Here is a 105290-nt window from a genome sequence, read left to right on the forward strand (position 1 = left end):
TCTACGCAGACGTCAAGAAAAAAATGACTGTACTGAACAACTTTTTTAAAGCAAAAAGCTAACCGGACAACACTGGGGCTGGGGGGGATTTGCCTTTGTCTGGCATGTCATGAACCCCATGCTCACCCTGACCCTCTTCTTGAAGGAGAGGGAGTTGCAGCCCCTGAGCCTCAAGCCCCTCACTCTCAGCCCTTGATACCCCCCTTTGACAAAGGGGGGCTGGGGGGATTTGCCTTTATATGGCACCCGACCCCCAGCCCCCAGCCCCATAGTTTTAGCCCCTCTGCATTACCTCATTCTGACTATTCCGTAATTTAACGTTCATAGCTCCGGTCAAATAACGTGTTTTAGCCGTGGTCAATTCGCGGCTTCATCCCGCGGCCCCGTACTTATTCCGGCGTGAAAAAAAGTTGTTTGAAAAAAGCGTATTTAATTCGATGGGTTGCGGGCGAGATCCTGGCGTCTTGCACCATGCCGAAGGTAGGTAGCGTGATTTGGCCTGTGCCTTGCAAATGACGAAAACGTAATGTGGGAGTCAGGTGAAAGTAGCCAACCGCTCAGTATCCAAACGGTGATCGTGATGAGCTGTCCAGATTAGAACGAAAGGTGGTGATTGGTAGAGGTTGGTAGTTCAGTAGTTGGAGGACAGAAGAAACGAACCTGTAGAAAACCTTGTAGCTGCTTTGTAGTTGAAATCGTTTTTGTTGTCGGCGGTGCTTTTGCACCATATTTATGCACTCAAAAGGAGAAGAAAATGAAAAAAGTCAGCTTAGCTCTCGCAGTAGTCAGCCTCGCCGCTACCGCCACGGTTGCCTTCGCTGGTCCCCAGGCCGCAACCGGTATCAATGGTTCCTGGCATGACCTCAACGCTGCTGCCGGTTACACCGGTGACTCCCTTGGCCGTACCTGCGTCTTCTGCCACACCCCGCATAACGCTCGTACCACCGACGCTCTCGTTCCGCTGTGGAACCATGCCGACAACGTCCTGAAAAACCTCGCTCCGTACAGCTGGGTTGCCCCGACCAACCAGAAGATCGCTATCAACAGCGACCCGCTGATCGGACCGAGCCGCCTCTGCATGGCTTGCCACGATGGTTCCACCGCCGTTGACTCCCACGGCTCCGCTGGTTCCTTCCCGGCTGGCAACACCAAGATGACTGCTTCTTACACCGACGCCCTCGGCGCCACCGCCAAGCGTTTCATCACCGACCTCACCGTCACCCACCCGATCGGGTTCCAGTACGACGAAGCTGCTGCCAAGCGTAACAACATCGCTACCAACGGCCAGAACGTCGCCGAGATCGTGACCAGCGAACACGGCTTCATCCTCGGCGATCTCCCCGACGCAGCCGTGTGGAACACCCAGAACCGTACCGGCGTTTCCGCAGTTGCCGAAACCGGCAAGAAAATCAAGGACACCCTCTACGGCGGGTTCATGACCTGCGCTACCTGCCACGACGTTCACAACTCCGTCAACCAGGGACCGACTGCTGCCAGCGGCCACAGCTACAACTACTTCCTCTATGCCAAGGAAGAAGGTTCTGCCATCTGCCTCTCCTGCCACATCAAGTAAGGCGCTGCGCCTTTCAGGCGCGGAGGAGAGCCCGCTTTCGAGCGGAATGTGATTATATCCTTTCGACTATCTCATAAAGGAGTTATGGCATGTTCAAAAAGACCTTAGCATCTGCCTTGCTGGTATGTACCGTCCCGGCAATGGCAAGTGGCGCGTGGTTCCTCACCACGAAAGTCACCAGTGTCGGCGGTAATCTCAGTTACAACTACAATGGCACCACCGGCTTCCAGACTTACACCTCCGGCGCCAAGACCAAGAGCTTGGATGCGAACGGCGCCGCTTCGGTGAGCGTCGCTGCTGATGCTCACAATAGCATCAAGTCGGTCACCGTCACCAAGGTCGACAAGGACGGGAACCAGACCGTCAATACCACGGCCGGCAGCAGCGTAACCTTCAGCCCGGCTGATGGCGACAACTTCACCGTCTGGGCGAACTTCCAGATCCAAGCCCTGACCGCTACCGCCAGCATAACCAACGGTGCGGTTTCCCCGAGCTCCATCGGAAACCTCTACTACGGCTACCAGGTCATGAGCGACCTCACCTTCAACTTCACTCCGAAGGTCGGGTACACCCTCGGGCCCATCCAGAACAATGGCGTAGCCCTGGCTAGCGGCGGGTACGTTGTCGTCAACAATGCCACCAAAGCCGACCAGCGCGCTTCTGTAACCTTCAAAAAAGGTTATGTGTTCACCGCCCCGATCGCCCTTTCCGCTGCCGGAGCGGCGCCGGCCAACATGGTCACTTTCAGCACCAGCGCACCGCAGAACGCTGCTGCAGGTTCTGAGAGCGTTACCCTGAAGACGACCGCGGCTAACGTAGGTACCATCTCCTGGTACTACGTCTCCGGTCCTCAGAACACCGTTGCTTACAGCACCGTCAACGGGAAGGTGATCACTACCGTGACCCCTGGTCCGGCGGTTCTCAACGGCTTCACTGTCCAGAGCGCCAACCAGTCTGGCGTTTCCGCTGACAAAAATGGCGCAACTGGCGTCATCCAGAACGTACTCGGTGGTCCGACCGGCGCAAACGTGACCCTGACCATTCCTGCTGGGTCCGCTCCTGGTCAATACAAGTTCCTTGCCCAGGCCACCGGCATCGACAACAAGGTCTATAGCTCCATCGCTACCGTCAACGTCGTGGCGCAGGCGTCCGATGTCAGCAACCAGTGCCAGTTCTGCCACACTGCGAACGGCATCGCCGGCGGAAGGAATATCGGCGCCGAATACCAACTGTCTGTTCACGGCGGTAATAGCCAGCACTCCTCCTGCGCAGCTTGCCACTTTGGCGGCACCGCTGCCGGCCATCCGGGCGACGTCACCACTGCCACCGTCAGCACTACCGATTTCACGGTTAAAGTTGCCGAGGTTACCGGCCCCTACGGCAAAGTCACTCAGGGCAACCTCTTCTGCAACGCTTGCCACAGTGGTGGGTATGCGCCGAGCCACGGCGTTCCCTACAATGTGTCGTCCATTGCGGATGCCAACCAGTCGTTCACTGGCGCTGACTGCAAACTGTGCCACACCGCTACCGGTACGGGCGATGCCCACAATATCCTCGGTGGCTGCGTGAACTGTCACTCCGTCCCGAGAACGAACTTTACCGGGCTGGTTGCCGACAACAACAACGGTGTCCGCGCCGTCGCAGACGAGTTCAAAAAATGGTCGCACCATATCGTCAACGCTAACGGCATCGAGGCACAGGATGCTCAGTGTGCCGTGTGCCACCTTGAAGGGCAGGCAGTTAACAGTGGTATCCATGTTGACTACACCAAGCACATGAAAGATAACAAGATCCATCTGCGCAACTCCGATACCGACGCGGATTTCGCATGGGATCCGGCTAACCCGGATCACTCAGGGATGGACAACTTCTGCATGAGCTGCCATGACACTAACGGAGCGACCTCTGCTGGTATTCAGGCGATCCAGACTGTCATCAACGCCAATGGAAATGCCATGACGGGGAAAGTAGCCAACGCCGGCAACCCGTTCGGCGACACCATCTCGAACCGTTACGACAAGATGATGCGCCCGGCAGTCACCAACGTCGATTCTCAGTTCGACACCAACAACAACTCGCACCACGGCGTCAAAGGCGCGCGCTACACCGGTCGTACCCGCACCGCTGGTCCGCGTCAGATCGCTTCTGCAGCTACCTTCGCGGCTAACTCTACCGCCGCCCTCCAGGGTATCCGTTCCACCATGTACGACGCCGGCAACTTCAACGGCCTCTACGTCCCGCTGGAGAATGCCGGTGGCGAAACTGCACCGCGTACCGGCGCCCAGTCCCTGGGTGACGACTCCACCCTCCACTGCGGCGACTGCCACACTGTCGGCCAGTGGAAAGTTGGTTCGTCCAAAAACATTGACGGCTCGGCTACCACCGCAGCCATCGGTGCCCACGGCTCCAACAACGAATACATGCTGCGTAACTCCATCGGTACCGACGAGCGTCACGTTGGCGTTGCCTACACCTCGGCCAACAACGTTGTGACCGTGAAAAACCCGGCCGCTCCGTTCCTCGTCTGCTACAACTGCCACACCTATAACAAGTACGGCTCCGTCTTTGTCGGCACCGGTGCTGACGCCGGTAACGCTACTTTCGCCGAGATGGGCAATATCCAGCCGCACGCTGGTGAGTACGCTTCGGCCGGTCGCTGCAACGGTCCGGGTAACACCATTTCCTTCAACGGCTACACCACCGGTACGGCTACCGATGGCACCCAGTTTGAATCCCGTTTTGCCCAGAACCCGACTGCTGCCGACGCGGCCAACGGTTTCCAGAATCCTGATTTCGGCAACATCTTCGGCATCCAGTGCCTCAACTGCCACAACTCCGGCGCTGGCAATGCCTACGGCGGTATCCACGGCTCCGCCAACGACACCGACTGGGCCACCGTCAAGGCTTCCGACCTGATCGCTGCTGCTGGCCAGACCAAAACCACCAAAGGCTTCTACGTTGACGGCATGGGCAACGCAAACTCTGTCCAGCGCTTCCTCCCGGGCCTTGGCAACGTAGCCCACGTACCGGGCACCCTCGGCGGCTTCTTCGGCGGCTCCATCGCCTTCCAGAACGGGTCCACCGCCAACTCCTCCTCGGTTGCCTACACCACCGGCGGCGTCTCCAAAGACACCAACTGGGAGCAGAAGCACTGGCAGCAGAAATCCAACACGGTCATCAACTACAAGACCGCTGCGGTCTCCAACACCCTCTCCGCAGGCGCCGGCTGCTACACCCTCGGCGCTTCGGCTACCGCGGTTGCCAAGAACCTCGAAGGTCCCTCCGTCACCGGTAACGGCGGCGCTGCTACCGAACTCCTCGACACCTGGGGCGGTTGCGAAGACCACGGCGCTGCCAAAGCCAAAGGCGATCACGGCTTCCTGAAGCGGATCGTCCGTCCGGTCACCTACTAAGACCATGCTGTAAACGAGGAGAGAGGGTGACCTCTCTCCTCACCCTTGAAATTGAATCGGCCGGCACCAACGAAGGTGCCGGCCTTCTTTTTTGTGCGGAATTGTCCCCAAACAAAGGCAATGCTGGCTCCGGCGCCAAGGCCCGATAAAGTCCCCCTTTGCGAAGGGGGATTTAGGGGATTTGGTTCTGTAGCCAACCTGGTGCTGGTGGCAACTTTGGTCAAAATCCCCCCTTGCCCCCCTTCGCAAAGGGGGGTAACTGCGCAGCTCAGAGAGTCAAAACGAATCCTCCCCGCTCCCCTTTTGCCAAAGGGGGGATCAAAGGACAGACCTTCTTTGGGGGGATAATTCCGAACAAAAAAGGAGCCCCCCCTGTGGGAAGCTCCCTATTAATTCGTTCCATGAGCTCTTGGTCTCTACTAGCCCCCAGTCCCCAGCCCCTAGCCCCTGTTTTTCACGGTACCTGGAATCCGAAGGAGGGGGACCAGGGACCGGGGCCCTTCTTAAAAATCCCCCGTACCCGCGCGCTGTAACGCTGTCCCGAGGCGAGGTTGCTCATCACCAGGAAGCCCGCCTCCAGGTAAGTCTGGAAGTGCTTCCAGTTCTGTTCGACCAGCGGATCGCCGTCGGTGATGAAAATCTCGTAACACCTGGCGTCGGGAACCTTGTTGACGTAACCGACCATGGTCCCCGGCTGGTCGCCGTGGGTGATGCTCTGGATGATGGGGGCGATCAGTGTGGCCAAAGCGTTCGCCATCGTGCGCGCCCGCTTCTTGCGCAGCGGGTATCCCGATTTGATAAGGAGGTCCTCGTTAAAGTCGGTCTCGATCTCAACGAAGTGGCCGATCTTCCGGAGCATGCGGAACAAGTTGGTGCGAATTTGTTTCTTTTCTTTTGTTTTAAAGATATCCCTTGATTGGGCGGCATAGCAGGCTGCCTGGAACCGGTTCTTCTCCTCGGCCAGTTGGGCTATGGTCGGCGTCGATCCCCAGTCCTTGTCTACGTCTACGATCGTCGGGACCCCTTCGACGACTCGCCCGGTAAAGGCAAGCAGTTCCGCATCGGACATCTTCGAGTCCCCGAAGCAGATCCTCACAGCAATGGGTTCAGAAATCATGGTCGGCCTCCATTGGTAAAGGTTAATGTGCTTTGGGGGAGTGTATCCGGGAATTGCCGAAATCCAACTGGAAATTTTCTCATCCCCTGACGTAATAACTCGGAGAAGACCTGCGGATTTGGTTCACCCGGGCGGTAAGGAAGCGGTATGGAGCCGTAACAAGGAATGCAGAAAAGATATTGCCGGTAGGTGCGCGGATAGTTTCGGCTTCAGTGAGAAATATTTCGGCAAATCGGAAGTACCCGCGGAATCGTATATTTGAGGCCGGCGAGCCCACATGGGAAAAGCGGGTAACCCATCGACAGCAGCCGCATCTCCGTTTCCTTCCTCGGGACGGATCTCAGACGGGAGCCGCTCGCGAGGGAATTGATTCCCTCTTCCTTTCTAAACTCCGGACGGGATAAACACCGTTGCGCCTGCCCCTATCCTTGCTCGCTGTTGCGAAGCCGGAAAGGCGCTTGGGGGATTCCTCCGATGGATGGGCCTTTCCGGTTATTGGAGATCGTCCCCCGCCGTCAGCTTCACCTCCGCCGAAACTCGGAACCATGCAGCCGAAACTAAGAAACGTCTTTTCCTGAATATCTCGGGCACGTCCGAAATCCCGGAGGTAGGGCTCCTGATCAGAATTGGCGTCACCTGGTTATTCATATGGCTCTAGTAAGTTCCCCCCCCTCACCCCGCCCCTCTCCCGAAGGGAGAGGGAGGTATCGGTCATCCGGTGTGAAGATTGACACTAATCAGCTCGTTCATTGTTCATAGCCGCCATTTCCTGCTTGCCAAATTCACCCTTTTTTCGCTATAGAGGTGCTGCTGCACATTGTTCCCCTAACAACGCAGGTATCGTAGCGATGCAGGTACTGATAATCGAAGACGAAAGAAAGACCGCCGCCTTTATCCGCCGCGGGCTCAACGAAGAGGGTTTTCGGGCCGAAGTGGTCCATGACGGCCGGGCCGGCCTGGACGCTGCGCAGGCGCAGACCTTCGACCTGATCCTTTTGGATGTCATGCTTCCGGGTATGGCCGGTTGGGAGGTCCTGCAACGGTTGCGCGAAAGCGGGAACCAGACGCCGGTGATTCTGCTGACCGTCCTCAACGGGGTTGAGGACCGGTCGCACGCGATGGAACTGGGCGCCGACGGGTATCTCACCAAGCCGTTCCCCTTTTCGGAGTTGTTGGCCCGGATCACGGAAGTACTGCATCCCCGATTCGAGACCAGGGCGGACCTGCTTCGGTTCGGCAACTTGGAAATCGACCTTGCCGCGGAGTGCGTGCACCGCAGGGGGACCGAGATCGCACTCACCCAGCAGGAGTTTTCCTTGTTGGCCCTTCTGGCCACCCACCCCGGTGAGCTCCTCTCCGTGTCCCGCATCGCCGAGGGAATCTGGGCGGTTCCCGGCGATGCCGCGGTTGTGGACCGCCATGTGCGACGGTTGCGGAACAAGCTTGGCGATCAGGATGGCAACGGACTGATCCATACCATAAAAGGGAGAGGGTACCTGCTTGAACAACGCTGAGCCCGTGGATAGCGGTGTCCCCTCGAGGTCCCGCAGCCGTTCTCTCACCGTCTGGTTCCTGGTCGCCAACTCGACTGCTGTCTTCCTCCTTTTTGCCTCATTCACCTCCCTGCTCTATTTCGGGCTCGCCAAACACCTCAACGATGAAAGCCGGCTTCTTTTGCAATCGGAAGTCAACGCCGTCGAGCACATCCTCAGATTTTATCCACTGGGGCAGATGCTCGAGAATGAGGTGAATCCGAGCCAGACCAGTGAGGAGTACGTCAAGCACTACATCCGCGTCCTCGATCCTGCGGGACGAGAACTCGCCGAAACCCGCGGTATGGATGCGTTCGCTCCGGCAGCCCAGTTTCGGCTTCCCCCCAAGGGCCAGCGGTCCGGCACGGTCCGGCAATGGGAAAACGCGGCCGGCGACCCGGTGTTGGGGACCGCCGTCTGGTTGAACCTCGGCAAAGATGGGGTGGGGGCCGTCGAGGTTGCCCTCGACCTCGGGAACATGAACAACATTCTCACCCGGTTCCGTCTGCTCGCTTTTGGCGCAGGGGCACTGGGCCTGCCGGTTTGCCTTTTGGTCAGCCTCGCGATCGTCCGCAGGGGGACCAGATCGCTCCGCGAAATGACCGAGTCGGTCCGGGGGATATCGGTTGCCAACCTTGGGGCGCGCCTTTCCTGGTCGGACTGGCCTGAGGAGGTAGCCTCGCTGGCCCGGGTGATGAACAGCATGCTGGACCGGCTGCAGGATTCCTTCGAGCGGCTCTACAACTCGGCGGTGAACCTCTCGCACAAGATGCGCACCCCGCTCACCATCATGCGCGGTGAGGCCGAGGTGGCCCTGGCCCACGAGCGGAGCACCGAGGAACTGCGGGATGTCATTCTTTCCGGCCTGGAGGAGAATGACCGGCTCACCCGCCTCATCGAAAACATCCTCTTTCTCGCCAATGCCGAAATCGGTAAGCTCCCCTTGGAGCGGCGCGAGATGGAGGCTGCCGATCAGGTCGAGATGGTCGTGGATTATTACGAGCCGCTCGCCGAGGAAAAGGGGATCGCGCTTTCCTGGGAGGGGGCCGCTCGGGTGGTTGTCGATCCGGCCCTTTTCCGCAAGGCGGTTGCCGCCCTGGTGGCAAACGGCATCACCTACAACCACTCCGGCGGCAGCGTCGCCGTAAAGCTCCGGCAGACCGGTGACCTCGCCTGCGAGATCCGGGTCATGGATTCGGGGGCCGGGATTCCGGTTGAGGAGCGGGAAAAGGTGTTCGACCGCTTCTACCGGATCTACGCGACACGATTTCTGGACCCCCACGGAACCGGCCTGGGGCTCCCCATCGTTCGGACCATCATGAATCTGCACGGCGGCACTGTCGCCTTGGACGGTGCCGGTCCTGGTACCACGGTTATCTTGAACTTCCCCGCCGCGGCGGTCGCTCCGGAATTGTTTCGCGGATCGACCGAGCCGATGAGTGCCCCGCACCTGTCGGCGGAGGAACATCCCCACGAGGTACGCGAAGATGTTGATTCTTATTGTTGAAGATGAGGTGAAGACTGCGGCGTTTATCAAGAAGGGGCTCTCCGAGTACGGGATCCTGTCCGACGTGGCCTACGATGGAGAGGAGGGGCTGCAGCGTGCCCTGACCGGGAAGTATGATTTTCTCATCCTCGACATCCTGCTCCCGAACCGGGACGGCTGGTCCATCATCTCGGAACTGCGGCGCCGGCGCATCGACGTGCCGGTCATCATGCTTACCGCCCTCGATGCGGTCCCGAGCCGGGTGCGCGGGTTGGAGTCGGGGGTGGACGACTACATGGTGAAGCCGTTTGCCTTTTCCGAGCTTTACGCCCGGATCCAGACCATTTCCCGGCGGGGGCCGACCTTAAAGCAGGAAGTGCTGCGGGTGGCCGACCTGGAACTCGACCTGGAGGGGCGGCGGGCAACCCGGGCCGGGAAGCGCCTGGACCTGACCCCGAAGGAGTTCGCCCTGCTTACCCTCCTGGTGCGCCGAAGTGGAGAGGTGATTCCGCGGACGCGGATCGTGGAGCGGATCTGGGACATGGACGTGGACAGCAACGCCAACATTCTCGATGTGCACATGCGTCGCCTGCGGGCCAAGGTGGACGACCCCTTCGAGGTAAAGCTCATTCACACGGTGCGTGGGGTAGGGTATGTGCTCGAGGAGCGGCAGGAGTAAAGCAGGGGCTAGGGACTGGGGGCTGGTAAAAATCCAGAAAAAACGAGATAAATGAAAAAAGGGGCTTCCTTCGGGAGAGCCCCTTTTTTGTTGCCATCGGTGCGGACCGGTAGGTCGCGTTGAGGCACGAAACGCGACCTGGGTGATCGTCACAGAGCGGACGCCGCGTTTCATTCTTCAAGAGATCTACCAACTCATGCTCAATTCTTCGGGACCGCAGCTGCTGCGGTCCTTTTTTTGGGTTCTTCCGGGAATTCGGGGGCTGTGCTTCCTTGAAGGACTAGGGGACCCCCCTTCGCAAAGGGGGGGACGCGAGTTCCCCTACGGCGCTTCGTGGAAAGATACTGCAGGTTTTCCGAAATTCCCGGAAGAACCTTTTTTTTCGGAACTATCCCCCAAACAAAGGCAATGTTCGCAATGCCCGATAAGTCCCTCTTTGCGAAGGGGGGGCCTCTAAAGTTACCGACCCCCGACCCCCCCCTTTTGGATCTGACGAAAATGACGAAAAAGTAAGACTGTAAAAAGGTTGGTGAAAGGAAATTACTGTGTTTTTACACGTGGTTACGCGAGGTCGCCGGGGAAATCCCGGACGCCCTGACCGTCAGAAAAGGGATTTGCCCGTCCGCCGAAAAAAAATCAAAAAAATTTCCTCGACAAAATCAACGGTTACGGTTCCTGGCGGCAAGAACATTTGGGGTGGGCATCCGGCTTGCTCAATAGAGAGTACGAAACGCAACGCGGAAAAGAGCCGAATCTTTAAAACCTCTCATCTTGGAACGAAGGCAGCAACAACGAAGTCGCAGCAGATGAAGTGGGAACGCAGATAAAAAAATCACGAAAGGGGGGCTGGGGAACAAGAAGAAGTAGTCGGTATCTTGGCAGTCAAACAACAAGCAGCTAGTCAAGTAGGAAGAAGTTCAGGCGTAAGACAATTTTGTTATCTCAGGTGCTCTGCACCGTCATTTGCACTCAAAAGGAGAAGAACACATGAAGAAAGTATCAGTTGCCCTCGCAGTAGCTGGCCTCGCCGTCACCGCTTCGGTTGCTTTCGCTGGCCCCCAGGCCGGTACCGGTATCAACGGCTCCTGGCACGACCTTAACTCCGCCGCCGGCTACACCGGTGACTCCCTTGGCCGTACCTGCGTATTCTGCCACACCCCGCACAACGCTCGTACCACCGACGCTCTCGTTCCGCTTTGGAACCACGCTGACAACGTCCTGAAAAACCTTGCTCCGTACAGCTGGGTTGCCCCGACCAACAAAACCATCGCTATCAACAGCGATCCGCTGATCGGACCGAGCCGTCTCTGCATGGCTTGCCACGACGGTTCCACCGCCGTTGACTCCCATGGCTCCGCTGGCTCCTTCCCGGGCGGCAACACCGTCATGACCGCTTCCTACACCGACGCCCTCGGCGCAACCGCCAAGCGTTACATCAACGACCTCACCGTGACCCACCCGATCGGGTTCCAGTACGACGAAGCTGCTGCCAAGCGTAACGTCATTGGCAACGGCCAGGCTGAGATCGTGACCAGCGACCACGGCTACATCCTCGGCGACCTCCCCTCTGCTGCCGTGTGGAACACCCAGAACCGTACTGGTGTTTCCGCTGTTGCCGAAACCGGCAAGAAAATCAAGGACACCCTCTACGGCGGGTTCATGACCTGCGCTACCTGCCACGACGTCCACAACTCCGTTAACCAGGGACCGTCCGCCAACAGCGGCCACAGCTACAACTACTTCCTCTATGCCAAAGAAGAAGGTTCTGCTATCTGCCTCTCCTGCCACATCAAGTAAGGCGCTGCGCCGTCAGGCGCGGAGGAGAGAGCCGCTTTCGAGCGGAATGTGATTATTTCCTTTCTACTATCCTCATAAAGGAGTTATGGCATGTTTAAAAAGTCATTAGCATCTGCCTTGCTGGTATGTACTGTTCCGGCGCTGGCAAGTGGCGCGTGGTTCCTCACCACGAAAGTCAATAACCAGGGTGGTACCCTGAGCTACAACATCGGCGGTGTGTCTGCATTCCAGACCTACACCTCCGGTGCCAAGACCAAGAGCTTCTCGGCAGCCGGTCCGCAGTCCGTCGCCTTTACCCCGGTCGATGCGAACCACACCCTTCAGTCGGTGAAGATCGTTTCCTCCTACGTCAACGCCTTCGGCAACATGACCACCGAGACCTCCACCTCCACCAACGGCACCGCCGGCTTCACCCCGGTTGACGGCGCCAACTACAGCATCTCGGCATACTTCAATGTGAACCGCATCTCCGTGAAGGCCGCCAACGCATACGGTACCGCTACTCCGTCCAGCGTCGGCAACGTCTACTACGGCTACGTGCTGCAGAAGGACCTGGTCTTCACCTTCTCCCCGAATGCGAACTACAGCATCACCGGGCTGACCGATACCACTGGCACCCTGAAGCTGGACGGGACCGACACCAACGTCGTCGTCTCCAACACCAAGGCTGTCAACCAGAAGGCCACCGTTACCCTGAAAGCCGGGTACACCTTCAACGGTCCGATCAACCTGGTCGCTGCCGGCTCCTCCATCGCTCCGGCACTGAGCGCCCCGGCGCCCCAGAACGTCGCCGCCGGCTCGGCTGTCAGCCTCACCCCGACCGCTGCGAACCTGGGCACCCCGACCTTCAACTGGTACTACGTCTCCGGTCCGAAAAACACCGTCAGCTATGACAATTCGACCGGCAAGATGGTCGCCACCATGACCCCGGCTCCGGCGGTCACCGGCTTCACCAGCACCCAGATCATCAACACCGGCATGTCCGCCAGCGGCAACGTCAACAACGTCTACGTTGCTGATGCAGTTGCAGCCAACGGCAAAGTCTCCATGACCATTCCGGCAACCGCTCCGGCCGGCCAGTACAAGTTCCTGGTCCAGACCGTCTACGGCGGCAAGACCTACAGCTCCATCGCTACGGTCAACGTCCTTGCTTCCACCACCGATTCCGGGACTCTCTGCCAGAACTGCCACAGCGCCAACAACATCCCGTCGGCCAGTGCTTTCGACCAGGCGATCAACACCCGTTACAAGGCTTCCATCCACGGGCAGAGCACCACTTCTTCCTGCGCTGGCTGCCACTTCAACGGCGTCAACGGCAACACCGCCGCTGGTCACCCGGGCACCGTCAACGGCGACACCGTCGACAACGCTCTCTTCACCGCTAACGTTGACGGCGTCATCGGCGGCTTCGCTGCACCGGTTGCCAAAGGCGCAGTCTTCTGCTCCTCCTGCCACGGCGCCCTCCCGCACGGCACCTCGCTTGCTAACGGCGTGACCTGCGTACAGTGCCACACCTCCGGCAACGGCCAGGGCGGCACCGGCGATGCCCACGCCATCCAGGGTCTTTCCTGCCAGGGCTGCCACGCTATCGCTCAGACCAACAAATTCACCGACCGCACCCTCGCCAGCGACGACGGCGTCAACCAGGGCGTTCGTGCAGTAACCGGCGAATTCTCCAAGTGGTCGCACCACATCGTGAACGCTAACGGGGCCGCTCCGCTGGACGAGCAGTGCGCGATCTGCCACCTCGAAGGTTCCACCCACAACTACGGCCACGGCGACAGCTTCGTTGTCGACGGCACCAAGCACATGGCTGACAAGTTCATCCACCTTCGCAACGCGCAGACCGACGCCGACATGCAGTGGGATCCGTCCAACCCGAACCACACCACCATGGACAACTTCTGCATGAGCTGCCACAGCGCAGCCGGTGCGACTTCCGCGACCGTTGCCAAACTCCAGGGGATCATCAGCCAGACGACCGGTATCGCAGCGAACCCGCTCAACCCGTTCCTCGACACCATCTCCAACCGCTACGACAAGATGCTCCGTCCGCGCGTTACCAACGTCGACAACCAGTTCGACACCACCAACAACTCGCACCACGGCGTCAAAGGGGCCCGCTACACCGGCCGTACCCGCAACGCTGGTCCGCGTCAGATCGCTTCTGCAGGCACCTTCGCTAACAACTCCTCCACCAAACTGCAGGGTATCCGCTCCACCATCTACGACGCAGGCAACTTCAACAACCTGTACGTTCCGCTTGGGCAGACCGCTACCCAGACTCCTGCTGACCTGCTGGGCGACGACTCCACCCTCCACTGCGGCGACTGCCACACCGTCGGCCAGTTCAAAACCGGCTCCGCCACCAATGCTGACGGCAGCGCTACCACCGCCGTTATCGGCGCACACGGCTCCAACAACGAGTACATGCTCCGCAACTCCATCGGCACCGACCAGCGCCACGTAGCTGTTGCTTACACCTCCTCCAGCAACGTCGTCACCGTGACGAACGCCGGCGCAGCTTACCTGGTCTGCTTCAACTGCCACAGCTACAACAAGTACGGCTCCATCTTCGTCGGCACCGGCGCTGACGCCGGCAACGCAGCTGCCTCCGAGCTGGCCAACATCCAGCCGCACGCTGGCGAGTACGCCAACGCCGACCGCTGCAACGGTTCTGCAAACACCCTGTCCTTCAACGGCTACACCACCGGCGCAGGCACCGACGGCTTCACCAGCCGCTTCGCAGTCGCTCCGACCGCGGCTGACCTTGCTGCCGGCTACCAGAGCATGATGCCCGACAAAGGCACCGGTAACGTCTTCGGCATCCAGTGCCTCAACTGCCACAACTCCGGCGCAGCCAACTCCTACGGTGGTATCCACGGCTCCGCTAACAACACCAACTGGACCGATGCTACCGGCACCCTCCACACCACCGATGCTTCCGTAACCGGCGGCGCGTACATCGACGGCATGGGCAACACCCAGAAAGTCGAGCGCTTCCTCCCGGGTCTGGGCAACGCAATGTACGTCCCGGGCAACCTGGGCGGTGCTACCAACGGTGTTGCTTCCGACACCAACTGGGAGCAGAAACACTGGCAGCAGACTGCCACCACGGTCATCAACTACAAGACCGCTGTGGTCACCGGCACCGCTTCCTCCGGCGCAGGCTGCTACACCCTCGGCACCACCACCACGGCTACCAACGTGGCCGCTGGCCTCGTTGGTCCGAGCCAGACCGGCCCGACCGGCCCGGCTACCGCCCTGATGGACAACTGGGGCGGGTGCGAAGACCACTCCGCAGCTCAGGGCGCCGGCAACCACGGCTTCCTCAAGCGGATCGTCCGTCCGGTAACCTACTAAGATGCAGTAACGAGGAGAGAGGGTAACCTCTCTCCTCAGTCTTGAAATTCAATCGGCCGACACCTCCGGGTGCCGGCCTCTTTTTTTTCCGAACTATCCACCCACAAGAAGGCCCCTCCTTTGATCCCCCCTTTGGCAAAGGGGGCAGGGGGGATTTGGTTTACAAGTTTCTCGTAAGATTCTGGACTTAGAAGCAAATCCCCTTAAATCCCCCTTCGCAAAGGGGGACTTTGTCGGACGGCTGCCCGGAGCCAGCATGGTTTTTGTTTGGGGGATAATTCTGTATTCTGTACCACCCTGGTCCCTAGTCCCCAGTCCCGGTTTTTTAACATTGACGGACCCGACGGATTGCTGATAGTATCCTCCCGTTTTTCTTACTATTCCGATGCAATGAAGGAGAAAGCATGAATCGCTTACGTATCTTGTCGGCAGTTGGCTGTGTCGTGGCTGCGGTAACTATCGTCGGTTGCAAGTCGAAGCAGGAAGCTCCCAAGGCCGCTGCACCTGCTGCAGGCACCGCCGCTCCGCAGCAGGGGGAGGCAGTGAAGAGCATTTCCGGCCAGATCGCAGCCGGTGCGGTGACCGCTTCCCCGCAGGACAAGGCTGACGCTGAAAAAGCCGCCACCCAGGTGATCGCCCTGATGGAAGCGGGCGATTTCGCCAAGGTTTACCAGCAGGCCGGGCCGGTTTTCAAACAGATCGGACCGGAAAACGCCTTCGCCGCCAAGTTCAGTCAGACCCGTAACCTCACCGGACCGCTGGCTAACCCCAAGCAGACCAGCTTCGTGGTGCTGCCGGACAAGTCCTTTGTCCTGGTTTACCGGATGGAGAATCCCCGCTACACCACCGATCGCCGCTTTACCTTCGCTCGTTCCAAAGAGGGGAAGATGGAGCTGATCGGCCTCAACCAGCATGACGAGCCGAAGAAGGTGGCGGCTAAGAAGTAAGGCAGGAACAAGCCGGGGCTAGGGATGAGGGGCTAGGGGGTAGGGAAAGCGGTTTGTAAGAGCCGCTTCCCGAGCCCCCAGTCCCCAGACCCTAGCCCCGGTTTTTTCCAAGTCTTACCAATTAATCCGGTTAATGTATACTCATAGTCGCGTTGCCATATCATTGTCGTATACAGAGCCGGCACCTAAGTGCTGGCTTTTTTTGATTCCATTTTGTCAGTGCCTTTGGTAGTATAACGAGTCCTTAATCGTAGACTGTACCAAGACTCCCCTTTGCTAGAAGGAACTGTGGACACTATGAAATCCCCGTCGTTTGCCTCCAGAGTGCTCTTTGTTTCGCCGCTGACTCTCATTGTTTTTCTCATAATTCCGGTCGCCGTCATACTTTCCTTCCGGCTTCATCTTGGAATTCCTTTCCTCAATTTCAATCTCCTTCTGGCCAATAACATCTGCTTTGCCCTCCTGGCCATCGTGCGGCTGCTCTGGTACCTGGGGCGCTCCGGGAAGGAGATCCGGTACGGCGAGGGGGGACGCCCTTCCTCCGCCTACGCCACCGAGTTGCCGCTCCCCGAGGCGCGCAGCGTGCTGGCCCGCGGCGGCTTCGTCTTTGGCGCCGACGGCACCTACGGCGAGAAACGAGACCGGGGGTACCTGGGGACGGTGCTCCTCTACGTCGGGCTTTCGGTTGTCCTGGCAACCGGTTCCTGGAACAACCTGCGCCAGTTTGCCGGCGTGGTCCTGGACGGCGTAGGCCCGGCCACCCCCCTGAGCAAGCCGGAGGCCTACCGTTCGCTTACCCGGGGACCTTTGGCCCCGAAAATGGAGAGCCTGCCGCAGCTGCGCGTCTTGAGCCAGATCCTCCCGGATTCGACCTACCTGCGCGGCGGTACCGAGATCGCCCTGATCCCGGCCGAGGGAAAGCCGGCCAGCACGGTGCTCTTGCCGCCCACCCCGTACGTCTATCAGAACTACGACATCTACATGACCAAGATCGTCTTCACCCCCGAGGTGATCATCAAGACCAAGGCGGGGGCGCTCATCTTCGACGGCTTCGTCCAGCTCGATCCCTTGGTGCAAAAGCGCGGCGTCTTCAGCTTCTACGGCCCCTTCGCCGGCGATCAGGCGGTCGGCGGGGTGTACTATGCCCCGGACAAGAACCTCATGATGATGGTCGTCACCCGCAACAACCAGAAGGTGGTCGGCGATCTCGTCTTCCAGGCGGACCAGGAGGTCACCGCCGGCGACTACGTCCTGTCCGTGGCCAAGCTGGGGCAGTGGTCGGAAATCCACATCGTGCACCACCGCAACAAGGCGCTCCTCTGGTTGGGGGGGATTATCGCGGTGCTCGGCCTGGCGGTGCGGTTGGCACTTAGGCCGCAGCGGGTCTGGCTGGACGAAGGTGAGCAGGGGTGCCGGGTGGCATCGGTCGGCCGGGACGCGAAGACGCTGCTCGCTGCTTAAGAACCCGTTCAAGGTTCAACGTTCAAGGTTCGACGTTGGACCCAGGTAAAACCCCTCAAGGTTCTACGTACTACGTTGGACCTCCGGCTGAAACATAGCAACCACGTGACTCTTACTCTTACTCTGAACGTTGAACATCGAACGTTGAACGTTGAACATCAAATGAGGTTCCAATGGCTTACTGGGAAATGATCTTTTTTTGGGTGGGGCTGGTGATTTACTCCCTGGCCTGCGGCGGGTTTGTCTACTCCTTCGTCTTCAAGAACCCCAAGGTGATGCCGAAGATGACTGCCCTGGTGGCCATCGGTTTCGTTTGCGTCACCGCCGCCATCATCGCCCGGTTTCAGGCGACCGGCCATCTCCCCTGGTCCGGCCACTACGAATACACCCTGATGGGGGGGTGGTTCATCATCGGCGGCACCCTGTTCGTGGGATGGCAGAACAAGATGCTCCAAGGGCTCGCGGTGGGGACCCTGCCGCTGGTCGTCATCATGATGGGGTACGGCTACATGCAGAACCCGGGGCTCACTCCGATGGGGGCGAGTCTCAAGACGGTGTGGCTCTACATCCACGTCTACTTCGCCTGGCTCTCTTTCGGCGCCTATTCGCTGGCGATGGCGGCGGGGGTCCTCTTCCTGCTCAAAAGCAAGCCGCGGGAGGTTCCCAATCCCGCCTACGACCGGTTCCCGAGCCTGGGGCGCCTGGACGAGCTGATCTTCCGCTACGTCGTGTTCGGCTTCATCACCGACACCATCATGATCTGCGCCGGCGCCATCTGGGCCAAGGACCTGTGGGGGAGCTACTGGGCCTGGGACCCGGTCGAGACCTGGTCGCTGATCTGCTGGCTGGTCTACGGGATCACCATCCACCTGCGGGTCACCTTCAACTGGCGCGAGAGAAGGCTTGCCTGGATGGCGGTCGCCGCCCTGAGCACCGTCATCATCAGCTTCTTCGGCGTGAACCTGGTGGTCAACACCAGCTTGCACGTGTTCCAGGTAAGATAGGCAGGGGCCAGGGGCTGGGGCTAAGGGCTGGTAAAGACTTAGGCCCCGACCCCAGACCTCCGACCCCGGACCCCCTTATTTATGTTCAAGAAGATAATCAAGCTCCTCAGCTCCCTCAAGTTCACCATTTTCCTCATCGCCGTGTTGGGGGTGATCTTCGCCATCGGCCTGTGGATTCCCCAGGCGCGCCTGGTCAAGGACATCTACCTCCAGTGGTACCGGAACTCCCCGCAGCTCGTCGAATGGCTCGACTTCTTCGGCCTGACCACCATCTACACCGGGCCGATCACGGTCACCATCTGGATCCTCTTCTTCATCAACCTGGCGCTGGTCCTCTGGCAGCGGATCCCGGTCGTGAAGCACCGGATCGCCCTTTCCGATGACAAGATCACCGATCCGGAGAAATCCCCGGGCTACCCGTTCAAGCGGACCTTTCTGCTCCCGCAGGGGATGGATGGTGCGGCCGTCCTGACCCAGCTCGGGAAAAGGCGCTACCGCGTGCTGGGCGGGCCGTCGGGATTCTACGCGGTCCAGAACCGGCTGGCACCGGTCGCCTTCATGCTCTTCCACGTGAGCTTCTACCTGGTGCTCCTGGGCGGGCTCTTCAGCGTCTACACCGAGTTCATCGCCTATCTCGACATCGCCCAGGGGGAATCCTTCCACGGCGAGGTGAGCCGCTACAACGTCAAGCCGGCGATCAAGATGCCCGCCATCGGCTCGGCCCCGGAGGCCTCCTTCACGGTCAAGAGCATCGTCCCCGAGGTGAGCGGCAATACCGCGACCGGGGTGAACGTGGAACTGGTCGATGCGGACCGCCAAAGCCACCTGGTCCACATCAACACTCCCTACGTGACCGGCCCGACCTCGTTCGTCTTCAAGCATCTCGGCATGGCGCCGCACTTCGTGCTCAAGGACCCCTCGGGCAAGGAGGTCGAAAACGCCCTGGTGAAGCTCGACGTGCTCCGCATGGTGCCGGACAAGTTCGACCTGGGTGGCTACAACTTCACCGCCACCTTCTACCCCGACTTCGTCATGGTGGACGGCAAGCGTGCCAGCCGCAGCCGCGAGTTCAAGAACCCGATGTTCTTCCTCGTGGCCGAAAAGAACGGGCAGAAGGTCGGCGAGGCGCTGGTCCCCAAAGACGGCGTGTTCCAGTTTGCCGGCAACCGCCTCGAGATGCCGGAGCTCCGCTACTGGGTGCGCTTTTACGTGATCACCCAGCGGGGGCTGCCGATCCTCTATCTCGGCTTCGCCATCGCCTGCGTGGCGGTCATCTGGCGCATGGTCTTCTACAAGCGGGAACTGGTCGGCAAGGTGGCCGAAACTCCGGAGGGGCGCGCGCTGGTTATCGCCGGACGTTCGGAATACTACAAGAGCCTGGCCGAGGACGAGTTCGTCAAGCTGTTCAGTAAAATCACCGGCGTGAAGCTGGAATCCGACAACGAGAACTGACAATCATCACGGAGGATCATATATGAAGCGTCTGCTGTTGCTCATGCTGGCCTTGGCCGTTCTGGCCGCCGGCTGCCACAAGGAAGAGAAGAAGGTCGTCCTCGACAAGTCGTACCGGCTGTTGGTCAACTTCGACGGCAAGTACGGTTACTGCGACCGCGGCGGCATCATGGTAATCCCCCCGCGCTACCCCTCGGCGGCGATGTTTTCCGAAGGGCTCGCCACCGTGAACATCAACGGCAAGGACGGCTTCATCGACGCCAACGGCAACATCGCCATCCCGGCCACCTACGATGCCGCTTCCATCTTCCTGGGGAACCGCGCCGCGGTGCGCAAGAAGGACCGCTGGGGGTACATCAACCCGGCCGGCCAGGAGATCACCGACTTCGATTACATCTCCACCTTCGGCTTCTCGGACGGGGTCGCCGCGGTCGTGGTGCAGAAGGGGGAGGGGGCGAAGGCAGGCTACATCGACCCGAACGGGAAGTTCGTCATCAAGCCGCAGTTCGACGACGCCTCCCACTTCTCCGAAGGGCTCGCCGCCGTCAAGGTCGACAAGAAGCACGGCTTCATCGACAAGACCGGCAAGATGGTGATCCCGGCCCAGTTCTACGAGGCGGCGATGTTCCGCGACGGTCTTGCCATGGTGAAGATCAACGGCAAGTACGGCAAGATCGGCTACATCGATCACACCGGGAAGTTCGTGATCCCGGCCGACTACCAGGAGGGGACCACGTTCAACAACGGCGTCGCCGCGGTCACCAAGGGGGACGGCAAGTGGAAACTGATCGACACCACCGGCAAGCCGCTTTTGGACCGCGACTTCAAGGGTCCGACCGTGTTCTCGGAGGGGCTCGCCCCGGTGATGGAGAAGGGGAAGGTCGGCTACATGGATAAAAACGGCAAGATGGTGATCGATCCGGAGTTCGAATCCGGCTCCATCTTCGTCGAGGGGCTCGCCCCGGTACAGGTCAAGGGGAAACTCGGCTACATCGACCGCAAAGGCAAGCTGGTGATCGAGGCGCGCTACGCCTGGGACCAGCGCGCCATCGACCAGTACACCCACTACTACACGCACTTCGTCAAGGACCAGCAAAAGGATAAATAGTCATGCATTTCGATATCAGCCCGGCGATGGGCGTTGCCATCATGATGAACAACTATCTCCACGACATGGCCACCGGCCTGCTCGTGGGGAGCGGGTTCGCGCTCCACGCCATCATCGGGATCCAGCGGCGGATGAACACCCCCGAGGCCACCCTGTTCTTCCTGAAGACCAACGCGAAGATGGTGAAGCTCTTCAAGTTCGCCCTGTGGTGGGTGGTCCTGGGCGGGGTGCCGCGCACCATCTTCTATACGAGCTTTGAGTGGGCCAACGCCGCCGACAAGCTCCAGGTCCCCGCCCTGGCGGTGAAGCACGTCATGATGTTCACCGCGGTGGTGTGGGGGGTAATCGCCTGGCGCAAGATGCAGAAGCGGGTGGCCGTTTTACGCGACTCGCTCCCCGCCGAGCTACGCGCTTCGCTGGACCAGTAATCACGAGGCCACGGTGCTCTTCCGCATCCTGAAAAATTCCTTTCTCAAGCGTCCCAAGGCGGTCGTCCTGGTGTTCATCTCGATCGCCATGGGGGCCGCCGTCGCTACCGCCTTTCTCGGCATCGCCGGCGAGGTATCCCACAAGATGGCCCTGGAGCTGAGAAGCTACGGGGCCAACATCCTTCTCGAGCCGGCCGCGGTCGAGGGGGGAGGGTACCTGCGCGAAACCGACCTCCCCAAGATCAAGACCGTCTTCTGGAAATACAACATCACCGGCTTTGCCCCGTATCTCTTCGGGGTCGCCGACCTCTCCGCCAACGGGAAGAAAGAGCGTGCCGTCGTTTCCGGCACCTGGTTCGCCAAGCAGCTCGAGGTGCCGGGTGAGGAGGCGAGCGTCCAGGGGATCCGGGGGATCGCCCCGTGGTGGGAGGTGAACGGCCGCTGGCCCGAAGGGCCGGACGAGGCGGTGGTCGGGGCTTCGCTCGCCAAACGGCTGAACGTCGGGCTCGGCAGCGAGGTTGGCGCCACGGTCCGGGGGCGCGCCGCCCGTTTCCGGGTCGCCGGGGTGGTAACCACCGGCGGTTTCGAGGAGGAGCAGCTCTTTGCCCCGCTGGTCACCGTGCAGGACTTTTTGGGCAAACCGGGGCAGGTCTCCCGGGTGCTGGTCAGTGCGCTTACCGTCCCGATGGACGACTTCGGGCGCAAAGACCCGAACTCCATGAGCAAGGACGAGTACGAGAAGTGGTACTGCACCGCGTACGTCACCTCGGTGGCCAAGAACGTCGAGGAGGTGATGGCGGGAAGCCGCGCCAAGCCGATCTGGCAGATCGCGAGCGCCGAGGGGGCGCTGCTCAAGAAGCTGAACGCGGTGATGCTCCTTTTGACCGTGCTCGCCCTGGGGGCCTCCGCCTCCGCCGTCTCCACGAGCCTCATGGCCTCGATGGCCGAGCGGAGCTCCGAGATCGCCCTGATGAAGGCGATGGGGGCGGACCGCTTCCAGGTCGCCGCCATCTTCCTGGGCGAGGTCCTCATCGTCTCGACCGCGGGCGGTTTTTTCGGCTACCTCGCCGGCAACCAGCTCGCGGCCCTGATCAGCCATTCCGTTTTCAACTCCGCCATCGCCTCGCCGCTGTGGCTCTTTCCGACCGCCATCGTCTCCGCGTTTCTGGTTGCCCTCGCGGGGAGCGTGGCGCCTTTGCGCCGCGCCCTGAACATCGAGGCGGTGCGGGTCCTGAAGGGATAACATGAACCGCCGCCGCTGGCTCATCAAACTGCTGCTTGCCGCCCTGGCCCACCGGACCGGGCGGACCCTGCTCCTTCTGTCGGTCCTCGCCATGGCGTCGAGCCTTGCCACCGCCCTCGGGGTGGTCTCCCTCTCCATGGGGAAAAGGGTCTCCGAGGAGGTGCGCAAGTACGGGGCGAACCTGGTGGTGGTCCCCGCGGCGGCGCGCCTCGAGGTGGGGAGCGGCGGGCTCAATTTCGGCGCCATCTCGGATCCCGCCTACCTGGACCAGGGACGGGTGGAAAAGGCCCTGGCCAGCGGCGGGCTCAAGGCGGAGCGCTCGTTCCACCTGCGCGGCGCGCTGCGGATGAAGGACGCGGACGTCCTGGTGGAAGGGGTGAACTTTGCCGACGTGCGCCGGCTTTTCCCCTGGTGGCAACTGCGCGGCGGCTGGCCCGGTCCCGGCGAGACCGTGGTGGGGAGCGACCTGGCGCAGCGCCTGAAGCTCAAGGCCGGGGATACGGTGGAACTTACCGGAACCGCCCAGACCCTGAAGCTCAAGGTCTCCGGTGTCGTCGTCACCGGCGGCGAAGAGGACGACCTCTTCTTTCTCGCCCTCCCCGAACTGCAGGGGGCGCTGGGCCTCCCGGGGCAGCTGACCGAGGTGCGCCTTCTGGTCAGCGCCGAAGGGGACACCCTGAAGGATAAGGCGGCGGCCCTGCAGCCCCTTTTGCCCGACGCCAAGGTTCGCGAGGTGCGCCAGATCGCCCGGACCAGCGAAGGGCTTCTGGCCAAGGTAAAGCTGCTGATGACCCTGGTCACCGCGGTGGTCCTGATTTCCGCCGGAAGCTCCGTGACCGGCACCATGAGCACCACCGTCCTGGAACGGAGCCGCGAGATCGGTCTCATGAAGGCGATCGGCGGCACCCGGTGGGAGGTGCTCCTCATCTTCTGCGGCGAGGCGCTCCTGCTTGGTGTGGTGGGCGGTGTGGTGGGGTATCTGCTGGGGAGCGGCATCGCCGTCTTCATCACCCGGACCGTCTTCTCCGCCGCGCCGGAGTTCATCCCCTGGCTGTCGGCGGTGTCGCTGGCGGTGAGCCTCTTCCTGGCGCTTTTGGGGAGCGTGGGGCCGATGATCTCGGTCTTCAAGCTGGACCCGGTCCGCAGCCTGAGAGGGGAGTAAAACCCGTTCGACGTTCGACGTTCGACGTTGATCACTGATCCGACTGATCCGTCGGATTCGACCGACCGGTCGGATCCGCTTTGAAGGGAAAAACTATGACTGTACCGACCATACAGACAGCCGGCCTTACCAAGGGGTACGGCGACATCTGCGCTCTCAAACCGCTCGACCTCCAGGTTGCCGAAGGGGAATGGCTCTCGGTAATGGGGCACTCGGGCTCGGGGAAAAGTACCCTGATGAACCTGGTCGGCGGGCTGGACCGCCCCAGCGGCGGATCGCTCAGCGTCGGCGGCCAGGATCTCTCCGCCCTTTCCGAGGACGGGCTGGCCCGCTTCCGGCGCGAGTTCGTCGGCATCATCTTTCAGCAGCACCACCTGGTTCCCTACCTCTCCGCGGTGGAGAACGTCATGCTCTCCCAGTACTTCCACAGTGTCCCGGACGAGGCCGAGGCGCGGCTCGCCCTGGAGCGCGTGGGACTCGGGCATCGCCTGAAAAACCGCCCCGGGGAGCTCTCAGGCGGCGAGCAGCAGCGCGTCTGCATCGCCCGCGCCATCATCAACAGCCCGAAGCTGCTTTTGGGCGACGAGCCGACCGGCAACCTGGACCACAAGAGCACGGTGATGGTCCTGGAACTCCTCAAGGAGCTGCGTGCGGAGGACCGCTTCACCGTGGTCCTGGTCACCCACAATGAAGAAGTCGCCGCCTGGGGCGACCGGACCATCTATCTCGACGACGGTGTCCTGGTCCGCGAAGAGCGGCTGAGGTCCTGATGTTCGCCGCGAAGCTCCTCCCGCAACTTTTTGCCTTCTTCGGCATCGCCGCCGTCGTCCTGCGCGGCTACCCGGAACGCCGCCGCCCCCTGGCCGTCTCGGTCGGGGCCGGGTTTGCCGTCGGCGCCGCCGTCGCCTTTTTCCTGTTCCGCAACTTCCCCGGCAGCTTCCCCTTCGAGCTGATCCGGACCGTGGTGGGGGCGAGCTTTTTCCTCTTCTGGGGCATCGCGGTGACCGCCCTGTACCGCAGCTCCGAGCGTGCCCTTCCCGACGCCTCCGGCAGGAGCTCCCGACTGGACGCCGTTGCCGCGCCCGTGATCGCCCTGGGCGCCGCCGTTACCGCGGGTGCACTCGCCGCCTGCCGCTTCTCCGGCAACGACGCCCCCCTCGGCCCGGTCCCCGCCCTGGTACTGCTCCTGGTCATCGGGGCCCTTCTTGCCGCGGCCGGCTTCTTCCTGGAGGCAAAACTCCCGGAGGCCCTCACCGTCTCCCGCGCCGGGACGCTGGGCGGGGTCGTCGCGCTGCTCCTTTTGAGTTCCTCCTACCTCGTCCGTCTCGACCTCTTCTCGCCGCTCAGCATGAAGGTCATGAAGGGGTGCCACGACTTCGTGCACCAGTTCATGGAGTCGGTGCTCATCCCGGACCACCTTTTCGTGCGCCCGCAGATCTGGGGCTACATCGGGATCCTCTTCAGCAAGGAGGTCGGCTTCTGGGGCGGGATGGTGATCTGGTTTACCCCGTTTTTGCTGGTGGCCATCGCGGTCCGCTTCGAGCTTCTCCCCTCGGTAGGTCACATCCGCCAGGGGGCTCAGCGCCGCAAGCTCCTCGCCGCGGCGATCCGCCAGCGGCGGATGAAACTGATCGTGCCGCTTCTCTCGCTCGTGCTGATGGCCGGTGCCGCCTACCGGAGCAGCTTCCCCGACGTGGAATACTGGGATCCCAAACCGATCCCGGTGGCCGCGGATCCCTCGGGAGATGTCTTCATCCCGCGCAAGGGGGGAGAGGTGGATCTCAGTGACGGCAAGCTCCACAAGTACCTGCTCAAGGGGGGCGCCCGCGAGGTCCGCTTCTTCGTGATGCTGACCCCGACCGGCAAACTCACCGTGGACCTCGATGCCTGCGCCATCTGCAAGCCGGACGGCTACGGCCAGGGCGAAGGTTCGGTGATCTGCTACTACTGCAAGACCCTGATCCCGCTGGAGACGGTGGGCAAGCCGGGGGGATGCAACCCGGTGCCGGTCGCCTTCTCCGAGAAGCCCGACGGAGTCCACATCAACGGGGTCACCCTGGTCAACGCCTGGTCCACCACCGTCCAGTCCACCGGGGCCAAGAAGGAGGGGGGCAAGTGAAGCGTTTCCTGAACGTACTCTGGGCCGCGCTCTCCTCCCGGGCGCTCACTCCCGTGGTGATCGGCTTCTTCTTCCTCGCCTATATCGTGATCGCCTTCTTCACCGAGGAGGCGCTCATCACCCTGATCGGGTTAACCGGGCACAGCCTTTTGCTCGGCATGGTGGTCGCGCTGCTGCCGCTGAATGCCGCCTGCCGCATCGTGGCGGAGGCGCTGCGCTTTCGGAAGGGGCGCCGTCTGCTGACCCGTCCCGAGACGGAGCCGGACCCCGCCCTGTTCGACGAGGTGGTCGCGCTCGATCCGTCCCCGGCCCCGTCCCTGGCCGATTTCCAGAAACGGCTCGCCGCCGCCGGCTACCGCAGCCGGATGGTCGGGGAGCGGCTTGCCGCATGGCGCGGGGTAAGTCTCGCCCCGGTGCGCGTGGTATTTTTGGCCGCCGTCTTCTGCCTCTTCGCCGGCATCCTGATCAGCGTCCAGGGGCGCGTGGTCAGCCGGCAGTCGATCATCGAGGGGGAACCCCTTCCGACCGTCACCGGCAACGGCGGAGTCGTGGAGCGGATCACCCTGCAAGACGGCACCGGGTCGATCCTCCGCAAGGAACTGATCATCAAGGTCGGCGCGGGAGGGCAGGGGGGGGCGCGGGAATTCGGCATCTACCCGCCGGGGCTTATGGACGGCGCCTTCGTCTACCCGCGCTACCTCGGCGTAGCCATGGAATACCAGTTCTCGGCACCGGACCTGCCGCTCTTCCGGCGTGCCGTGGTGCTCCCGCTGTATCCGCCGGGACGGGAGGCGACCGAGGAGCTCTCCGGCTCCCCGTACCGCATCACCTACGTGGTGGAGCGCCCCGAGGACGGCTCCGACCCCTACGCGACCGGGAAGTTCAACTTGGGCTTCAAGCTGATCAAGGGGGGGGACGTGGTCCTTACCGGGCGGGTCCCGGGGGGAGGGGAGTTTGTCCGCGACGGGTACCGCCTCGCCATCCCCGACGCCCGCCGCATGGTGGTCACCGACTACGTCCGCGACTATGGCGTCATCCTGATCTGGTGGGCCGGGTTCCTGTTCCTGTTCGGGATCCTCGCTTGGCTCCCGATGCGGCTGCTGGCCCCCCGGCGCGAGATGTTCTTCACCCCTGACGGGGGGAGCGTCCGCGGTTGGTCCCGATCCGAGGGGAGGGGGCGCAAGCATGCCGCCATCTTCCACGAGATCCTGGACCTCATTGCCACGCCGCGTTCGGCGGCAACGCAGGTCGAAGAGTGACGGTGAAGTAATGATCCCTTTCCTGGCGGGAAGGGAGGTTAATCTTTTCCTGTTTTTGAACGAGGTCGCATCATGAAAGGATTTGCTTTTTTCCTCTGCACCCTATTGCTTTTTTCCGCACGCATCGCGGCGGCAGATGACTATGACGACTGCCGCGCTGAATGTACCAAAGCAGAAACCGCCTGTGTCGATGCCATCACCCTGTACGACGAGACGGGGGTCAAGGAGGCGAAACAGGCCTGTTCCGCAGAACATGTTCAGTGTGACCGGAAGTGCCACCAGATTGAGGATGTCGGCCGTGACGCCTACGAAGCCGCGCAAAAAAAGGCGGCCGAGGAAGCGGAGCGCAAGCGCAAGCAGGAGGAAGACACCGTCAACGGGACCATTCCGATCATCCGGTTCGATCAGTAGCTGACCGATCAAGTCCCCCTTTGCGATGGGGGATGCAGGGGGATTTGCCTCTAGTTGCCAGTTCTTACGATAGTCCCAACCGAGAACCTCAGAACCAAAATCCCCCCTTGCCCCCCTTCGCAAAGGGGGGTAAATGCTCAGTCTCTCATGCCGAAAAAAAGGCCGCAGCCGGTTGAACCGGTTGCGGCCTTTTACGTGGTGTCTCGGTAAGAGAAAGGGTCAGTAGTTGCCGAGCTTGTACTTGGTGACGAAGAGGTAGTAGCGCTCGTTCATCGGAGAGCGTTTCCCGACGTTCACCCAGTTCTTGTTGAACTCGCTCCCCATATCCTTGTCGGTGCAGAGGAGCTGGTTGTCCTTGGTGTAGTTGCGCTTGCCGACGGGGCGGAATTTGCCGTCCTTCATTTCAAAGTCGATCTGGTGGTAGGAAACCTGCCCTTTCTTCTCGATGTTGGCTTTGCAGGTGGGGAAGGTGGTCAGGTGCTTGTTGTAAGCCTCGACACCGAAGGGGGTCAGCTGAAACTTTTCGGTCCAGGAAATGGTCCGGTCCTTTCCTTTGATGCTGTCAGCGTCATAGAAAGTTGCTTGCACGTTCTTGTTGGGAACATCCCACTCGTGCTTGACCCAGTTTTCTGCGTATGCCTGGGCGGTAATGGTCAAAATTGCCGAACCTAAGACAGCTGCGAGGACATTCTTCTTCATGCTAAGTCACCTCTCATGGTTTCTGAATCCAGACGGAGTCCGCACTTTAGCATTTATCGATCGGGAAGTAAATACCGGGTGGAGACGTAAACGCGGTGCCACCGTGGCTTTTTTCCCATTCACCCCCGGTGGAACCAAATTGATTATCACGGTCAAAAATGCTATGGTGCACGGTCGATGGACCGTATCCTCCCGGCGACGGGAGTCACCCTGCCGCTGACTAAACGATGGAGATGAATCCCTTGGGCACCGAGGACACACCAGAGAAAAGCCGGCCCGGCACCACGCCGCGTCAACCGTCGGCCGGGCCGGAGTTCATTTCCCCCGCCGTTTTCCGCAGCGCCGTCGTCACTTTGATGCTTTATTTCGGGGCGCGGCTCCTCTACTACGCCCTGTCGATCTCCTCGTTCGTCCCTCCCGACGAGGTGACCCACGCCCAGATCAGCCAGGTCTTTTCCACGGTCTGGCTCGCACCGCAAAATTCCCCCGCGACCTGGGAACTGGGCCCGGTGACCAACATCCCCTGGCTCTACTATTGGATGATGGGAAAGCTGCTGCACCTCAACGTCTTCGGCGTATCGGGCCTGGTTTTCCTGCGTCTGCTCAACATCCCGCTCGCCTTTGGCACCATCTGGTACCTGGACCGGACGCTGCGCCTGCTGACCGGGGACCGGTTGACCCGCCTGTTGCTGCTGGCGGTGGCGACCAACCTCGGCATGTTCACCCTGCTGTCGGCCAGCGTTTCCTACGACAACCTCGCCAACCTGTTGGCCGCCATGGCCATCTACTACGAGTTCGCCTTCCTGCGCGAGCGCTCCGGAGGAGGTTTGGCGGCTTCGTGGCTTTGCCAACTGCTCGGCGCTCTCACCAAGGTCACCTTTCTCCCGCTGATCCTGCTCCTGAACGTCGTCTTGATCCTCTTCGAGGCGAAAAGGCTCCCCCGCCTCGCTTCCGGAGTGGGGGACTATTTCCGGAAATCGCGAGGGCGTGCCGTCGCCATGGCCGCGCTGCTCCTTCTTTTTCTGGGGCTCAACCTGCAGTTGTACGCCGGGAACTACCTCACCTACCACACCATCAACCCCACGATGGAGATGCTGACCTCGAAGTCGGCGGCGATGAATTACCGGATGGCGGCACGGGGGATGATCTTCGACGATTTCCGGGACGGCAAGATCTCGTATATGGATGCCCTGGTCCTGGCGGGGGAGATCAAGCACCCGGGCGACAAGGCGGACACCTTCTACCTGCTGATGAACTGGCAGAAGCTGCAGCAGAACCCGAGCCTCTGGATGGGGCCGGCTGCCTACTCCTGGTTTTGGTTCAAGACCATGATCGGGACCACCCTGGGGATCAAGGCGCACCTCGGCATGTTCAAGAGCCAGGGGTACCTCGTGCCGATCTACCTGCTGGCGGGGCTGGGGGTGGTGGGGTTCGTGCTCTACTGGCGGCCGCGCCGCAGCGGCTGGGAGCCGCTGGCCATGGCGGGGATCGTCCTCTCCTATGCCGCAATCGTGATGTACCGGGTGAACTGGGATTCGTACCAGAACTACGGCGAGCCGGGGATTACCCTCTATGGCCGGTACCTGTTCCCGCTGTTCGCGCCGATGCTGGCGCTGTGGGCGCATTATCTTTCGCAACTTTTCCGTCCGGCGCCGGTACGGTTGGGCCTCGCGATCGCGGTGGCGCTGCTCTTCATCGGCTACGACTTCCCGTGGTTTCTGGCCCACGCCACGCCGGAATGGTTTCGATGAAGCAATGGACAATGGACAATGGACAATGGACAATTGACAATGAAAAGCTGATGAAGCAATTGACAATTGACAATGAAAAGCTGATGAAGCAATTGACGATGGACAGTTGACAATGAAAAACTGATCCGTGTCACGTGTCATTGATTCAGATCGGTCTGTGTTCCACTCAAAAAAAGCGGGGCCGGAGGAAAACCTCCGGCCCCGCTTTCGCATTCATCGTCAATGGTGATTGGTGCCGATCTTCATACGGAAGTCCGTAACCTCCCTCTACCTAAGGGGGAAGGGGACCGTATGCGTTACGTAGGCTCCATTGTCAATTGTCCATTGTCAATTGACTTTAGATGTCACCCAGCTTGTATTTGGTCACCAGCAAGTAGTACCGCTCGTACATCGGGGAGCGGAACACGATCTCGTGCCACTTGGTGTCGAACTCTTTCCCCATGTCCTTGTCGGTGCAGAGCAGCTTGTTGTCCCTGGTGTAATTGCGCTTGGTGACGGTCCGGAATTTCCCCTTGGTGATCTCGAAGTCGATCTGGTGGTAGGCGGCCGGCCCGTTCTCTTCAACGGCCTTGGCACAGGTCGGGAAGGTCTTGAGATGTTTGGTGTAGGCCTCGGAGCCGAAAGGGGTCAGCACGAACTTCTCGGTCCAGTTCATGATCTTGTGATGGGCCTTCACGCTTTTGCTGTCGTAATAGTTGGCCTCGATATTCTTATTCGGAACGTCGACCTCGTTTTTCACCCAGTTCGCGGCCTGGCAGGTCCAGGCACCCGCCAAAAGGGATGCACCCACCAATCCGGCAATCAGCTTCTTGCTCATTGTTCACCTCGGTTAGAAGTACGTTGAGAATCCGCCGGATAGTAGCATCTCTGCAAACCGGTGTAAAGGTGCATCCCTCAACTGAGGCTAAGCCCGATGAAGTCCCCCTTTGCGAAGGGGGATTTTGTTTTGTCGCAAACCTGGTGCTGATGGCGAAGGGATCAAATCCCCCCTTGCCCCCCTTCGCAAAGGGGGGTAACTGCACAACCTTCTTTTCGGAGATGATGCTGCGCCGAAATTGATTATTCCGGGCGAAGATGCTACATTCGTCCTTCCTCAATACCATAAAGGACAAGGATTTAGCATGGCTCAAAGGGAAAGCGCACCCGAAACTCCCGGCGCCTGGTATCGGCGCCTCCCCCTGGTGCTCGCGATCATCGCCCTGGTGACCGCAGCGGTATACCTGCCGGTGCTGCAAAACGGCTTCGTCGACTACGACGATCCCGACTACGTCACCGTCAATCCGATGGTGCGCCAGGGACTGACCCTGAAGGGGCTGGCGTGGGCGTTTACCGCCTTTCACGCCGGGAACTGGCATCCGCTGACCTGGCTTTCCCACATGCTGGACATCCAGCTCTTCGATCTCGCTGCGTCGGGACACCATGCGGTGAGCCTCCTTTTCCACATCGCCAACGCGCTTTTGCTGTGCCTGGTCTTGCGGGCCCTGACCGGTTCCACCGTCCGCAGCGCCTTCGTCGCGCTCCTTTTCGCGCTGCACCCGCTGCATGTCGAGTCGGTCGCCTGGGTGGCGGAGCGCAAGGACGTCCTCTCCACCTTCTTCTGGCTGGCGACGATGCTCGCCTACCTCTGGTATGTCGCCAAGCCGTCGCTTAAGCGTTACCTTGCCGTCGCTCTTCTCCTCGCCCTGGGGCTCCTGGCGAAGCAGATGCTGGTGACCCTTCCGGTGGTGCTGCTGCTCCTGGACTTCTGGCCCCTGGGGCGTCTCCGTCTGAAGGACGCCGGGGAAGGGATCCCGCTGCCGAAGCTCCTCCTGGAAAAGGCTCCGCTGCTGGGGATCGCCGGGGCCGCGGCGGCGGTCACCATCCTGGCCCAAAGCGCCGGAGGCGCGATTGCGGCGCGCCACGGCGGCTACGCCGGATCGGTCCTGGTCAACTGGGGCAACGCCCTCATCGCCTACCCGCGCTACCTGATCAAGATGGTCTGGCCGTTGGACCTCGCGATCTTCTATCCCCTGAACCCGGGGAGCGTCACCGCGGTCAAGGTTGCCGGCGCGGCGGTGGTCATCGCCGCCCTGACCGCAGGTGCGCTCTGGCAGCTGCGCCGCCGGCCCTACCTCGCCTTCGGCTGGTTCTGGTATCTCGTTACCCTGCTTCCGGTGGCCGGGTTCATCAAGGTGGGATCGCAGGCGATCGCCGACCGCTATACCTACGTCCCGCTGATCGGGATCTTCGTCGTCCTGGTCTGGGGGATCGCCGAAATCGCCGGACGCTGGACCCGCGGACCTCAGGCCGCCGTGGCGGCGGGAGTGGCGGTGCTCGCCCTTTGCTCCGCGCTTACGGTAACCCAGATCGGCTACTGGCGCACCCCGTACCAGCTCTACGATCACGCGTTGCAGGCGGTGCCGGACAACTGGCTGGCGCATAACAACATGGCGATCCTGCAGGCACAGCAGTACCGCTTCGACGAGGCGACCCGCCACTTCCAGGAGTCGCTGCGGATCAATCCCGACCAGGCCGAGGGGTACCTGAATTACGCCAACGTGCTGCAGGCAACCGGGCAGACCGGCCCGGCGCTCCAGGCCCTTCAGGAGTCGGTGCGGCTCAACCCCAGCGGGGCGCAAGGCCATTTCCGGCTCGGCTACGCCTACCTCATCGCCGGCAACCCCGACCTCGCCTACCGCGAGTACGAGCAGCTGCAGCAGTTGGACCAGGTGCAGGCCCGCAGCCTCCTCGACTCGATCCGCATGGCCGGGAGACGATGATGACGGTGAGCAGGGAGCATCTCTACCGGGTCCTCTTGATCGCCGTCGCGGTCCTCATCGCCTACGGCAACATCTTAAACCACCAGTTCGTCTGGGACGACACCTGGATCATCGTCGACAACCCGCGCCTGACGCACCTGGCCGACCTCCCATCCCTGTTCTTCACCGAGGACAAGATCGCCGGATCGACCGGCTACTACCGTCCGATCACCTACGTCTCCTTCCTGCTGGACCGCGTCCTCTGGGGGGGGAGCCCGATCGGCTTCAACCTCACCAACCTCCTGCTCCAGCTCGCCGCGGCGGTCCTTTTCTACCTGGTCGTCCTGGAACTTTTCAAAAAGCCGCGCTACGCCCTGGTCGCGGCGCTCATCTTCGCCCTGAACCCGATTGCCAACGAAACCGTCAATTTCCACTCCGGCGGGCGCAACACCCTGCTTTGCGCGGTCTTCACCCTGGCGACGGTGTGGCTCCACGCCCGCCGAAAGCCGGTCGGGGCGGCGGTTTGCTTCGCCCTGGCCATTCTCTGCAAGGAGTTCGGCCTGCTGGTGCCGGTCCTCCTTTTCCTGTACGACCGACTCATTGCCAGGGAAAAGGTGCGCTGGACGTATTACCTCGCCTACGCCGGGGCTATCGTCGGCTACTTCGTCCTCCGGAGCTCCGTGGTGCAGTCGGCAAACTTCCTGAAGCTGGCCAGCTTTTCCAACCTGGTGCTGCTCACGCCGCGCCTTTTGGTCCGCTACCTGGAGAACATGCTGTGGCCCCTGCGCCTGCAGACGATGTACGAGATTCCCGCCCCGGTTTTCGACGGCACCACGGCGCTCTGCCTGGCGGGGCTCGTCGTTTTCGCCGGCGCGGCACTCTGGTTCCGCAAGCGCCCGGAGATCGTCTTCGGGATCACCTGTTTCTTCCTGTTCATGGCTCCCGTTTCCGGGGTGCTCCCGCTCGGGGTCACCATGATGGCCGACCGCTATGCCTACTTCTCGGCCATGGGGATCGCCCTGGTCGTCGCCTACCTGATCGATCTGGCCCAGCCGAAGGTGGTGATCGCCGTTACCGCGGCGCTCTGCCTCTGGTTCGGCGCCACCGACCTCCAACGCAACGGCTATTGGCGCGACGAATTCGCCCTCTTCAACAAGATGATCGAGGACGTGCCGCAGCGTGCCGTCGGCTATTGGAACCTGGGGCTCAGCTATTACAATCGCGACGATTTCGACAATGCCGCCCGCTACTTCAACAAGGCCTGCTTTGGAACCAATGAGAACAACATCGAGCTGATCTGGCTGGGCGAGCTTTTCTGGGAGATGAGAAAGTACGACGACGCGATCCGGGTGACCCGGATGCGGATGGAGCAGGAGCCGCAGAACCCGCATCCGTACCTGATGCTGAGCCGCATCTACGGGGACATGGGAGATCGGGGGCAGGAGGCGGCCTTCCGGCAGCAGGCGCTGGCGCTCTTTGCCGGGACCGAGCAGGTGACCGCGGAGCGGGCCTCGGACGAGTGGCGCAAGGCGAAGCAGCTTGAGGCCGAAGGATCGCGTTTCTCCGCCAAGTACACCTATCAAAAGGCGCTCGGGATTGAGCCGAATTACGTTCCGGCCCTGGTGAGCCTGGGCGCGCTGGATCAGGAGCTCGGCAACCACGTTTCCGCGGAACGGTTTCTCTCCCGCGCGCTGCAGCTCGCCCCGAACGACGTCGAGGCGCAGCGGTGTCTGGCTAAGGTGAGGGAAGGCGGGGTCGGGGGGCCGGGGGCTGGGGGCGGGGGAAAAGGCCGGTAGGCTTTGCCGAGAGCGCCTACCTGGGTAGGAGTTCCGCAGGGGGCGCTTACCTGGTGGAAACTCCGTCGGGGGTGCTTACCCGGTGGGAGCGCCATTCCTGGCGCGAATCAACCCCATTTTTTCTCAAAAAACGCCATTTCTGCTGCTGCAACCAAGCATTCGCGCCAAGAATGGCGCTCCCACAGGTTCTAGCCGCCAGTTCAGCGGCGCGGTGCCGCAATCTTCTCCTCGATGGCGTCGGCGAGCGATGCCCAGGACATGCTTTTGCGGGTGAAGCGCTCGATGTTGCCGGCGAAATCCAGGTCCCGGTGCTCCAGAAACCAGCGGATTCCCTCCGCCAGGGCCTGCGGATCATTGGGCGCCACCAGCCGGCCGGAGCCGCCGTCGTCGATGTTGTCCCCGAAACCTCCCACCCGGGTGGCAAGGACCGGTTTTCCGTAACCGTACGCCGTCGCGATGATCCCCGAGGTCCGGCTCTTCTTGTAGGGAAGCACCACCACGTCCGCCCAGGAAAAATATTCTCCCATCTGCTGCTCCGGGATGTACCCCTCCACGATCTCCACCCGCTCTGCAATGCCCAGTTCCGCGACCTGCCTGCGGTACTGCTCCTCGTCCTTCCAGAATTCCCCCGCGATCTTCAACACCACGTCCCGATCCTCAAGCTGCGCCATGGCGTTCAGGAGCACGTCGAGCCCCTTGTAGGGGCGGACGAAGCCGAAAAAAAGAAGGTGCAGCTCGCGGTGCGGCTTGGCCGGCTTGGGGCTCGGGTAATCGAACAGGGGAAGGAGGTGCATGGCGACTCGGGCGCCGGGGTGGAACTGCAGGATCTCCTGCTTTTCCTGGGCCGAGTGCACGATCATGGACGGCGTCTGCCGCAGCACGCTCTTGGTGAGGAGCTTTTTGAGGAGGTTGTCTTCGTGCTCGAAGACGTTGATGCAGAGGAAGAGGACCTTGATCCCCCGGCGTTTCAGGGCGCGGAGGAGGTAGAGGTACATCGGCGCCCAGTAGACCACCCACCAGGGGAGAATGACGGCATCCGGGTTGAAGTCGGCGATGGCTGCGGCGGTGCGGCGCCAGGAGCGGGGATCGGCGGAGTCGAGGTCAAACGAGAGGTTGCGGAATTCCGCCTGGACGGAGGCGCGGTCGACGTCGGGATCGATCTGGGGCTTGCTGCCGTAGAGGAGGGGGGGGTACTGGCGGCGGTAGCTCAAGACCAGCAGGTCGTGCCGCTTTTCCAGCTCGCGGGCGAGCAGATAGCAGTATCTGGCGATGCCGCCCCGAAAGGGGGGCATCGGGCCGATCAGGCAGAGCCTCATAGAACCTCTTTTGCTTAAGTGGTAGCCGGCATCCGATCCGACGGATCCGACGCCGGCGAAAAACGAGATCAGCAGTCCTGGTCCTTGTTGCCGGTCATGATCTCCAACCGGCTCTTCCCGAGCTTGCCGAAGTTTTCCCGGTTGAGCAGGGCCAGATCCCTCAAGCGAATCCCGCGGTTCAGGCGCAGCGACCGCGCTATCGTGCAAACGCCGACTGCGGCGAGCAGCGCGACCCGGCTGGCGGCAAAACAGTTGGGAAGGTTCGCCCGGCAGCGGGCACTGCAGGTGTTGTAGACCCGGGTCAGCGGCGCCCAGCCGAAGTACTTCAGGGCAAGCCGTTCCGCCTCTTCGCAGTTGGCGATCAGGGTACGATCGCTCACCGTCTTGGACGTCTCGTGGAGCCGGTAGTTCGCCAGGGGCTTTGGGAGGTAGCGGCAGGGGAAACGGCGCGCGATCCGGACCCAAAGGTCGTAGTCCATGGCAAAGTGCAGCGTGGCGTCGAGCCCCCCGACCGCCAGAAACGCCTCCTTCCGGAAAAAGGCCGCCGGCTGGCAGATGAAATTGAACCAGGCGAGCTTGCCGTAGTCGTAGGACTGGGTCCGGTAGCGCCCGATGACCTCTCCCCGGGCGTCGCAGTACTGCGCGTCGCCATAGAGAAGCGCCGTGTCCCCCCCTTCCTCGAACCGTTCCGCAACGGCCTGCAGCGCGCCGGGGAGGTAGGTGTCGTCCGAATTCAGCCAGGCGAAGATATCCCCTTCGGCCATCCGGAATCCCTTGCCCAGGGCGTCGGTCTGCCCGGCATCCTTCTCGCTCAGCCACCGGTAGCGGATCTCTCGGCACCGGACCGGCCACTCACCTTGGTCCAGCCGCCGCTGGTACTCCCGGATCACCTCCACCGACCGGTCCGTCGACCCGCCGTCGACGATCAGGTAGTCGATGGCGAAATCCCCCGCCTGCCCGAGCACGCTCTCGATGGTTTCGGCAAGGAACTCCCCCTGGTTGTAGGAAGGGGTGACAATGGAAAAGGTAAGCTCGGCTTTCATGGCAGCGGTCACCGTAGCCCGATGAAGCGCTGCTCGGTGAGCTGTTCGAGCAGGGGGAAGTCGACCGCGGTGGTGAGGGCGAAGAGCGCCACCAGCAGGATGATCAATAGGGCGAGCCCCCGCTCGCGGTAGAGCTTCTCCGGGTTCTGCGCCGAGGACCCCGGCTTCATGGAAAGGGAGAGGTAGTGGGCGAACATGACGATGATCACCGGCATGAGCAGGATGTACTCCATCCGGTACTTGATGAGGAAGACGGCGAGGAAGAAGCTCGACAAAAGACCGTAGATGAAGCAGGAGACGGTGAGTGAGATCTCGGTGTAGCCGGCGAAACTGGCGCGGTAGCGGGTGAGCAGTTCCTTGCTGTGTGCGGCGACGATCTCACGGTATTCGGAGAGTCGCTTGGCCGCCATCAGGAAGGAGCCGGCCATCCAGTAGGTGAGGATGATGGAGCCGGGGGGGATGGTGAGCGGGTCCACCATCGCCCAGCCGATCACCAGGCGCAACGGGCTGTTGATCGACTCGGAGACGACGTCGAGGTAGGGCTGGTCCTTGGTCCGAAGCGGCGCGACGTTGTAGACCAGTCCCTGCAGGGCGAAGAGGGCGGCGACCAGGAAGGTCACCCGTCCGGCAGCAAACGCCGCGCCCAGTCCGGTGGCAACCAGGAGGAACCACTCGAACGCGACCACCGTGCCGGAAAGCTCGCACTGCACCGCGCGCCGCCGCGACTTGGTCGGGTGGAACTTGTCGAACTCCCGGTCCAGCCACTCGTTGATGACGTAGTTTGCCGAAGCGATGCCGACCGCCGTCACCACGCCCAAAAAGACGTTCAGCGCGAGGTGCTCGGTGTGGACGCCGCGCAAAAGCGCGGCCAAGACGATGCCGGGAACAATGAAGATCTGCTTGGTGACGTGGTCGAGGCGGGCAATGGCGAGGTAGTCGGCGACCTTGCCGGGCCGGGGGGGGGAAGCGGTCACGCTGTGATTGGCTGAGTCGTGAGGCACGGGTTTTCCTTCTCGGAAGGGGCGCGTCGGCGGTTCCCGATCCGCGCAAGCTCCGGAAACGATTCCCTTTGATACCATATCGGCCCGCGCTCATAAAGCTAAAACGTTCCCCCGCCCCGAACCGGTCCGGTGAACCGTGGTTTCAGGCGCCGAGGCTGCCTCGTGAAACGCAAGGTTTGCCCGGGCCGGTGCAGACGTTGCGTTTCGTCCCTCAACGCGTCCCCGCCAACTAAGAACTTCCCCCCTGGTTCGCCCCGGAAGCAGGAAACGGGGGGTGGTAAAGGGATAAATGCCTTTAATTGCCCGCGAATTTGTGCTATTTGTAGGCGTCTTTTATACATTAGCGGCCGCGGTGCCGACCGGTTGCGAAGGTTGGCCGGGCCGCGTCGAAGTCTTTCTACGCTGGGGGAGTTTTGGTAACCGACAGGACGTGGGTAGGGACCAGGGAGGCCGACACCGTTGCCGAGACGCAAAACAACGCTGCGGTGAATAACAGGTGGGTGTTGTGGATGGTCGCAGCTTTGCTGCTCATATTCACGGTCGCCGCCTACTCCCACATCGGTCATGACCGCTTCGTGCATATGGACGACGACAGCTACGTCGTCAACAATCCCTACGTAAACCACGGTCTCACTCCGGCCGGCATCGTCTGGGCCTTCACGACCGTCGACCAGGCCAACTGGCATCCCATTACCTGGCTCTCCCACATGTGCGACGTGCAGCTCTTCGGCCTCGCCCCGGGGGCGCACCACTTCACCAGCGTCGCCATTCACGCGGCCGCTTCCCTTCTCCTGCTCTTGCTCCTTTACCGGCTCACCGGCGCCGTCTGGCAAAGTGCCTTCGTCGCAGCTCTTTTCGCGCTGCACCCCATGCATGTGGAATCGGTCGCCTGGGCGGCGGAGCGCAAGGACGTGCTGAGTGCTTTCTTCTGCTTTCTGACCCTGCTCTTTTATACCGACTACGTCCGGGACCAGGACCGCTCCCGGTTTTACCTCGCCCTGGCGGCTTTCGTCCTGGGGCTGATGTCCAAGCCGATGCTGGTGACGCTCCCCCTGATGCTCCTTTTGCTCGACTACTGGCCGCTGGAGAGGACGCACGGCGCGCCGGAAAATACTTCCTTGAAGCGATGGTTCGGTCTCGTTTGGGAAAAGCTCCCGTTCCTGGCCTTAAGCTTCGTTTCGTGCCTGATCACCTTTTACGCCCAGGAGCGGGGTGGGGCGACCCGCAGTTTTGGCGAGATATCCGCGGTGCTGCGGCTGGAAAACGTGGTCGTTTCCTACGCGAAGTACCTGCTCAAGACGGTATGCCCTTTCGACCTCGCGGCGATGTACCCCTTCCCGTCGGCCATCCCGGCGTGGCAGGTGGTCGGCTCGCTTCTGCTGCTGCTGGCCATGACCGCGGCAGCGGTTTTGCTGCGGCGCCGTCTGCCGTTTCTTGCCATGGGATGGTTCTGGTTCCTGGTAACCCTGCTCCCGGTCATCGGGCTGATCCAGGTCGGCGAGCAGGCGATGGCGGATCGCTACAGCTACCTTCCTTCGGTCGGCCTCTTCATCGCCTTTACCTTCAGCGTCGCCGGCCTCTCCCGAAAGCTTCCCAACCGCCCCACGGTCCTTGGGGCCTGCGCCGGCATCCTGCTCGTCTTCTCCGCGGCGGCCACCTGGCGCCAGGTTGGGTTCTGGCACGACTCGGTGGTCCTTTTCCAACGCGCGAACCGGGTCACGCCGAACAGCTACGTCATCCACAAGTACCTGGGCTTAGCCTATGCCGATACCGACCTCGACGCCGCGATCCGCGAATACCGCGCCGCGCTGGCGCTCAATCCGCGGTATGCCGACGCCCACAACAACCTGGGACTCGCCTATGCGGCCAAGGGTGATCATGCCGCGGCGATTGCCGAGTACGACGCCGTGCTCCGGGAAATGCCCAGGCACATCCTGGCGCACCTGAACCGGGGGGCTTCCCTGGGCAACCTGGGACGCCTGGATGAGGCGATTGCCGAATTCGAGGCGGTGCTCCGGCTCGCTCCGGACTACGAGGACGCCCGGGCCAATCTCCAGCTCGCCCAGGAACAAAAGGCGCTCCGCGCGCCGGGGGGACGACGTTGAGCGCCATCGCCCTGCTCCTTCCCGTGGCCTGCTGCGCCGCGTTGCTGAGGGACCGTCTCCGCGAAGATTTCGTCAAGGGAGCGGTCGCCCTCGGACTCTTCGTCGTATTCGCCACCGAAATCCTGAGCCTTTTCAAGGCGATCGCGTTTGTCCCCGTGGTTTCCCTCTGGGTTCTCTTCCTGGCCGGGATCGTTGCCTGGCGCCGCAGCGCGAAAAGGGAGAGCCGCCCCTTCTTCATCCCGCAGACCACCATCGTCGAAAAGCTGACCTTTGCGCTGATCGCCGCGATCGTCGTCATCACCGGCGTCACCGCGGTGGTGGCCGCCCCCAACAACTTCGATTCCCTCACCTACCATCTCCCCCGGGTGATGCACTGGGTCCAGAATAGAAGCGTCGCCCACTATCCGACCAACTGCGACCGGCAACTGGTGCTCGCCCCGTTCTCCGAGTTCGGCATCCTGCAGCTGCAGGTCCTGGCCGGAAGCGACCGGTTCGCCAACTGCGTGCAGTGGTTCGCCATGATCGGGAGCGCGGTCGGGGTGTCGCTGATCGCGCGGGAGCTCAAAGGGAGCCGTACCGCGCAGTTCACCGCCGCCGCCCTCGCGGTCTCCCTGCCGATGGGGCTGCTCCAGGCAACCAGCACCCAGAACGACTACACCGTCACCCTCTGGATCGTCACCCTGATCTGGTTCATGCTCCGGGCCCGGGAGGATCACGGCCTGGCCAACGCCGCCGCGGTCGGCATGGCACTGGGGCTCGCGATCTTCACCAAGGGGACCGCTTACATGATTGCCGCCCCGCTCATGGCGGTCTACCTCTGGATCGTGCTGCGCCAGGGGGTGAAAGGCGCGCTCTTGAGCCTCGCGGTGGTTGCCGCCGCCGTCCTGCTGATCAATGCGGGCCACTTCGCCCGCAACGTCTCGGTCTACGGCAACCCCCTCTCTCCGGGGACCGGCAACGACATACTGTCCAAGAAGTTCACCCCCGCCGCGGTCGCCTCCGGGGTGACCAAGAACCTGGTATCCCAGCTCGGCGGGGAGCCGGCCGGGGTGAACCGCGTCCTTTACCTCGCCAACCGTGCCGTGCACGGGGTGCTCGGGGTGGACGCGAACGATCCGGCGCTTTCCTCCGACGAGTTCCTGGTGCTCCCGGCCCAGGTGAAATACCACGAGGACTACGCCCCCAACCCGCTGCACCTGCTGCTGATCATGGCGGCCGCGGCGGTGCTGGCGGTCGGCCGCAAGAAGCTGCCCGTCGAGGCGGTGCTCCTTTTCGGGGCCACCCTGGCCGGTTTCGTCATCCTGAGCGGCTGCCTCAAATGGACCCTCTACCTGAGCCGCTATTTCATCGCCTTTTTCGTGGTGATGGCACCCCTGGTGGCCGTGATCCTCGACGGCCCGAGGCAGCGCTCGGCGCTGGCCGGGGGGGCGCTCATCCTGCTTTTGCTGTCCTTCCCGGTGCTCACCTTCAACCAGATGCGCCCGCTGGTGGGGCCCCAGTCGGTCTTCAGCACCGATCGGATTGACCAGTACTTCAAGGCCCGCCCCGAGGCCAAACCGTACCTCGTTTCCCTGGTCGCAATGGCGCACGCGCAGCCCAACCATAACGTCGGTCTGATCAACCACGGCGGCAACGTCCTGGAATACCTCGTCTGGGTGCTCCTCAATGACGGGACGGGGACCTACCGGATCGAGCACCTGGACGTGGACAACGCGTCGGGAAAGATCAAGCTGGAAGGCTTCACCAGTTGGTACCCGATCGGTATCTGAGGTTCATGTGGCTCCGGAATCCTTTTCCATAGTCATACCTGCCTTCAATGAGGCGGAACGCCTCCCCCTCCACTTGGAGCAGATCGAGCGTTACTTCCGCGACGCGGGCACGGAGTACGAGATCATCGTGGTCGACGACGGGAGCACCGACGCGACCGCCGCGGTCCTGAGCGAACCGGCCCGGTGCAGCACGCGCCTCAGGCTGATCCGCCTTCCCGAGAACCGCGGCAAGGGACACGCCGTCAAAACGGGCATGCTGGCGGCCCGGGGGACCTTCAGGATCTTCACCGATGCCGACGGCTCCACGCCGATCGAGGAACTGCAGCGGCTTAAGGCCCGGCTTACCGGCGGGGTCGAGATCGCGATCGGTTCCCGGGCGCTGCGGGACCCGTCCCGGATGGTGCGGGGGACCCTGCACCGGAAGGTGATGGGCACCGTTTTCAACTGGATTGCGCGCTCGGTGACCTCTGCCGGTGTTGCCGACACCCAGTGCGGCTTCAAGCTCTTCACCGAACGAGCCGTGGCCGCCATTTTCCCGCTGCAGCGCATCGACGGTTTCGGGTTCGACGTCGAATTGCTCTTTTTGGCCCGCAAATACGGGTTCCCGATTGCCGAGGTCCCGGTGAACTGGACCAACGTCGCCGGGTCGAAGGTTCGGCTGATCCGGGACTCCTGGCGGATGTTCCTCGACGTGATGAGGGTGCGCGGTAATGACCTGCTCGGTAGGTACCGGTTGGGAAAACAAGGAAGGTGATGTGATGAACGCGACGACAACGGACGCCGGGACGACGCGGACCTGGTGCATCGTCGCCGCCCTTTTGTGGCTGGCGGTACTGGTGCTCCTCTTCGTCAACTGCGGCTCCAATCCCAACTTCTGGTTCGACGAAAGTGGGCAGTTCTGGATGAGCCGCGGCCAGACCCATTTCATGCCCCCCCTTACCCCGGACGGGACCCTGGCCGACGTCCTCCAGGCCAACCGTACCGCAAACAGCGACCCCGGCGGCTTCACCGTCCTTTTGCACTGGTGGCTCGCCGGCGGGAGCGCCCCCGCCTGGCTGCGCACCCTCCCTTTTCTCTTCTTCGTCGCGACCATGGCGGCCTTCGCCGCGCTGGCCCGTCTTTGGACCGGAAACCGCGGGCTCGCCCTCGCCGCCGGCTTGGTCCCCGCCGCAGTTCCGCTTCTCACCCGCTTCGCCTTCGAGCTGCGCGCCTACTCCATGGAGGCGTGCGGCGTGGCGGTGGTGCTGCTGCTTCTCTACCATGTCGGCCGGCGCCCGACCGTTGCCGGGTATCTTGGCCTCGGATGCGTCGCCGCCCTCTTTCTCACCTCCCGCTACAGCCTCATCTGCACCCTCGCCGCCGCGGCGGTGGTCGTTTGGTGGCAAAACGCCCAGCGCCCCTTGCGGCAGCGGGCCGCCTTTCTCGCGGCCTACGGCATCCCGGTCGCGGCAGCCTGCCTGGGGATCTACCTGGTCACCCTCGGGCATCCGCTCGCCCATCAGAAGCCGGAGCCGCCCGACTACGTACAGCTCTACATCCTCCACGGCAAGAGCCTGGGGGAGATCGCCGAGATCTTCGGGAAAGGGCTTGCCTCGACCTACCTCGGCTCGGTCCTCTTCGGCGCGACCTGGCTCTGGTGCCGGTTGCGGCGCGACGAGGAGAGCGGCTACCGCCTCTTTACCCCGCTGTTCATCATGGTGCTCCTGGTGAACGCGGCGTTCGCGCTCCTCTCCTTCGCGGGGAAGTATCCCTGGTGTCCCCAGCTGCGCTGGGGGATCAGCCTCGACCTCCTTGCTGCGGCAGGCATGTTCCCTACCGTCTTGATGCTCTGGAAGGGAAGCGCCCTGCGCCGGCAGGTTTCGGTCGGCCTTATCTCCCTGGTGGTCACGGTGGCGGCCGGCGCGGGCGCCCTGGCAGTGAGCGCCACCACCCGCCTTGATTCCGACGACCATATCTATGCGAACCTGATGGCGCTGGGGCCGGAGAAGCTTGCCGGCCGCCGCGTCTTCGTCGAGATTACTGCGCAGCCGTCGGTGCGGTACCTTTTCGAGTACGGGCCGCTGAAACAGTATGCCGACGGCATCTATCCCCGGAACTTCCAGTTCGAGGTGCCGGCGAATATGAACACGGCGGGGCTTCCCATCGATTATTTCCTGTCCCCCGGGACGATTCGGAAATCGGAATTCTCCCGGTGACGGGAGCCTGGGCATGAAATGGTAAAGGGGAAGAACTCGTGAACCTGGAAGGTCTCAAATACCTGGTGGTCGGTGCCGGCTTTTACGGTGCGGTGACCGCCGAGCGGATCGCCGCCGATCTCGGCGAGCGGGTGCTGGTCATCGACAAGCGCTCCCACGTCGGGGGGAACAGCTACTCCGAAAACGATCCGGCAACCGGCATTGAATGCCACGTCTACGGCTCCCACATCTTCCACACCTCCGATCCTGAGGTCTGGAGTTACCTCTGCCGTTTCGCCTCACTGAACCACTACCGCCACCAGGTCCTGACCCTTTTCGGGGACCGCGTCTTCCAGATGCCGATCAACCTGGCCACCATCAACGCCTTCTATGGGGTCAATCTCACGCCGGCTGAAGCGCGTGAATTCATCCGGCAGGAGATCGAGAAGGAGAGCATCTCCGCCCCGAAAAACCTGGAGGAGAAGGCGATCTCGCTGGTGGGGCGTCCCCTGTACGAGGCGTTCGTCAAGGGGTACACGGTGAAACAGTGGGAGACCGACCCGCGGCTTCTCCCGGCCGACATCATTACCCGGCTTCCCTTCCGCTTCGGTTACAAGAGCGACTACTTCAACGACCCGTGGCAAGGAATTCCGCTCGACGGTTACGCGCCGCTGTTTCGCCGCATGCTCGATCATCCCAATGTCGAGCTCAGGCTGGGAACGGATTTCTTCGCGGTGCGGGACCGGGTCCCGGCCGACTGCCGGGTCATCTTCACCGGCCCCATCGACCGTTTCTTCGACTACCGCTTCGGGCGGCTTGGGTGGCGTACCCTGCGCTTTGAGAAGGAGGTCTGCCCGGTGGGAGATTTCCAGGGGACCACGGTGATGAACTATGCTGACGCGGCGGTTCCTTACACCCGCATCCACGAGTTCCGCCACTATCACGAGGAGCGCGACTATCCGGAGGACCGCACCGTCATCTACCGCGAATATTCACGGACCGCCGCCGGGGAGGAAGAACCGTACTATCCCATTGGCACCGCGGCCGACCGCGAGATGCTGGAGCTGTACCAGGACGCGGCGCAAAAGCTCCCCAACGTGAGCTTCGGCGGACGGCTCGGCAACTATCGGTACCTGGATATGGACAAAGCGATTCAGGCGGCGTTGCAGACGTACCAGCGGGAAATCAAGGGAGCCGGGCCGAGGTAGGATCGGGGCTTGGTAAAACCAACGGGAAATCAAGGCGGCTTCGGTGGGAGCGCCATTGCATTCTGGGCGCAAACCGCCGGAGGCGGTACCCGTAGTCGATAGCGGCAGGAATGGCGCTTTCACAGGGCAGGACAGGGCTGGACCGGGAGGGATTGTTATGAGACATGAATTGGCGCTGGTGATGCCGGTTTACAACGAGGAGGAGTGCATCGAGCCGGTGGTTACTTCCTGGCGCAGCGAGTTCGTGAGCCTGGGCATCGACTTCGTCATGCTGGTGCTGAACGACGGCTCCAGAGACCGTACCGCCGAGGTGCTGGCCCGATTCGGGGACGATCCCCGGATCCGGGTGATCAACAAGGCGAACAGCGGTCACGGCCCGACCATCCTGCAGGGGTACCGCTTCGGCGTGGAGCTCGCCGAATGGGTCTTCCAGACCGACAGTGACGACGAGATGAAGCCGCAGCACTTCAAGGAGCTGTGGCTTCGCAGGAATCAATACGACGCCCTTTTCGGGTTCCGGCAGGGGCGGGAACAGAGCCTCGGGCGTTCCCTGATCAGCCTCGTTTCGCGCCGGGCGGTCGGGCTTCTCTTCGGCAGCGGGGTCGTCGACGTCAATACGCCGTACCGGCTGATCCGCTCCAGCCTCTTGCAAGAGATCGTTCGCGGCATCCCGGACGACACCTTCGCCCCCAACCTGGTCATCTCCGGCATGGTGGCCCGCAAGAAAAGCCGCATCTACAACCACCCGGTCCCGCACGAAGGGCGCCGGACCGGCAGCGTCTCGATCGTCCGCTGGAAGCTCTGGAAGGCGGCGCTGCGCTCGCTGTTGCAGACGGTGAAAATCAGCCGTTCCTGACCCCAGCTTGCTTTGCGACGCTCTCTCTGCGGTTTAAAACATCAGGAGCGGTGTACCTTGTATATCGTCAAATCGTAGGGTTGATGATCGAAACGCGGTACCGGCTCAAGTATCTTGATTTTGTGTTTCATGCTTCCGGCTACCAGAAAGTAATCTATTTTATTTGCCAGTAACTCCTTGGTGAGCTCCCGGTCGGAAATGCCGCTTTTGGCTTCACCGAAATATCTCGATTTCAAATAAAAAGCCAAGTCGAACATCAAATTCCAGTTTTCGTGCTCGCTGGCTATGTTGCAGCCATTCATTTTACAGCGGCATGAGAGGGTCTTGCTGAGCTGATATACCTGGTTTACACTATTTACGTGGTCGATATCCTTGTACATGCGGTATGCCGTCAGGCACAGCAACGACGAGTATAATGATATGAAGATTGCCCAGGTTTGAATCTGTTTCAATACGTGTTTGGACAATAAGTCAGTGAGAAGATATGCGCTGAGCACATACAGGATTATCACGTTTATCAGAACATATCTTTGCCCCTCGTAATACAAAGCGAAGTATCCCACCGGATAAAGTAGTAACGTATAAATGAGCAAGTAAATCTTCCGCTCGAAAACCTCCCTCAAACAAAAAAATTTGTACAGCAATACTACGAACGTGACAACAAAGATGTAGTTTGTCGCCAGTCCCGTGACATACCTCCTGACATTGTTGAGAACCAAATGCAGATAAAAGGTGAAATCGCCCGGCGACGCAAACGGGTTCCAGGCCGGGAACCTCATGTACGTTGGATCTTCGCAGACTGAAACGGCGGTGGCATTGGGCGGAGGTAAAAAACCATCGGTCAGCATCGGGGGGCCCAGTGAACCGGGCCGAACCAGTGACAGATTCACACTTCCGCCGGTCGCGACGGTCAGTTTGTGGTATTTGCTGCTCAGAAGAAAAATCCACCCACCGCAGAGCATGCCGAACACGATGATTCCACAGATGAACCTGGTAAGAATAATTCTTTTTTTATTCCGGTCCTTGGCTGAAGCCGTGCAGCAGATACCGACACTGGTGAAATGAAGTACAAAAAAGTAAAGATTGTAATTCTTAGCCAGGTAGGCAATGGCTCCCAGGATGCCTGCTTTTATTCCTGAAAGACTCTGGATCTTGCGGCCGCATGTACTGAGTTGATACAGATAATAGGTCAGTACGCATGCGCCAAGCAGGTCAGCTCCAACATCGTTTTGTGCATACCAGGCTATCACCGGGGCCAGTGAGAGCAGATACAGTATCTTGACCCGTGGAAGCACCTTTATTTCTTCGAGCAGGATCCCGATGCCCAAAAGGGACGCTAAACCGATGCAAAGGGACGCAATTCTAAAGGCGGTGGTGGGTTCCATATTGAAGTACAGGAGTGGAACCAGGAGCCATGATATCAAGGGTGACCAGTATCCGTTGACCGCATCCTTGAAATCGCCATCCAGATATTTTTGGGCGAGGGAAAGATAGCTGATGCCATCGGCGTCGATTTCATGCTGGTAGAACTTCATGAGAATCGCCGATACCACCAGATAGTGAAGAATCAGTACGAGATACCAGCCCGTTCGGTGACCTGCTGGGTTCCCGTCCTCAAGTGAAAGGCTCATTTTTTCCCCATCCCGTCCACAATGAGTGAACTGACCGGTGGAGGCACCGTTATACGGGCATCCACCGGTCAAATTGTTTGGCCCCTGGAGCGCCGTCGGGACCGCACCGGACCGTTCGAAAAGTGCTACCGCGAAAACTCTCCCTTCCGTATCTGTGTCGATGAAATGAAGTAGTCGAAGGGGCGGTTCCCCTCAACGAGGTTCGCCGGGATCTCGAACCGGAAGTTGGCCGGGTAGATCCCGTCGGCGTACTTTTGCAGCGGGCCGAACTCGTAGAGGTAACGCAGTGACGCCTGCGCCGGGCCTTCCACGAAGAGGTATTTGTCGCGTAGCGTTTCGGGCCCCAGGGCGAGGAGGTTTTCCAGGATCCGGTCCGAGGTGTAGAGGGTCGTGGTGGCGCTGTTGTAAAGCGCGACCGTGGCGCAGAAGAGGCCGGCGACGAACAGCGTCCTCGCCCGTGCCTTTTCGGAAAGTGCCGCGGCGCTGTAGACCATCCAGGCGACGGGGAACCAGGAAAGGATGGAGATGGTGTTCAGGGCAATTCCCCAGCGGGCCTGCGGACACCAGGGGTATTTCCCCAGCGCCGACAGCAGGAGAAACTCGGCGTTGAGCACGCCCGCCACCAGGAGGAAGGTAGTGAAGCGCTGGTACTGCGAACGCTTGTTTTTCCGGAAGGCGAAGCCGAGATAGACGGCCGCAAGGACGACGGTGCCGATTCCCCGGATCGAAAATAGACCGTCGGCGGCGATCCAGAGTTGGTCGACCACCGTCTTGCCGCGCATGATGAAGTCCTGCACGTAGGGGCCCGGATCTGCCTTTTGGTGGGATCCCGGATGCGCCAGGGTGATGAAATAGATCGCCGCGGAGCTGGCGAGAACGGGGAGGGCATAGGCCACGACCCGGGGCATTGCCTTGCGCAGGCCCAAGGGGCGCACCTGAAACAGGACGGCAAAACCCACCGCCACCGCCACGCAGATGAAGCTGTAGCGCCCGGTGAGAAACAGGGCCATCAGCCCCCCGAGGACCAGGTAACCGCCGACGCTCTTGCGCCGGGAGACGTACTCCAGGGTCAACACGGCCGCCGCAGTGCCGCACGTCTCCATGGAATAGGGGCGCAGTTCCAGGGCGTAACGGGTGAGCTGCGACCCGGCGGCGGGGAGCAGGCCCGCCGCGAGGCTCAGCGGGAGGTTTCCGGTCCAGAGGTAGGCCAGCGCGGCAAAGGCGGCCATCGTGCCGACGAAGAAGAGAAAGGAAAACGTGCGCAGCCATCCGGGCGAGGTACCTCCGGCCATCCACCCGTGGAGCCCCACGGTGTACCCACCGGGGTCCATGTTCGCGGTGCGGTTGGCCTGGAGCACCTCGGAAAGGGTGCCGGCGGGGGTGAGGGGAGGGGAGTAGTGGATCTGCCCGCGGCTCATCCAGAACTGCCCTGCTTCGTCGAACCAGAAGTTGGGGTTGGTCCCGCAGCGGGCATAGAGCATTACCAGCACCACGATCCAGAGTGCCATAACCAGCGCGGTCCAGATCGATCCGGAAGCAGTCTCAGTTCGCATCGTTATTCCTTTCCCACATGCATTGCATAGCACGGCCGCCGGCCCCCGGAAATCGGGGCGGCGCCGGGGCGACAACAGCGGGCCGACGGTGTCGGCACCCTTCGTTTCACTTGGCGGGGAGGATCGATCCGGCGCGGCAAACGCCTGAGACAACCGCGCCGGTAACGGTCTGGGATCTGACTGCATAATTCGTGCACATTCACCTTACGAAACGTGCACATTTGATAATCGCGCCGGATCAGCAGGTTATGGTGCAACCTTGCGAAAACTCAAGGTTCGCCCCCAAAGGGCGCGGTGATTTCACGGGATTCGGGACGATGAAATGTGCAAATGGCGGTGCCGGCTTGGGGGGGGCGGACCGGCGGGCCTGAGGGGGACGGTGCAGCGGTGGCACCCAGGAGCGGGGTACGGCAACCGTGGGGCGGGCCCGGGGAAAAGGGGGCTCGCTTTTTACCTGGCCGCGGCGGAGTCCTGCTTGCGAAGGTACATGCTCACTGAAGGGTCAGGGGCGGGGAGTTTGCGGTAACCGGTTTCCAGTATGTCTGCCACGAAGGGAGGCGGCTGGGGGTAGTCCCGGTTGGTCACGACGACCAGGCGCGGGCGGTTGGTGAAAAGGTCACGGCGGTACTGCTGCGCCATCACCGGTCCCAGCCGCGGCACGTCGAAAAGGGGAATCGTGTAGTGATAGCGGGAGCTGCTCTGGCGCCCGGAGCGGTAGTAGAGCTGGGAATCGTTACCCACCACGGCGATCCGGTCTCCCGGAGCGGTGTGCGTCTTGATGAAGGCAACGGTCCGCTCCAGCGCCGGCGCCGGGCGGTAGGCCTGGGCGACGAGCTCCCGCTGCAGGGCCAGCGGCCGCAGGGACAGCAGCAGCGCGGCCGCCAGTGCGACCCGCCGTCCGAGTTTCGGGGCCAAGGTGATCCGGTGCAGGACAAAGGCGAGGGCGATGTTGAGAAACGGCAGGATGATGATGGCGTAGTGCGCATAGTTGCGGCCGGAGAGGCCGCAGCTGACCACCAGGGTCAGCACGAGGCCCGCCAGAAGCGTCAGGTGGAGCGCCGGCCGGTCGCTCCCCCGGGTCGCCACGACCCAAACCGCGTAGAGGAAAAGGGGGAGGGTGGCCAGAGTGCGGTTGAGGTTGTGGATGGTGTAGTAGGTGCCGCGCGCCACCGAGGCGAGGGTGGGCGGGGCGTAGGACCGGTTGAAATCCCAATAGCAGGCTACGGCGTCGGAAAGGATGCCCTGGTGCAGGGCGTACCAGAGGAAGGGGATCAGGACCAGGACCGCCGCCAGCCCCGCCGCGAGCGCCGCCACGGCCAGCTCCCGGTAGCGCTGCCGGTACAGGAGGGTTCCTGCCGCCGCGCTGCCGAAAACGAGCCAGGGGACCACCAGGTTGGGCTGGAGCAGGAGAGTCAACGTGCCGCAGGCCGCAAGGCCCATGGTTGCCGCGGCGGAGAAGGGACTCCCCTGTTGGAGGCGGGTGGTCCAGACGTACAGGGAAACCGCCAGCAGCGGCAGGGTGTAGAACTGGGACCCACCCCCCGGCTCCAATGCGCAGAGCGCGCCCAGGGACAATATCACCGCGAGGAGGGCGGCAAACGGAGTAGTCAGCCGCCGGGCAGTGAAATACATGGCGGCGGCGGCCGTGGACAACGCGGCGAGCTCCACCATCCAGATGCCGATGGTATCCCGGTTGAAAAGGTAGAGGCCGGCGGCGTGCAGCAGATGGAGGAGCGGTCCCTTGTGGTCGAACAGGTCCCGGTAGATCAACTCCCCGTCGAGCATCCGTTGGGCGCAGTAGGTGTAGACCCCAGGGTCGTAGGGGGCGTCGCCGTTGGCAAAAGGGGCGAATGTCTCCTGCAGCAGGACGAGAATGCAGGTAACGGCGATGACGAGCAGGGGGACCCTAGAGCGCATCGGTCGGGCTCCCGGCCCTGCCCCATGAAAACCATTCCTTCATTTTCCCCGCCACCTTCAAGTACCACTCCTTCCGCATGCACGGCTTCTCGACCAGCGCGAACAGCGCGCATCCCACGCCAAGGACCGCGGGGAGCGCCGCCGCTGCGAGAACCACGAGCCGCACCCCGACCGGGAGCCCGGGCAACAGGCCGGCCCGCTCCAGAATGCGTCCGACGATGAAGATGACCGGGTAATGGTAGAGGTAGAGGGTGTAGCACATCCCGCCGACGATGTAGATTGCCGGCCTGCTGAAGAATCGGTTACTCCAGGTGCCGCGGAAGGCGCAGTAGTAGGCGAGGAACATCGGGGCGGCGACGAACAGGTTGCCGGTCTTCCCCTGGGCATGCAGGAGAAAAACGGCGGGCCAGGCGAGCGCCGAGACGAGGTCCCATCGGTACGACTTCACGATCCCGTCCCGCCACTCGCCGAGGTAGAGGTCGACCAGCAGGAACCCGGTCAGGAAAAAGTGGGCGGAGGCCACGATGGAAAGGGTGAGCCGTGGGGTGTCCGGCATCCGGTAGGAAATCACGGCAAACAACGCGATCAGCCCGAGCAGCAGCGAGCGGCGCGGCCACCGGGAGCGGATCAGGAAAACCGCCGCGATCAGCGGCGCCAGCACGTAGAACTGGAGTTCCACCTCCAGAGACCAGGCGACGAAGTTCACCGCGCTCATCTGGGCGTAGATCTGGGAGTGGAGATAGCCGAGGCTGGCCGCGAGGTGGGGGAGGAGTTCGCGATAACTGAGATGGATGACGGAGGCGGAAAAGGGGAATAGCAGCAGCAGGGAAAGGATGTAGGGGGGCTCCAGCCGGGTGAGGCGCCTGAGGTAATAGGAGCGGAGGGTGGGACGGGTTGCCTGTCCCAGGTACCCCCGGGCGAAGGGGAGCGCGATGATGAAGCCGCTGATGACGAAGAAGAGTTGGACCCCGAGGTCGCCGGTCATCAGCACCGCGGCCAGCGGGTCGGCATCCACCTCGGCAGGATTTTTGCGGGACACGAAGGTGTAGACGTGAAAAAGGACGACGGAGAAGATGGCGATGAAGCGCAGCCCGTCGATGACCGGGATGAACTGCCCCGAGCTCGTCTCGCGTGAGGCGTGGCGCACCAACCAGGCCGCCCACTTGCCTCTCGGTGCTGCCGCACGTTCTTGGGAGATTTTTCCCACCTTCCACCACCAGTGCCCGCATCGGGCATAAATAAAGGCGCAACCGGACCGACGGGGGCGGGCCGGTCGACAACGGAAGGGGAACCGGGTAAACGACAGGACCGTCCGATGGCGCCGGTTGGGCATCCATCGCAGGTGCAGCTACCCTTTCATGCAAAATTCGTGCGGATTTCGTGCACATTTCGTCCTCATTTGCAAGGGCGCGGCAGCATTGCGGTTTTTTTCTTCACCGGGGTTTTGACGGGCGGTACAGCGGGTGGGAGGACGGCGCTTTGGCGGCAGGATGTGGCAAAACGGCTGCTTCAAGCTGCCGGGGGAGTCGGAGGATCAGCCCTGGCGGCGGGAGAGGAGGCGCTGGTAGAGCGCCCGGTACCTCTGGGTCATCGTCGGGAGGGAAAAGGTCGCCAGGACCTTCTGGCGGGCCCGCTCGCCCAACTGCCGGCGCCGTTGTGGGTCGGCGAGCACCCAGCCGATTCCGGCGGCGAGATCGGCGGGGTCGTGGGCCCGGGCGAGATAGCCGTTCACCCTGTGATCGATGAGGTCGGGGACCCCACCCTGGTCGAAGGCCACGCACGGGGTGCCGCAGGCCATCGCCTCCATCACGGTGAAGGGGAGGTTTTCCTGAAGGGACGGCAGGACGAAGACATCGGCCGCCGCATAGAGCCGGGCCAGGGCAGCGTCCTCGTTCTGCCAGCCGACGTAATGGGCGGGAATGCCGAGGTCGGGACGCGGCTCGCCCGGCGCGCCGCCGAAGACGACTACCTCCATTGCGGCGGCCGGGGCGGCTGCGGCGAGCTGTTGCAGGGCCTGGGTCAGCAGGTGAAATCCCTTGTTGGCGTCGCTGGTTACCCCTTTGGCGCCAAACAGGACGAGCATCTTGTCTTGGGGGAGGGAGAGCTCGCGCCGGGCCTGCTCCTGGGGGACGGGACGGTAGCGTTCCACGTCGATGCCGTTGGGGATCACCTCCACCGGCGCATCGCGGAACAGGGAGCTGAGCCGGGCGCGCTCCGCCATCCACCGGCTCGGGGCGACCAGGGTGAGGTCCAACCCGTTCCAAGCCGCTTTCTTGCGCCGCAACACCGCGGCCGACAGGTCGTCCGGCTGCCGGGAGCAAAGAACGGGACAGGCCCCGCAGGCGTCGGCGTAACGGGTGCACTCCCCGGGGAGGTAGCACCCCCCGGTGAAAGGCCAGGAATCATGCATGGTCCAGACGATGGGGCGCCGGATTCGGGAAAGGGTTTCGATCCGCATCATGCGGGCCACCCAGTGGAGGTGGACGAGGTCCGGCGCGAATCGCTCGATCTGCGGGAGCAGGCGGTCGGGAAGGTATGCGGCGCAGAAGGGGCCGCGCAGCTTCGCGGGGCGGATGCCGAGGATGGCCTGTTCGATGGTGGGGCGGGCAAAGCCAAAGGCCCGGGCGAGCCGGTTGGCGGGACCGACCACGGCGGGGTCGGTTCCGAATTTGCGCTGCACGTAGAGGGCGCCATCCACCCCTTGCGCCCGCATCCCGTGCAGCAGGCGGAGTGCGGCTTTGGCCGCACCCCCTTCGTTATCGGCGCCGTTGAGGTAGAGAACCTTCATCTGGGTGGGCAACTCCGTCCGGTAGGATGATTCGGCCGGCAGCAGTTGCCCGACGGGAAACCGCGGACCCGTCTTGCCGAAGGAAACTGGCCAGTTATACAACTTTTGCCGAGCTGCTGTCTACCGATAGGAGCGGGAGGGGGGATTTTCGCGTTAATGCAGACCCAACTCGTGCATCACCTTCAAGGTGGCACGGTCGAACTTGCTGTAGAGGCTCCACCAGCGGGACCCCTTTTCTTTGGGCGAGGGCGGAGGCTGCAGCCGGAGGGCGCGGGTGTGGAACTTGCGCTCCAACTGGGCGATGAACCCCTCGAACAGGTCCAGGTCCGGGTTGGAGTAGCCCGGCGAACGGGCGAGAAAGATCCGCTTGGGAGAGAATTGCCGATCGAGGATCTGCGCGGTGAGCTGGCGTACCAGGTTGAGGTCGTAGTCGGCATGGGCGAGGCCGTCCCAGTCGATGTCGAGCTGCTCTTCCGGGAGGGGCCCCCCCCAGGATTCGAAGGTCTGCTCGACGTAGTCGATCGGTTGCCACTGCAACGACCGGCGGCGCCGGTAGGGGAGCGCGGTGAAGTCGGATTCGTATTTCACGCAGTGCACGTAGTCGTATTCCCGGCCGCCGAACTCGTCGTGCACCCAGCGGAGCTTGGTCACGATGCCGTTCATGATGGCATGGGAGAGGTAACTGCCGGAATCGTTGCGGTGCACGTAGGGGATGTGCTTGGTGACGAAGCGTGCCCTTCCGGATCGCCGGTCGATCAGCAGCCCGCGCATGTCACAGTGGAAATCGATGTGACAGACGGAGAGGTTGCGCTCCTTGCGCTCCAGCCACAGATCGTAGATTTGACTGTGTTCTTCGGCAATGACCAGCTCAGTCATCTTCTCGAATGCTCCTGGCGCGGCTCGGGATCGGGTCGCCCCGCGCGACGGCTGCAGTGCGGAGGGGGTCGCCCTGATTGAGGCACGCTGCGGGTTACTGGGGTGACGGGGGTACCGAAAGGGCCGGTCCGCGGTGCTGCTTGCGGTGGCGATGGTGCTGCGAGGCGCAGTGTGGAGAGGAAATGTGGAGATAACGTGAAAGGACTGAGGATTCAGTGGGGAAACAATGAGGAAGAAATTAGGACGGAGGGGGGTGATTCGGTAGGGTGGGTGCGGCAAGAAGCCGGTGCTGGCGGTCGGTTATGGCGGGATTACCTGGTCCAAAATGCCCGCAGCCGTGGCACAAACTCCGCCAAATGCCAGTTCCGGACCAGGTGGCGCGGCACCTGGTAAGGATCGGTCCAGCGGTGTGCTTGGCCGGGGAAGTTGGACGCGACCTTGCGGAAGCCGGCCTCCCGGCAAAGCGCGATGCTGTCCCGGTTGTAGTGGCAGCGTCTGCCGTAGGGATAGGAGAAAACGGAGACCTCACCGCCGAGCCATTGCTCCAACTGGCGTTTCGAGGCGAGGATCTCCTCGCGCTGGGCGGGCTCGCTCAGCGCGGAGAGCCGGGAGTGGGTGACCGTGTGGGCGCCGATGGTGACCAGGCGGTTCGCCGCAAAGCGGCGCAGCTCCTCTACGGTAAGGGGGCGGTGCCGGTCGTCGCACCCCGGGACCGTGGCGCTCCAGCGGCGGATTTCGGTGCGGATCTCTTCCCGGTGCCCGGTCGGGGCCGCCACCAGATAGGGCACCAGTTCGCCGTAGAGCCGCTCCCGCTCTGCCGCCGTGCGGGTCGGCCAGAACCCCTTCCCCACGCCCGGGAGAGTCAGTTCTCCCGGGAGCTCCCGGTGTTCGACGAGGATGCGGTGCAGCTCATCCCACCAGAAGCCGCCGGTTGTTGCGATGGGACCGGTGCTCACGAAAAAGGTGGCCGGGACCTGGAACTCATCCAGGATGGGAAGCGCTTCCAGGAGGTTGTCGGCATAGCCGTCATCGAAGGTGATGCAGACCGCCGGCTTGGACACCGCATCCCAATCTTCCTCGAAACGCACGATCGGGAAATGCTCGGCAAGGTAGCCCAGGTGGGCGCGGAAATTTTCCGGGGTGACGGCCAAAAGCTCGGGATCTTCAGGGAGGGTGGTGACCCGGTGGTAGAGGAGCACGAGCACCGGGGGATCGATGCGGTTGAGCACGGTCTTGATCGGGGTGAACACGGCCCTGCGTGCCAAGCCCAGGATTGCGCCGGCGCGTGGGGTCATGGCTGCGTTTGGTTGCGGTAGATGAAGAACCGCAGCGGGTGATGGTCGAATTCCCGGATTTTGAAGAAGTGGGCGCCGGCGATGACCTCATCGTGGAACTCGGGGTTGAAGTAGATGACGGTCGCCGGCCGGGGGCGGCGCGCCAGCGAGGCGCAGATGTTGTCCATGACCGCGCGCATCACAGCGCCGGGGAACGGGCTGAAAAAATAGAAGTAGTTGAAGTCGTCGAGGTCGGTGAAGTCGGCGGCGTCGGCCACCACCATCTCGACATTGGCGATGCCGAGCTTGGCGACGTTGTTTCGGGCAACCGCCACCAGCTCCGGCGCAATCTCCACCCCGAGGATCCGGGCGAAGGGATAGCGGGAAAGGGTGATCAGCGCCCCCCCCTTGCCGGAGCCGAAATCGATGACCGCGTCCCGGGCGGTGATCCCCAGCGCCCTCAGGACCCGGTGCAGGTGCAGACCGCCGGAGTTCGCGTAGTAGTGGCACCGGTCCTCGGGGAGCTGCAACTCGTCGAGGTAGGTGTTCCTCAGGTCGATCTTCTGCCGGTGGATCCGGATGCGGAGGATGAACTCGCTCCACTCTCCGCAGGCAAGAAGGGACAAGGCGTTTTTGGCATCGAGCAGCATGCTCATCGGGTTACTCCAGGATTCGGCATCTAATGGTCCGGATGATCCTCGATCGGGTCGAGGTAGCCGCCCCTGCTCCGGGAGCGGGTCAGCTTGCCGATGATGCCGTTCCAGCCGCCAGCCAACGCATGCCGCACCGAGCTGCGGAAACCTTGATAGGCAATCCGCGCCGTCAGCAGGTTGCAGTTCGCTTTGCTGGAGTCCGCCCGGGCGGGAGAGCCGTTTCGGGCCAGGTATTCCTTGATGAACCGCGAAAACAGCCGCAACCTTTTCGCGCTGTTGCACCTTTCGTATTCATCCAGGGAGATGCCGGTGGTTGCTTCCCGCCAGGCACTCCAGGCCTCGATCAGTTCCGAAGGCTTAAGCCCCGGCAATTTGGCCAATTCGGCGTAATTTCTCCGGACGTAGATCAGGAAGGCCTCTCTGAACAGCTCCTTGGCCCTGATCATGTCGGTGTAGGAGAAGGTGCTGTTCTGGACGACGATGTGGGGCGGGGTCGGATGAAACAGCATGCCGTGCTCTCCGGCATTGTCGTGCAGGGCGCTCCCCGGCAGCAGCTGCAGCTCGAACACCTGCAGCTTGTCCGGAGCGAGATTCAACACGTAATCCATCGAGGTCTTGAAGGTGCTCAGACTGTCGCCGGGAAGACCGATGATCAGCTGGATGACGTAGTTTATCGGGCTCTTTCGAAGCAGGGCGATCCCCTGCTCGAATTTGGCGAAGTTCGTTTCCCTGCCGATGATCTTCAAGGTCGCCGGGTTGGTGGACTGCAGGCCGATTTCCAGGAAGCCGACCCCCGCTTGCTCCAGCAAGTCGATGGTTTCCTGATCCAGCAGTTCGGCGCGCAGTTCGGTGTTGATGGAGGCGGTTTTGTTTATGGAGCAGATGTACTTCAGGATCTCCTTGGCCCTTTTGGGGTTGAGATTGAAGGTCGGGTCGGCAAGGTAGAGACGTTTGACCCCGGAATCGATGAGATGCTTGAGGTCCCTCTTTACCCGTTCCAGGGAAAAACAGCGTACCGACTTGAAGTTCTTGTGGTAGGAGCAGAAACCGCACTCGAAGGGACATCCTCTTTGGGTTTCGATGAGGATGTCGTGCGATTCGCTGTAGGCCGCCGCGTCGAAGGGGGAGGGGATGTCGTCCAAATCCGCGATGAGCGGCCGGGGCGGATTGGTTCTTATTTCCCCGTCGACCCGATAGCTTATCCCCCGTACCTCCTCGATCGCCGGCTCGTCCTTCACGTAGTGTTTCAGAAGCTCGGCAAAGGTCTGTTCGCCTTCGCCCCGAACGATCACGTCGACGCTTTGGTTTTCGGTCAGGATGCTGTCGGGGGTCGAGGTCACCTGAGGGCCTCCCAGCACGATCTTTAGCGCCGGGTTCAGGCCTTTCAGGAGGTGGGTGATGCCGAGGATCTTCTTGATGTTCCAGATGTAGCAGGAAAAGGCGATTACATCAGGGTTTCGCCGGAGCAGGTCGTGGATGATGTGGTTGGAAGCCTCAACCGTGTTGTAATTCTCGATTGAGATATCAACGTCGTCACCCAGCTCTTTCTTTGCGTAGGCTTTGAGGTAGTGTAAGGAAAGGGGATAATAGTAGTTCTGGTTGAAACCGGTGGTCTGATAGATTGATACGAGAATTGACTTCATCTTAGCCCGCCATCTGCACGTTTCATTTTCATGTCAGGTCCATTTACAACTGGCTCAGCAGTTAGATCAATGGCAATACAGGTTCGGAGCTGAGACAGGTTGTGGGGGTAATATGTCAAAAACGTAATGTAACCAAAGGGTTTCTGCGTCTGTACTCTAGCACCATTCCTTGGTGAGTAATAGAACTTTTTTAGGTTCGTCCCTTTCGGGGACCGAACCGGTTCCCGGTCAGAAGATAGGTGGCTTGCCGCCACCGGTCCACGAAATCGTCGGAAAGGTGACTCTTGATCCAGTGCACGGCCTGCAGCCTCGTTCGCTCCACCCCCTTCCGGGACTGCCAGCGGGCGGCCTCGATCCGGGCGGTGAAGCGGTTCGGCCAGATGCGCACCTCTTCGCAAGGGACGGGCGTGGCGCGCCAGTTGGCCTTGTAAGGCTGATTGCCGCGCGAAAGGTCGAACGAGGTCAAGCCGTGGGCGATCGCGTGCCGGATGGCCACCATGATGGAAAGGTTCCCCGGAGGGAATTCGGTTACTTCCGGGTCCATCCCCGCGAGGTACGAGTAGAGCGTGCCCCGGTCCACGAACTGGTATTCGACGGCAATGGGGGCGCCGTCCAGTTCGAGCCAGAAGAGAAACAACTGCCCCCGCTCCAACAGCTTTCCGGCCACCGTGCGGTGGAAGTTTCGGAACCGCTCGTCGCTGAAGCAGCCCAGCGGGTGCCTTCGGTCGCCCCAGCGGGCGCCATGCAGCCGGAAAAGCACCTCGAACCCCTCTTCCAGTCCCGCGGCATCGTCCACCTGACGCAGCCGCACCCGCCCCGAATCGAGATAAAGCCGCTCCCACTTCCGGCACCGTTTCCGGTGTGACCTCGAAATCATCGCGAGAAAACCTTCCCAGGTCGATGGCAGGGCGATCTGCCAGCAGCTGTGGTGGTACGGCGCTCGGTGGACGAGGAGGTCCCGTTGCGAAAGAGCCTCCAGCGTAGCGTGTACCGCCCCGTCATCGCTGTCGATCCAGTCCAGTTCGATAGCGTCCCAAAACGAGGCCCACTCCGACAGGGCCTGCGCCACCGCCGCTCCCACCAACCGCTCCCGTCCCGGCGGTGCAAGCCAGGTGCTGTGGGCGGTCGCCGCGTCCCCCGAGCCGAGCAGCGCCAGGGTGGCGCGGCCCCCGGCCACGTGCCGGTAAAGGGGAGCCAGCCCGACCAGGGCGCCGTGCGGGTCGTGAACCAGCAGCACCCACAGTTCGTCGTCGGAGGTCGCGTAACCGTCCCACCAGCTTAAAAGCCACTCCGGGGAGAGCATCGGGTTTCCGGCGGCAAGGGCGCGCCAGGCATTGCCTTGCCGATCCAGTTCGGAGCGGTTGCCGACCCGGGTGATGCACAGGTCGCCGAAATGAACCGGTGGCGGCGCGGATCGGGCTACCAATAGCAACCCCTTTCGATCTTCTCTTTGTTCACCGGGGTTTCCCCCGCCGACGGGCGGACCCAGTGCTCGTTGAAGAGCTTCATCGTCGAATCCGCGTACTCCCGCTCCCACCGTTTCCCCTTGATGCCAAAGAGGACCTGGGTCACCCCTCCCAGGTGGACCGCCGGTCTCCCCATCTGTTTCACGAAGGAGGCGAGGGGGAGGCCGTAGGCGCCGGCGCCGACGATGCAGATGTCGAAGGTCTCCGCGGCGATGGCGTCGCACATGGAGCGGTAGGCGTCGAACCAGGTGGCAAAGCCGGTCGAGGCTCCCCCGATCGACTGCACCGCCTTGATCGTTTTCAGTTCGAACTCCGGCAGTACCTCCGGGTCGGCGAAGAGGAGCTCCCGCTTTTCCCGGTACTGGCTCCGGATCGAATCCTCAAACGGGTGCACTACGAGTACCGTCTTCCCGGCCAGAAGGGAGCTCCAGGGGTGTGCGAAGCGGAACGGCTCCAGGCAGTCGAGATCCACCAGGGCGGCCCGGGGGCAGTGGTCGTTGCAGACCACGTTTTCGTACTGGTTGAACCAGACCCCCATCACGTCGACGGAGGCGATGTGCCCCAGGAACATTTCGGCGAAGGCGTCGAGCGAGGCGTCGTCGGCGGGGAAGAATCCGGCCTGGTTGGACATCGTGGTCCGGATTTTACGCGGATACGGCGTTTGGCGGGTCCGCCGCTTTTCCAGGTAGTGGCGCAGGCAGGTGAGCTCCACCGCCCCGATGCGCGAGATCATCAGCGGCTCCCGGCGCGCGAGAAGCTCCTTGACCCGGTCGTGCCCCGGCTGGCCGTAGAGGATCTGCTGCCGGTAACCGGGACCGCGCCACTTGATCAGGTCTTGCTTCTCGATGACGATCAGGTTCAGGCGGTCCAGGGTGTCATGCAGCCGGTTGATGCGGATCAGGGCCCGCTTGACCATGTCGGATTCAATCAGGGGCATCTTCTTCCTTTCGCTTGGCTTGCCCGCCAGCGCCCGCCGCGCCATCGGCAGCGGCCAGCCGCGCGCCAAAAAAGGCGGCCTGGTACAGCTCCCGCAGATCCCTGCGCAGCAGGCACGGCATCAGGACCACCGCCGTCGCCTGGCCGGCGATGCTGGATAGGGCGGCGCCCACCACCCCGAATTTGCCGATCAGCAGGGCGTTGCTCCCTACGCTGACCACCGCTGCGACCACCGTGCTGGCGAGGATGACCCCGCGCAGGTCGTCATTGATCACCCACATCGACTGGGCCATCCCCTGGAAGGAGAACAGCACCACGAAGACCAGCAGGCTCAAGACGGTCGCCGTCTGCCGGTATTGCACCCCGTAGAGGAGTTCCACCGCCCACGGCGCGGCCAACGCCGTCAAAAGGGCCACCGCCAGGGAAACGACCGCGAAGAGACGAAAGACGGTCACGAGCGCCTGCCGGTACTCCGTCTCGCTCCGCTCCTTCTTCCGGGCGATGAACGGGGAGACGCTCGCGATGAGGGTGGTCGGGATCACGTTCCAGACCTGGGAAAGCGGGACCGCTGCCGCATAGATTCCGAGTTCCTTTTCCCCGAGCAACTCCCGGAGCATGATCTGATCGATCCGCAGGTACGCCGTCATCATCAGCCCGCTGATCAGGAACGGCCAGCTCAGGCCCAGCAGCCGCTTGGCCTCGTTGAGACTGGGAGTCCACGCCTCGGGGGTCGGGAACCGGCGGTAGACCAGGGCCAGTCCCGCGGCAAAGATGGCCGCTTCCACGGCCATGACCACCGCGAAGGCGATCAGCGGTGCCTTCAAAAGCAGCAGGATCACCTTGATCCCGTTTGCTACCAGGTAGGAGTAGAGCTTCACCTTCACGGTGCGCTTGCTCTGGCTTTGGCTTTGAAACCAGCAGTCGATGAGGTCGGTGGTCTGGAATACCAGCATGGCGCCGACGACTGCGGCCAGCAGGATCAGCCGGGGCTCCTCGGGATGGAACAGGGCCATGGCGGCGATGACGCAGAGCCAGGAGCCGACGCTCGTGACCAGCCTGAGCCGCATCGCGGTCCCCAGGACCAGCCCCGCCGGCACCGTCTCGCGGGAAAGGTCGCGGAGCACGAACCCCTCGGCCTGGAGGTCGGAGGTCATCTGGAAAAAGGCGATGAAGGAGAGGACGTAGGCCAGTTCGCCGAACTGGGTCGGGCCGAGATGCCGCGCCACCCATGCCCCCACGGTGAGCCCGATGACCATGCGGGCAATCCGGTCCAGGAAGAGCCAGCCGGTGTTCCCGATCGCCCTCTGGAACTGGAGCCGGCCGTCGAGCCACTCCCGGACCGTTTCCGGCAGGTAGGCCATCCACCAGGAATTCATCGCGAAAGGCCCCGCATCGGCGTCTGAGGTGCGGCGTTCATGCCGACCTTCCCGAGACGGCGTCGCGTACCAGGATTCGGAGCATCGGCACGAGGATCAGGAGGTCGTACAGGAACAGAACCGTGGGCGCCGGTATCCCGAACCGGCGGCGGAGCGCCTTGGGGATTACCGCCGCCTCGTGGAGGACGTTTTTCAGCGCCGGGTGTTCGGAAAGCCCGCCCCTTTCGCAGTAGAAGCGGCGCAGCCGCTCGTGGCGGAGCCGCCAGTCGGCGCGCTCCGGGTCGCTGAGCTCCCGGCCGCTGAAGTTGTTCGCACCGTGAACGCGGTAGTTCACCCCCAGCCCCGGCAGGTACAGCTTGTGCGCCCCCAGGATCGAGGCGCCATAGATCAGCACGTCGTCGGCCCGGGTCACCCAGTCCTTCTCGAAGGGGTAGGGGAGCAGCGCATGGAGGAGCGATCCGGCGACCGAGACGCACGAGGTCGCCTCCCCGATCCAGCAGAGGGTTTTGCGGGTGAGCGCCGAGGTGGCAGGGAAGGGGAAAGGGGGGGCGGCGCCGATCCGTGCCGAGGCGAGGGTGGGGGCGCCGTCTCGAAACCGCACCGGCTCGACGAAGACGAACTCCGCCTTGCCGCTGCCGATCGCTTCCTGAAACCGCTCCAGGTAATCCGGAGGATAGCTGTCGTCGGCATCCAGGAAAAAGACCCGGTCCTGTCGGCCGATATGCTCCAGGGCCGCCTGGAACGCGGAGAGCTGGCCGCCGTTTTCCTTGTGGATCGCAACGGCGCCGGGGCACTGAGTGCAGAAGGCGGCGATCACCTCGCCCGAGGCGTCGGTGGAGCCGTCGTCGACGATGACGATCCGGTCAAAGGGCCGGGTCTGGGACGCCGCCGAGTCCAGGCACTCCCGAAGGTAGGGAGCGTAGTTGTAGTTGGTCACCAGGCAGACGTTCATGCAACCAGCTCCCTCAGATACCCAGCCCGGAACGCCTCGAGCCGGTACTGGTCGCGCAGGGGGGGGGCGGGACGGGGGTGCTCCAGCTCGTCGAGGATCGCCTGCGCCAGGGCTGCGCGGTTGCCGTAGGTGACGGTGCGTCCGTACTCGTCACCGGCGAGGATCTCGCGGATGCCGTCGGAGTCGGTCCCGACCACCCGGGTCCCGGCGGCGATCGCCTCGATCACCGTGATCCCGAAACCTTCGAAGACCGAGGGGACCACCACGCACTGCGCCTTGTTGTAGAGCGCGTTCAGATCCTGATCGGGCACGAACCCCAGAAAGGTCACGTTTTCCGCGATCCCGAGCCGGCGGGAAAGCGCCCGCATCCGCTCCAGATGGCTTCCCTTCCCGCCGACGTAGAGGTGGACCCGGGGGCGCCGGGCCACTACGGCCGGGAAACTCCGGATCAGAAACTCGATCCCCTTGCGCCGGTCGATCCGCCCGACGTACACGACGGTATCGGGATCCTTTCCGGCGGCCAGAGGATGAAAGCGGGTGGTATCCACGGCGTTGAAGATGGTGGTTATCTTTTCCGGCGCGATGCCGTAGTCGTCGATCAGTGCCTGCCGGGTCGCGTCGGAGACGGCGACGATCCGGGTGGCGAGCTCATAGCTCCGCTTCTCGAAGGGGATGAAGATGCGCTTCCAGAACTGCGAGGCGAGGTGGCGGCACTGCTGGCGGTAGGTATGGTGGCAGGTGACGATGACCGGGATGGGGAGGCGCCGGGCCAGGAGGACGCCGCCGGGACCCGTGTGGAGGTTCAGCCGCTCGAGACCGAATTTCTCGATGACGCGGTGCGCCTCCAGGTGGAGCCAGAGGGAAACCCCGACCTGCTTCAGCCAGCGGACCGGTGCGAAGTCGATCCGGACGTGGCGGGGGAGCGCGTTTCGTGCCGGGGAGAAGAAGAGCCAGCCGGCATCCTGAATCTCCGAATACATCAGGTGGGTGTGTCTCCCTATGCCGCCGATCAACGGGAAGAAATCATAGGTGATAATGCCGATCTTTATGACGCACCTCAACCCGCTGCAAAGTCAATACCCAGCGCACTATAGTACAAATGACCGGGCAAGTCCATAAATACAAAGGAGCTTTCAGGCTTCCGCCCGCACTCCGGATCGGGCACGCGCCAGAAGTTTCCGGTACCACTCCTTTTTCATGCACGGTTTTTCCAGAGCCACAAAGAAGAGTGTCGATAGCAACAGGATCAGCGGCACCATGATCAGGCCGGCAATGAGTATTTCGGCCCACACCGGAAGGAGATGCCAGAAGCCGAACTGTAACAGCGGACGGATCAGCGCGGAAATGATGGTGTAGTGGTAGAGATAGATCGTGTAGCACATCCCGCCGATGATGTAGATCGGGGGGGCGGTGAAGAAGCGGTTGCTCCAGGTGCCGCGGAAGGCGCCGAGATAGGCCAAGAACATCGGGAAGGCGATGAGGGCGCGGGCGTTGCCGCCCAGGCCGAGGCAGACGCAAAACGCTCCCCAGCCGGCGAGCGAAGCGAGGTCCCCGCCCAGGGAACGCCGGGGGCGCTCGCCCCAGTCGGCCAGGTACAGATCGACCAACAGGAACCCGGTCAGGAAGAATTGGGCGGAAGAAAGGAGCGAGAGGTCGAAACGCGGTGTTCCCCCGAGGCGCTGCGCGGCAAGCGAGAGCACCACGATGGTGCCGACCAGCACGAGACGGCGCCAGGTCTTGGAGCCGATCCGGAACACCGTGCTGATGATCGGGGCCAACAGGTAAAACTGGAGTTCGATCTCCAGCGACCAGGCGACGAAGTTGACCGAGCTCATTGCACCGTACACGGCGTTGTGGAGGTAAAAGACGCTGGCCAGCAGGTGCGGCAGGAGCTGGGCCGGGCTCTCCCCGGCGACCAGGGTCAAAAGAAGGAACCGGATCAGGAGGTTCGCGATGTAGGGGGGCTCCAGGCGGGTGAGGCGGCGCAGCAGGTAGCTTTTCAGCGGCGGAACCTGACCGTGGCCGAGGTGTCCCTTGGCAAAGGGGAGGGCGATCACGAAACCGCTGATGATGAAGAAGAGCTGGACCCCGATGTCGCCGTAGGAAAGTACGACGGCCAAGAGGTCGGCGTCTTCGGTCCGCCCCGTCTTGGAGGTGATGAACCAGCTGAGGTGGAAAAGGACCACCGACATGATCGCGATAAAGCGGAGTCCGTCGATCTCGGCGATGAACTGCCCCGAGGCGGTATCACGCGATGCCCTGGCGATCAGCCATCTGGTCAAGGAGCGCATGGTCAAGGGCCCCGCCGGCGAACTTTGGACGGCGCCGGAACGTCCCGGTGCCAGGGGCCGCCTTCGCGTAGTGGGGCGAAAATGCAGCGGCTTTTTGGCGTGCGCCGGCCGATGATTCCTTTTTTATTCATCATTGTTTTCATCTTTCTTCGGTATTTGGCTGGGCAAGGTAGGGCGATGTCGAACTCCCTGCCCAAGACCTTGGAACCCCGCGCTACCGGGACCGATCCTCTTTACGGAACCGGTCAAATCACCGTATCCCCGTCGCCGGTTGCCCTTCCCACCGCCCCCCAAAAAATCCGGAAACGTTCCCCACTGATCGGCTTGATCAAGATGCTGTTGCCGGTTGCCGACCTCTGCCTGGCGCCTTTTGTGTATCCGTCGGCCTTTCTGCTCAAGCTGGTACGGAGCGCCGGGGTGCACCGGATGCCGCTTTGCCGTCGGGCGCTTCTTGCCGTCGGCGTCTTCCCGATCCGCAACCACTACTTCGAGCCGCTCTTCGACACCCGGGCGCTCAGGCATTCCCTGGAACAGGGGCGCCGTCTTCCCGGCATCACCTGGAACGTCACGGAACAGCTCCGTCTGCTGGGGAGCTTCCGCTACGCCGACGAGATGAAAGGGATCCCGGATCATCCCGCCGGAAACCTCGATTTTCACTTCAACAACGTCGCCTTCGAAAGCGGCGATGCCGAATTCCTCTACAGCCTGATCCGCCAGAAAAAGCCCGCCCGGATCTTCGAGATCGGCAGCGGACATTCCACCCGGATGGCGCGGCGCGCCATCAAGCGCAACCGGGAGGAAACCCCCGACTACCGCTGCCAGCACGTCTGCATCGAGCCGTATGAGCAGCCCTGGCTGGAGCAGGTCGGGGTGCGGGTCGTGCGCCGGCGAGTCGAGGACCTCGATCCCGCTTTCTTCGCGGTGCTGGAGGAAAACGACCTCCTCTTCATCGACTCCTCCCACGTGATCCGCCCGCAGGGGGACGTCCTCTTCGAGTACCTGGAGCTTCTCTCCACCCTGAAGCCGGGGGTCATCGTCCACGTGCACGACATCTTCTCGCCGCGCGACTACCCGAAGGAGTGGGTTGCCGACGAAGTGCGGCTCTGGAACGAGCAGTACCTCCTGGAGGCTTTTCTCACCGGCAACCGCGACTGGAAGATCCTCGCCGCGGTCAACTACCTGCATCACAACCACTTCGAGGCGCTCAAGGCCGCCTGCCCCTACCTGACCCGGGAAGACAACCCCGGCTCCTTCTACCTCCAAAAGGTCGCCTAGACCTCGCTACGGTGGGCACGCCGTGCCCACGCCGATAACCCGCACAGCAAAGAAAGTGCCACCGTCGATCCTCACCCCGGGGGTGCCGTTGCTTTGGGGCCGGCTGAGCCGCACGGCCCCTATCTGCGCCATTTCTCAGATCTTTCCGGCCCGATTCTTTTCGCTCCGGCTGCAGCGCACGGCGTCCGGGTAAAGGTAGGTGCCGGTCATTTGGCGAAGTGATCTGGTGCGGGGCGACGGCGCGGATTGGGCGTTGATCGGCGGGTGGAGTCTTTGGGAGAGGTACGGCGAATTTCCCGTTTACCCGCCCTGGCCGGGATGCTGGGGGCGCAGCCGGCGGGATTCCAGGCGCTTCACCCGGTACTGGACGTCCTCCATGAGGCGCCGGTTCACCGCGAGGAGGTCGGCGAGAAAGGCGGTCAGCATGGTCTGGAAGCCGACGCCGAGCAGGATCGAGGCGAGGATCAGGGACTGGACGTGCCCGGAGCCGTCGCCGGAGAGGTAGAACCAGAGAAAACGCAGCCCCACCACGAGGCCGATGCTGAAAAGCGCCACCCCCACCGACATGAAGAAGCGAAACGCCTTGTAGACGACGAAGATCCGGATGATGGTGACCACGGACTTCCGGATGTAGCTGGGGATGCTCTTCACCAGGCGGGAGGGGCGCAGCTCGTCGTTTACCCGGACCGGAACCGAGGTGATGGCGAGGTTCTTCTGCCCCGCCTGGATGATCGTTTCCAGGGTGTAGGTGTATTCGTTGAAGACGTTGATCCGGCGCGCCGCCTCGCGCGACATGGCGCGAAAGCCGCTCGGCGCGTCCTCGATGCTCGTCTTGCTCACCGTCCGCACCACCGCCGAGCCGAAGCGCTGCAGCATTTTCTTCATCCAGGAGAACGACTCGATCTGCCCGATGGGGCGCTCCCCCACCACGATGTCCGCCTTGCCGGCCACAATCGGTGCGGTGAGCAGGGGGATGTCGGCGGCCACGTACTGGTTGTCGGCGTCGGTGTTGACGATCACGTCCGCCCCGAGGATGATGGCCGCGTCCAGGCCGGCGAGGAAGGTCCGGGCCAGCCCCTGGTTCTTGGTGAAGCTCACCACGTGGTCCACGCCGCAGCGCCGGGCGACTTCCGCGGTGGCGTCGGTGCTGCCGTCGTTGATGACGAGCCACTCGACCTCGTCGAACCCGGGGACCTCGCGCGGCAGGTCCTTGAGGGTGACCGGGAGGGTCTCCGCTTCGTTGAAGCAGGGAATTTGGATGATCAGTTTCATACCTGGGTTCCGATCCTGGTGAGTCTGAAAAACGTAGAACCTTGAACGTCGAACGTGGAACCTTCTCAAGAGTAGCCGGGGGAGTATGACACAAAGATGAGCGCAGGTAAACCTGATTGCTTTCAGACTCATATGGCTTCAGCAACGGCGATTCTCTGTATTGGAAAAGTGTAATGCAATGAGTGCTCATTTGTCGGCTGATCCGGCTGAAGTATTTGGAAACGCGTCCGATAAGTAGTGAGGTTGTATCTGAATTGTATTGACGGGTTCCCGCGCCGGGGTGTACTCTCCGGCGGTGGCGCCCCGTAAAACCTTCTCCCGCCGGGAGCCGGGCGGGCGTCAGGCCGGGTGAGGGGTGGCAACCGCAGCGTGGCGTTTTCCCTCACCCCGACCCTCTCCCGAGGGGAGAGGGAGGTACTGGTGATGAGTGCCGCGGGCACCTGGCGCGTCGCTTATCCGAGCAAAGCAACAACAGGGATTTCATGTCGAACTGGGAAACGATTTTCTTCTGGGCCGCGCTGGTCACCTACGCCATCTCCTGCGGTGGATTCATCTACTCGATCGTGTTCAAGAATCCGCGGGCGCTGCCGAAGCTGACCTGCCTGGTCGCCATCGGCCTGGTCGCCCACAGCGCGGCCATCGCGTCCCGTTTCTATGCCACCGGGCATCTCCCCTGGTCCGGCGACTACGAGTATTCGCTCATGGGCGGGTGGTTCATCGTGGCCGCCTCGGTCTGGATCGGGGTGCGCAACAAGGGGCTGCAACCGTTGGCGGCGGCCACCGTCCCGCTGGTGGTGGTGATGATGGGCTACGGCGTGATGCGCCATCCGGCGCTCACCCCGATGGCGGCGAGCCTCAAGACGAACTGGCTCTACATCCACGTCTACTTCGCCTGGCTTGCCTTCTGCTCCTACACCCTCGCCATGGCGGCGAGCGTCCTGTTTCTCCTCAAGGAGAAGGGGGGGGCGGGGGAGCATCCCCTCTACGACCGGTTTCCCTCGCTGGAGCGGCTCGACGAGCTGATCTTCCGTTACCTCGTCTTCGGCTTCATCACCAACTCCATCATGCTGGTCGCCGGTTCGATCTGGGCCGAGGGGCTTTGGGGGAGTTACTGGAACTGGGACCCGGTCGAGACCTGGTCGCTCATCTCGTACCTGGTCTATGCCATTGCGATCCACCTGAGGGTGGCGATGGGTTGGCGCGGGGCAAAGCTTGCCTGGATGATGGTGATCGCCCTGAGCACCGTGGTGATCTCGTTTTTCGGGGTGACCTTCGTGGTCAATACCAGCCTGCACGTCTTCCAGGTGCGGTAGAGACCGATTCAGGGGACTGGCTCCGCAAGGTGCCAGTCCCCCTCTCAACCAGACGAAAAAGGGGGACCGGCACCTGCGGAGCCAGTCCCCTAGTGGGTTGGCAAGAACGAAGTAGTTGGAGGTAGTAAGTAGTGACCGGTATCTTGTTGCAAGCCGTAATCTGGATGAACCTGGCGCTCATCTTCTATACCTGGGCGGTCTTCAGCGGCCGAAAGCAGGGGCTGCACCGCAAGCACCTCATCATCTTCGGGATCGGCCTTTTCTGCGACTACCTCGGCACCCACCAGATGAACGTCTTCGCCCACACCTTCGGCAAGGCGCCGGAGTGGCACAACATCACCGGCATCGCGTCGCTTTCCGGGATGGCCTTCCACTTTCTGCTGGCCCTGATCGCCTCGCTGGCGCAGCGGACCGAGTCGGTAAATCGCGTATTCCACCGGGTCAGCCTCAGCATCTACAGCTGCTGGCTGGTCGCCTTCTTCTCGGGCGCCATCTCGGGGATGATGCGCATGCACGGCTGAATGTCAAATTCCCGTCTCCGTCAATAAGCGGAACTGGTCATTTAGGGATATCACCCCGCTATTTAGCTCCCTTTTGTCGGGGGCGGTCGGCTAAGTCATCGAAAAGACAGTATCTGGTTTCCTGGCACGCCGCTTGCTAAGTGAGGGTTGCGTCTGGGACATGTTCTACGGCCCCAGCCCCTGCCGGTGTTGAGCGCCATAACCGAGGGACGCAGGACCAGCACGTTGAACGTTGCACTTTCGAACGTTGAACCTTGAACGCCTCTAGGGACAGACATGGAATCCGCCATCGACAAGAAGATACTCTTCGTTACTCCCCCGTATCACTGCGGTGTCGTCGAGGTTGCCGGCCGCTGGATCCCCCTCAACTTCGTCTACCTGGCCGGTGCGGTCCGCCAGGCCGGCTTCAGGGCGGAAATCTACGACGCGATGACCAAGCACCACACCTTCTCCGAGATCGCCCTGCGGCTCGGCGAGGCGAAGGCCGACTACGTCGGGGTCACCGCGATGACCTGCACCATCAACGACGCGCTGCAGACCCTGGAACTGGCCAAGCGCATCAATCCCCAGACCGTCACCATCCTCGGCGGGGTCCACCCCACCTTCATGTACCAGGAGCTTCTCACCGGGAGCAGTTGCGTCGACTACATCATCGTCGGCGAGGGTGAGGTCTCCCTCCCGGAACTCCTTACCGTCCTGGAACAAAAGGGCGATCCCGCTTCGGTTCCCGGCGTCGCCTTCTGGAACGGCGAGCGGGTCGTCACCACCCCCAAGCGCTGCTTCTTGCAGGACCTCGACAACCTCCCGGCCGCCTGGGACCTCTTGGAGTGGAACGACTACCAGTACTTCATCATCCCCGGCTCCCGCCTGGGCGCCGTTTCCACCTCGCGCGGCTGCGAGCACGCCTGCGTCATCTGCGCCCAGGACAAGTTCTGGGAGAAGTCGTGGCGCCCCCGTGACCCGCAGAAGGTCGCCGACGAGATGGAGCACCTTTCCAGAAGCTACGGCGTCAACGTCATCCTGATCACCGACGAGAACGCCTCGCGCGACCCGAAGCGCTGGGAGGCGCTTTTGGACGCGGTCATCGCCAAGGACCTCGGCCTGCACCTCATCATGGAGTCCCGCGCCGCCGACCTGGTCCGCGACCGCGACATCATGTGGAAGTACAAAAAGGCCGGCGTCGCCCACATCAGTATCGGTATCGAGGCGACCGACCAGGCGCAGTGGGAGCAGATGAAGAGCGGGCTCTACGTCGACGAGGCGAAGATGGCCCTCGACCTGATCCACGAGCACGGCATCGTCTCCGAGGCCGCCTTCGTGCTCGGCTTCCCCGACGAGACCTTCGAAAGCGCCAAGTACATCTTCAAGCTGGCCCAATACTACAACCCGGACAACGCGCACTTCATGGCGGTCACCCCGTGGCCCTATTCCGACATGTACCAGGAGATGAAGCCGTACATCCGGGAGTGGGACTATTCCAAGTACAACTGGATCGATCCCATCATCCAGCCCAAGACCATGAGCATGCTGCAGATCGACGTCGCCATCGTCGACTGCTACCGCAAGTTCTACATGGAAAAGATGATCGACATCATGGTCATGAAGGACGAGTTCAAGCGGAACTACCTGTTGCGGGCGATGAAGCTGATCATGGCGAGCCCCTTCATCATGAAGAAGCTCAAGGTAGGGATCATGGGCAAGGTCCCGGCGAAGCTTGGCGAGTTGAAACAGCGCTTCACCTGAAGGTCTTAAGCCTCCCCGCGGTTGGCACCCCGCATCCTCCCTCGCCATCCGTCGGTTCTCACCGATCTGCATTGCAATGTAATCATTTGGTCTACGACATAGCACACTGATTTGCACGGGAACTGACGGATTATTCCTGATCCAGCTTTTTGCGTTGTTCTACTTGTCTCATGTCATGTCATCCCTTCCATGTTTCTGTAATGCGTGTGAATCCGTGTGCGCTTTTGTCGCCCGGACCAGATCCATGAGGGCCGGCGCCTTCCGGCGCCTGTGTCAGTTGTTGGACCTCCAAAGTAGAGTGAAACCGCCTCCTTCAGTGAGAGGGGGGCCGCACCTGCGGAGCCAGTCCCCCTGGGACGTACTATTTGGTTGCGCTTTTTACATGAAACAAGTTAATATCGCTATCAAAATTGTAAGCTGTCGGTGCCGTAACGACCGCCGGCAAGCCTTAAGGCACCCGCCGGCAGGCTATCTTTAAAGGGAGAATCGGATGAGTAAGATACTTTTTGTCACAGCGCCATATCACTGCTGGGGAGTTCAGGTCGTGGGGACCTGGCCGCCGCTGCACCTGACCTACCTCGCCGGAGCCGCCATCGACGCCGGGATCGAGGCCAGGATATTCGACGCCATGAACAAACGGCTCGGTTTCGACGAAATCCGTCAGGAGATCGAGCGCTACCAGCCCGATTACGTGATGACGATGGATTACCTCCCGGTCACCGGCGCGATCAGTACCGCGACCGTCCCCGACTCCCTCAAGATCCTCAACATCGCCAAGGAAGTGAACCCGAAGATCACCACCCTTTTGGGCGGCCCGCACCCGAGCTTCATGTACGGCGAGATCTTTGAAGACAAGGCGAACCAGGTGGATTACATCCTCTGCGGCGAGCCGGAGCAGACCCTGAAGGACCTGATCAAGGCGATCCCCGAGGGGACTGCGACCAAGGTCGCCGGCATCGCCTTCGTCGACGGCGAGGCGGTCAAGGCCAACAAGCGGCACCACCACATCGTGAAGCTCGACGACCTCAAGCCCGCCTGGCACCTTCTGGACTGGGACGACTACCAGTACCTCGTCGAGCCGTACGGCCGGATGGCCTCCATCCTGACCTCGCGCGGCTGCGACATGGGGTGCGCCTTCTGCAGCCAGCGTCTGTTCTGGCGTGAAGACTGGCGCTGCCGCACCCCGGAAAACGTCATGGAGGAGATCGAGCATCTCATCGACACCTACAACATCAAGTTCTTCACCATGATCGACCCGTACCCCACCAAGCACCGCGACCGGTGGGAGCTTCTCCTGGACAAGCTGATCGAGGCCAACCTGGGCGTGTACTTCCTGATCGAGACCCGGGTCGAGGACATCATCCGCGACGCCGACATCCTGGACAAGTACCGCAAGGCGGGGATCATCCACGTCTACCTGGGCGCCGAGAGCGCCGAGAAGGACGTCCTGAACTCCCTGAACAAGGGGACCAGCTTCGAGCAGAACAAGCAGGCCCTCGACCTTCTGCGCGAGGCGGAGATCATCACCGAGGCCTCCTTCATGATCGGCTTCCCGCACGAGACCTGGGAAACGGTCCAGAACACCATCGACTCCGCGATCTATCTCAACCCGGACATCGCCGTCTTCCCGGTGATCACCCCGATGCCGTTCACCCCGCTCTTCAAGGAGATGTACGACCGGATCCGGGTGTGGGACTACTCCCAGTACAACCTGGTGACCCCGATCGTCGAGCCCCACGAGATGGACATCAGCGAGATCACCGTCGCGCTGGGCAAGTGCTACATGGAGTTCTACACCAACAAGATGCACGAGGTGATCAACCTCCCGGACGGGTTCAAGCGCAAGTACATGCTGAGCGCGTTCAAGCTCATGATGAAAGACCACGGCGCGAACTTCGACTTCGCCGGCAGCGGCCTGATCGACGCCGAGACCATGAAGCGGATGCAGGCGAAGATGGCCTCCGTCGCCTAACCGTCGGTTAAAAAGGATGCAAACAAGAAGAGCCCTTGGCGTCGGCCAACGGCTCTTCTTGTTTGTCCTCAGGTTTTTCGGCGGGTGCCGAACGGTCCGGCCCGGTTTGCCGGAGCCCGCGGAGCCCGATCCTGCTTTTGGCGGCCCGGGCCGGCGCCTGGTTCAGTGCCCCTTGAGCATCGGATAATGCTCGATGCTCTGCCAGATGGCGCCGCTGCAGAAGGCGACCAGCCAGCAGCTGTAGATGCTGAGGCTGACCTTGTCGAAGACGCGGTTGATCCCGCCGTTTCGTGAGGTGAACGAGGCGGCTGCGGCCAGGAAGAAATGAAACGCCATTCCCGAGATGGAGGCGATGCCGCTGATGGTATGCCAGATCGGCACCGGGCCGTAGCTGTTGCCGAACCCGTTCATCAGGTGGGTGCCGAGGTAGTCGCAGAAAAGGCCGGTTCCGAAGATGGCCAGGTGTCTCCGCTGCAGCCCCCGCTTTCGTGCGCTGAAAACGGCCCAGGTGTAGAAGACCAGGGCCAGGTTCATCCAGATGATTGCTTGTACCAACATGTAAATTCCCATCCCATGCGCTTTAGTTCCTGGGGAAGATAGCACCGAGCCGGCGACGGAGTCAATTCCATTCCCATGGCGCCCCCGGCCGGGAACAGGCGCCACTTGTAAAGGATGCAGCCTTGCTCAACGGAAAAAAAATAGTGGTCGTTTTGCCCGCCTACAACGCAGCAAAAACCCTCGAAATGACCTACCGCGAGATCCCCTTCGAATTCGTCGACGACGTCGTCCTGGTTGACGATGCCAGCCGGGACGAAACGGCGGAGGTGGCCCAGCGGCTCGGGATCACGACGGTAATCCATCCCCGCAACCGCGGGTACGGCGGGAACCAGAAAACCTGCTACAAGACCGCCCTGGATCTGGGGGCGGACGTCGTCGTCATGTTGCATCCCGACTACCAGTACACGCCCCGGCTGATCACCGCGATGAGCGCCATGATCGCCTACGGCGAGTTCGACGCGGTGCTGGGGTCGCGGATCCTGGGGGTTGGCGCCTTGAAGGGGGGGATGCCCCTCTACAAGTATCTCGCCAACCGTTTTCTCACCTGCGTCGAGAACCTGCTTTTGGGACACAAGCTCTCCGAGTACCACACCGGCTACCGGGCTTTTTCGCGCGAGGTCCTCACCGGCCTTCCCCTGGAAGCCAACTCGGACGACTTCGTCTTCGACAACCAGATGCTGGCCCAGGTGATCTGGTACGGCTTCAACATCGGGGAGCTCTCCTGCCCCACCAAATACTTCGAAGAGGCCTCCTCCATCAACTTTCGGCGCAGTGTCGTCTATGGGCTCGGGGTGCTCGGGACGGCCCTGCAGTTCCGGCTTTGCAAGCTGGGGATGGCAACGGCGAAGATATTCCAGAAACCGGCCCGGAGCTAGGCGTTTCCCCCCGGCGCGCCTGAGCGGCCGCTGCGGTTGGCTTTCCGTTCCGACGCTTCCCGGCGGGGCAAAGCGGGGTAGGGGGGGACCCGGTGCCCACGCGGCAGCACCGTTACCGACTGACCACGAACGTTCAAATAAGAAAGGGGCCAGGAAATCGACATTTCCTGGCCCCTCTTTCGTTGGTGGCGGCGACTGGTTCGGGCCTTGGCCCCCAGCCCCAGTCCCGGGTTCTAATTCCCTGCCGGTCCGTTCGAGAAGATGATCTTGTCGAAGGTGCGGTTGAGGCTCTTGCTGGTGAAGTTCGACATGGTCATCCCCGGCTGGAACGCCATCGTTTCCCCCACGGTGACCTTCATGGCCGGTACGGCAAGCCAGGTCTTGCTCCCCTGGTTCTCGACGCAGACGTAGCTGTACCCGCCGGAGTTCATGGTCTCAACGACCTTCCCTTTGACCGGCTCGGGCATGGCCGCCGGAGCAGGCTTGGCGCTGGCGTGGGGCTCGGCAGCTTTGGCTTCTTCCTTGGCCGGCTGCTCAACTTTGGCACCCTTGATGCCGCCGGAGAAGTAGATGCTGGGGAAGGTGCGTTTCAAGGTATTGCTGGTGAACTCACCCATTTCGGTTCCCGGCTGAAGCTCGACCTCGTCTCCCACGTTGACCTTGGTCGCGGGGACGGCAGCCCAACCTTTCTTCCCGTCCTTCTCGATCTGCAGGTAGGTATAGTTGCCGGCACCCATCGTCTCCACAACCTTCCCGGCCAGGATCGGCTTCTCGGTGACATTGGCTTTCACCACCTTGTTTTGGGAATCTGAGGACTGGGTGGCCTGGGCGGACTGCGCGGGCTGCGCGGCGGCCTTCGGGGCATGGGCGGCATCGATCGGCCCGCCGGAGAAGATGATCGAGTCGAAGGTGCGGCCCAGCGAGGCACTGGTGAAGCCCTTCATTTCCCCACCCGGCATCAGCTCCATCTCCTCTCCGACCTTTACTTGCATGGTCGGAATCGCCGCCCAGATCTTCTTTCCGCCCTTTTCCAGGCAAACGTAGGTATAACCACCGGCGTTCGCCGTTTCCACGACCTTGCCAGCAACCTTGATGAAATTTTCGTCCTCTGCGGAGGGGGCGGGAGTTTTGGCGTTTTTGGGGGCGGTGGCGCATCCGTTCATGGCGAGCGAGAGCAGCACCACCAAAGACCCGACTGCGGCGGTATTCAGCATCTTCTTCACAGTAAACTCCTAACAGGTTGAATTGTCTGGCGTTGGCCAGAGTAAGACAGCGCGGGTGGCGCTGCCGAAAAAATGGGTGACGCTACTTTGTCTCGAGCGGTGTCGTCAACGGGGCGGCCGGAGCAGGCGCCGCGGGCGGCAAAGCGTTAGGTGCCGGCGGTACTTTGGTACCGGGGGCTGCCGGAAGGGGCCCCGAAGGAGGCGGAACCGGTACCACCGGGGCAACCATTGGGCTGGGGGGCACGGCCACATCCGGAGTGGGCGCCGTCGGGGCGCCAGGTGCGCCAGGGGCCGCAGCCGGAGCGGGCGAAGCCGGGGCTCCAGTTGCACCAGGGGTCGGAGCCGGAGCGGGCGAAGCCGGGGCCCCAGGTGCGCCAGGAGCCGGAGCCGGGGCCCCAGTTGTACCAGGGGCCGCAGCCGGCGCGGGTGACGCAGGCGGAGTGGCGCCGGTTGCAGGGGCGCCGGTTGCGGGGGCGGCCGGTGCCCCTCCGTAGGGCGACTTGCCGGGGACATCGACATCTTGAAGCACCGGAATGGCCGGCCCCGTCGGCACGACCGTCTTCGTTTTGGGGAGTTTCTTCCTGGGCTCCCTGCCGAACAGGTACGTCAGGCCCACGCTCAATTCGGCGTTGTTCTTGGTGTTGATGTGCTCGTAGACGACGATATGGCGCGCATCGAGCCGAAGCGCCAGGTTGTTGTCGATGAAGTACTTGAGTCCGAGCCCGTAATTGATCAGGAAGTTGGTCTCTTTGGTCAGCCCGTAGGTCTTGGAATCGGTGCTGGCGTTGCTGGCTCCAATCCCGGTCGCCAGGAAGGGGACCCAGGTCTTGCCGGGAGTGAAAGGAAAGAGGGCATCCAGGCGCAGCAGATAGCCGTGGGGGGTGTCGCCGGAACCGCTCTTGAGACCGTAATAGTTGACGGTCCCCTCTACGTCGATGCTGTCCGCGATGTTCTGACCATCCCGGTCATAGCCGATCTTCAGCCCGTAGAGCGGTTCGATGTGTTTGGCGCCGGGGGTGACGATGCCCCCCAACGTCGGAGTCAGGGTCACTGAAGGGGGGAGCGATTTCCCCGCCGCGGCAAGACTCAGCGTCGGAAACGACAGACATAACATCGATATCAAAGCTACCTGACGTAACAAAAAGAAGCTCTCCTGTGTCCCCGATATTGGCGCGTATACTACCATCATTACTTCGATTACTTCAACTCATAAAGCGCCCGCCCCGGAAATCGCTTTAGAACTCTCTTATCCAACCCCGGCATTCAACGATCCCTCTCTCTCGAAAAGCCCTGATTGTTTCCTCCCGGCAGCTGACAGCAGGTGTCTATGCACATTTCCCTCCAATCTGGCCATCTCAGACAGGGAAAAAAGCAAAATTTGCATAGCTCGGTGTTCTCTGTTCAAACGGTGCACACGGTTTTTATGAAAACAGATGTCCAAATCAAAAATAGTGAAGCTTTTTTAGCATGTAAAAACAGATAGTTACAACTCATTTACCGACAAGTTCACGGCTCGGCACTCCCTTTGTAATGGTTATGGCAACAGGCAAATGGAGGCGAGCTATGTGGAACCTGAGAACGAACAAAAAAATTGCAGCAGCTTTGCTCATCGCAACTGCTATGTCGTCTTTCAGCCAGACCGCAGGCGCCGAATTCTGGGCTCCGCAGAAAAAACTCGAAGCGACCGGCCCCTGCCTCTTCTCCGAACAACTCAAGGGTTCTGAGCCGGCCCGCAAGAGCTATGTGGCCCGCGTGGCCCGTGCCCTGGGCAAATCCCAGACCGCAGCCAACTCGGTCGAGGAAATGTACAACAACATCCAGCCGGCCTCCTACACCGTGGAAAGCAACGACACCGAGCCGACCACCAACATCTGGGGATTCAGCCTCAAGGAGAGCTCCACGACCGCCAAAACCAGCATCGATCCGCTTTCCCAGGATTGCCTCGGCTGCCACGACGGCGTAGGGGCGGTGGCGGTGTCGGCCGTTTTGCGCAACAACCCCTTCGACCAGAAACACGGCGCTTTTTCCGGTGCCGACCATCCGATCGGGATGGATTACAGCCGCTATACCGCCGTGAAGCGGACCGAGTACAAATCGGTGTTCGCCGGAACCAACCGGATGATCTTCGTGAACGGCCGGGTCGGTTGCCTCACCTGCCACGACCCGCTGAACCCGGAAAAGGGCCACCTCTCCATGAGCGACGAGCGCAGCGCCCTTTGCCTCACCTGCCACAACAAGTAGCGCGCCAGGTAACCAACGGACCGGTTGCACCGCCCGCGAATGAAAAATCCCTCCTTGACCCCAAGGAGGGATTTTTTTTTGCCGATCATCTGGTAACCGGTCCACCCTCCCCCGGCGGTAGGGGGAAATGCGGTGTTCAATATTTGCGCAATTCACCCCGAGCTATTTCACCCCCCCCGCTGACGCGACATCGGTCAGCGGCATTCCCTTCACCTCGACAAGCTGCGCCGCCTGCTTGGATCCCTCCTGAGAAAATCTCGTCGCCTCGTCCTGGGATGCCCCGGTTTTTTCCAAAGCGGGGAGAGCCGGGGGAAATGCACCATGAAGCGGACCACCAGGGGGCCGGCCAAGGGTGGTGATTTGGCGCGGTGATTTGGCCATATCACCGTGAAGCCACGGCCGCTGCCCCCTTTGTTTACGGGATTTCAGCGCGTTATGCCAGTGGAATGCTTTTTGCAAAAGTTGATCAATTTTTTATTATGAATGCTATTTACTGATATGAAGATGAAGATCTGACATTACTTCAGGAGGGAAAATGCTCAAAAAACTGATCGCCGCAATGTTCTTGATCTGCGCTTTGCCAATGATGGCAAATGCCGCATGGTTTTTGAACACCCAGGCAAAAAATGGTGGCGGCACCATTGAGTCACGGAACATGTCTGCCCAGACCGTGCTCGATGGCCCCATCTACCGGTCCTACACGACTGCCGCCGACATTCCGGTGACCGTCAAGGCCGGTGATGGTTACACCATCCGGTACCTCGTGATCAACGGCGATCTCTCAAACCCGGTCTATCCGGACCGGAGCAAGGGGCAGGACACCAACTGGACCTACACCCTCCCCGGGTCCTACGACAACAAGGACCTCGCTGCGACCTTCCTTCCCAAAGCTATTTCCGTGACCGCCGCCATCGACAGCGGGACGGCTACCCCGTCGAGCATCGGCAACGTGACCTACGGTTACAAGCTCGCCTCCCCGGTAACGTTCAACTTCATCCCCTCCAAGGGTGGAGAAATCACCAACGTGGCCAACGTTCCCAGTGACCCCCTGGTAACCACCTCGGGCTTCTCCCGCGGGGCGGACAAGCCGGTATGGGTCAAGTTCTCCCCGGGCTACGTCTTCGTCTCCGACATCAACCTCGCGGCAACCGTCGTGAACACCACGCCGCGGCTCAACGCCATTCTCGCTCAAAACGCGCTTCCCACGGACCTGGTGCAACTCAGCGCGTCCGGCAAGTATCTTCCTGCCGATGCGGTCTTCACCTGGAACTACGTCTCCGGCCCCGCGAACACTCCGAAGACCGTGTACGAAAACGGCAAGCTCAAGGGGTACTCCGTCGATCCGGGGCCTGCGCTGCCCGGCTTCCCCCAGGTCGGCACCGCATCCTTCATCGCTCCTTCGGTCCCGGGGCAGTACAAATTTTTGCTGACGGTCAGCTCTCCGACCACGCCGGCCTTCAACCTCAACTCGGTGGCCACGGTGAACGTCTTCGCTTCGAAGGTATCCACCGCCCGCAACCAGTGCCAGTTCTGCCACAGCGCGAACCGGATCGGTCCCCAAACCCCCAACGGTCCGGACACCCTCTACCTCAACTGGTCCAGCTCGATGCATAAAGTCAACAACGTCATGTGCGCCAACTGCCACGTCGGCTCCAGCACTGCCGGCCACATGGGGACTTTGATCGGTGGCCAGGTGAACGAGCGGACCTTCTCCTACACCAACGGCAGCGGCAGCTTCTGCCTCAACGGCACCTGCCACAACACCACCGCCAAGCCGTTCGTTACCCACAAAACGGTCGGCATCACCTGCGCCTACTGCCACTACAGCGGTGAGATCCACAACATCAACGCCAACTTTGCCGACGACATGAGCAACGCGGTCTGCTTGAACTGCCACAGTTCCGCAAACGCACCGCATTACTTCACCTGGCTCAGCCTCAAAAACGACTGCCTGAAGTGCCACAACACCAGCTGGATGCCGCACACCGACGTGAAGGCGGCCTTCTTCAAAGGGGTGGTGCCGCCGGCTCACTTCAACGGCTACACCTCCTACGTTAACCCCAACTACGCTGCGGCCTACGTGACCCCGACCACCGCCTGCTCCAACTGCCACGTTGCCGGCAATCCCGATCCGGCCAGCGCCGACAGCCAGTACTACCAGTACCGGATGGACTGGTCCGGCTCGGCCCACGGCGACGTCAAGGGTGCCGCATGGCTCAATTCCGCCACCCACAACTGGAAGGCATCCGGCCAGGCCGGGGTGGACGTAAGCCAGGCGGGGAACCCGACCGACTGCCAGCGCTGCCACACCGCGAAAGGGTACGCCCTCTACAACATCTCCAGCTCGATCGCTCCGATCGACGCCTCCAAGCCGATCTACTCCGAGCCTTTGACCTGCAACGGGTGCCACAACCCCGACTTCTCCGTTCGCAGCATCTCCGCCCGGACCGCATACTACAACTACTCCAGCCAGACCACCGGCAAGCTCCTGGTCTCCCGGACCTTCCCGGACAGCGGCTTCTCCAACGTCTGCCTCGGCTGCCACATGGGTCGCCAGGCCGGCGCCACCATCAACGCCATGGCCGGCGCCGCTGCCGCCAAAGGCGGTGCCACCGCCGACGCCTTCTGGGGCAACGTGAGCTTCGTGAATTCCCACTACCTCGCCGCCGGCGGGGAGGTCTTCCGCACCATCGGCTACGAGTTTGCCGGGCAGACCTACAGCAACGCCGTGGATCACTCCCTGGTCAACAACGGCAGCGACGGCCCCTGCGTCACCTGCCACATGCAGACCAAAAACGCCGTCACCCACAGCCACACCCTCTCCCCGTCGGTGGCCAACTACGCGGTCTGCCAGAACTGCCACGGCTCCTCGTTCAACGATGCCTTCGTCCAGGCCAAGAGCGCCGACTTCCAGGCCGCCCTCCAGGCGCTGGGCAACGCGCTGACCCAGAAAGGGTTCGTCCCGAACCTCGTCAACGGCCAGCTCGCCTACCCGTACTTCGCCGCGAAGAACTGGGGCGACCGGAACACCGGCCCGAACAACATGGGCGCCGCCTTCAACTACAACCAGCTGATGCACGATCCGGGCGCTTTCGCCCACAACCCGACCTACGTCAAGCGTCTGGTCCGCGACTCCATCGACTACCTGATGAACGGCAGCGTCAACCGCAGCCGCGACCTGACCTCCACCGTCGCCGCGCTCCTGAGCAGCGACCCGACCGGCGTCTCGGCGCAAAACGCGGCCCTGTTCCTTTTGGATAGTTCCAACGGCTCCTCGGCCTGCGCGACCTGCCACAGCAGCACCACCGATCCGGTCCACAACGACCCGATCGTTTCCACCTACAACAACAGCAAGCACGCCAGCGTCGCCGGCGGCGCGAGCTGCGGCGACTGCCACCTCCCGACCGGGACCACCTCGATGGCCCACCCGCCGCAGTTCAAGATGTACAGCTCCGCGTCGTTTATCGCGGTCAACTGCTACAACTGCCACACCACGGTCGATCCGACCTTCAACAAGACGACCCACGCCTGGCCCAGCCAGGGGCTCTGCATGAACTGCCACAACCCGCACAACCCGTGGCCGCCGAGCATGAACATCTACCCGCACTTCAGCTCGTACTCGACCGCGCAGTACATCATGATGAACAGCCAGAACGCGAAGAACGGCAATGCGTGCCAGGACTGCCACTACCAGGCGAGCGCCCCGAACACCTTCACCGTCTTCTCCGCCAACCGCCAGTGGGCCAAGTCGAGCCACGGCGATCCGAAAGGGACCGGCTACGTCGGCCCCGGTCCGGTGACCGAGGCGAGCCTGGAGGCAAACGACTTCAAGTTCCTGGGCACCGCGGCTGCGCCTGTCTCCATGGCGGCCAGCACCAACCCGGCTACCGCCGCGGCGAAAGACTGCGCGCGCTGCCACACCTCGACCGGCTTCATCAATTTCGTTACCCCGACCAATCCCAACGATCCCACTACCGCCCTGAAGAACATGGCGGCCTGGGGCACCGCCGGCGACCGGTCCCGCGAAATGGTCTCCTGCCCGACCTGCCACACCCCGGCACCGTTCAGCGACACCTTCAGCCGCCGTCCCGTTGGGCTTAGCTTCAACAACGGGGTCAACGACATCGCCACCGTGGTTGCCTACTTCAACTACTCCTCCAAGGCCACCAAGTTGATCAAGCGCAGCAAGACCATCTACGATCCGGGCAACTCGAACTACGTTGGCCCCGGCGATTCGAACATCTGCATCGCCTGCCACGCCGGGCGTGCCGCCGGTGACCTGATCAAGACCACGGTCACGAGCTGCACCAATTCACCCACCATCGCCTGCCGGCTCGGCAACGGCAACCAGACCCAGGGGGCGACGAACAACGCCGCCAACACCGACCCTGCCTTCTGGAGCAACGTCGACTTCATCGACCCGCACCGCGGCACGACGGTCAACATGATGTACCCGGACAACCTGCGCCCGGCCTACGAGTACGGGAAGTCCGCCACCGCCAATACCTACCACCTCAACATCGGCTACGACAACCCCGATGCGCCGCAGGGCCCGTGTGTCGGGTGCCACATGGCCTCGATCAACAAGAAGCACAGCTTCTCGCCGATATCTACCGCATCCAACGGCTCCATCGGCGGGCTCACCACCGACCTCTGCCTCGGGTGCCACGGACCGACCGGACAGAACAACGGCTTTGATTTCGGTGCCAACCTGTCCACCCTGCAGGCCAAGAAGACCGGCTACTTCGCCGCTCTTTCCTTCATCAAGGCCCAGCTTGCCGCCAAGAACATCTTCTACAACCCGAACGCGGCGCCGTACTTCTTCACCACCTCCGTCGCGGCACAGCAGACCTACGCCAACCGGGTGACCAACTGGTACTTCTTCGACACCACCCTCGGCAAGGCGTTCCAGGGAGCCGATCTCATGGGGGCCGCCTTCAACCTGAGGCTCCTTGACTCCGACAACGGGTGGGTCCACAACGGCGTGTACTCGAAGAGGATCTTGTTCGATACCATCGACTACCTGGACGATGGGGTCGCCAACAGTGTCTACACCACCCTTACGACCTCCTCCCTGACCGATGCTACGACCAGGCTGAACGCTCAGGTGTACATCTTCGGCAGCACCACCAACCAGACGCGCCCGTAAAAGTCGCGTCGGTTCCCGGTAAAACGGCCCTCCGCAAGGAGGGCCGGATTAATCCCACCCCCCGTCGTAATCGGCGGGGTCTGTTTTCGGTTGCCTGTTACATTGAATTGATTCTGGTGAAGCCCTCTCTCGTGGAGGGCTTTTTTTTTTCGGAACTAACTCCTCAAAGAGGGTCCATTGATCCCCCCTTTGACAAAGTGGGGATGGGGGGATTTGGGGGAAGCGGCACTCCATCCAACCGGATGTCGTGGACGGATGTGTGACTCAGAATATTTTTTGCCTCTAGGGGATATTTGTGTGTATCTGCCAATTAACTTTTACACGAAATAGTGTATGCTCTGAAGTACTGTCTCTATCCATGTTTAAAAATATTTCATTTTAAGGAGGGCGGCGTACCGGTAGCTGCAGTGAGGTCCTCTCTGACAGTTGCCTAAGAGAGAACCACCGATTCAGGCTGGCGAAGTTGCATGATCCACCCAACAGCAAAGGAGCCCGTTATGGTAAAGCGTTTCCTCGCTGCACTCATGGTAATGGTGATTCTCCCGGTAGCCGCTCACGGCGCCTCGTGGTTTTTCAACACGCAGGCGAAAAACGCGGGGGGAGTCATCAACTCCCGCAACATGCTGAACCAGACCTCGACCGCCGGTTCCGTCTTCAAATCCTATACGACCCATGCCCAGCTCCCGGTCACCGTCGTTGCCAACGTCGGGTACACCATCCGCGATGTCACGGTGAACGGCGTCAGCAACCCCAACCCGCCCAGCCCCTTCTCTACGACCGTCCAAGGCTTCAACCAGCAGACGGTGACGGCGACCTTTCTGGTGAACACTCTCAGCGTGACCGCCAGCGCCGGATACGGCGGTTCCGTCACCCCGACCAGCGTCGGCAACATCTACTACGGCACCAAGGTCGCAAGCGCGATGCGGTTCACCTTCACCCCGATCTCGCGCTACAACGTAGCCTCCATCACCGGCGTTCCCGCCGGGGCCACGGTGAGCGCACCGCTGCCGGCCGCGCCCAATACCTCGGTTACCGTCACCTTTCCCGTCGGCTATGTCTTTACCTCCAACGTGGCCCTTTCCGGCACCTTCACCGGCCCGCCGGTCGCGGTGATCGCGAACCCCGGAACCGTCCTGCCCGGAACCCCGGTCACCCTGGACGGCACCGGCAGCACCGGGGCCATCTCTTCCTGGAGCTGGACCCAGATCAGCGGCCCGGTGAAGCTCTTCCCCGACGCCACCCAAGGGAGCACGTTCACCGTCACTCCCACCGTCGTCGGCACCTACGGCATCCAGCTCACCGTCACCGGCGGGAGCGTGGCGACCACCAACCTCATCGTCACCGACGACCCGGCTGCGGCGGCCCGAAACCAGTGCCAGAACTGCCACCAGGGGAACGGGATCGGGACGAGCGTGGGGGTCTTCGGGCACTGGTCCAGTTCCACCCATCGGGCCAAGATGGTCCTTTGCGTCACCTGCCACTACGGCACCGGACCCATCAACCACCCCGGGGCCTACACGAGCGGGATGGTCAGCGAGACCACCTTCGTCAAGACCTACGGCGGAGACAATTTCTGCCTCAACGGCACCTGCCACAATCCGGGTGTCACCCACAAGACCTCCGGCATGGCCTGCGCCTATTGCCACAACAGCGGTGACCTGCATTACCCGGATACCACGCTCGCCCAGGCGATGAGCCAGAACGTCTGTTTCAAATGCCACGGCGCGGTCAACACCACCCACTATTTCACCAAGGTGAGCCTGGCCAACGACTGCCTCAAGTGCCACAACAACGGGTGGGATCCCCACGCGCAGACCAAGGCGACCTTCTTCCCTGCCGGTGTCGTCGTCCCCCCGGCCCACTTCAACGGGTACACCTCCTTTGCCAACCCCAGCTACGCCGCGGCCTACGTGACCGCCGCCACGGCCTGCGCCAACTGCCACAAGGGGGGCGATCCCAACGACGCGGCAGACAAGAACGACGTCCTGAAGCAGTACCGAAACGACTGGGCCGGCTCGGCCCACGGCGACGTCAAGGGGGGCGCCTGGCTCAACTCCGCCACCCACAACTGGAAGGCGTCCGGCCAGGCCGGCGTGGACATAAGCCAGGCGGGTAACCCGACCGACTGCCAGCGCTGCCATACCGCCAAGGGGTACGCCCTCTACAACATCTCGAGCTCCATCGCCCCGATCGACCCCTCCAAGCCGATCAACTCCGAGCCGCTCACCTGCGACGGGTGCCACAACCCCGACTTCACCGTCCGCAGCATCGCGCCCCGGACCGCCTACTACAACTACTCCAGCCCGGCCACCGGCAAGCTCCTGGTCTCCAGAACCTTCCCGGACAGCGGCTTCTCCAACGTCTGCCTCGGCTGCCACACGGGACGCCAGGCCGGCGCCACCATCAGCGCCATGGCGGCCGCCGTCGCGGCGCAAGGGACCGCTGCCGCAGATAGCTTCTGGGGGAACGTAAGCTTCGTGAACTCCCACTATCTCGCCGCCGGCGGAGAGGTCTTCCGCACCATCGGCTACGAGTATCCCGGCGCGGTCTACGGAAACGCCGTCGACCACTCCCTGGTCAACAACGGCAGCGACGGCCCCTGTGTCACCTGCCACATGCAGCAGAAGGACCTGGCCGCCCACAGCCATACCCTCAACCCGGCCGTCGCCGGTTACGCCGCCTGCAAGGGCTGCCACGCCCAATCGGTCGGCAACTTCGACGCCGACTTCCCCGGCTTCGTCCAGACCAAGAGCGCCAACTTCCAGGCCGCGCTGCAGGCCCTGGGGAACGCCCTGAGCCAGAAAGGGTTCGCACCCAATCTCGTGAACGGCCAGCTTGCCTACCCGTATTTCAATGCGAAAAACTGGGGCACCGGCGCCACCGGCCCGGGCAACATGGGGGCGGCGTTCAACTACAGCCAGCTCATGCACGACCCGGGCGCCTTCGCCCACAACCCGACCTACGTGAAGCGCCTGGTGCGCGACTCCCTTGACTACCTGGTGAACGGCAGCGTCGACCGCAGCCGCAAACTCACCGCCACCGATTTTTCGAACCTCCTCCCGAGCGACCCCACCGCCGCCGGTAACGCATACTCCTTCGTCCTGGAGAGCTCCAACGGTTCTTCGGCCTGTGCCGCCTGCCACGGCTCCAGCATCGATCCGGCCCACCAGGACCCGATCGTCGCCACCTACAACAACAGCAAGCATTCCTACGTCAACGGCGGGGCGAGCTGTGGCGACTGCCATCTTCCGACCGGGACCACCTCGATGGCGCACCCGCCGCAGTTCCAGATGTACAGCTCCGCAGCCTCCATCGCGGTCAACTGCTACAACTGCCACACCACCGTCGACCCCACGTTCAACAAGACGACCCACGCCTGGCCGAGCCGAGGGCTCTGCATGGAGTGCCACAACCCGCACAACCCGTGGCCGCCGGCGATGAACATCTATCCGCACTTCAGCTCCTACTCCACCGCGCAGTACATCATGGCGGGGAGCCCCAACACGAAAAACGGCAATTCCTGCAAGGATTGTCACTACCAGGCCGGCAACGCCGATATCTTCACGGTCTTCTCCGCCAACCGCCAGTGGGCCCGGTCGGGGCACGGCGACCCGAAAGGGGCAGGCTACGTCGGCCCCGGTCCGGTGACCGAGGCGAGCCTTGAGGCGTACGACTTCAAGTTCCTCGGCACGGCCGCTGCGCCTGCCGTCATGGCGGCCAACACCAACCCGGCAAGCGCCGCGACAAAAGACTGCGCGCGCTGCCACACCTCGACCGGCTTCATCAATTTCGTTACCCCGACCGACCCCAACGACCCGACCACGGCGCTCAAGAACATGGCGGCCTGGGGCAGCGCCGGCGACCGGTCCCGCGAAATGGTCTCCTGTCCGACCTGCCACACTCCGGCACCGTTCAGCGACAGCTTCAGCCGCCGCCCGGTGGGGCTCAGCTACAACAACGGGGTCAACGACATCGCCGCCGTGGTTGCCTACTTCAACTACTCGTCCAAGGCCACCAAGTTGATCAAGCGGAGCAAGATCATCTTCGATCCTGCCAACCTGAGTTACCTCGGCCCCGGCGATTCGAATCTCTGCATTGCCTGCCACGCCGGGCGTGCCGCCGGCGACCTGATCAAGACCACGGTCACGAGCTGCACCAATTCACCCACCATCGCCTGCCGGCTGGGCAACGGCAACCAGACCCAGGGGGCGACCAACAACGCCGCCAACACCGATCCGGCCTTCTGGAGCAACGTCGACTTCATCGACCCGCACCGCGGCACGACGGTCAACATGATGTACCCGGACAACCTGCGCCCGGCCTACGAGTACCGCGGCAGCACCACCGCCAGCACCTACCACCTCAACATCGGCTACGACAACCCCGATGCGCCGCAGGGGCCGTGCGTCGGCTGCCACATGGCATCGGCCGACAAGAAGCACGCCTTCTCGCCGCTATCGACGGCGACCAACGGCGCCATCGGCGGAGTCACCACCGACCTCTGCTACGGGTGCCACGGACCGGGCGGCGCCTTTGACTTCGGCACCAACCTCTCCACCTTGCAGACCAAGAAGACCGGCTACTTTGCCGCCCTGTCGTTCATCAAGGCGCAGCTTGCCGCGAAGAACATCTTTTACAACGCCGAGGTGGCACCGTACTTCTTCAAAACCGCTGACGCGGCGCAGCAGAGCTACGCCAACCGGGTGACCAACTGGTACTTCTTCGACACCGCCCTGGGCAAGGCGTTCCAGGGGGCCGACCTGATGGGCGCCGCCTTCAACTTGAGGCTTCTTGATTCCGACAACGGATGGGTCCACAACGGTACCTATTCGAGGAAGGTGCTCTTCGATACCATCGATTATCTGGACGATGGGAACGCCAACAGCGTCTATACAACCCTTACCACCTCCACCTTGTCCGACGCTGCGACCAGGCTGAACGCACAGGTGTACATCTTCGGCAACACCACCAACCAATCCCGCCCGTCACCTTGACAAGCACCATGGCGGGTAGTCATTGCTTCAAGAAAAGCCCTCGTCCAGAGGGCTTTTCTATTGGGATAATGCCCCAAACAAAGGTAGCGGAAATAAATTCAGCCAGAGTGCCGACTAAGGCAGTGGTATGAAGTCCCCCTTTAACAAAGGGGGATTTGCCTCTAAGGTTTTGACTCTATGACAGTCCAGTCCGAGAACCTCAGAACCAAATCCCCCCCCGTCCCCCCGCGTATGCCTCAGACAGTGCTCAATACCTCCTGTTACTGTACCTGGTGAGACATGTCCCGAGGAAAATCGGGTTTCCTCCGCCAGTCAATCATGCTATAAGAGAAAGCCCCTTTTCGGCGCAACTACCTATCGCCTGACCTCGTTATTACCTGCCGTCTTTCCGGAGTTCTGAAACATGAAAAAGCGCATCATTCTTACCGTTCTCGGCCTCATCTCGGTCGTGTTCCTGCTGGGCGGCGTCAAGGCCCTCCAGATCGGCTCCATGATCAGCGCGGGGAAGAAGTTCGTCCCCCCGCCGGAAACCGTCACCGTCGCCTCGGTGAAGTCGGAAACCTGGGACTCCAGCCTCACCTCGGTCGGCACCCTGACCGCAGTCCAGGGGGTGACCGTCGCCCCGGAGCTGCCGGGCAAGGTGGTCCAGATCCTGTTCCAGTCCGGAGCGAGCGTGCACAAAGGGGAAGTCCTGGTGCGCCAGGACACGAGCTCGGAACAGGCGCAGCTCCCGGGTCTCCTCGCCCAGGTGAAGGTGACCAAGTCGGCGCTGCAGCGCGCCGAGAAACTCTTTGCCGACAAGATCATCTCCCCCTCGGACTACGACAATGCGGTGGCCGCCCATGACCAGGCCCGCGCCGCGGCGGAGAACCTCAGGACCACCATCGAGAAGAAGACCATCCGCGCCCCGTTCAGCGGCCGGCTCGGCATCCGCCAGGCGAACCTGGGGCAGATCCTCAAGGAAGGGGACCCGATCGTCGGCCTTCAGGCGCTCGACCCGATCTTCGTCGACTTCACCTTGCCGCAGCAGCAGCTCGCCCAGATCCACCTGGGACTCCCGGTTCGCATCACCTCAGACGCGCTCCCCGGTGTCACCGTGGCCGGAAAGATCAGCGCCATCAACCCGCAGGTCGATGCCGACACCCGTAACCTGAAGGTGCAGGCGACCATCGCCAACGCGAGCGAAAAGCTCCGCCCCGGCATGTACGTAAACGTCGCCATCGCGCTCCCGGTGAAGAACAAGGTACTCACCCTCCCGGCCACCTCGGTCCTCTACGCCCCCTACAGCGACTCCGTTTTCGTGGTCGAGCCGGCTACGGGGAAAGGGCAGGGGCTTGCCCTGCGCCAGCAGTTCGTCCGCCTGGGCGCCAAGCGCGGCGACTTCGTGGCCATCGCGAGCGGCCTCAAGGAAGGGGAGAGCGTCGCCTCCACCGGCGTCTTCAAGCTGCGCAACGGGCAGTCGGTCGTGGTGGACAACAAGCTCGCACCTTCCTTCGAGAAGGCGCCCGTACCCGAGAACAAGTAGATGAAATTCACCGACATCTTCATCCGCCGGCCGGTCCTGGCCATCGTCGTCAACGTCATCATCGTCATCGCCGGGCTGCAGGCGATCCGCACCTTGAACGTGCGCCAGTTCCCCCGAAGCGACAACGCCGCGGTCACCGTCACCACCGCCTACGTCGGCGCGAGCGCCGATCTGGTGCGCGGCTTCATCACCACGCCGCTGGAGCGCGCCATCGCCGCCGCCGACGGGATCGACTACATGGAGTCGACGAGCGCCCTCGGCGTCTCGACCATCAAGGTCCGTCTCAAGCTCAACTACGACGCGACCCGGGCTCTCGCCGAGATCAGCTCCAAGGTCGACCAGGTCCGGCGCGACCTCCCTCCCGAGGCCGAGGTCCCGATCCTCAACGTCGAGTCCGCCGACAGCCAGTTTGCTGCCGGCTACCTCTCCTTCACCTCGGACATGCTCAAGGACAACGAGATCACCGAGTACCTGGTCCGGGTGGTCCAGCCGCGGCTGGCCGCGCTCGAAGGGGTGCAGCGCGCCGACATCCTCGGGGGGCGCACCTTCGCGATGCGCATCTGGCTGAAGCCGGAGAAGATGGCGGCCTTGAACGTGAGCCCGGCCCAGGTCCGCGCCGCGCTTGCCGCGAACAACTTCCTGGCCGCGCTGGGGCAGAGCAAGGGCTCCTACATCCAGGTGAACCTCACCGCGAACACCAACCTGAGCACGGTGGACGAGTTCAAGCGCCTGGCGGTGCGTGAGCAAAACGGCGCCATCGTGCGCTTGGGCGAGATCGCCGACGTCGTGCTGGGGGCCGAAGACTACGAGAGCGAGGTCCGTTTCACCGGGCAAAACGCCATCTTCATGGGGATCTGGCCGCTCCCCAACGCGAACACCCTGGACGTGATGAAGCGGGTGCGCACCGAGATGGCCAACATCCAGCGCGAACTTCCCTCCGGATTCAAGGCGCAGATCGCCTACGACTCCACCCATTACATCAGCGCCGCGATCAACGAAGTCTTGAAGACGCTCGGGGATACCCTCCTCATCGTCGTCGTGATCATCTTCCTCTTTTTGGGAACCTTCCGGTCGGTGCTCATCCCGGTCATCGCGATACCGGTGTCGCTCATCGGCGGCATCTTCCTGATGCAGGCGTTCGGCTTCACGGTGAACCTTTTGACCCTGTTGGCCGTCGTCCTCTCGGTCGGTCTCGTCGTCGACGACGCGATCGTCGTCGTGGAAAACGTGGAGCGGCACCTGCGCGAAGGGAAATCCTCCACCGAGGCGGCGATTCTCGGCGCGCGCGAACTGGTCGGGCCGATCATCGCGATGACCATCACGCTCGCCGCGGTGTATCTCCCGATCGGCCTGCAGGGGGGGCTGACCGGCGCGCTCTTCCGCGAGTTCGCCTTCACCCTGGCCGGCGCGGTCACCATCTCCGGGGTCGTCGCGCTCACCCTTTCGCCGCTCATGTCGTCGCGGCTTTTGAAGGCCGGCGACGAAACCCACGGCTTTGCCGGGCGGATCGCGCGGGACTTCGAGCGGCTCAAGAACTTCTACGGGCGGCTTCTGGACAAGACCCTCGCCGCCCGTCCCGTGGTCTACTCGGTCTGGGTTTTCATCTCCCTTCTGTGCATCCCGCTTTTTTCCATGTCGGCCCGCGAGCTCGCCCCGGCCGAGGACCAGGGGGTCATCTTCGGCATCGTCGACGCCGCGGCGAACTCGACGCTGGACCAGAACATCAAGTATGCCGATGCGATCTACAAGGCGTTCATGACCGTGCCGGAGACCAACTTCACCTTCCAGCTCACCATGCCGAGCTCCGGCTTCGGCGGGATGGTGGTGAAACCGTGGGAGAAGCGCAAGCGGACCATCTTCCAGATCCTCCCCGACGTGCAGCAGAAACTCTCGAAGATCCCCGGCGTGCAGGCCTTCCCGGTCACCCCGCCGGCGCTTCCCGGCGGCGGCCAGTTCCCGGTCGAGTTCGTCATCGCCTCGACCGCCGACACCGGCGAGATTCTGGAATTGGCCAAGAAGGTCCAGGAAAAGGCGGCCAAAAGCGGTATGTTCGCCTTCCCGCCGCTCATCGACGTGAAGATCGACCAGCCCCAGACCCAGTTCCAGATCGACCGCGACAAGGTCGCCGAGCTCGGGCTGAACCTGGAGCAGATCGGCGGTGACCTGGGGGGGATGGTCGGCGGCAACTTCGTGAACCGCTTCGACATCGCCGGGCGCAGCTACAAGGTCATCCCGCAGATCCAGCGGGTAGGAAGGCTCAACCCGGACCAGCTCCAGGACGTCTACGTCACCGGTCCCAACAACAAGCTGATCCCGCTCTCCACCATCGCGACCATGAAGGAGAGCGTCGTGCCGCGATCTTTGAACCGCTTCCAGCAGTTGAACGCGGTGAAGATCTCCGGCGTCGCGATCCGGCCGCTGGACGAGGCGCTCAAGTATCTGGAAGGGGAGGCGGGCAAGATTCTGCCCAAGGGGTACGTGCTCGACTACACCGGCGAGTCGCGCCAGCTGCGCACCGAGGGGAACAAGTTCCTCCCGGCGTTCACCCTGGCCGTCGTGCTGATTTTCCTGGTGCTCGCGGCGCAGTTCAACAGCTTCCGCGACCCCTTCGTCATCCTGGCCGGCTCCGTGCCGCTCGCCATGTTCGGGGCGCTCGTCTTCACCTTTTTGAAGATGCCCAACCCGAACATGCATTTCTGGACCGACGGCTGGACCACCACGATGAACATCTACAGCCAGGTCGGTCTGGTCACCCTGATCGGTCTCGTGTCGAAGAACGGGATCCTGATCGTCGAGTTCGCGAACCAGCTGCAACGAAAGGGGCTGACCAAGCTCGAAGCGGTGCGCGAAGCGTCGATGACCCGTCTGCGGCCGATCCTGATGACCAGCGCCGCGACCATTGCCGGCCACTTCCCGCTCACCCTCGTCACCGGCGCCGGCGCCGCGGCGAGGAACTCGATCGGTCTGGTTCTGGTCGGCGGGATGTTCATTGGTACCATGTTCACCCTGTTCGTCGTTCCGTCCATCTACATGCTGATAGCACGAGACCACGCGAAGGATCTGGCCCACGAAGCCGAAGCGACCATCGCCCTTCCCGAAGAAGCGTGATTAAAGCCGAACCGCAGAGGGGCACGGAGTAACACAGAGGAATGAAGGAAGGGGCTGCCAACTTCAGAGATCGGCAGCACGTGGGGAGTAAGGAAGGTGGGAAGCTGCAGCCCTCAAATTTAACGTTGAACGTTGAACGTTGAACGTTGAACAAAAAACACGCGCCCGTAGCTCAGCTGGATAGAGTACCTGGCTTCGAACCAGGGTGTCGGGGGTTCGAATCCCTCCGGGCGCGCCAGCTTTACCTGCAAGGGTGACTCTTGGCGTTACCGCGTTGGGGACTACCGGATCATCTGCGACATAAAGGACAACATGGCCACCGTTCCGGTGCTGCGGGTCCGGCACGACAAGGGTTGACCACACTGCCTCAAAGCATTGAGCCAACCCGACCTCATCCATTACGGTCTGGAGGAACCATGCAGTCGTTCAGCTATTTCCCCACCCCTTTATTTGCTTCCAAGATGGCGAAGATCGAGAAGCATGATCCGCCGGGGTATGCTCGCATCTTCAGCGTGATCGACCGGCTCCTTGACAACCCCGGCGATGCCGATGGCTGGATGCATGGCGGCTTCCACGGAAAACTCAAAAAGTACGTTGGACGGCGCGACTATCGTCTCATCTACCATTGGTGCGAGCTTTGCCGAAAGGAAGGGAAAAAGCTGGAGGAGCAGTGCGGCTTTTGCCATCAAGTCGGTGACAACAGTGTGATCTTTTTCGATGTGTACCATAAGAATGAAGCCAATCGCATTTGACCCTTGCCCCGGCGCAGACCGTGCCTGGGAACCATGCCCATGAATGAAAATAATGATGTGACGATAGAGTACGACCGCCAGGATGGCCAATTCGAGGAAGGGGTCATCGTACCGCACGACCGCATCAGTCCGGACACGCTACGGAAGATGGTGGAGGAGTTCGTGACCCGGGATTGGTCGGAGTTGGCCGATGCCGGGAGCACCTTGGACGGGAAGATCGAGCAGGTACTTCAGCAGCTGAAAGATGGCAGGGCGAAGGTGGTTTTCGACCTGACGACGGAGACCTGTAACATCATCCCCGGGGATTCCAGGGGGGCGCTTCCTGGTAATTAGGGCGCTTACCCGTTAACGTCAGATCGTTTTGCCAGTTCACATTTTCATCAAGATCGGCGCGCCAAAATAACGAGCTTTTCCTCCCGATGCTCTCTTGAGGGTATCGGTGTCATGGAAAGCTCGGTAACCAACAACGGAGGTAATGTAATGAAGTGGATCCATCGTTTTGTTCGTCCTGCAGTTTGTCTTTTTGCGTTGTGTGCCTTGGTTGCTGGCTGTGACCGGGGGAGCTCAAACGTCGGCAAATACGTCAATGAGAAGCGTCAGGCCGACTACACTGAACTCCAGCCGGGCAATGTCTGTGTGATTAAACAGGGCACTGCAACCGTTAAAGGCACCTATGCTGTCGAGGGTAAAACCCTTACCATCAAGATTGAGAACTTCGAACCCGCCAAGGGAACCATCGAAGGGAACACGATCACCGACAACCAGGGCGAGCACTGGGTGAAAAAGTAAGAGGCGCCTTCTGGTGCCTTGACCTCTTCTAAGCACCTGTAACTTCTGAAGGCACACAGATCAGTCTGTGTGCCTTTTTTCATATCATTCGCGGGGTGGGGGAGGGGCCCTTTCAGACTTTGTGATGCAACTATCACGTCCTCTCTCCTTCAAGGGTCGCGTGCGAGAGCACGGCTTGCGACGGCCAGGGTGAGTATGGGGTGCTGAGCACGCCCCTTGAAGCTCGACGCGGCGAATAACGCTCCGGCGGAACTGTTGCGAATCCTGACCGCGAGGGGAAGTGACGGTCGGGAAGACCGGCCATAGGGACCACAGCACGCTGCATCCGTAAGAACGAAACAGATTGCAGTTGCCAGATTGGCACCTTAATAGATACACTGTCTTCCAAAGGGGGGCGTGAAATGGGAACCGCTGCTAAAAGACCTGAGCCTGCTGACGAGAGGATCACTGCGAGATTGCCGCGTTCCACCCGTTTAATAATCGAGCGGGCGGCAGCCATATATGGGGCAAGCATCAATCAATTTCTGGTGCAGGCCGCAGTGGAACGGGCCAATGAAGTGTTGCGGAGCATGGAAGCGGTAAAGCTCTCCGCAGTGGATGCGCAGGCGTTCATGGATGCCCTGGCACATCCTCCCGAGCCGAACCAGGAGTTGCTGAAAGCGGTGGACACCCACGGCCGGATCGTTGAATCCCGGGACTAACGTGGCTGGGGATTTCATAATCACCCTTCTGGACGTAGACCGGCATGACCGCTCGGCCTTCGACTGCGGAGAAACGGAGTTAAACCGTTATTTGCAGATGACAGCCCGTCAGCACCTGCAGAAGGGGATTGCCAATACCTATGTTCTGGTGAGACGGGAAGAGCCAAGTAAAATACTTGGCTACTTCACCCTTTCCTTTCTCCAAGTTGACCTGACGGAACTTCCCGCCCAATACCGAAATAAACTGCCGAAGACCTCACTTCCCGCCGCCAAACTTGGCCGTCTGGCCATTGACCGTAAGTGCCAGGGGAACAACTACGGGAGACTTCTCCTGGTCGATGCGATGCGCCGGGTGGCCGGAACCATCCGGAACGCTGCCGGCGTCATCGGCCTCTTCGTGGATGCGAAAAATCCGCACGTAGCGGCTTTTTACCGAAAATTCGGCTTCATCCCCCTGGAAGAGAATCCTCTTTTCCTGATGCTCCCCCAGCAGACCATCCTAGCGGCATTCCCCGAGCGTAAAGCAGCTCATAATTCCTCAACATGACCGCTCAAGCGTGGTTTTCTTCTTACACTCGAAAAAGGGCAGGCTACTTTTTAGTTCGAAAGTAGCCTGCCCCCGGTTTGTTTCCTGTCGAATAACAGGTTTTTCCCTCTGTGTTCCTCCGTGCCCTCTGCGGTTCGGCTTATATATCACCCTTCACTGGTTTATGACTGCTCCAGAAGGCTGTGTTCCTGCAGCATTTCGAGCAGCTGCCTGGGCTCGCACGGCTTGATGATGTAGCCGTCGGCGGCCTCGTCCAGCAACGTCTCCCCCGACTCCCAGGCCGAGGTGCCGGCAGTTACCACGAAGATCTTGGTTGCCGAAGCTCCCGGCCGGCAAGCCGTTTCTTCCAAAGCGCGTATCTTCCTGATCAATCCATGCCCGCTCAACTGCGGCATTTCAAGATCGCAGCAGATGAGGTCGAAAGAATCGCCTTGGTGCCAGTTCGATTCGATGATCTTCCAGGCCTCTTTGCCGCTGGTTGCCGTTTTGCATTCGAAATGGTCTCTGAGCATATGCGCCAGAAGATCGCCGCTGAGGGTTTCGTCGTCAACTATCAGGCATTTTTTCATCTTGGTTCCTTTCCGCGCCAGGTCCGCTCTCGGCTACCACGCTCACCGCATGGCCGCCAGCCGCCGCATCCTTCACTAACCCAAAACGTATCGGAGCTTCCGGCCCAAAGCTGAAGGAGAACCTTTAACACCCCACCCTAATTCCAAGTGCTGGCTCTGTCACGCACACCCTTGGCGCCCATAAGGCCGACGTCCCCCTCAGCTTTTGTCCTCGTAGACGACTACTCTCTTGTTTATTTGTGTTTACAAAGTGACTGGTCTCCAGTTATTTTGTAAGTACAATATTGCGCATGCGCTACGAATGGGACGAGAACAAGCGGCGGGGCAACGTTGACAAGCATGGCGTCGACTTCAGCGCGGTCTATGGATTTGATTGGGAATCCGCGCTTGTTGTCGTTGATAAGCGAAGGGCGTATGGCGAAAAAAGGTATGGCCAATGTCAGGGAGATTAAACGATATGAAGCGTACCAGCAACGAGCTTGACGAGGCGCCCGAATGGACCGAAGAAACATTCGCGCATGCCCAAAAAGCTATGGATATACCGGAGATAGCTGCCATCGCCCGAAAAGGTCGAGGGCCTCAAAAAAAACCCACCAAGCGTGCAACAACCATTCGGCTTTCTCCCGAGGTACTAGACTTTTTCCAGGCCCAAGGCGACGGCTGGCAGGGGAGAATTGACAACGCCCTGAAGGAATATGTGAAGGAGCATCGTAAGCGGGCTCCCGGCTCTGCCGAGCCGCTGCCATTGGGCTTTAAGGCACCGAAGCCTGAACCGTGCGCCGTCGTGAAAGAAGCTGATGAGGATTTTCAGAAGAGGTAAGAAGCCCCGAGAATTCCGACATGATTTGTGTCGCTCAAGTCCGATCAAGTCCCCCTTTGCGAAGGGGGATTTAGGGGGATTTAGCCCTGTGGCAAGCCTGGTTGCCGAGGGCCTTTGGGATCAAAATACCCCTTGTCGCCGTTCGCAAAGTGGGGTAAAAGCGCAGCCTTTCTTTGGGCGATGGTTCCGAATGAAAAGGCCCGGTAGCTTTGTCAGGAAAAGCTGCCGGGCCTTTTCTCTTTGCTGCACTCCTGCCTGCTCCTTTAACTCTCTCCTTCGTCTGATCACATCTCTCAGTCTGCCAATCCCCGTACTAAAAGACCTGGTGACACTGCTGTAACATAATGAACTGTCCATTTTGTTACAAATCTTTACAGGTCAATATCTTATCCGGAAAAACGTAACAAAGTGGACAGTAAATGAGTTTTAATCAGCACTCCGGTTGTACTGACGGTTTATGTAACCGTTGAATACTATTAACGCTGATGTCTTCGAGCAAAATCGGCATGGAACTTGATAAATGCAGGGGTTAATTCAGGAACTTGGAGACGATATCCCAAGCATCATCGGTCAATGCCAGTGAAACAACCATTTTAATCCACGCTCCACAGACGAGGTCATCATGCTCTTCACGATTGCGTGCACCCGAGACATCATCGGTTACCAGATCGACGTCCAGGTGAAGGCGGAGGGAAGTGAAACGATCTCTTCCGTTACCACCACCTACGAAGACTCCGATTTGGCCACCGATTTCCTCGCGCCCTCCGAGGTTCAGTACCAGCGGACCTTCACCCAGGTGGGCGGGTACACCCCGGGAGTCTCACGGACGGTAAAGGTCTCGGCGGTGAACGACTCGGGGCAGGAGCGCACCGCCAGCAAACGCTGGCAGGACTAGGACCCGATCACATGGCATTCACGACTCCGGATTATGAAGCCCCGACGGCGAACAACGAACGTTCGCTCCTGATCGACGTCAGCCCCATGAACCAAAGCGTCGAGCACATGGTCGGCTCTATCGTCGGCTACCGCTCCACGCTGGAGATATTCCGCCAACGCTATGACAGCTGAGGTGTCAGGTCTGGACATGGACAAAAGGAAGGTGACGAAGGGCGGGGTCCTTTCATTTGCTCTTTGATAACCGACATAGCGAGCAGGCCATCAACGGATTTTGCCGGCTCTGGCTGAAGTTTTGGCCTCACCACGACCGAGGGCTCGCAAAACGTCTTCCACCTTGTCACGGATGCCCGTTTCGCTGTTGAAGCGTATCTCCAACCGAGTACTCGCCTTCACCACCGCTGAGTCGCCGAATCCGAAGTGTGCGCCGATATTCTTCAACGTCTCGCCGCTGTACCGATGGCAGATATGCACCGCAACTTCCCGGGCAAGCTTTGGTTCGTCGACGAGTTCATGCGTTTTTGCAATAATATTTTCGACGGCAAACCTTCTGATCAATGCCTTCAGAGCCGGCACGTCTGGACGCGTGATGTCTGGCTCCAGGTGGTCAGCGATGATGGTCTCAACGAAGTCCGCACCGCCAAGGATAGTGGATGCGACGGTATGTATAAGCGGCGAGTCATACACTTTCCCGATCAGATCCTCAACAAACTCCCGATACCGCTGCCGGGCGACAGTCAAATCCGGACCGAACATTGACAGAACGAAGGCGACGTCAAGCCAAGGTGGGCGCTGCGCGGTGCCGATATAAGAGGGGTAACTGCACCATCTGTAATCTTCAGGGGCGTCAACGATTCCGGCGCGGAGGGGATTCAGATGAACGTAGCGCGACAGTTCGAGCGCGTACTGATCAGCCTCGACAACGATAGCTTTATACCGGCCTTGAAAGAGATGTCCCGCATGATGCCTCTTCACATTGTAGTAAATGGTGTAAGCGCCATTGATATGCCGCATAATCTGGGACAAGTTGCCATGAGGAGTTTGCAGGAAGAGGTGATAGTGGTTTCGCATCATACAGAAACAATGGATTAGCGCACCGTACCGGGTTGTCGCCGATGACAGGTACTCCATGAATTGCAGGCGATCGGAGGTTGTCTTGAAGATCTCCTTTCGCTCATCTCCTCTGGAGGTTACGTGATAAAAAGCGCCATTAAACTCAATTCGAAGCGGACGCCCCATAGCGGTTCCTCCCGTTGAGGCGGTATACCATTTTCCAAAGTTTTGTCCATGTCCAGACCTGACACCTGAGGTAGACTCATCTCCTCTGGAGGTTACGTGTTGAGTGCCAAGACATCGTGGACACGTTTTTGTGCCACGACATCGTGGACAGTTAGTTCTCTGACAATCGAATAGCCACCACGTGTTAATCATGAACATCCAAAACTCGGAGGTGTTCATGAAGGACAAGTCGGAAGCGGACCGGATCTGGGCGGTCCAGCGGTTTCTCAATGGTGAGAAGCCAGAAACTATCTGCTCCACCTTGGGCAGGTCCAGAGCGTGGTTGTACAAGTGGGTTGATCGACATATCCAAGGTGACGACTCTTGGTGCGAGAGCCTCTCACGACGACCACTGTCATCGTCAACACGAACTTCTTCGGAAATCGAAGAGATCGTAAAAATGATCCGTCTAAGCTTGTACAATCGTGACCAATTTTGTGGTGCTCAAGCGATTCTCTGGGAACTAGAGGATCTCGACGTGGAGCCGTTGCCTTCTCTGCGCACCATCAATCGCATCTTGAGTCGTAATGACCTCACCCATCGGCGAACTGGCAAGTATGAGCCGAAGGGGAAAAGTTATCCGAAGCTACCAGCAATGCTGCCAAATCAGACACACCAGGCAGATATCGTCGGCCCGTGCTACTTAAAGGGGCCTGTGCGGTTTTACGGGCTCAACGTTATTGACACTGCCACTTGCAGGTGTGGCCTCCATCCCGCGATGTCAAAAGCGGCAACGGACATCCTAGAAGGGTTCTGGGGTATCTGGACTCGCATGGGTCTACCTGAACGGATTCAAGTCGACAACGCGATGACGTTCTTCGGCAGCTATGCTCACCCAAGAGGAATGGGGCAGTTCATTCGACTCTGCCTACACAATGGCATTGAACCCTGGTTCATCCCAATGGCCGAGCCATGGCGCAATGGCATGGTGGAGAAGTTCAACGATCATTATCAGCAAAAGTTTCTAGCCAAGGTCGCTATGACTTCTGAAGAGGATCTCAGTGCAGGATCATCAAGTTTCGAGCACCGCCATAACAGCACTTATCGATACAGCAAGCTTGGCGGGAAAACGCCACTCAAAGCACTGGCGTCCGCCCAGAAAAGCTTACGCTTCCCACGAGAAGAGAACCTGCCGCAGATGCCGTTAGAGAAGCCGAAGGCCGGCAGGTACCATATCGTTCGTTTCATACGCAGCGACAGGAACCTGAATCTCTTCGGGGAGATATTCAAGCTGCCTCCGGAGCTGGCCCAGGAGTACGTGGTGGCTACCATCGATGTCAAAGAGCAGAAGATGAAGCTCTTCCTGGATCGGACCCAGGTGGAAGAGTACGACTACAAGCAGTGATTGAAACGAGTGTCCACGATGTCTTGGCACTGAAATCTGTCCACGATGTCGTGGCACTCATCAGTTACGTGATAAAAAGCGCCTTTAAACTCAATTCGAAGCGGACGCCCCATAGCGGTTCCTCCCGTTGAGGCGGTATACCATTTTCCAAAGTTTTGTCCATGTCCAGACCTGACACCTCAGGTGGTTCCTTGGCGAATAAACAACAAGATGCCAACACTCGGCGTCACGCGATCAGTGCTTCGCTCCGCCGGTGCGCCTCAAACCGTTGATGCTCTACTGAAAAATTCAAATGGAGAAAACGTATGATAATTAATAGATTAAACATAAAAGGTGGACAGTCAGTTGAAATTGGAAAATTCACTATTCTTATAGGCCCTAATAACGTGGGCAAATCACAAACATTGAAGGATATTCACAGCAAACTGACAACAAATGATGGTATTTCCTGTACTTTGGTTTCCTCGTTAGAATTTGATAAAACACCAAGTTTTGAATACTTTCTAGACGGTTTGACAATTAATCAGCATCCGAGTAGCGTCGGTGTTGAGCAGATTTCCGGCATCACGTCAAAACTAAATACCAATGAAACTATAAATTTTCAAAGAGACTATTTAGAACAACAATATAAGGAAAAAGGTATTAATGCTTTATTTGGTAATATGACAAAATTTAGAGTTTCATACCTTGATGCCGAATCAAGATTAGCCGTAGCCAAAACAGCACAATCCGCTAATTTGCATAAATTCGCACCACAAAATCTATTACAAGCTCTATATGGCGCAGATCATAGCGTAGAACAGCAGTTAAGAACTACATTCAACGAGATATTCAATAAAGACCTAAAACTCGATTATAGTGGTTTAACCGAACTAGTGTTCAGAGTCTCTGACGAATTCAAAGATGTCCCTGAAGACCCAAAAGTAGCAATGAAATACTTTGAAAATTGTTCTATACTTGATCAACAAGGTGATGGATATCGTAGTTTTGTAGGGGTGGTATTGAGTTTGCTGCTTTCCAGTAACAGAATAGTACTTCTTGATGAACCGGAGGCGTTTCTTCATCCAGCACAAGCAAGGCAACTAGGCCATTGGATGTCAAACTTTATAGCTACAATTCCAGGTCAAGTTATCATATCTACTCACAATTCTAATTTTATTGCAGGAATTTTAAGTGCGAACCATCCAGTTGATATATATCGTCTTAACAGGGTAGATGATCAAACTACCTACAACCAAATTCCTCCCAAATCCATAGAATTGTTGGCGAAGTCACCTATTTTGTCAAGTCAAAGAGTGCTAGAGTCGTTATTCCATAAAGGGGTGGTAGTGTGTGAAGCAGACTCAGATCGTATTTTTTATAGTACTATAGCCAGTTCAAATATCACCACACAAGAAACTCTTTTCATTCATGCACACAACAAACAAACAATACATATTGTTTTAGGGCTATTAAAATGTGCAAATATACCCTGTTGCTGTATCGTAGATATTGACATACTAAACAGCAAAGATGATTTGAACAAATTATTGATTTCCTTAAAAAGTCCACTTATAAATGCAAACCAGTTGAAAACATTGGAGTGTTTAGCTGAAGAAGTAAAAGCAGGTAGTGATGCTAAAGCAATAGAAGCCATTATAAACAATATAGAGGAATTTTTAACTCAGCTTAAAAACAATGAGCATAATTTTTCTGGGGCTAGGGGAGCTATAAATAGAATAAAGAAAGAAGCAACCAAATGGGCAACTCTCAAATCTTCAGGCCTAGCTGTGTTAAAAGGGACTCTGAAAGACGATGTGGAACATCTGATTGAGGAATTAGGCATCTTAGGGATTTTCCCAGTGCCGGTTGGTGAATTAGAGGGATGGATCGACTTGGGTGAAGTAAAGAAAAATAAATGGATAGTGCCAGCCCTCGAACATCTAGCAATCCATGGAGCACCAGATGAAGTTAGACAATTTGTAGCGAAAGTATTAAGTTATTTATCTTAAAAAAATCAGTAGAATTAGCCACCTTTTCCAATCTTTGAACTTTCAGGAAAGTATCACCAAGCGTAACAGCGGCCACTAGGTCCTAAGGGGACGTTCCTGATAAACAACAAGATTACAAAGCTTTGCAACGGGGGCTAATGCAAATTGTGCTGAGGCTTGGACGGTGCAATGAATATCAATATATCAGGAACGTCCCCTTGATCCCCCCTCAGGTCCTCAGGTGAGGCACCTCAGGTGATGCCTATAAAGCTACCAATGGACCAATAGATTTTGAAGTAATGGGATCCATCCAGCGCAATAACTAGGTATGTCAGGAGTCATAACGCGGGCTAGTTTTGCATCTAAAAAGTGCATTATAGGAAAGCAATAGCTACAACCTTCCCTTTCATCATTATGCCAACAAAATAAAAGTCAGTGTGTTGTACATTACAATAATAAATTGGAGAAGCTATGTTGATGATTATTCTAAAATGGTCTTTGCGAACAACTTTATATCTCTTCTTCAGTACTTTTTTGTGGGGGTGCATTTATTTTGTTTTCGATAAACAAATTACTGATCGTTGCATTTCCTTCATAATTAGTGAAGTGGCAGCAGGTGCTATTGCTGGCTTAGTTGGAGCCTTTATTTATGACAAGTACATGGAGCTTACAAAGTTATATTTTCAGCTAGATCCTTCTAGTAATACTGCTAGTAACAGTAATTGCACTTCAAATGTCTCGCTAAGCAAAGGCGTTGACCTAATATTTTACATACTGCCTTTTGTTTGGTTCTTTATTCGTTTTGGGACCGAAAAACCAATAGTTATTGCTAGGTCCGAGTTTGTGTCTGCTATATTGATTGGAGGATGGATTGCGCTTGGATTTAATAGTATGTTTTTGCAAGGGATATTTAGGAATAAAATTCAAAACGCAATTTCTGGAAGGTAGCCATGATGCCCTCTATAAATACAAATGTACATAAAATGAATAAACTTGCTCAGTATGGCTTTGCTATAACAGTTCCATCGTCTTCTATTGGAGGAAAGATTCTTTTGGTGCTGAAATTTGCGAAACGAATAACGAGACATATTTTTCTTTATACTGCAGATCTGGCCTTTTCATTATTTTTTCCTGAATGCCGGATTTTGTCCAGGATGCCACTTGATGTCTTTTACTCACGTACTGGAAAGTTCAGAGAACACCCATTGAGCAATTTTTTGGTAAAGTGGGATCTGCCAAGTATCTCATCTACCTACTCTGCGCTTACCATCCTTAGCTTATTTAAGGGGATTTCACCGGATACTGATTTGAAATATGCAGCTACCCTCTTGTTTCAAGCATTGCATAACAGCTATGACCAGGATTCCGGAGCTTTTTTAGACTACGGTACAAAAATGCCCGACTTTAGAGCAACATACTATGGGATACGCTCCATAAAACTGCTAGAAGAAATATCTGGCATCACAAAAGAATGCCTATTATCTGAGCTAAGTATTGATTCAGAACAACTTTGTAGCTTTTTGTTGCTCAAAGGTCAATCCACTGAGTATTTGCATCTCTGGGAAAAAATACAACCAAATTTTTCTATTTTGGAAAAATCTCTCTCGTCTATTTCATATATTAGTAATGACCTGTTTAAGCTCGGATATGTTTATAGCCTGCATGATCTTGGGGATTATATTCTTGAGAAAGATGGACAAATTCAAGGATTTAAGCTTTTTATATCGGACAAGCATCCTAACATTTCGGCAAATAAGTCAGGCATGTTGTTGCTTCCGGTGCTAAATAACCTGCGCGACTCCCCGATCAGGCCTGACAATATAGACGTGGAAGCCATTATGCGGACAGCAGTTATCAGCTTGCACACATATGATAAGGGCAATATATACAGTCAGTTATTCAATATTTACAACACTATAATAACTATAAAGCTTATTGAAGACTGTTGCAATATGTCTAGTGATAATATCACTCACGTTGAGGAAATTATGTACTTGGTCGACTCAATGCTGGACATCCTTAACCAATCCCTAAATTACAAAGGAGGCTTTTTATTTAATACCGAATTTTACTCTGCACCGAATCTTTACGCCTCTCGTTTATTTGTCGAAATTCTACATTTGCGTTCAAAGCTTCGCATAATTAACAAAACAGGTTTAGAAAATTTCATTTACGACACCTTCGATTTTCAGAGTGGGCTTTTTAGGAATTACCCATATAGATCTTGGTACTATTTGCGGAATATTAAAGCAGGCCGTCAAATAGCAGCCCCTAGGTTGTAAGATCTTACCTTTTGAGGTAGTTCAGATCTCTGGATGTATTGGAGCCATGATTCACTGTTTAACTATGTCTGGCTGAGGTGTCACGAGCGCTATCGGTACCGGGTCTACACATTGCACATCCGTCAAATGTGTACGGCCTGTTGCCCAAAAGGCATCTTTACCCACTCGCTTTTCTCGGAATTGCTGTAACGTACCGAAAAATATGGAT

The 105290-nt window shown here is 60.5% G+C and carries 80 protein-coding genes and 1 tRNA gene; 54 read left to right on the plus strand and 27 right to left on the minus strand.

The features are described 5' to 3' along the window. Positions 1–754 precede the first annotated feature (754 nt). Together JFN93_RS21385 and JFN93_RS21390 are read left to right on the plus strand one after the other, a co-directional pair. Complete coding sequence (locus JFN93_RS21385) at positions 755–1573, plus strand: cytochrome c3 family protein (protein WP_199386188.1); 819 nt, start codon at positions 755–757, stop codon at positions 1571–1573. Between the two features lie 89 nt (positions 1574–1662). After that, complete coding sequence (locus JFN93_RS21390; RefSeq protein WP_199386189.1) at positions 1663–4986, plus strand: hypothetical protein; 3324 nt, start codon at positions 1663–1665, stop codon at positions 4984–4986. 454 nt (positions 4987–5440) lie between these two features. Here the strand turns inward: JFN93_RS21390 and JFN93_RS21395 are convergent, their stop codons facing one another. Then, positions 5441–6103, minus strand: a complete 663-nt coding sequence (locus tag JFN93_RS21395) for a fibronectin type III domain-containing protein (protein ID WP_199386190.1) — start codon at positions 6101–6103, stop codon at positions 5441–5443. An 848-nt stretch (positions 6104–6951) separates the two neighbouring features. Between JFN93_RS21395 and JFN93_RS21400 the strand changes: the two genes are divergently transcribed. The 17 genes from JFN93_RS21400 to JFN93_RS21480 all read left to right on the plus strand — a co-directional run bounded on the left by JFN93_RS21400 (position 6952) and on the right by JFN93_RS21480 (position 27554). Continuing rightward, a complete protein-coding gene (locus tag JFN93_RS21400; RefSeq protein ID WP_199386191.1) occupies positions 6952–7617 on the plus strand; it encodes a response regulator transcription factor in 666 nt (221 codons plus the stop codon). After that, a complete protein-coding gene (locus JFN93_RS21405; RefSeq protein ID WP_199386192.1) occupies positions 7604–9142 on the plus strand; it encodes a heavy metal sensor histidine kinase in 1539 nt (512 codons plus the stop codon). The genes JFN93_RS21400 and JFN93_RS21405 overlap by 14 nt, the downstream gene beginning before the upstream one ends. Beyond that, entirely contained in the window at positions 9123–9800 is a 678-nt protein-coding gene (locus JFN93_RS21410; protein ID WP_199386193.1) for a heavy metal response regulator transcription factor, read from the plus strand. Before JFN93_RS21405 ends, JFN93_RS21410 begins: the two co-directional genes overlap by 20 nt. Positions 9801–10787: 987 nt before the next feature. After that, positions 10788–11597: a cytochrome c3 family protein gene (locus JFN93_RS21415; RefSeq protein WP_199386194.1), complete on the plus strand. Its 810-nt coding sequence runs from the start codon at positions 10788–10790 to the stop codon at positions 11595–11597. Positions 11598–11687: 90 nt separating this feature from the next. Continuing rightward, positions 11688–14960 carry a hypothetical protein gene (locus JFN93_RS21420; RefSeq protein ID WP_199386195.1) on the plus strand — a complete coding sequence of 1091 codons (3273 nt, stop codon included), beginning with the start codon at positions 11688–11690 and terminating at the stop codon, positions 14958–14960. A 404-nt stretch (positions 14961–15364) separates the two neighbouring features. After that, the gene (locus tag JFN93_RS21425) at positions 15365–15907 is read left to right on the plus strand and encodes a hypothetical protein (RefSeq protein ID WP_199386196.1); all 543 of its coding nucleotides are present in this window, start codon (positions 15365–15367) and stop codon (positions 15905–15907) included. A gap of 297 nt (positions 15908–16204) precedes the next feature. Further along, entirely contained in the window at positions 16205–17368 is a 1164-nt protein-coding gene (locus tag JFN93_RS21430) for a cytochrome c biogenesis protein ResB (protein WP_236021892.1), read from the plus strand. Between the two features lie 173 nt (positions 17369–17541). Beyond that, a complete protein-coding gene (gene ccsA / locus JFN93_RS21435) occupies positions 17542–18372 on the plus strand; it encodes a cytochrome c biogenesis protein CcsA (protein ID WP_199386198.1) in 831 nt (276 codons plus the stop codon). Between the two features lie 81 nt (positions 18373–18453). Continuing rightward, positions 18454–19824, plus strand: a complete 1371-nt coding sequence (locus JFN93_RS21440) for a cytochrome c biogenesis protein ResB (RefSeq protein WP_199386199.1) — start codon at positions 18454–18456, stop codon at positions 19822–19824. Between the two features lie 22 nt (positions 19825–19846). Further along, positions 19847–20932 (plus strand): WG repeat-containing protein, encoded by a 1086-nt coding sequence (locus tag JFN93_RS21445; RefSeq protein ID WP_199386200.1) that lies wholly within the window; start codon positions 19847–19849, stop codon positions 20930–20932. A gap of 2 nt (positions 20933–20934) precedes the next feature. After that, positions 20935–21360, plus strand: coding sequence for a hypothetical protein (locus JFN93_RS21450; protein ID WP_199386201.1), 426 nt, complete (start codon positions 20935–20937; stop codon positions 21358–21360). 13 nt (positions 21361–21373) lie between these two features. Continuing rightward, complete coding sequence (locus JFN93_RS21455; RefSeq protein WP_199386202.1) at positions 21374–22603, plus strand: ABC transporter permease; 1230 nt, start codon at positions 21374–21376, stop codon at positions 22601–22603. 1 nt (position 22604) lies between these two features. Continuing rightward, complete coding sequence (locus tag JFN93_RS21460; protein ID WP_199386203.1) at positions 22605–23765, plus strand: ABC transporter permease; 1161 nt, start codon at positions 22605–22607, stop codon at positions 23763–23765. 95 nt (positions 23766–23860) lie between these two features. Then, complete coding sequence (locus JFN93_RS21465; RefSeq protein WP_199386204.1) at positions 23861–24535, plus strand: ABC transporter ATP-binding protein; 675 nt, start codon at positions 23861–23863, stop codon at positions 24533–24535. Beyond that, complete coding sequence (locus JFN93_RS21470) at positions 24535–25884, plus strand: DUF2318 domain-containing protein (RefSeq protein WP_236021888.1); 1350 nt, start codon at positions 24535–24537, stop codon at positions 25882–25884. Before JFN93_RS21465 ends, JFN93_RS21470 begins: the two co-directional genes overlap by 1 nt. Further along, positions 25881–27143: a hypothetical protein gene (locus tag JFN93_RS21475; RefSeq protein ID WP_199386205.1), complete on the plus strand. Its 1263-nt coding sequence runs from the start codon at positions 25881–25883 to the stop codon at positions 27141–27143. Before JFN93_RS21470 ends, JFN93_RS21475 begins: the two co-directional genes overlap by 4 nt. 72 nt (positions 27144–27215) lie before the next feature. Then, the gene (locus tag JFN93_RS21480) at positions 27216–27554 is read left to right on the plus strand and encodes a hypothetical protein (RefSeq protein WP_199386206.1); all 339 of its coding nucleotides are present in this window, start codon (positions 27216–27218) and stop codon (positions 27552–27554) included. A gap of 219 nt (positions 27555–27773) precedes the next feature. Here JFN93_RS21480 and JFN93_RS21485 read toward each other — a convergent pair whose 3' ends face one another. Continuing rightward, entirely contained in the window at positions 27774–28253 is a 480-nt protein-coding gene (locus JFN93_RS21485) for a hypothetical protein (RefSeq protein ID WP_199386207.1), read from the minus strand. A gap of 242 nt (positions 28254–28495) precedes the next feature. Between JFN93_RS21485 and JFN93_RS21490 the strand changes: the two genes are divergently transcribed. Further along, entirely contained in the window at positions 28496–30004 is a 1509-nt protein-coding gene (locus tag JFN93_RS21490; protein WP_199386208.1) for a hypothetical protein, read from the plus strand. A gap of 337 nt (positions 30005–30341) precedes the next feature. On the opposite strand, the gene JFN93_RS21495 is transcribed toward JFN93_RS21490, so the two are convergent. Next, complete coding sequence (locus JFN93_RS21495) at positions 30342–30821, minus strand: hypothetical protein (RefSeq protein ID WP_199386209.1); 480 nt, start codon at positions 30819–30821, stop codon at positions 30342–30344. 304 nt (positions 30822–31125) lie between these two features. Here JFN93_RS21495 and JFN93_RS21500 point away from each other — a divergent pair, with 304 nt between their 5' ends. Together JFN93_RS21500 and JFN93_RS21505 are read left to right on the plus strand one after the other, a co-directional pair. Beyond that, positions 31126–32763 (plus strand): tetratricopeptide repeat protein, encoded by a 1638-nt coding sequence (locus JFN93_RS21500; protein ID WP_199386210.1) that lies wholly within the window; start codon positions 31126–31128, stop codon positions 32761–32763. Continuing rightward, positions 32763–34538, plus strand: a complete 1776-nt coding sequence (locus JFN93_RS21505) for a glycosyltransferase 87 family protein (RefSeq protein ID WP_199386211.1) — start codon at positions 32763–32765, stop codon at positions 34536–34538. The genes JFN93_RS21500 and JFN93_RS21505 overlap by 1 nt, the downstream gene beginning before the upstream one ends. A 200-nt stretch (positions 34539–34738) precedes the next feature. Here the strand turns inward: JFN93_RS21505 and JFN93_RS21510 are convergent, their stop codons facing one another. From JFN93_RS21510 to JFN93_RS21520, 3 genes are all read right to left on the minus strand, one after another. Continuing rightward, positions 34739–35854, minus strand: a complete 1116-nt coding sequence (locus JFN93_RS21510; protein WP_199386213.1) for a glycosyltransferase — start codon at positions 35852–35854, stop codon at positions 34739–34741. A gap of 68 nt (positions 35855–35922) precedes the next feature. Continuing rightward, positions 35923–36897, minus strand: coding sequence for a glycosyltransferase family 2 protein (locus JFN93_RS21515; protein WP_199386215.1), 975 nt, complete (start codon positions 36895–36897; stop codon positions 35923–35925). A gap of 8 nt (positions 36898–36905) precedes the next feature. Beyond that, on the minus strand, positions 36906–37898 hold the full coding sequence (locus JFN93_RS21520) for a UbiA family prenyltransferase (RefSeq protein ID WP_199386217.1): 993 nt from the start codon (positions 37896–37898) through the stop codon (positions 36906–36908). 509 nt (positions 37899–38407) lie between these two features. On the opposite strand from JFN93_RS21520, the gene JFN93_RS21525 reads away from it, so the two are divergent. From JFN93_RS21525 to JFN93_RS21550, 6 genes are all read left to right on the plus strand, one after another. Next, positions 38408–40003, plus strand: a complete 1596-nt coding sequence (locus tag JFN93_RS21525; protein ID WP_199386219.1) for a tetratricopeptide repeat protein — start codon at positions 38408–38410, stop codon at positions 40001–40003. Further along, positions 40000–41772, plus strand: a complete 1773-nt coding sequence (locus tag JFN93_RS21530) for an ArnT family glycosyltransferase (protein ID WP_199386220.1) — start codon at positions 40000–40002, stop codon at positions 41770–41772. The genes JFN93_RS21525 and JFN93_RS21530 overlap by 4 nt, the downstream gene beginning before the upstream one ends. A 7-nt stretch (positions 41773–41779) precedes the next feature. Next, complete coding sequence (locus tag JFN93_RS21535) at positions 41780–42526, plus strand: dolichyl-phosphate beta-glucosyltransferase (protein WP_328754552.1); 747 nt, start codon at positions 41780–41782, stop codon at positions 42524–42526. Continuing rightward, the gene (locus JFN93_RS21540; RefSeq protein WP_199386224.1) at positions 42483–43967 is read left to right on the plus strand and encodes a glycosyltransferase family 39 protein; all 1485 of its coding nucleotides are present in this window, start codon (positions 42483–42485) and stop codon (positions 43965–43967) included. Before JFN93_RS21535 ends, JFN93_RS21540 begins: the two co-directional genes overlap by 44 nt. Positions 43968–44005: 38 nt before the next feature. After that, complete coding sequence (gene glf / locus JFN93_RS21545) at positions 44006–45154, plus strand: UDP-galactopyranose mutase (protein ID WP_199386226.1); 1149 nt, start codon at positions 44006–44008, stop codon at positions 45152–45154. A 157-nt stretch (positions 45155–45311) separates the two neighbouring features. After that, positions 45312–46010: a glycosyltransferase family 2 protein gene (locus JFN93_RS21550; RefSeq protein ID WP_199386228.1), complete on the plus strand. Its 699-nt coding sequence runs from the start codon at positions 45312–45314 to the stop codon at positions 46008–46010. 41 nt (positions 46011–46051) lie between these two features. Here JFN93_RS21550 and JFN93_RS21555 read toward each other — a convergent pair whose 3' ends face one another. The 15 genes from JFN93_RS21555 to JFN93_RS21625 form a co-directional block, all read right to left on the minus strand. Next, on the minus strand, positions 46052–47641 hold the full coding sequence (locus JFN93_RS21555) for a hypothetical protein (RefSeq protein WP_199386230.1): 1590 nt from the start codon (positions 47639–47641) through the stop codon (positions 46052–46054). 125 nt (positions 47642–47766) lie between these two features. Continuing rightward, positions 47767–49194: a hypothetical protein gene (locus tag JFN93_RS21560; protein ID WP_199386232.1), complete on the minus strand. Its 1428-nt coding sequence runs from the start codon at positions 49192–49194 to the stop codon at positions 47767–47769. Between the two features lie 450 nt (positions 49195–49644). Then, complete coding sequence (locus JFN93_RS21565; RefSeq protein ID WP_199386234.1) at positions 49645–51111, minus strand: hypothetical protein; 1467 nt, start codon at positions 51109–51111, stop codon at positions 49645–49647. After that, positions 51101–52318, minus strand: a complete 1218-nt coding sequence (locus JFN93_RS21570) for an acyltransferase family protein (protein WP_199386236.1) — start codon at positions 52316–52318, stop codon at positions 51101–51103. The genes JFN93_RS21565 and JFN93_RS21570 overlap by 11 nt, the downstream gene beginning before the upstream one ends. A gap of 327 nt (positions 52319–52645) precedes the next feature. Then, on the minus strand, positions 52646–53899 hold the full coding sequence (locus tag JFN93_RS21575) for a glycosyltransferase family 4 protein (protein WP_199386238.1): 1254 nt from the start codon (positions 53897–53899) through the stop codon (positions 52646–52648). Positions 53900–54052: 153 nt separating this feature from the next. Next, positions 54053–54775: a hypothetical protein gene (locus tag JFN93_RS21580; protein WP_199386240.1), complete on the minus strand. Its 723-nt coding sequence runs from the start codon at positions 54773–54775 to the stop codon at positions 54053–54055. A 311-nt stretch (positions 54776–55086) separates the two neighbouring features. Continuing rightward, positions 55087–56040, minus strand: coding sequence for a polysaccharide deacetylase family protein (locus JFN93_RS21585; RefSeq protein ID WP_199386248.1), 954 nt, complete (start codon positions 56038–56040; stop codon positions 55087–55089). A 26-nt stretch (positions 56041–56066) separates the two neighbouring features. Beyond that, complete coding sequence (locus tag JFN93_RS21590) at positions 56067–56705, minus strand: class I SAM-dependent methyltransferase (RefSeq protein ID WP_199386250.1); 639 nt, start codon at positions 56703–56705, stop codon at positions 56067–56069. Between the two features lie 23 nt (positions 56706–56728). Beyond that, a complete protein-coding gene (locus tag JFN93_RS21595; RefSeq protein WP_199386252.1) occupies positions 56729–58345 on the minus strand; it encodes a B12-binding domain-containing radical SAM protein in 1617 nt (538 codons plus the stop codon). A 190-nt stretch (positions 58346–58535) separates the two neighbouring features. Further along, a complete protein-coding gene (locus tag JFN93_RS21600) occupies positions 58536–59771 on the minus strand; it encodes a GNAT family N-acetyltransferase (RefSeq protein WP_199386253.1) in 1236 nt (411 codons plus the stop codon). After that, on the minus strand, positions 59765–60748 hold the full coding sequence (locus JFN93_RS21605; RefSeq protein ID WP_199386255.1) for a hypothetical protein: 984 nt from the start codon (positions 60746–60748) through the stop codon (positions 59765–59767). Before JFN93_RS21605 ends, JFN93_RS21600 begins: the two co-directional genes overlap by 7 nt. Then, positions 60735–62123: a flippase gene (locus JFN93_RS21610; protein ID WP_199386257.1), complete on the minus strand. Its 1389-nt coding sequence runs from the start codon at positions 62121–62123 to the stop codon at positions 60735–60737. The genes JFN93_RS21605 and JFN93_RS21610 overlap by 14 nt, the downstream gene beginning before the upstream one ends. 37 nt (positions 62124–62160) lie before the next feature. Next, entirely contained in the window at positions 62161–63075 is a 915-nt protein-coding gene (locus JFN93_RS21615) for a glycosyltransferase family 2 protein (protein WP_199386259.1), read from the minus strand. Beyond that, positions 63072–64136: a glycosyltransferase family 4 protein gene (locus JFN93_RS21620; protein ID WP_328754553.1), complete on the minus strand. Its 1065-nt coding sequence runs from the start codon at positions 64134–64136 to the stop codon at positions 63072–63074. Before JFN93_RS21620 ends, JFN93_RS21615 begins: the two co-directional genes overlap by 4 nt. Positions 64137–64208: 72 nt before the next feature. Beyond that, positions 64209–65366 carry an acyltransferase family protein gene (locus JFN93_RS21625; protein WP_199386263.1) on the minus strand — a complete coding sequence of 386 codons (1158 nt, stop codon included), beginning with the start codon at positions 65364–65366 and terminating at the stop codon, positions 64209–64211. Between the two features lie 177 nt (positions 65367–65543). On the opposite strand from JFN93_RS21625, the gene JFN93_RS21630 reads away from it, so the two are divergent. Beyond that, positions 65544–66641 (plus strand): class I SAM-dependent methyltransferase, encoded by a 1098-nt coding sequence (locus tag JFN93_RS21630; protein WP_199386265.1) that lies wholly within the window; start codon positions 65544–65546, stop codon positions 66639–66641. Positions 66642–66941: 300 nt separating this feature from the next. Here the strand turns inward: JFN93_RS21630 and JFN93_RS21635 are convergent, their stop codons facing one another. Beyond that, on the minus strand, positions 66942–67913 hold the full coding sequence (locus JFN93_RS21635; RefSeq protein WP_199386267.1) for a glycosyltransferase family 2 protein: 972 nt from the start codon (positions 67911–67913) through the stop codon (positions 66942–66944). Between the two features lie 482 nt (positions 67914–68395). Between JFN93_RS21635 and ccsA (JFN93_RS21640) the strand changes: the two genes are divergently transcribed. The 4 genes from ccsA (JFN93_RS21640) (at position 68396) to JFN93_RS21655 (ending at position 73462) form a co-directional block, all read left to right on the plus strand. Beyond that, positions 68396–69226, plus strand: a complete 831-nt coding sequence (gene ccsA / locus JFN93_RS21640) for a cytochrome c biogenesis protein CcsA (protein WP_199386281.1) — start codon at positions 68396–68398, stop codon at positions 69224–69226. A 140-nt stretch (positions 69227–69366) separates the two neighbouring features. Next, positions 69367–69747: an HsmA family protein gene (locus tag JFN93_RS21645; protein WP_199386332.1), complete on the plus strand. Its 381-nt coding sequence runs from the start codon at positions 69367–69369 to the stop codon at positions 69745–69747. A 276-nt stretch (positions 69748–70023) separates the two neighbouring features. Then, positions 70024–71490 (plus strand): B12-binding domain-containing radical SAM protein, encoded by a 1467-nt coding sequence (locus JFN93_RS21650; RefSeq protein ID WP_199386283.1) that lies wholly within the window; start codon positions 70024–70026, stop codon positions 71488–71490. A gap of 490 nt (positions 71491–71980) precedes the next feature. Further along, positions 71981–73462 (plus strand): B12-binding domain-containing radical SAM protein, encoded by a 1482-nt coding sequence (locus tag JFN93_RS21655; RefSeq protein WP_199386285.1) that lies wholly within the window; start codon positions 71981–71983, stop codon positions 73460–73462. A 162-nt stretch (positions 73463–73624) separates the two neighbouring features. On the opposite strand, the gene JFN93_RS21660 is transcribed toward JFN93_RS21655, so the two are convergent. Further along, entirely contained in the window at positions 73625–74020 is a 396-nt protein-coding gene (locus tag JFN93_RS21660) for an HsmA family protein (RefSeq protein WP_199386287.1), read from the minus strand. 122 nt (positions 74021–74142) lie between these two features. Here JFN93_RS21660 and JFN93_RS21665 point away from each other — a divergent pair, with 122 nt between their 5' ends. Further along, the gene (locus JFN93_RS21665; RefSeq protein WP_199386289.1) at positions 74143–74895 is read left to right on the plus strand and encodes a glycosyltransferase family 2 protein; all 753 of its coding nucleotides are present in this window, start codon (positions 74143–74145) and stop codon (positions 74893–74895) included. 233 nt (positions 74896–75128) lie between these two features. On the opposite strand, the gene JFN93_RS21670 is transcribed toward JFN93_RS21665, so the two are convergent. Continuing rightward, positions 75129–76109 (minus strand): GW dipeptide domain-containing protein, encoded by a 981-nt coding sequence (locus JFN93_RS21670; protein ID WP_199386334.1) that lies wholly within the window; start codon positions 76107–76109, stop codon positions 75129–75131. 91 nt (positions 76110–76200) lie between these two features. Continuing rightward, complete coding sequence (locus tag JFN93_RS25845; RefSeq protein ID WP_199386291.1) at positions 76201–77232, minus strand: porin family protein; 1032 nt, start codon at positions 77230–77232, stop codon at positions 76201–76203. 506 nt (positions 77233–77738) lie between these two features. On the opposite strand from JFN93_RS25845, the gene JFN93_RS21680 reads away from it, so the two are divergent. From JFN93_RS21680 to JFN93_RS21735, 12 genes are all read left to right on the plus strand, one after another. Further along, positions 77739–78359, plus strand: coding sequence for a cytochrome c3 family protein (locus JFN93_RS21680; protein WP_199386293.1), 621 nt, complete (start codon positions 77739–77741; stop codon positions 78357–78359). A 655-nt stretch (positions 78360–79014) separates the two neighbouring features. Beyond that, a complete protein-coding gene (locus JFN93_RS21685; protein ID WP_199386294.1) occupies positions 79015–83508 on the plus strand; it encodes a hypothetical protein in 4494 nt (1497 codons plus the stop codon). A gap of 497 nt (positions 83509–84005) precedes the next feature. Next, complete coding sequence (locus JFN93_RS21690; protein WP_199386296.1) at positions 84006–88502, plus strand: PKD domain-containing protein; 4497 nt, start codon at positions 84006–84008, stop codon at positions 88500–88502. Positions 88503–88905: 403 nt separating this feature from the next. Beyond that, positions 88906–90027, plus strand: a complete 1122-nt coding sequence (locus tag JFN93_RS21695) for an efflux RND transporter periplasmic adaptor subunit (protein WP_199386298.1) — start codon at positions 88906–88908, stop codon at positions 90025–90027. Continuing rightward, positions 90028–93135: an efflux RND transporter permease subunit gene (locus tag JFN93_RS21700; RefSeq protein WP_199386300.1), complete on the plus strand. Its 3108-nt coding sequence runs from the start codon at positions 90028–90030 to the stop codon at positions 93133–93135. It begins immediately after the preceding gene. A 161-nt stretch (positions 93136–93296) separates the two neighbouring features. Continuing rightward, a tRNA-Arg gene (locus tag JFN93_RS21705) sits at positions 93297–93373 on the plus strand. Beyond that, positions 93325–93492, plus strand: coding sequence for a type II toxin-antitoxin system RelE family toxin (locus JFN93_RS26145; RefSeq protein WP_199386336.1), 168 nt, complete (start codon positions 93325–93327; stop codon positions 93490–93492). Before JFN93_RS21705 ends, JFN93_RS26145 begins: the two co-directional genes overlap by 49 nt. Positions 93493–93551: 59 nt before the next feature. Then, positions 93552–93887, plus strand: a complete 336-nt coding sequence (locus JFN93_RS21715; RefSeq protein ID WP_199386302.1) for a toxin — start codon at positions 93552–93554, stop codon at positions 93885–93887. A gap of 39 nt (positions 93888–93926) precedes the next feature. After that, entirely contained in the window at positions 93927–94220 is a 294-nt protein-coding gene (locus tag JFN93_RS21720; RefSeq protein ID WP_236021891.1) for a YheU family protein, read from the plus strand. 147 nt (positions 94221–94367) lie between these two features. Then, positions 94368–94676, plus strand: a complete 309-nt coding sequence (locus JFN93_RS21725) for a hypothetical protein (RefSeq protein ID WP_199386306.1) — start codon at positions 94368–94370, stop codon at positions 94674–94676. Positions 94677–95077: 401 nt separating this feature from the next. Further along, complete coding sequence (locus JFN93_RS21730; RefSeq protein WP_199386308.1) at positions 95078–95377, plus strand: type II toxin-antitoxin system TacA family antitoxin; 300 nt, start codon at positions 95078–95080, stop codon at positions 95375–95377. 1 nt (position 95378) lies between these two features. Next, on the plus strand, positions 95379–95924 hold the full coding sequence (locus JFN93_RS21735) for a GNAT family N-acetyltransferase (protein ID WP_199386310.1): 546 nt from the start codon (positions 95379–95381) through the stop codon (positions 95922–95924). A gap of 161 nt (positions 95925–96085) precedes the next feature. On the opposite strand, the gene JFN93_RS21740 is transcribed toward JFN93_RS21735, so the two are convergent. Continuing rightward, positions 96086–96493, minus strand: coding sequence for a response regulator (locus JFN93_RS21740; RefSeq protein ID WP_199386312.1), 408 nt, complete (start codon positions 96491–96493; stop codon positions 96086–96088). A gap of 290 nt (positions 96494–96783) precedes the next feature. Here JFN93_RS21740 and JFN93_RS26150 point away from each other — a divergent pair, with 290 nt between their 5' ends. The 4 genes from JFN93_RS26150 to JFN93_RS21760 all read left to right on the plus strand — a co-directional run bounded on the left by JFN93_RS26150 (position 96784) and on the right by JFN93_RS21760 (position 98381). Further along, complete coding sequence (locus JFN93_RS26150) at positions 96784–96945, plus strand: BrnT family toxin (RefSeq protein ID WP_199386314.1); 162 nt, start codon at positions 96784–96786, stop codon at positions 96943–96945. A gap of 5 nt (positions 96946–96950) precedes the next feature. Further along, the gene (locus JFN93_RS21750; RefSeq protein ID WP_199386315.1) at positions 96951–97313 is read left to right on the plus strand and encodes a BrnA antitoxin family protein; all 363 of its coding nucleotides are present in this window, start codon (positions 96951–96953) and stop codon (positions 97311–97313) included. 622 nt (positions 97314–97935) lie between these two features. Then, a complete protein-coding gene (locus tag JFN93_RS21755; RefSeq protein WP_199386317.1) occupies positions 97936–98208 on the plus strand; it encodes a hypothetical protein in 273 nt (90 codons plus the stop codon). A gap of 11 nt (positions 98209–98219) precedes the next feature. After that, positions 98220–98381 carry a hypothetical protein gene (locus JFN93_RS21760; protein WP_199386319.1) on the plus strand — a complete coding sequence of 54 codons (162 nt, stop codon included), beginning with the start codon at positions 98220–98222 and terminating at the stop codon, positions 98379–98381. A 90-nt stretch (positions 98382–98471) separates the two neighbouring features. Here the strand turns inward: JFN93_RS21760 and JFN93_RS21765 are convergent, their stop codons facing one another. Then, the gene (locus tag JFN93_RS21765) at positions 98472–99446 is read right to left on the minus strand and encodes a transposase (protein ID WP_199386321.1); all 975 of its coding nucleotides are present in this window, start codon (positions 99444–99446) and stop codon (positions 98472–98474) included. A gap of 217 nt (positions 99447–99663) precedes the next feature. On the opposite strand from JFN93_RS21765, the gene JFN93_RS21770 reads away from it, so the two are divergent. The 4 genes from JFN93_RS21770 to JFN93_RS21785 all read left to right on the plus strand — a co-directional run bounded on the left by JFN93_RS21770 (position 99664) and on the right by JFN93_RS21785 (position 105082). Then, the gene (locus JFN93_RS21770) at positions 99664–100830 is read left to right on the plus strand and encodes a helix-turn-helix domain-containing protein (RefSeq protein WP_199386322.1); all 1167 of its coding nucleotides are present in this window, start codon (positions 99664–99666) and stop codon (positions 100828–100830) included. 305 nt (positions 100831–101135) lie between these two features. Beyond that, positions 101136–102821 (plus strand): AAA family ATPase, encoded by a 1686-nt coding sequence (locus JFN93_RS21775; protein ID WP_199386324.1) that lies wholly within the window; start codon positions 101136–101138, stop codon positions 102819–102821. A gap of 450 nt (positions 102822–103271) precedes the next feature. Next, positions 103272–103748 carry a hypothetical protein gene (locus tag JFN93_RS21780; protein ID WP_199386326.1) on the plus strand — a complete coding sequence of 159 codons (477 nt, stop codon included), beginning with the start codon at positions 103272–103274 and terminating at the stop codon, positions 103746–103748. Positions 103749–103750: 2 nt separating this feature from the next. Next, on the plus strand, positions 103751–105082 hold the full coding sequence (locus tag JFN93_RS21785; protein WP_199386328.1) for a prenyltransferase/squalene oxidase repeat-containing protein: 1332 nt from the start codon (positions 103751–103753) through the stop codon (positions 105080–105082). Positions 105083–105290 lie beyond the last annotated feature (208 nt).

It is taken from the genome of Geomesophilobacter sediminis (genome assembly GCF_016458275.1).
Lineage (GTDB): Bacteria > Desulfobacterota > Desulfuromonadia > Geobacterales > Geobacteraceae > Geomesophilobacter > Geomesophilobacter sediminis.

Excerpts from the sequence above, each read along its gene's own strand:
- JFN93_RS21445 (WP_199386200.1), top strand. The coding sequence starts at position 19,847 with ATGAAGCGTCTGCTGTTGCTCATGCTGGCCTTGGCCGTTCTGGCCGCC.
- JFN93_RS21765 (WP_199386321.1), bottom strand. The coding sequence starts at position 99,446 with ATGGGGCGTCCGCTTCGAATTGAGTTTAATGGCGCTTTTTATCACGTA.
- JFN93_RS21425 (WP_199386196.1), top strand. The coding sequence starts at position 15,365 with ATGAATCGCTTACGTATCTTGTCGGCAGTTGGCTGTGTCGTGGCTGCG.
- JFN93_RS21770 (WP_199386322.1), top strand. The coding sequence starts at position 99,664 with ATGAAGGACAAGTCGGAAGCGGACCGGATCTGGGCGGTCCAGCGGTTT.
- JFN93_RS21720 (WP_236021891.1), top strand. The coding sequence starts at position 93,927 with ATGAATGAAAATAATGATGTGACGATAGAGTACGACCGCCAGGATGGC.
- JFN93_RS21655 (WP_199386285.1), top strand. The coding sequence starts at position 71,981 with ATGAGTAAGATACTTTTTGTCACAGCGCCATATCACTGCTGGGGAGTT.
- JFN93_RS21385 (WP_199386188.1), top strand. The coding sequence starts at position 755 with ATGAAAAAAGTCAGCTTAGCTCTCGCAGTAGTCAGCCTCGCCGCTACC.
- JFN93_RS21590 (WP_199386250.1), bottom strand. The coding sequence starts at position 56,705 with ATGAGCATGCTGCTCGATGCCAAAAACGCCTTGTCCCTTCTTGCCTGC.
- JFN93_RS21540 (WP_199386224.1), top strand. The coding sequence starts at position 42,483 with ATGACCTGCTCGGTAGGTACCGGTTGGGAAAACAAGGAAGGTGATGTG.
- JFN93_RS21660 (WP_199386287.1), bottom strand. The coding sequence starts at position 74,020 with ATGTTGGTACAAGCAATCATCTGGATGAACCTGGCCCTGGTCTTCTAC.
- JFN93_RS21565 (WP_199386234.1), bottom strand. The coding sequence starts at position 51,111 with ATGCGCTCTAGGGTCCCCCTGCTCGTCATCGCCGTTACCTGCATTCTC.
- JFN93_RS21550 (WP_199386228.1), top strand. The coding sequence starts at position 45,312 with ATGAGACATGAATTGGCGCTGGTGATGCCGGTTTACAACGAGGAGGAG.
- JFN93_RS21630 (WP_199386265.1), top strand. The coding sequence starts at position 65,544 with ATGTCGAACTCCCTGCCCAAGACCTTGGAACCCCGCGCTACCGGGACC.
- ccsA (WP_199386281.1), top strand. The coding sequence starts at position 68,396 with ATGTCGAACTGGGAAACGATTTTCTTCTGGGCCGCGCTGGTCACCTAC.
- JFN93_RS21420 (WP_199386195.1), top strand. The coding sequence starts at position 11,688 with ATGTTTAAAAAGTCATTAGCATCTGCCTTGCTGGTATGTACTGTTCCG.
- JFN93_RS21500 (WP_199386210.1), top strand. The coding sequence starts at position 31,126 with ATGGCTCAAAGGGAAAGCGCACCCGAAACTCCCGGCGCCTGGTATCGG.
- JFN93_RS21725 (WP_199386306.1), top strand. The coding sequence starts at position 94,368 with ATGAAGTGGATCCATCGTTTTGTTCGTCCTGCAGTTTGTCTTTTTGCG.
- JFN93_RS21755 (WP_199386317.1), top strand. The coding sequence starts at position 97,936 with ATGCTCTTCACGATTGCGTGCACCCGAGACATCATCGGTTACCAGATC.
- JFN93_RS21615 (WP_199386259.1), bottom strand. The coding sequence starts at position 63,075 with ATGAACGTCTGCCTGGTGACCAACTACAACTACGCTCCCTACCTTCGG.
- JFN93_RS21695 (WP_199386298.1), top strand. The coding sequence starts at position 88,906 with ATGAAAAAGCGCATCATTCTTACCGTTCTCGGCCTCATCTCGGTCGTG.
- JFN93_RS21390 (WP_199386189.1), top strand. The coding sequence starts at position 1,663 with ATGTTCAAAAAGACCTTAGCATCTGCCTTGCTGGTATGTACCGTCCCG.
- JFN93_RS21575 (WP_199386238.1), bottom strand. The coding sequence starts at position 53,899 with ATGAAGGTTCTCTACCTCAACGGCGCCGATAACGAAGGGGGTGCGGCC.
- JFN93_RS25845 (WP_199386291.1), bottom strand. The coding sequence starts at position 77,232 with ATGTTATGTCTGTCGTTTCCGACGCTGAGTCTTGCCGCGGCGGGGAAA.
- JFN93_RS21610 (WP_199386257.1), bottom strand. The coding sequence starts at position 62,123 with ATGAATTCCTGGTGGATGGCCTACCTGCCGGAAACGGTCCGGGAGTGG.
- JFN93_RS21690 (WP_199386296.1), top strand. The coding sequence starts at position 84,006 with ATGGTAAAGCGTTTCCTCGCTGCACTCATGGTAATGGTGATTCTCCCG.
- JFN93_RS21580 (WP_199386240.1), bottom strand. The coding sequence starts at position 54,775 with ATGACTGAGCTGGTCATTGCCGAAGAACACAGTCAAATCTACGATCTG.
- JFN93_RS21670 (WP_199386334.1), bottom strand. The coding sequence starts at position 76,109 with ATGCTGAATACCGCCGCAGTCGGGTCTTTGGTGGTGCTGCTCTCGCTC.
- JFN93_RS26150 (WP_199386314.1), top strand. The coding sequence starts at position 96,784 with ATGCGCTACGAATGGGACGAGAACAAGCGGCGGGGCAACGTTGACAAG.
- JFN93_RS21680 (WP_199386293.1), top strand. The coding sequence starts at position 77,739 with ATGTCGTCTTTCAGCCAGACCGCAGGCGCCGAATTCTGGGCTCCGCAG.
- JFN93_RS21430 (WP_236021892.1), top strand. The coding sequence starts at position 16,205 with ATGAAATCCCCGTCGTTTGCCTCCAGAGTGCTCTTTGTTTCGCCGCTG.
- JFN93_RS21750 (WP_199386315.1), top strand. The coding sequence starts at position 96,951 with ATGAAGCGTACCAGCAACGAGCTTGACGAGGCGCCCGAATGGACCGAA.
- JFN93_RS21595 (WP_199386252.1), bottom strand. The coding sequence starts at position 58,345 with ATGAAGTCAATTCTCGTATCAATCTATCAGACCACCGGTTTCAACCAG.
- JFN93_RS21775 (WP_199386324.1), top strand. The coding sequence starts at position 101,136 with ATGATAATTAATAGATTAAACATAAAAGGTGGACAGTCAGTTGAAATT.
- JFN93_RS21480 (WP_199386206.1), top strand. The coding sequence starts at position 27,216 with ATGAAAGGATTTGCTTTTTTCCTCTGCACCCTATTGCTTTTTTCCGCA.
- JFN93_RS21555 (WP_199386230.1), bottom strand. The coding sequence starts at position 47,641 with ATGAGCCTTTCACTTGAGGACGGGAACCCAGCAGGTCACCGAACGGGC.
- ccsA (WP_199386198.1), top strand. The coding sequence starts at position 17,542 with ATGGCTTACTGGGAAATGATCTTTTTTTGGGTGGGGCTGGTGATTTAC.
- JFN93_RS21625 (WP_199386263.1), bottom strand. The coding sequence starts at position 65,366 with ATGCGCTCCTTGACCAGATGGCTGATCGCCAGGGCATCGCGTGATACC.
- JFN93_RS21715 (WP_199386302.1), top strand. The coding sequence starts at position 93,552 with ATGCAGTCGTTCAGCTATTTCCCCACCCCTTTATTTGCTTCCAAGATG.
- JFN93_RS21415 (WP_199386194.1), top strand. The coding sequence starts at position 10,788 with ATGAAGAAAGTATCAGTTGCCCTCGCAGTAGCTGGCCTCGCCGTCACC.
- JFN93_RS21560 (WP_199386232.1), bottom strand. The coding sequence starts at position 49,194 with ATGCGAACTGAGACTGCTTCCGGATCGATCTGGACCGCGCTGGTTATG.
- JFN93_RS21505 (WP_199386211.1), top strand. The coding sequence starts at position 32,763 with ATGACGGTGAGCAGGGAGCATCTCTACCGGGTCCTCTTGATCGCCGTC.
- JFN93_RS21450 (WP_199386201.1), top strand. The coding sequence starts at position 20,935 with ATGCATTTCGATATCAGCCCGGCGATGGGCGTTGCCATCATGATGAAC.
- JFN93_RS21760 (WP_199386319.1), top strand. The coding sequence starts at position 98,220 with ATGGCATTCACGACTCCGGATTATGAAGCCCCGACGGCGAACAACGAA.
- JFN93_RS21485 (WP_199386207.1), bottom strand. The coding sequence starts at position 28,253 with ATGAAGAAGAATGTCCTCGCAGCTGTCTTAGGTTCGGCAATTTTGACC.
- JFN93_RS21510 (WP_199386213.1), bottom strand. The coding sequence starts at position 35,854 with ATGAGGCTCTGCCTGATCGGCCCGATGCCCCCCTTTCGGGGCGGCATC.
- JFN93_RS21605 (WP_199386255.1), bottom strand. The coding sequence starts at position 60,748 with ATGCCCCTGATTGAATCCGACATGGTCAAGCGGGCCCTGATCCGCATC.
- JFN93_RS21440 (WP_199386199.1), top strand. The coding sequence starts at position 18,454 with ATGTTCAAGAAGATAATCAAGCTCCTCAGCTCCCTCAAGTTCACCATT.
- JFN93_RS21465 (WP_199386204.1), top strand. The coding sequence starts at position 23,861 with ATGACTGTACCGACCATACAGACAGCCGGCCTTACCAAGGGGTACGGC.
- JFN93_RS21635 (WP_199386267.1), bottom strand. The coding sequence starts at position 67,913 with ATGAAACTGATCATCCAAATTCCCTGCTTCAACGAAGCGGAGACCCTC.
- JFN93_RS21495 (WP_199386209.1), bottom strand. The coding sequence starts at position 30,821 with ATGAGCAAGAAGCTGATTGCCGGATTGGTGGGTGCATCCCTTTTGGCG.
- JFN93_RS21470 (WP_236021888.1), top strand. The coding sequence starts at position 24,535 with ATGTTCGCCGCGAAGCTCCTCCCGCAACTTTTTGCCTTCTTCGGCATC.
- JFN93_RS21460 (WP_199386203.1), top strand. The coding sequence starts at position 22,605 with ATGAACCGCCGCCGCTGGCTCATCAAACTGCTGCTTGCCGCCCTGGCC.
- JFN93_RS21780 (WP_199386326.1), top strand. The coding sequence starts at position 103,272 with ATGTTGATGATTATTCTAAAATGGTCTTTGCGAACAACTTTATATCTC.
- JFN93_RS21685 (WP_199386294.1), top strand. The coding sequence starts at position 79,015 with ATGTCTGCCCAGACCGTGCTCGATGGCCCCATCTACCGGTCCTACACG.
- JFN93_RS21525 (WP_199386219.1), top strand. The coding sequence starts at position 38,408 with ATGGTCGCAGCTTTGCTGCTCATATTCACGGTCGCCGCCTACTCCCAC.
- JFN93_RS21740 (WP_199386312.1), bottom strand. The coding sequence starts at position 96,493 with ATGAAAAAATGCCTGATAGTTGACGACGAAACCCTCAGCGGCGATCTT.
- JFN93_RS21700 (WP_199386300.1), top strand. The coding sequence starts at position 90,028 with ATGAAATTCACCGACATCTTCATCCGCCGGCCGGTCCTGGCCATCGTC.
- JFN93_RS21410 (WP_199386193.1), top strand. The coding sequence starts at position 9,123 with ATGTTGATTCTTATTGTTGAAGATGAGGTGAAGACTGCGGCGTTTATC.
- JFN93_RS21400 (WP_199386191.1), top strand. The coding sequence starts at position 6,952 with ATGCAGGTACTGATAATCGAAGACGAAAGAAAGACCGCCGCCTTTATC.
- JFN93_RS21650 (WP_199386283.1), top strand. The coding sequence starts at position 70,024 with ATGGAATCCGCCATCGACAAGAAGATACTCTTCGTTACTCCCCCGTAT.
- JFN93_RS21395 (WP_199386190.1), bottom strand. The coding sequence starts at position 6,103 with ATGATTTCTGAACCCATTGCTGTGAGGATCTGCTTCGGGGACTCGAAG.
- JFN93_RS21785 (WP_199386328.1), top strand. The coding sequence starts at position 103,751 with ATGATGCCCTCTATAAATACAAATGTACATAAAATGAATAAACTTGCT.
- JFN93_RS21730 (WP_199386308.1), top strand. The coding sequence starts at position 95,078 with ATGGGAACCGCTGCTAAAAGACCTGAGCCTGCTGACGAGAGGATCACT.
- JFN93_RS21515 (WP_199386215.1), bottom strand. The coding sequence starts at position 36,897 with ATGAAAGCCGAGCTTACCTTTTCCATTGTCACCCCTTCCTACAACCAG.